This is a genomic window from Aequorivita iocasae (genome assembly GCF_016757735.1).
GTDB classification, from domain to species: domain Bacteria; phylum Bacteroidota; class Bacteroidia; order Flavobacteriales; family Flavobacteriaceae; genus Aequorivita; species Aequorivita iocasae.
In genome coordinates, this window is sequence record NZ_CP068439.1 from 807,105 (window position 1) to 922,447 (window position 115,343).

Consider the following 115,343-nt stretch of genomic DNA (forward strand, 5'->3'; position numbering starts at 1 on the left):
TATTGAGAAGAAGTACTTCTTCTGCGCAATGAACGAAAGGAGGCTATAAGTAATGGGGGATTTGGTGCATAATTTAAAATAAACACCTCAATAAACCATTAAATAGCAAAACCTCCATCCCTGAATGGGACGGAGGTCTTGCCTAATAGTTGGTAATAAAACTACTTGCTATTGCTTAACAATCTGCTTCACATAAAAGTTGCCTTCAACGTTTTGGATTCGAACAAAATAGACGCCGGCATTCAATGCTTGGATGTCAATTTGTTGCATAGCAGTGGGTTTAATCACTTCCTGCCCTAAGCTGTTGAATATAGAAACTGCGGCAATTTTGCCACCGTTCTCTTTTATATTTATAGTGGTAGTTGCCGGATTTGGGTAAACCACAAATGGATTGCCGCCTTCCATAAAGTCGGGTGTTCCAAGTGCTGAGAGATCAATTGTGTATTTAATAATTCCCAAATCAAAAGTAGCAATGTATGCATCTACACTTTCTTCGTGAAATTTATAGGCCATACTCCCCGAACCTACATAGGCAATAGCTTCAAATGGAAGTGCCACCCAGGTTTCGCCCCCATTTGTTGTGTACATAATTTTACTATCTATACCATCACCCGATGGGATGGTGGCCACTGCATGATTTTCATTTAATGGGGAATATTCCACTTTTCTCACATTATTTGTTTGGTGGGTCTGCTCCCAATTGGCAGCGCTATCGGTGGTTTTGTAAATACCATTGCTTGCGGTTACGGTAAATTCTTCAGTGTTGAAAGGGTTTCTTTCAATATCAAAAATAATATCGGTAACAGGGTTGATGCCCAGTCCGTTGCTCATTTCTTCCCAAGTGGCGCCTCCATCCTCGGAACGGTACACGTGGGCCCCTACGGTAATAAAAACGTTGTCTGAATTGTTTTCATCAATAAACACATCGGTAAGAATATCGGCTTCCGGTAAGGTTACTGGTGTTACCACAGGATTATTGATATCGTTGAAGTCTATTACCAATCCGCCTTCGTTTAAAAACAGTGCCCAGATAACGTTAGGGTTATTGGGGTCTGTAGTTAGATTAATGAGCTGATCGAAAAAATTCATATGCAATACGGAATAAGTGCTTCCGAAATCATCACTTACTTCAAGGTAGGATCCGCTAAAGTTTCCCCCATATTTATATACGCGTCCAGTAGTTACCCTATCTATCATATAAGTGGGAGCATCACTATTGAACACAAGGTTAATGGGTTCAACACCATACGCATTTTGTTGGGCTGTTGTTAGGTTTTTGTGTACCAGTCCCCTTTGTACACTGTGAAAAAGGTGGTCGTCATCGTCCTGCTGAAAGCCTGCCATACCGGCAACATAAAATGGATTGTACATTAGGCTGAAGGTGGTGCCGCCATCTTCCGAAAACAAGGGATAGTAATCTGCATTCACAAACAGTTCTCCATTTTGAAAAGGGCTGAAGGAAGCGTGGATGCCGTAATAATATCCTTCCAAATTATCTAATGGATATACGGTCTTGGTATGGGTAGCCCAATTATCTTCAGTGAGTACCACTTCATTTTCTTCCATAAGAAGGATGTTGTCCAAATCTAATGGATTGTAGATGATGCCCGTAATATTGTCCAAGGTTCCTTCTTCCCAAGCAATGGGAATTATGTTCCAGGTCTCCCCTCCGTCTAAGCTGCGGTAGAGGTTTTGGGCGTGCCCGAGGTTTTCGTTTCCAATAAAAGTTCCCAAAAGGATGTTGTCTGCATCCTGAGGATGGAAGGTTATGACACTAAAGTTGTTGTCCGGCATTTTCTCTTCCCAAGTTACACCGGCATCTTCTGATATTAACAGACCACCTTCGTCATTATTTGGGCCCGCACCTCTTGCGATGAAGAGTTTTTCGGAGTTGTCTGGGCTAATGGCTACATTATTGGGAAAAATACCATTATTGTCCACATTATAATAAATCATTGCCCAAGTAGCCCCAGCATCAGCGGTATAATATACCTTGGAATAGCCCGAAAGGCCAATGCTATAGGATTGGTGCACTATAGCAATATCTGGGTTGGCTTCAAAAACTGAATAGGAGCTTATCCAAGTTTTGGCAGCGCCCGAAGTAATTGGCGGGGTATATTGCCGTGTAATTTCCCCGGAGGTTACATCAAAAAAATACACTGCATTGTCCGCCATGTTAGCATTATACTGGGCGGAAAAGGTCAAGATATTCTCAGAAAGCATTTTGAAATTTTCCAAGAATACCCCATTTGCGGGATAGCTGTAAAGTATCTGCCAAGTTTCGCCCTTATCATCGCTTTGCATAATATGGTTGCCCAAGGTGACGGCATATAATTTATTTTCAATGGTAGGGTGGTAAATAATATTGTACATACGGCCATAATCATTGGACCCTTCATAGGAAATTTGCGATTGTGCCGAAATGGTCCCGCTAAGAAACGAAGCCACTATTGTAAAAAAGATAATTAATTGTTTCATGCTATTCTTTGGTTTAAATTAATTTCGGCCAAATGTTGAAAATAATTGCAACGTGCCAAAAAAATTACCGTGAAATAGTGTGACATGTTCTGTCAAAAATGTGATACTTCAATTTGAATGTGTGAGAGGTAACCGAATAGCAATGAACTATCCTCAAGATCCATTTTCCGAGAAATGCGCTCTTTGCGTTTTCGGGCAGCGGCATCGGTAATGTTTAGGATGTTGGCAATTTCCTTTGTGGTGAGGTTCATATACACATAAGAGATAAACCGGAGGTCATTGGCATTAAGCTCTGGATGTTTTTCTTTTACTGCGCTTAAAAACCCTTGGTTTACTTCCTCAAAATGCTTGATAAATTGTTCCCATTCATTATCCGATTGTATGAGGCCCTTCAGTTTTCTTATATAGGCATTTAGTTTTGATTGCTGCTGCATACCTTGCGAATCTTCCAGTTCGAATACCAACGAGGTGAGCAGTTCGTTTCTTTCCAATAAATGTAGTGCCTTGGCAGATAGCTTTCGGTTGCGGGCTTCAATTTCATTTTTTAACCTTTCTTCTTCCAACAGCGCCCTTGCTTCTTCTTCCTTCAGTTTTTTTTCCAATAGCAGTTTATCACTCTTTTCTTTTTCCAGCGCGAGTGCCATAAGTTCTTGGCTGCGGGCGTGGATTACCTTTCGCTGTTTTCCCCGTATGTAGCTATTTCGGAGGGCCCACGCGATCAATAAAATGATGATAATGGCGGCAGCGAGGATGATGTTGAACATAGTGCGTTCAGCTTCTAGTTTTTCCTCATTTTCCTGCAATTGATTTCGATATTCCTGGATTTCAAATTTTACCCTGTTTGTTTCAAAAAGGCGACCGTTCTTAATCGCATTCAGTGCTTGGGTGGTATTTAAAACCGAATCTTTTGCCGCCAGTGCCTCCTGATATTGCTCGGCCTGGGAATAAATCTTCGCCAAGTGTTGAAAGGCCTCCAAACGGTCCTCAACATCATCTGAATTTTTAAGAATGGCATTTGCATAATCTAGTGCCTGTGCTATATCATTTTGTTCCCTCGCTATTTGAGAAAGCAATTGGAGCGCATATATTTTTGTTTCATGCTGGCTTTTATCTTCCAAGAGCGAGAGGGGCTGCAGGATTTCCTTCGCAGGGGTGTACTGCTTTTTCAGCATTAGGTTTTCTGCTTTGCCCAAATAGGCTTTGTGAATAATATCTGGCCTTTCCTTAAGCAACGGAATAGCTTGGGCAAAATAATTTTCGGCTTTTTTCAGCTCTTCTTTTTTATTTGCCACAAGTCCCAAATTTACAGCATAGAAGGCAATTTTGGTAGAATCGGTATTTTCTGAAGCGATGGTAAAGGCCTTTGTGAAATATTCTTGGGCTTGATCAATTTTATCCTCTTTTAAATACAAAATGGCTATGTTGTTAAGCACAATCATTTCATATTTATCGTCAAGTTCCTTAATGGCGATGGTATAGGCTTCCAGATAATTGTCTAACGCCTCGCCCAGGTCCAACATAGAATAATAGTTTGCGCCAATATTATTTACGGCCAAAAAATGTTGCTTGTGCCAGTTGTTCTCTTGTGCCATCGCCTCTGCCTTCACCAAGAGTTCCAAAGATTGTGCGTGCTCGCCGTCCAACATCAATCTTACCCCTTTTGCAATCAGGCTGTCGCACGCTTCTTTTGGCACTTGGGCTTTGACGTGCAGAGCAAGAAACAACATTAAAATAACGGAAAATATCAACTTATTTTTGGGCATCTATACAGTTTAGGTTTCGGCTTGAAAAAGGTTCAAAAATAATGAAAAGTTGGGGCTGTTTTGTTTCCTAATGTGAATGTACATTTCTTTTAAGAATAACCGTAAAAAAACCAGAAAAACGCTGCACTTTTTTCTTAAGATGAATGGAATGTCGCTGCCTCAAGCGAGAAGGTTTGGACAAATGAAATTTCCTAATAAAAAAAGCGCTCAAGGCGCCTTTTTTAAATATATATGAAATAAGCTTAATTTTTTATAAGCTTCACTGTGGTGCTCCATTTGCTTGAAGCTATTTTACAGAAATAAATTCCATTTGTGTGCTGTGATAGATTTAAGTCGAAAGTGTTTTTCCCATACACAACTTCTTTTATTTTCAGGGATTTTATCTTTCTTCCCAATACATCAAATACTTCCACAGTCACGGGGCTTGTATCTCCAGCAGCAAAAGTTACAGTAGTTGTTTCGGAAAAGGGGTTTGGATAGTTTATGGCCTTCAATTCTTCACTAAAAGTTATATCGCCCGTGCTAAGTGTCCTTTCCAAAGTTCTGTCAATACATTCAAAACCCTCAATTCCATTAGGATTATAAAGTGTAAAGCCTTCACTCTGCGTCAAGGTCCAAACGTTTCCAAAAGAATCAACCGCAATATCTTCTACTTGCTTGTGTGCAAGTGGTGAACTACCATCTAAAAAAGTAGTGAAGGTATTACCTGTACCATCAAAATAAGAAAAACCGCCGTAATAAGGCCAGCTGAAAGTATTGTAGGCACTGATATAGATATTATTGTCTGCATCAAAATCAATGGCTGACACATAATCAGCGGCAATATTGCTGTTGCTTTCGTTCCAGTTGGTCCAAGTGGCGCCATCAAACTTCCACAATCCAGTAGTTGTGCCGAGCCACATATTGTCATTTGCATCAAAGGCAATATGGAGTACATGTTCAATCCCTTGTGGGGTCAAGTCAATATTTGACCATGTACCATTTTCAAACACATCTATTCCTTGATAGCTACCAACATACATGGCATTGCCGCGAGACCCCAAACTATATGGAGGGCCCGATAACCCATTTGACATGTTCCAAACGGTCCAAGTGTCGGCAACTTTATCAAACATAATGGCATTATTATCAGCCAGTGCGAACAATTTACCGTCATCCGTTGCATTTAATTCTCCGATAAATTGAAGATAGGGGGTAGAATTGGTATTATCATAAGTAGTCCAGGAGGCATAATCCCAATAATCACCATTGGGCACATGGATAATATACCCTGAAGTACCATCATAAGAAAACCAAATATCACCATCGGCATCCTCCGTGATTGAAGTACCAATGGTTGTGGAGTACAGGGTCTGTGGATTGGGGAATAACCCCCCGTTCTCAGGGCCATATACCTCCCACTTAGGACAGTCAAAAACCTGGATTCCGCCATTACCGTTGGCAAACCATCTGCGGCCCTTGCTGTCTATAAAAATATCTTCGTTAAAATTGGTTGGCAGTCCAGTGTTATAACCCGTATAACTAATCCAGCCAGTCCCATCATTTTTGGCCACTTCGCCATAGCCAGAGATCCAATATGTTCCACTATCATCAATATATGAATCAAATATGCTTAAATTCATATATTCGGAAGTCCAAGTTGTGCCATCAAATAATAATACTCTGGAACTGGCGCCTTCGGCAATAATTACCTGCTCTCCTTGAATAGCCAAAGAGCGTGCTTGAACATTGGAAATAGGCCAATCGCTCTCATTAATCTGAGTCCAGACTGTGCCGTCAAAAATATCCACCGCATTTCCTACCAGAGCCCACATTCGATTTTGGTCATCAAGCGCCACTTCCCAAACATCATTATCTGAAAGACCACTGTTGGCAGTTGTGTAATGTTGCCAAGTAGTACCGTCAAATGAAATTAAACCGTTATCGGAAGCAATCCACTTTACACCATTGGCATCAACAACAATATCTCTTAAATTAGAGCCAGAAGGCAGTCCAGAATTTGCAGAAGTGTAGTAGTTCCAGTTGGAGCCATCATAATAACCCACGCCCCCTAAAGCTGAATCGCCATGGGCCGTCCACACAGTATCTCCGGCTCCTATTGCAATGCCAACTACATCAGTGCTTGTAAAAGGTGTATTGGAAGCATCGTAGTGCGTCCACACCAAACCATCACCAGATGTTGTAATGCCAGCTTCAGACCCTACCCATATAATTCCGGTGCTGTCAAAAGCTATGTCATATATCAAGCCATTGGGAAGATATTCTTCGGAATATGTGGACCAATTGGTGTAAACGGTGTCCGTAGATGCAATGCGGACCAAACTGCCTTCCTCGGAAGATTCGTAACCACCGGTCCAAATATTGCCAAAGGCATCGCCCTGTACCACATAGTGCAACGCTCCGCCAATACCTGTATTTTCCTTACGAAGATATTCCCAATTGGGATCTTGGGCGAAGGTTTGTAAAGTAAGTGAGAATAAAATAAAATTGATAAGTACCTTTGTTTTCATATGTATTCTTTTTAAAAAGACAGCCATAGCTTAAAAAACCCTACCTCCTCTAATGTACAAAATTTGAAATTAATTTGTCTCCGTGCGCATTTTTATTGTACACATAAATCATTTAATACATAATCTGATGGGGATTAATTTGAAATAATTAATTTTGGGGAAATTCATAAAACAATACCATGAAGTACGATCAAATAGACAGCAAACTCTTTATAAAAAACCGCAAAAACTTTATGGCCCAGATGAAGCCAAAGAGCGTTGCAGTTTTCAACAGTAACGATATTTACCCCATTGGCGCAGACAGCACCATGCCCTTTCAGCAGGCGCGCGATATTTTTTATTTAACGGGTGCCGACCAAGAGGAAACCATTTTGGTACTCTTCCCCGATGCACCAAACAAAGACCACCGCGAGATGCTTTTTGTTCGCGAAACCAACGACCACATTGCCGTTTGGGAAGGCGAAAAACTCACCAAGGAAAAAGCTACGGAAGTAAGCGGGATAAAATCCGTTTTTTGGCTAAAGGAATTTGACAAGATTTTCTTTGAAGTAATGACCCAAGCCGAACGTGTTTATTTTAACACCAACGAGCATTATCGCCAAAGTGTGGAAACCGAAACCCGCGAGGATCGTTTCATCAAAGCCACGAAAGAAAAATTTCCCGCACACAGTTGGGAACGCAGCAACCCAATTTTGCAACGCTTGCGTTCCGTAAAAGATAAAATTGAAATTGATTTGATTCAAACAGCCTGTAATATCACCGAAAAAGGGTTTAGAAGAATTCTGAATTTCGTAAAACCCGGCGTTTGGGAATACGAAATCGAGGCTGAATTTATGCACGAATTTTTAAGAAACCGTTCCCGCGGTTTTGCTTACACACCAATTATTGGCAGCGGTAACAATGCGAATGTGCTTCATTATATCGTCAACAATCAGCAATGTAAAAAAGGAGATTTGCTTCTTTTGGATGTAGGCGCTGAATACGCAAACTATTCCAGTGATATGACGCGAACCATTCCCGTGAGCGGAAAATTCACCAAACGTCAGCGCGAGGTTTACGATGCCGTAAAGAAAGTTAAAGACGATGCCACAAAAATGTTGGTTCCAGGAAATTACTGGAAGGAATACCACGAAGAAGTGGGCAAACTGATGACCAAAGCGCTTTTGGACCTAAAACTTTTAGATAAAGCAGATGTAAAAACCGAGGATCCAAACTGGCCAGCTTATAAAAAATACTTTATGCACGGCACCAGCCACCACATTGGGCTTGATACGCACGATTACGGAATTCTTTGGGAAAAGATGACCGAAAATATGATCTTCACCGTTGAGCCGGGAATTTATATTCCAGAGGAAGGTTTCGGCATCCGTTTGGAAGACGATGTTGTTATCCAGAAAAAAGGAGAGCCTTTCAACCTGATGCGCAATATTCCTATTGAAGCGGAAGAGATTGAAGAAATTATGAATAAATAGAAACAAGAAACAAGACGTTTTGACCCACGACTTTTAGACTTGACCTGCAGGGCTTTTTAAAGCTTGCAGGTCTTTTTCACAATATGACTTTAAGCTTCAATAACACTTCTATCTATTACGAAACCTACGGAAATGGTCCAGCGATTATTTTGCTTCACGGTTTTTTGGAAAGCTCTACCATGTGGAAACCGTTGATTCCAGATCTATCAAGGAATAATCACGTAATTACAATTGATTTTCCCGGCCACGGAAAGAGTAGCATTGTTTCTGAAATACATACTATGGAATTAATGGCAGAAGTTGTGGATGCAGTACTTCAAAAGCTACAAATTGCGTCAGCAACGTTAATAGGACACTCGATGGGCGGCTATGTTACTTTGGCCTATGCCGAGATGTTTTCTGAAAAAGTTGACAAATTGATTCTCCTCAATTCCACACCTGCCGCAGATTCCGAAGAACGAAAGGCCAACCGCAATCGGGCTTTAAAGATTGTCGATCAGAATTTGCAAGCATATATCAGTATGGCTATTGGCAACCTATTTGCGGAATCTTCACGTGAAAGATTTGCGACAGAAATTGAAACTTTAAAAAGTGAAGCCTATTCTTTTCCGGCAAAAGGCATAAAAGCTGCCATTCAAGGGATGCGGAACCGAGAAGACAGAACTGAAATTTTAAAAAATTTTGAAAAGAAGAAATATATGATTCTGGCTGAAGAAGATCCTATTTTACCGGTCTCAGAAGCAAAACAGTTAGCCATGCAATGTAATTGTAATACAAAAATTATTGAAGGAGGGCATATGAGTTTGATAGAAAACCAGAGTTTTATTATTGAATATTTACTTTTAATCGGATAAAAGTTGTATTTTATCTAAAAAAAAGTTAATATTGGTAAATAAACCCCAATTAATTTAACAATTATGGAGAAAATTATGCCCCAAAGCGGAACTCCAATCTTAAGCCTTGTCTGTACGGCATTTGGCCATGATTACATTGTAACCCGCAAAATTACCGACCACATTAGTGAATATAAATGTGCTTGTTGCGGCAAAGAGGTTTCCAACAGCTATTCCGGTAAATTTGAAGCACTTACTTTTAAACAACGCGAAGTAAACGAATGTTTGTCTACTTTTTTTAGAAAAAAGAAAAAGCTTTCAATCCATTAAAAAAAGCGTGCCAAATTACTTTAGAACATCTTCCCTTTAAGTAAGGGAATAGGGCTCTCTTATGCCTAACCCAAACTTTCTTAAATTCTATTCGTCGCCTTTTAATGCATTCCAACCGCGTGCAATCAAAGGTATTTTTGTTCCCGCACGGCTAATTAAATGTATCCCCTCCTTTTCATCGGTTATGTGTCCAATAACTGTTAAATGTGGGTTTGCCTTTATTTTGGGAAAATCTTCCGTGCTAATTGTGAAGAGCAATTCATAATCCTCACCTCCGCTCAAGGCTATTGTAGTACTGTCAAGGTTAAACTCCTCGCAAGCGGAAATAACTTGTGGATCTAATGGAATTTTATCTTCGTATAAGTTGCAACCAACCTTTGAGTTTTTGCAGATGTGCAATATTTCTGAGGAAAGTCCATCGCTAATATCAATCATTGCGGTAGGTTTCACGCCAAGTTCCTTTAATAGATTTGGAATATCTTTTCTAGCCTCTGGTTTTAATTGACGTTCTACCAAATAGGCGTAGGGCTCCAAATCTGCCTTTGAGTTTGGGTTCACCTTAAAAACTTCCTTTTCGCGCTCCAAGATCTGAAGCCCCATATAGGCTCCACCCAGATCGCCGGTCACAACCAATAAATCATTTTCTTTGGCTCCACTTCTATAGATTGCCTCGCCTTTATTTACGGTTCCTAAAGCTGTAATGCTTATCAGCAATCCTCTAGTTGACGATGTGGTGTCACCACCTACAACATCTACGTTGTAAATTTTTGCTGCAGTCTGAACGCCTGCATATAATATTTCCAAAGCTTCCACAGGAAATCTGTTTGAAACCGCAATACTCACGGTTATTTGAGTGGGTTCGGCATTCATGGCATATACATCTGAAAGATTTACAATAACGGCCTTATACCCTAAATGCTTTAAGGGGACATAGCTTAAATCAAAATGTACTCCTTCCAACAGTAAATCAGTAGTTACCACTATTTCTTTTTTCGAATCAGCGGAAATAACAGCTGCATCATCGCCAATTCCTTTTACGGTTGACTTTTGTTTTATTTTGAAGTTTTTGGTCAGATGGTCAATAAGCCCAAATTCGCCCAAATTTGAAATGCTCGTGTGGGAATTGTCTTTGTTTTCAAACATATTGCAGGTTTCTAAAAGATTTTTGCAAAAATACACTAACATAACCAATAACAAGAAGCTTCTGCATACTTTAAGATACACTTAGGATTTTTGATTAACAGTAACCCTAAGTAATATTATACTAATATTTAACCTTTTGCGTTTGTAAAATAGGCTATAATATAGTTACATTTAGCCCTTTTTAAAACTTATACCTTACACATGAAAAGATTACTACCCCTTTTAGCAGTATTATTGAGTGCAATAACATTTGCACAAACCCCTTGTCAAAATGGAAATGCTGGACCTTATCCGTGTAACGGATTGGACCTTCAATCGCGAATTGGCCTAAATGTTTTTGGAACTGACCGCGGAAACGATTCTTGGGGGTGGACTGATCCACAAGACGGAAAAGAATATGCCCTTATGGGCTTAGGAAACGGTACTGCCTTTGTGGATATTACCGATCCCGTAAACCCCATCTATCTTGGAAAGCTTCCAACACATACGGATCCAAGCACCTGGAGAGATATTAAAGTATATAACAATTACGCTTTTATAGTAAGTGAAGCTAGTGGACACGGAATTCAAGTTTTTGACTTAACGCGTTTGCGCAATGTCTCGAATGCTCCTGAGACTTTTACTGAAGATGCACATTACAACGGTTTTGGGCATTGCCATAATTTGGTTATTAATGAAGAAACCGGTTACGCATATGGAGTAGGCACAAGTTCCTTCAGCGGAGGCCCTCACTTTGTCAATATTCAAGACCCATTAAATCCTGTAGCGGCAGGTGGATTTAGCGGAGACAATTACTGTCACGATGCCCAAGTAGTTATCTACAATGGCCCTGATACAGATTACACTGGACGTGAAATCTTCTTTGGAAGTAATGAAGATAGAGTATCCATTGTAGATGTAACCAACAAGTCTAACCCAATTGGAATATCTAATGGTTTTTACAGTAGTGTAGATTATACCCACCAAGGCTGGCTTACTGAAGACCAGCGCTACTTTATAATTGGAGACGAATTGGACGAATCTGCGTTTGGATTTAATACCAGAACCATAATTTTTGATGTAACCGACCTTGACAACCCAGTAGTTCATTTTGAATATGAAGCCGATAATGAGGCCATAGACCATAATGGATACGTAAAAGGAGATGAGTTTTATCTTGCCAGCTACCGTGCAGGCTTAAGAGTTTTTGATATCAGCAATATTGGCGGCGAAGAAATGGTTGAAACTAAATTTTTTGACACCTATCCAAACAATAACTCTACAAACTTTGACGGAGCTTGGAGTGTTTATCCTTATTTCGCCAGTGGTAATATTGTAATCAGTGATATTGACAGAGGACTCTTTATAGTTAGGGATTCTTCATTAGGAGTAAATGAAAACGCCACTTCAAATTTTGCAATCTACCCAAACCCTGCAAAAGATATTGTAAATATTACGTCTAAAACAGAACTTATAAACCAAGTTGAAATCTTCAATATGCTCGGACAAAAAGTGTTGGATCTAAGTTTTGACCAAAATCTTTCAGAAAATGTGGATGTTTCAAACCTTCAAGCTGGTATGTATGTAATGAAGGTTAATGCTTCTACGACAAAACGATTGCTAATAGACTAAAAAAATTGTTTATCCCCATTATGCTAATTTTTAAAAACTCCAAATTAAAAGCACTTTCTTTACTGCTTACTATTCCGCTATTTTTATTTTCCTGTGGAAAGGATGATGGCAACGAGCCCGAACCAGAAATAAATGGCGAAATAGAGCTTGTGAAGACCTATGGGGGCAGCGGCATTGATGAAGCAGTTTCTATTATAGAAGCCAATGATGGAAGCTACATGGTGCTTGGCACCACGCGAAGCACTGATGGTGATGTAACAGGCAGAAGCGGTACCGACAGTGACTTTTGGCTCGTTAAAATTGCCAAAACTGGCGATATTATTTGGAGCAAAACCTACGGAGGCAGCGATGATGAAAGTGCCTCTCGCATAACCAAAACAAATGACGGTGGCTACCTTTTAAGCGGGTTTACTACAAGTAATGATGGAGACGTTTCTGAAAATGAAGGATTTCAAGATTATTGGGTGGTAAAGGTTGACGCAGCCGGCACTATATTATGGGAAGAAAATTTTGGTTTTTCTGGAAGCGACCAAGCCTATAAAGCTTTTCAAACTTCAGACGGAGGGTATTTTGTAACCGGCTTTTTTGACGTTTCCGCAAGTGGTGGGGGCGGAAATGACGTGGGCAGAGGAACCCTTCACGGAGTTGGTGAATTTTGGGGCATAAAACTCAAAGCAGATGGCACCAAAGAATGGCGACGTTACTTTGGGGGCACCAATAACGACAGAAGCTATGACGCTGTTGAAACGGATGATGGCGGTTTTTTAATGACAGGCACTTCAGAAAGCGTTGATTTTGACAAAACCGATCCGAAAGGAACTTATGATTATTGGGCAGTAAGATTGACAGCTACAGGAGATTTGGTCTGGACCAAATCTTTTGGCGGCAATGAGATAGACAATTCTTATGCCTCAATAAAAACCCAGGACGGTAACTATATTATGGTGGGAGACTCTAGGAGTGCCGACCAAGACGTGACTTCCCCCCGTGGAAATGCCGATGCATGGATGGTAAAATTTGATGACAATGGCAGTAAAATTTGGCAAAAATCGTTCGGTGGTTCACAATTTGATACCGCACATAGTATTGTGCAGCGTTCCAATGGAGATTACATTCTTTCCGGACACAGCAGAAGCAATGATATAGACTTAACAACAAATAATGGTGTTAACGATGCCTGGATTTTTGTAGTGGATGAAAACGGAGTCTTGAAATTTCAGAAAAGCATTGGCGGCTCCGGATTGGATTTTGCCTCGGAAGCTATCGAAACCACTGATAATAAAATTGTAGCAGTAGGTAATACAGAAAGCAACGATGTGGATATCCCAATGAATAAAGGCTCTAAAGATTTTTTATTAATTAAACTAAAATAAAATCAACATTTAAAAACCCATTAATTTAACCTATGAAAAAATTAGCTTTATTACTTATATTGGCATTTATTGCTTTTGGTTGCAGCAATAATGACGATGATTCATCACCTGAAGTCCTGGGATGTACCGATCCAAATTCCTTGAATTACAATCCAGATGCCACTAAAGATGACGACTCGTGTGTGTATGAAAAAAATGTCACTTTTGCATTTACACAAAATTGGGCAGGAACACCTGTGACTGCAGCTGATTTTAACTCATCAGTGTATCAAAATCAAGCTGGAAATTACCTATCTATTTCAAAACTTCGCTATTTAATTTCAAGAATATCTCTCCATAAAGCGGATGGCACAACAGTTGATTTTCTAGAATATAATTTAGTTGATTTAACCGACCCTTCAACTTTAACACTATCGCCAGCATTAAATGTGATTACGGGAGATTATACTGGAATTTCCTTTATTTATGGTTTTAATCAAGCAGACAATATGAGCGGAGCTTACCCAGACTTGAATGCCGCAAACTGGAACTGGCCATCAATGCTTGGTGGTGGATATCATTTTATGCAAATGGAAGGATCATTTGATGACGCAGCCGGAGCACCTCAACCGTACGCATATCACCATGGTACCGCAAGAGTAAGCGAAGGAGTTTTTGAGCAAAATTTTATTGCTTTTGAATTTGACCAAAACTTTACCATAACCGATGATGCAACCATTGAAATTAAAATGGATATTTCAGAATGGTATAAAAACCCACTCACTTGGGATTTAAATGACCGCAGCGTTGATTTAATGATGAACTATCTTGCCCAAAAAGACATGCAAAGAAATGGCGCCACTGTTTTTAGCATTGGTGAGATTACACAGTAATTAAAAATGAAGGAACGGTCCATGCAAATGTTTCGATTAATATTTGGATTGCTAGCCTTGAGCTTGGTTACAGCTTGTTCAAGCGATCCAGATCCCGTGGAACCTAGTGAAGACTATACACCCACTCCGAAACCATTGACCGTTCCTCCCATTTTTGAACGTTTATTGCCCCCCCCAACTATTCCTGCAGACAATCCCCAGACCGTAGAAGGGATTGCGCTGGGGAAAAAATTATTTTTTGACCCCATCCTCTCTGGAGATGGAACCCAAGCCTGCGCATCTTGCCACAAGCCGGCAAATTCATTTACCGACGATTTACAATTCAGCGTGGGGATAGATGGAATTGAGGGAACACGCAATTCTATGCCGCTTTTTAATATGGCATGGAATGGAAATGAAAAGTTCTTTTGGGACGGCCGTGCTACGAGTATTGAAGCACAAGCGCTAGAACCCGTAACCAATCCTATTGAAATGCACAATACCTGGGAAAATGCAGTGGCAAGTTTACAGGGCCATGCAACCTATCCCGAATTATTCTACAAAGCATTTGGAACGAGAAATATTACAAAAGAGCTAACCGCTAAAGCAATTGCGCAATTTGAGCGTACGCTAATTTCCGCAAATTCTCCATTTGACAAATATTTGCAGGGAGAAGGTACCCTTACGCCTCAAGAACTGAATGGTTTTCAAATATTCATGGATGAAACCCGAGGCGATTGCTTCCACTGCCACGGAAACGAAAACAGCCCCTTGTGGACCGATAATATTTTTCACAACAATGGTCTTGATGCAATTATCACAGACAAAGGTCTAGGCAATGTTACCGGAGACCCCAGCCAAGATGGATGGTTTAAATCTCCTTCTTTACGAAACCTGGCCTATACAGCTCCTTACATGCACGATGGCCGCTTTGCTACTTTGGATGAAGTGATAAACCATTATAGCGAAGGTCTTGTGTACTCACCAACAATTGATCCCCTTATGAAAGCGGTATCTCGAGGTGGGGTACAATTATCAGAATCTGAAAAAGCAGACTTAAAAGCTTTTCTTCTTTCGCTTTCAGACCCTTCGTTTATCAATAATCCAGATTTTCAGGATCCAAATTGATATTTTAAGCTTTTTCAGCTTTAAAGAATTACAAAACCTACTTGTTAATTATTGTTTAAAACTATTGCTCTATAGTTTTAAAATCCCGCATCTGTATGGTTAAAAGTGCGAATTGATGTATATTTGCCGTCTAATTTAGAATTAATCTACATATGGTTAAGATAAGCGAAAGCGCCAAAACAAAAATCGCGCAATTGATGGCGGAAGAAGGCTTCAATATTGCCGAGGATTTTGTGCGCGTGGGCGTGAAAAGTGGTGGCTGTTCTGGATTGAGCTACGAATTGAAGTTTGATCACAATTTAGGCGAAAACGACAAGCTTTTTGAAGAAGACCAAGTAAAAATAGCCATCGACAAAAAGAGCTTTTTATATTTAGTAGGCACCACTCTTGAATACAGTGGAGGCCTGAATGGAAAAGGATTTGTGTTCAATAACCCAAATGCAAATCGCACCTGTGGCTGCGGTGAGTCTTTTTCACTTTAAAAAAATTAATGAGGATGAGCAAGTATACCGAAGACGATTTAAAGAAAGAACTGGAAACCAAGGAGTATGAATATGGTTTTTATACCGATATAGAGTCTGACACCTTCCCGGTTGGATTGAACGAAGAAATTGTACGCGCTATTTCAAAAAAGAAAGAAGAACCCGAATGGATGACTGAATGGCGCCTGGAATCTTTCCGCTATTGGCAGGAAATGGTAGAGCCAGATTGGGCAAACGTACATTATGAAAAACCCAACTTCCAGAATATTTCCTATTATTCCGCACCAAACAAAAAGCCAAAATACAACAGTATTGATGAAGTTGATCCCGAACTGTTGGACACTTTCAAAAGGCTCGGAATTTCTTTGGACGAACAAAAAAAACTAGCTGGAGTAGCTGTAGATATTGTAATGGATTCTGTTTCGGTTACAACTACCTTTAAAAAAACCTTGGCGGAAAAAGGAATTATTTTTTGCTCTATTTCCGAGGCTATAAAAGAACACCCAGAATTGGTAAAAAAATACCTAGGAACTGTAGTGCCACAACGGGATAATTTTTATGCCGCTTTAAACAGCGCTGTTTTCAGTGATGGTTCTTTTTGCTACATACCAAAAGGAGTTCGTTGCCCAATGGAGCTTTCTACCTATTTCAGAATTAACCAAGCGGGCACGGGACAATTTGAAAGAACCCTGGTTATTGCAGATGAAGGAAGCTATGTAAGCTATTTGGAAGGCTGTACGGCTCCCAGCCGTGATGAAAATCAATTGCATGCCGCAGTGGTGGAATTGATCGCTCTGGACGATGCCGAAATAAAATATTCAACCGTACAAAACTGGTTTCCCGGAAATAAGGAAGGTAAGGGTGGTGTTTACAATTTTGTTACCAAAAGAGGCCTATGTGAAAAAAACGCAAAAATCTCTTGGACACAGGTGGAAACCGGAAGCGCAGTTACTTGGAAATACCCAAGTTGTGTGTTAAAGGGCGATAATTCTATAGGTGAATTTTATTCAATTGCCGTTACCAACAATTTTCAACAGGCAGATACGGGAACAAAAATGATACACATTGGCAAAAACACAAAAAGTACCATTATTTCCAAAGGCATATCAGCTGGAAAATCACAGAACAGCTATCGCGGATTGGTAAAGATTATGCCAAATGCAGACAATGCCCGCAATTTTTCCCAATGTGACTCATTGTTAATGGGCAACAGTTGTGGAGCACATACCTTTCCCTACATTGAGGCCAAAAACAAAACTGCCCAAATAGAACATGAGGCTACTACAAGTAAAATTGGTGAAGACCAAATTTTCTATTGCAACCAGCGTGGAATTGAAACCGAAAAGGCCATTGCTCTTATAGTAAATGGTTTCAGCAAGGAAGTGTTAAACAAACTCCCGATGGAGTTTGCTGTAGAGGCCCAGAAACTTTTAGAAATCAGTCTGGAAGGATCGGTTGGATAACAATTTATTGAGATATATAAAAATTTAAAAAACGGCTATATTTTATGAAAAAAATCATCTTGTTATTAGCGCTTTCACTATCAATTTTTTCCTGTAAAAATTCTGAGGAGAAAAAAGAGGAAACCCAAGAAGTTACAGTTGGTACAGTTGAAAAATCCAAAGCCTATAAAGGAGACTTTATCGATTCAAACGGAGTAATGGTGCTAATGGGCAATAATTTTATCTATGGCGTCAAGCGCAATTCGCTTTCAGAACAATTATCCAAACAAGTCGCTGCAATAAAGCAAAATGATATGGATATGGTAAATGTAATCGTACGTGGCAACGTTACGGAAAACACCGATAGCGAAAGTGAATGGGAAGAGATTATTACCATTACCGAAATAATGAATGTCGCCACTAAACCTTCAGATGAAGTAATTAAACTAAACGAAACAACAAAGAATAATTAAAATGCTAAAGATTAAAGATTTACACGCCGGGCTGGAAGGAAAGGATATACTGCAAGGTATTAATTTAGAAGTGAAAGCGGGTGAAGTACACGCAATAATGGGCCCCAACGGTTCTGGCAAGAGCACCTTGGCATCTGTTGTAGCCGGCAAAGAGGAATTTGATGTAACCAGAGGCTATATCACTTTTGAAAACGAAGATATATCTGAATTGGATCCAGAAGAGAGAGCTCATAAAGGAATCTTTCTATCCTTTCAATATCCTGTTGAAATTCCGGGTGTTTCAGTTACAAACTTTATAAAAACCGCAATCAACGAAACCCGCAAATCAAAAGGCCAAGAAGATATGCCAGCTTCTGAAATGCTGAAAATGATCAAGGAAAAGGCAGATATGCTGGAAATTGATAGAAAATTTCTTTCACGATCCTTAAACGAAGGTTTTTCCGGAGGAGAAAAGAAACGAAACGAAATCTTTCAAATGGCAATGATGGAACCCAAACTCGCCATTCTTGATGAAACTGATTCAGGATTGGATATTGACGCCCTTAAAATTGTGGCAAATGGTGTAAACAAATTGAAGAGCCAGGACAATGCAGTAATCGTCATCACCCACTATCAGCGCCTTTTGGATTATATAGTTCCAGATTTTGTACATGTACTAATGAACGGGAAAATAGTAAAATCCGGTAGCAAGCAACTTGCTTATGAACTTGAAGAGAAAGGCTACGACTGGATTAAAGAGGAATTGGTTTAACAATTGAATCCTAAATTCTGAATTGAAAAAAATGAGTTTTAAAGACAAATTATTATCATCATACATCGCCCTCGAAGACTATTTGGAGTTTGATTCGCCATTGCACGATGTGCGCAACAATGCTATTAAAATCTTTGAAGAAAAAGGGTTTCCAACGAAGAAAGATGAAGCGTGGAAATATACTTCGTTAAATTCCCTGCTGAAGCCTAATTATAGCATTTATTCAAACAAAGAGCGTAATGTTGAGCTAAAAAATGTTCGCAAGTATTTTCTGCACGAAATAGACACTTACAAGCTTGTTTTTGTGGATGGTGTATATAATTCCTTTCTTTCAGAAACGACGCACGATTCGCTTGATGTTTGCTTAATGTCCGCAGCCTTGAACAAAAGCAAGTACAAACCAATCATTGAAACCTATTTCAACAAAGCTGCTAAAAGCGACAGCCTAACTTCGCTCAATACTGCTTTCACAAAAGAAGGCGCTTACATTCATATTCCCGCTCACAAAGAAGTGGAAAAGCCCATTGAAATAATCAATTTTTCTACCGGAAATGAAGCCGCAATGTTTTTACAACCCCGCAATTTAATTGTGGTTGGCGAAAACGCCCACGTTCAAATAATAGAACGACACCAAAGCCTTTCCGGCAATGAAGTTCTCACCAATTCGGTTACAGAGATCTTTGCCGAAAAACGCGCTTACGTAGATTATTATAAAATTCAAAACGACGAAGCCACCGCCTCGTTAATTGATAACACCTATATTTCACAACAACGCGATACCGTTTGCCGCGTGCATACTTTCGCCTTTGGTGGAAAATTAGTGCGCAACAACCTCAACTTTTTCCAAAAAGGAGAACACTGTGATTCTACATTAAAAGGAATCACAATTCTGGAAGGCAAACAACATACAGACCACAACACATTGGTACACCACATTGCACCCAATTGTGAAAGCCACCAAGACTATAAAGGACTCTTTGCGGAAGCTTCCACAGGAGTTTTCAACGGTAAAATTATTGTTGAAAAAGATGCGCAAAAAATTGACGCCTTTCAGCAAAACAATAATATTTTGATTGACGATAAAGCAACGATCAACGCCAAACCTCAGCTGGAAATTTTTGCTGACGATGTAAAATGCTCGCACGGCTGTACCATTGGCCAATTTGATGAAGACGCACTATTCTACTTGCGCAGCCGCGGAATTGGGTTGAAAGAATCACGCGCTTTGTTGATGTATGCTTTTGCCAATACTGTGTTGGAAAGTGTAAAAATTCCAGAATTGAAGGTGCGAATCAACAAACTTATTGCCAATAAAATTGGGGTTAGTTTGGGGTTTGAGCTTTAAAAATGATTTCTTTTCATGAGCATTGATATCCAAAGAATCCGCAAAGATTTCCCCATACTTTCCCGAAAGGTAAACGGATATCCGCTGGTATATCTGGACAATGCCGCAACGTCGCAAAAACCGCAACAGGTTATTGATTGCATTGTGGATTATTACAGCAACTACAATGCAAATATCCATCGTGGCGTACATACCCTTTCACAGGAAGCGACAGACGCATACGAAGGAGCTAGAAGAAAAATCCAAAACCATTTTAATGCAAAACAAGCCTATGAAATCGTCTTTACAGCCGGGACCACCCACGGAATAAACCTGGTTGCAAATGGTTTTTCTGAAATTCTAAAAAAAGGCGATGAAATTCTAGTTTCGGCATTGGAGCACCACAGCAATATTGTGCCGTGGCAAATGCTTTGCGAAAAAACTGGAGCCATACTGAAAGTAATTCCGATGAATGAGGAAGGTATTTTGGTTTTTTCGGAATACGAAAAGTTGCTTACCACGAAAACAAAACTGGTTTTTGTAAACCATATTTCAAACGCCTTGGGAACCATAAATCCCATTGCTGAAATCATTGAAAAAGCCCATAAAGTGGGAGCTGCGGTGTTAATAGACGGGGCGCAATCCTGTTCGCATATAAAACCCGATCTTCAGAAACTGAATGTAGATTTTTACGTAACCTCAGCCCACAAAATGTGCGGCCCAACCGGTGTTGGCATCCTTTATATGAAAGAAGCATGGGGCAACAAATTGTCGCCGTATCAAGGTGGCGGCGAAATGATTACCGATGTAACTTTTGAGAAAACTACCTATGCCGCGCTTCCGCATAAATTTGAAGCGGGAACGCCCAATATTTGTGGCGGAATTGCTTTTGGAGCTGCAATTGATTATCTTAACGCAATTGGCTTTAACGCAATTGAAAAGTACGAAAACGAACTTTTAAAATACGCCACCCAAAAACTTTTAGAAATTGAAGGTTTAAAAATTTATGGCACCGGCCCTGCTAAAACCTCGGTTATTTCCTTCAATATTGAAGGGATACATCCGTATGATATTGGAACCATTGTGGACAAATTGGGCATTGCCGTACGCACAGGCCACCACTGCGCACAACCTATTATGGATTTTTATAAAATTCCGGGTACGGTGCGGGCTTCCTTTGCGTTTTACAATACTTTGGAAGAAGTGGACGCATTGGTAGCAGCGGTAAAAAAAGCTAAAATGATGTTAAGTTGAACCTTAACCTACGCTTAAAACTTGAACTTTGACATCTAACTTTTAAAACATATCATTATGAAAGCACTTGCCACAGTTTCAATTTTACTATTTGTAATAATTTTTACAGGTTGCGACGAAACAAAAAAAGTAATTGACGTAGCTGGAAGCGTTCAACTAACGGGCAGTTATACCGTAAATTCAATAAATGGAAAGAAACTGGAAAATACAAAGAATCCAACCTTTACACTTTCTGCAATAGATAATTCTTTTCGGGGAACAACAGGTTGCAATTCAGTTTTTGGGAATTACACAATTGATCTTTACAGCATTAATTTTGGCGATTTAGCAGTGAGCGAAAAGATGTGCATGGACAAAAATATAATGAACACGGAGAGAGATTTTTTGAATGCATTGAACAACACCGGAACATACGGTTTACAAAACGGAGTTTTAACCCTTTATTCCAAAACAGATCGAAGTGTACTTTTAAGTGCAACCAAAGATTCAAATGAATAAAATTTTATGACGATTGAAGCAATACAGGAAGAATTAATTGACGAGTTTTCAATGTTTGAAGACTGGATGCAGCGCTATGAATATATGATAGACCTCGGCAAGTCGCTTCCATTAATTGATGAAAATTTAAAGACCGAAGATAAATTGATAAAAGGCTGCCAAAGCAAAGTGTGGCTCAATTCTGAAATGAGGGACGGCAAAGTTATTTTCACCGCAGATAGTGACGCCATAATCACCAAAGGTATTATCGCGGTTTTGATTCGCGTTTTTTCCCATCAAAAACCACAGGCTATCTTAGATGCAAATACAGATTTTATTGATGAAATAGGGCTAAAGGAACACCTCTCGCCCACCCGTGCAAACGGCCTGGTGTCGATGATAAAGCAAATGAAAATGTATGCCTTGGCATATCAAACACAACTTAATAATTAAAGTAATGGAAACAGAAATAGACATGACCGAGTTGGGCGAAAAAATAGTTACAGTCCTTAAAACCATTTACGATCCCGAAATACCTGTAGATATCTATGAGCTTGGACTTATTTATGACGTTTTCATTAATGAAGACCGCGAGGTAAAAATATTGATGACGCTCACTACACCAAACTGTCCCGTAGCAGAAAGCTTGCCCCTGGAAGTTGAGGAAAAAGTAAAATCCATGAAAATGATTAAAGATGCAGAAGTAGAAATTACTTTTGATCCCCCATGGAGCCAAGACTTAATGAGCGAAGAAGCCAAGCTGGAACTTGGGATGCTTTGAAAAAGGCTGTAGGCTTTAGGCAAAATAAAACCTCATAATACTAATAACTTTTCAAAGTGTCTGAAGAAATAATAAATCGCGTAGCGAACAGCAAGCTTGTAACCTTTGATCTTGAGGAAATTTATCCCAAAGGAGAAAGGGTTTCGTTTGATATTTCACAATGGTTGCTGGAAGGTATGGTGCTTCGTGAAAATAGTTTTCGGGAAGAGGCCGCTCAACACGATTGGAGCCAATATGACAATAAATACGTTGCTCTATTTTGCAGCACAGATGCAATCGTTCCCGGATGGGCTTACTTGTTATTATCACTTCATTTGGCGCCTTTTGCCAAAAAAATTACCGTTGGCACTTGGGAAGAACTGGAGAGCATTCTTTTTGCGGAAGTACTTCAAAACTTGGATATTTCAGAATATAAAGACAAGCCTGTAATAATTAAAGGTTGCGCCCATAAACCTATTCCGCAGAACGCCTATGTTCTTTTGGCGCAAAAATTACAACCGATTGCCAAAAGTATTATGTATGGAGAAGCATGTTCTTCAGTTCCACTTTTCAAGAAAAGCAAGAACCGTTAAAATTTTCTATCAAAATATTTAATAAAGAGTAAGTACTTTTGCAAAAACAAAACCTTTTATAACGATGAAGAAACTTTTACTTCTGGCAGTACTTTTTGCTGCGCCAATGGCCATAATTGCCCAAGAAGAAACCCCAAAAGATACCATCCCCAATGGTTGGACGCGTGCGGGAAACCTTTCCTTATTATTCAACCAAGCTGCCTTTAACGCAGAATGGACTGGTGGCGGAACATCCAATTATTCGGGAAACCTTTCACTTACATATGATTTTAATTATAAGCACGACAAACTTAGCTGGAACAACAGGCTGATAGGTGAATATGGGCTTACCAAAAACAAGGATGATAAATATTCCCGGAAAACCAATGATCGCTTGGAACTAAACTCTATTCTTGGCCAACAGATAAAAGAAAGCAATTGGTATTATTCATTGTTCCTGAACTTTAAAACACAATTTGCAAAAGGCTATGAGTTTAATAGCGACTTGAATCCTGAAGACGAAGGCTACCGTACAGAAACCACTCACATTCTCTCACCCGCATACCTTCAGTTTGGGCCGGGTTTCCTTTGGAAGAAAAGTGATAATCTGTATGTGAATATTTCTCCCGCAACGGCTAAATTCATTTTGGTTGATAAAGACTTTACAGCTGTAGATGAAACTGTACCCGGGGCTTTAGATGCTTATAACGAGAATAAATATTTTGGCGTTGACGCAAACGAAAGCTCCCGTTTTGAATTTGGCGCCTCAATTTCTGCTTATGCCAAATTTGATATTATGGCAAATATTTCCGCAGAAAACATTTTGAACCTGTATTCCAATTATTTGGAAGACTCCCAAAACGTGGATGTGGACTACACCTTTAACCTTGTTATGAAGGTGAATAGATATATCTCTTCAAACGTAACCTTTCAGGCTATTTATGACGATAATGCGGTACAAGGTTTCCAAATACGTGAAACTTTGGGCGTGGGATTGACCTACGGATTTTAAAAAATGCAAATAACAAAAAGCCGACTTAAAAAATATGAGTCGGCTTTTTTCATAGTTTAAATTTTAGGGTGTTTCATCTTCTTCCGTGTACTCATCATACAAAAAGTTGTTATAAGGGAAGCGTGTGGTGTGTATTTCCTTTACTTTTTCATAAACAAGTTTTCGAAATTCGTTAAAATTTTCTTTGTTCAATGCTGAAATAAAGATAGCATCTCCGTTAAGTTTGGCCATCCAGGTTTGTTTCCATTCTTCCAAAGTATAATGCGCCTTTGTTTTTTCGGTCATCAAATCGTCATCCTCAATTTTCTCAGGATCATAGACGTCAATTTTATTGAAAACCATAATAGTAGGTTTATCTGCACTGCCAATCTCTTCTAAAATTTTATTGACCGAATCGATATGGTGCTCAAAAGATGGGTGGCTAATATCTACAACGTGCAACAGTAGGTCAGCTTCGCGAACCTCATCAAGTGTGCTTTTAAAGGATTCTACAAGTTGTGTGGGCAATTTGCGGATAAAACCAACGGTATCGGTAAGTAAAAACGGAAGGTTCCCAATTACTACTTTGCGAACGGTAGTATCAAGTGTTGCAAAAAGTTTGTTTTCGGCAAAAACGTCGCTTTTGCTAATTACGTTCATCAATGTAGATTTCCCTACGTTTGTGTAACCTACTAGCGCCACGCGCACCAGCGACCCACGGTTTCCACGTTGCACCTGCATTTGGCGGTCAATTTTTTTCAATTTTTCTTTAAGCAAAGCAATACGGTCGCGAACAATACGTCTGTCTGTTTCGATCTCGGTTTCCCCCGGACCTCGCATCCCAATACCTCCACGTTGGCGTTCCAAGTGGGTCCACATACCTGCAAGGCGTGGCAATAGATATTCGTACTGTGCCAGCTCTACCTGTGTGCGGGCGTAACTTGTTTGGGCACGCTGGGCAAAAATGTCAAGAATTAAATTGGTTCGGTCTATTATTTTACACTGAAGAATTTTTTCAATATTTTTTTGCTGAGCCGGCGAAAGTTCGTCGTCAAAAATTGCGACACCAACCTCGTGTTCATTTACAAAGTCTTTTACCTCATCCAGCTTTCCAGTACCAATAAAAGTTTTGGGGTTGGGTACTTCCATTTTTTGAGTAAAGCGCTTTAGCACCTCTCCCCCCGCAGTATATGCCAGAAACTCAAGTTCATCAAGGTATTCTTCAGATTTTTCTTCATTCTGATATTGGGTTATTAACCCAATTAATACTGTTTTTTCGTAAGAAATGTCTGTTTGTTCAATCATCTTATTTTGATTCTGTTGGCACTGTTCATATTGTATAAGCTATGGATGCTGTTGATAATATTGGAACTATTGTTTCTATATATGAGTACTGATTTTTTGTAATGCTAAATATTTAATCAATAAGGCAAATGTACAAAACAAAGGACAAGTCTTTTTTGTACTTTACAAGCAATTAACAATTATAAAATTTTAAATCTTAAATTTGAAAATCCTCAAACTGTGGTGATGGTCATCCTTTAATACGAAAAATAGTAGTCGGTACTGTTTTCATTCTAGATTATTTTAAGTTATGTCATAAAAAGATAATCACATTAAAGTAAACCCTCTTCTAATAAATTATTGAGACTCAATGTTAGGGAGGACTGAGGCACTTACTTCTTGCTTTTTCTTTAACAAACAAATGCAATAAGCTTTTAATTAACCTATAAAATTTCATATATTTCGGCTCTTAAAAAAAAGTTAACAGTTAATAAATTATAATAACCTCCAATAAAAACTTTATGAATAAAAAATTACCTCTCTATTTACAAAGTTGCTTTCATTTTTTTACCCACAACTTTAAAAGAAAACAATTCCTTCTTTTCTGCTTTTTAACCGTCTCTTTTGCTTCATTTTCTCAGGGGCCAGGATGCCCAAATGTTTATGCTGGAGAAGACGTGGAACTGGACTGTGGACAGTCCTGTACAGATCTTACTGCAAGTTTTTTAGATACTGGAGAAACCACCAGTTATGAAGTTTCTTCCATTCCCTATGACCCGCCATTTCCGTTTACTGGAGGAACTCCAGTATCGGTAAACATCGATGACCGTTGGTCTGAGGCCATTCAGTTGCCATTTGATTTCTGTTTTTTTGGCGAAACTTATACTGAAATGATAATAGGCTCGAACGCGGTAGTTTCTTTTGACCTAATAAACAATATTCCGGGAGGAACTTGTGATTGGTCTTTTGATGAGTCTATACCCGATCCAAACTTATTTTTCACAACCATTTTTGGCCCCTATATGGACGTAGATCCTTCTGTAGGTGGTTCAGGCCAGATCAATTGGACTGTTTTTGGTGAATCTCCTTGCCGTACCATGGTTGTTAACTTCCCAGATATCCCTTATTATAGAAGTGACTGTAATTTTCTAACCCTGACCTCACAGGTAGTTATTTATGAAACTACCAATGTAGTTGAAGTTTACGTTCAAGATAGACCAAATGGATGTACCTGGAATGATGGGAATGCAGTATTAGGGATACAGAATCAGGACGGGAGTCTAGGCTACACCCCCCCAGGAAGAAACACTGGAAACTGGAGTGCCTCAAATGAGGCATGGCGTTTTACTCCCAATGGGATGTCTAATGTAGTTTTCTCTTGGCTTGATGGTGCTGGTACTGTAATAGGTACTGATCCTACTGTTACTGTCTGCCCTACAGATACTTCAACTACCTATACTGCACAAGCTATTTATACCAATTGTAACGGCGATGAGGTGACGGAAACTGACGAGGTAACGGTTACAAGAATAGGGTCATTTTCTGTAGATGTTGGTGATGATATGGACCTTTGCGATGCCCAGAGCTATGATATTACTGCAGAGATTATCGGTGGCGACCCTGCCGATGCGACTTTCTTATGGAGCACTGGCGAAACCACCCAGACCATTACCGTAACTACTTCCGGTACTTATTCCGTAGAAGTTACTATTGGTACTTGTACTGTAACGGCTTCAGTAACTATAAATTTTTATGAAACCCCTCTAATTGAATTAGGTAACGATATTGCCACTTGTTTCTTTGATCCCGTTATTCTCGATGCAACACCGTCAAACTACAACCCAGCCGATGTTACTTACGAATGGAGTTTAGATGGCACTATTCTTCCTGGCGAAACCAATCCTACCATTACTGCTAACAGCTACGGTGTTTATAGTGTACTAGTAAATATTGCTAGCTGCTCCGCCACAGATCAAATTACTATTCTTCCGCAAGACCTTCAGGTTTCCTTGGGCAACGATTTTAGCAGTTGTTTTGAAAATCCTGTAGTTTTAGAGGCTGAAGCATTAGATTTTGATCCTGCCTTAGCAACTTTTGAATGGAGTTTAAATGGAACTATAATTCCTGATGAAACAACAGCTTTCTTAACAGTGACAACCGCTGGCACCTATACCGTTGTAGCTACTGTGGGGGAATGTTCTGCTACCGACACTGTTATTATCACATTGGGTGATGTAGAAATTGAATTGGGCGATGATTTCCAGACCTGTTTTGATCAGCCTGTCATTTTAGATGCATCTCCATCTAATTACGACCCCCAAGAAGCAAATTATGAGTGGAGCTTAAATGGCACAGTACTAGCTGGAGAAGTTAATCCTATGCTCACAATAAGCGAGATAGGCACTTATTCAGTACTGGTTACTGTAGGCAATTGTACAGCTATTGACACTATAACAGTTTCTTTTAGAGATGATCTGGAAGTATCTCTTGGAGAAGATTTCCAAGTATGCGCTAATGAGCCCCGTACGCTAACAGCTACTACGGCAGAAGAGGGAGCCTCCTACCAATGGTTCTTAAATGGCAATTTAATAGGGGATGAAACCAATAGTACCCTTGATATTATGATTGCTCCAGAAACACTAGGCGCACAAACCTATACAGTAGTTATTAGTGTGGGCGGATGCTCTGGAACCGATTCCGTAGACATAAATCTATACGAAGTTGGAAACTGCGTAATATCACAAGGACTTTCACCAAATGGTGATGGTTTTAATGATACATTAGATCTTACATTTTTGAATGATAGAGCCGGTATAAACAAACTCCAAATCTTTAATAGATTAGGAAGCCTGGTTTTTGAGCAGAACAATTACACAAACCAATGGAGAGGCCAAACCAATGATGGCAACGACCTACCCACAGGAACCTATTTCTATGTAATTGACCTTGCTGGTAATGATGCTGTCTATGGCTCCCAAGCTACAGGCTGGATTTATCTTAATCAAGAAGCTAACTAAAAACCATAAATACTTTTTAAACTATCAAAAAGATAAAGATGAAAAAACATATATATATTCTAATTGTATTGATGGCAGTGTTACTCTTTCAGGATACACACGCACAGCAAGACCCTCAGTACACCCAATACATGTACAATATGAACGTGGTAAACCCTGCCTATGCGGGGTCAAAGGAGAGCCTTTCGCTCACCGCGCTTTACCGAAACCAATGGTCGGGAATGGACGAAAACCCCGTTACTTTTACCTTTTCGGCACATTCGCCAATAAGTGAGAAAATAGGTCTCGGCCTTTCGGCAATAAAAGATGAATTGGGGCCAGTAAGTGAAACCAACGTGTACGCAGACTTCTCCTATACTTTGCAATTAGGCAGTACCGTTAAACTTGCTTTGGGTCTAAAAGCCGGAGCTACATTTCACGAGGTTGGCCTAAGCAGTCTGGAACTTCAGGATCCAAACGATCCTTTCTTCTCAGAAGACATAAACAATACCTACCCAAACATTGGTGCGGGTGCTTTCCTGTATGGTGAAAAGTTTTACTTAGGGTTCTCTGTTCCAAATATGCTGAAATCGGTTCACCTAGACGAAAACGGAATCAAGTATGGTTCTGAGACAAACCACTATTTCGCAACCGCAGGATACGTGTTCCAAGTTTCAGAAAACTTTAAACTGAAGCCTTCCGTAATGGTGAAATCTGCTTTTGACGCTCCCGTATCTTATGATGGAAACCTGAATGCGCTATTTTATGACAGATTTGAACTTGGTGCATCTTACAGATTGGACGATTCCTTTAGCGGTTTGGTTGGGTTCCAAATTAACCCGAACATCCGCATAGGCTATGCTTATGACCACGTAACATCAGACCTGAAAACAGTTGGCCCAGCTTCACACGAAGTGGTGCTCACCTTTGACCTGTTCTTTAAGCCACGTGTTTTACGTTCACCAAGATTCTTCTAATAACCAAACAAATTTCATTTAAGATGAACAAGATATATACAATCCTTTTACTCATAGCGGTAAGCAGTACAATGGCTTTCGCACAAAACAGTAAAACTAAAAAGGCAGATCAATACTACGATCGCCTGCAATATACCGATGCCGCCGAAGCCTATCAAAAGCTTTTGAAAAAAGGCGAAGGCAGCACCTACGTTTTTGAACGTTTGGGAAATAGTTATTTCTTTATAAACGATACCAAAAAAGCCGAAACCTATTACAAAAGAGTAATAAAAAAGAAGGATGTTGATCCTGAAACGGTTTACAACTATGCCCAATCGCTTAAGGCGAATGGTAAGTTTGGCGAGTACAACACGTATATGAAGCAATTCGCAGCAATGAAACCGAACGATTCCAGAGCGGTAGCATTTATGAAGAATCCTGACTATCTGCCTGAAATTGTTGACGAAAATTCTCAAAAGTATGCAGCCACAAATCTTGACGCCTTGAATTCAAAATATTCAGATTTTGGCGGAATGGTCGTTGGCAACGATTTCTATTTTACTTCTGCCAGAAACACTTCCCGCAAAAAATACGGATGGAACGAGGAACCATTTTTGGATATTTACAAAGCCTCCATGGTTGGTGGGGTTGAAAAGAACGAATTGCTGTTAAATGGAGACGTAAATACAAAATACCACGAAAGCACCGTAGCGATAACGGCAGACGGCAAACGCATGTATTTTGACCGCAACGATTACTATAATGGCAAATACAAAAAAGACGAAGAAGGCATAAACCAGTTAAATATCTATTATGCCGAAAACGTGAATGGCGAGTGGAAAGACATTAAGCCTGTACCTTTTAACGATCATCAATACTCAAACAGTCATCCAGCTTTAAGTCCAGACGGAAGCACTCTTTACTTTACCAGCGATCGTCCGGGTGGAAAAGGCAAGGCAGACATTTACAAAGTGTCTATAGCAAAAGATGGTACGTTTGGAACCCCTATAAATTTAGGAGATAACATCAATACCGAAGGAAAGGAAGGCTTTCCTTTTGTGGACTCCAATGGCACACTCTACTTTAGCAGCGATGCGCATTTGGGAATGGGCGGACTGGATGTTTTTGCAGCAGAAGCCAACGGAGATTCTTTTGGTGAAGTTAAAAACCTTGGACTTGGAGTTAACAGTAGTGATGATGATTTTGCATATTATTATAGTCCATCCACAGAGGAAGGTTATGTGTCTTCCAACAGAAAAGGCGGCAAGGGAAGTGATGATATCTATAAAATAAAGAAATTGCAATCCTGCGAACTTCTAGTAATGGTTGTTGACGCCGAAACCGGGCAGGCCTTGGCCAATGCCAGATTGGATCTTTTTGATAGCAAAGAGAATAAATTAAAAAGCCAAAATACTGATGCCAATGGTAAGGGAACCTTAGCCGTTGCCTGCAACCAAGCGCACGTAGTCCAGGCTTTTATGGATGGATATGAAAGCAATGCCGAAACTATTGCTGCACAGCGCAGTGGAGAGAAAAATTTACGCATTGCCCTTCGCCCAATTGACGATATCGTAGAAGGCGATATGGTAAAGTTGAACCCAATTCTTTTCGATTTCGACAAGCATAACATCAAGCCACAAGCAGCTTTCGAGCTTGACAAATTGGTAGAATTGATGAAGAAGAATCCTGACATGGTAATTAAAGTGGAAGGCCATACCGATAATCGCGGTACTGAAGCTTATAATATGGACCTCTCTGAAAGACGTGCCAGAAGCACTGTGCAGTATGTGATTTCAAAAGGAATTGCCAAGGATCGTATCAGCGGCCAAGGATTTGGCGAAAGTCGTCCCGCAGTAGCCTGTGCCCCTAACTGTACCGAAGCACAACACCAACAGAACAGACGTTCAGAATTTATTATTGTAAAGCGATAGTTGTTTTATACATAAACTGGTAACCAACCAGAAAAAACCCCTGCTTATTTCCATTGCGGAATGTTGTGGGGGTTTTCTTTTTGAAAAATTGAAATTTGCATAATTTCAACGGATTCCTTTTTCAAAATTTGTTTATAAAGACAAATATTTCGGGACGGAACCTTAGAAAGGAAAAACCTTATCAATAGGAACTGTGAAACAGTTGATTATCTTATTGAAATTAATACTAATGGTTTTTCTTGGGTATCGCTCTATATGTTACTGGATAGTAATAAGTTTGGTGGAGGACTGTATGTTATCCTCCCAACTTCAATTAAATTTGGAAAAAAATCTTTTTTTACTATATTAGCAATTAATATTTCTTCCCTCTTAAAACTAATATTACCAATCTTAAGCCGCTCCTAAGCCGACTGCATGCCAACCCCAAGCCGATCGCATGCCGATATCATGCCGACGTTACTCCCTAGATACCTCACTGGTAACTGGTGGATAAGTCTCTACTACATCCTCACCACAGTCAAACTCTAGCGTGGGCATCCCCGTTATCTCAACACCGATAGATTAAACTGTGAGAGTGCGAGTGGGACGATCGCACTTGGAATTTTAAATACCAAGGAAACTCTGCTTTGATAACCGGCTAACTTTTCCATAAAAAAAGCTGCAAGTAAAAAATTACAAGCAGCTTTTAAAATGGATTATTTAAACCTTATTCCACTACAGAAACGTTGTCTATTTGGTACGTAGTAGTGGTTCCGTTTGATGCACCTTCATATTGGTAAGCAATATAAACTACTTGACCTGCATACGCTGAAAGATCAACATCCCCCGATGGTGTAAACTCATCACCATAACCGCCTGTGTTTCCATTGGAAATGGTTGCATTCAAGTTTGTCCAAGTTGCTGTTGTAACATCCCCTGTAAAATCAGTTGATATCTTCACTGTAAGTGCAGCGCCGTTATAAAAACCATCATTGGTTTCAAAAGTAAGGGTCGGATTAGAACCGCTAGGCAAAATAAGGCCTGGTGTAACTAACCAAACTTCATATGGGTTTTCATTTGAGTTGTAAGCTGATGTCTGCGCATACTTATTCGAATTATATTCACGTACTTCATAAAGACGTGTGCCGCCATTTACGTTTACGTTGGTCCATCCTGAGATGTTTACATTCATACCGGTACCGGCAGTTTGCCCTTCAAAGTTTTCTGAAAACGGCAATTCCAAAGCATCGCCGGGACCACCGTTGCTGCAACGCTCTCCGTCCATCTGCACATCATCTGTATCGCGGATAAACAATTGATAATCGCTGTTGAAAATGCTTAAAATAGCAGTTAGGGTACCATTGCCTTCAGGTAAAGTCATGTTTTTGAAATCCGCAAAACCACTTGTTCTTAATAAAACAGTCTGGCCATCACAGTTTTCTACGGTTCTATTTACGCCAAAAGTATTGTCTAGGTTTCCGTACGCCTCCACACCCGCTACACCCTCAGGAAACTGAACACCTTCAAACTTAACTAATGTATTCAATCTTGCAGGGTTTGATGCTTCCGCCACTCCTATAACCGTAGGAACCAATTCAACACTTTCGGTAGAACGCATGATACGGCTTTCAAAATCTTCAATCTCTATACGGCCAACCTCATCCCCATCTTGAGTACCGATAGTAGGCAAACCAGCATATTCACCAATATACAATCCATCTACGCGGAAGTAGATTTTACGGCCCGGGCCATATTTAGTGTAGAGGTCAGTTGCATTTGTAGAAATTGAAAGGCCAGCTGTTGGGTTTTCAGGTTTATCCTGAATGATAAGTTGCTTGTAATAATTACCAGACTCATCGCTGGAAACTACATAAGCTTCAATATATAGCGGCTCTGTAGAATCTGGCCCTGCTTCAACTTTTACAGGCTCAAAACCACCATACATTTCTTTAACGGCAGTAATGGTGGTGTTTACGTCAACGTTTGGTTCTTCTACATTAATCTCTGGCACGTTATAGTCATCATCCTGCACACAGGAAGTAGCAATCATTCCTAAGAAAAATAGGAAAGGTATAAGTTTGATGTTCGGTAATCTTTTCATATTTATAAAATTAATTCTTTTTTCTTATTTAAAATCTTACGTAAAGGTTAAGGTAATAGGTAGTTCCGTATCCGTACCAGTATTTTGGTCCAAATACACGGGTATCGTTTGCGGTGTCTTCAGAAAGGGTTCTGTAGTTTGCACTTCTTCCTTGTTCAAAACCACCAGTTTTGTATTTTTCGTCGAAAATATTGTTGATACTTGCAAAGAAGCCAACAAAATAATCTTTTATTTTCCAAGACTTTCCGCCCACCACGTTTACCAACATATAGTCGTCAAACTTTTCCTGCTTTAGCAATTCTCTTGCTACTGCTGGGTCGTAATCATTAAGAGGCTGTCCGTCTGTGTCCAAATAAAAATTTGATGTCCTAGTAAGTGGTGACACATCTATATATGCATTGTTAAAATAATTGGTCGTTGCGCCAAACCACCAGAAGTCTGGGTCGCGGTATTCAAAGCCTATTTGATAAGCCTGCTGGGGACCGCCAGCAACTTTATAGTTTTCCAAATATGATTTTCCAAAGCTTACAACGTTGTCAAAATCATCAGAGGTTATATAGAGGTCTGGGTTATTGTCATACGTATTCTGTCCATAAGCTGCGGCACCTTTTAGCTTAATGGTAGGGGTAACTTGCGCTTCGATACCAAATTCAGCTCCCACGTTCTTTTTATCAATATTAGTCAAAACCTCTTGTACAAATGCAGTGGTTGAATTAATTCCGGGAACTGAAATACCGTCGGCATAATAGAAGGAAATTTCAGAAGCATCCTGCATTAAAGTGTAGTAACCGGTTAAACGTGCTTTCACGATTGGCGAACGGAAAATGTAACTCCCGTCAATGCTCATGTTCTTTTCTTCAGTTAAACCAATAACAGTATTGTTGTTCTGGCGTGAGTTGGAAAAGGAATTTCTAAGTGCAGGCGCATCGGTAAAATATGCACCGTTTACTTCCAAAATGTGTCTTCCGGATATTTTATAGGTAGCTCCTGCTTTTCCGCCATAGGTAGTAAAATCCAATGCTTCACTTTTACCAAAAGAATTGTCTGGGAAGTTTCCATTGCGGTACAAGCCATTTCTTTGGTATGTGGTTTTTCCTAGTTTTCCTGCCAAGTAAAAATCTACTTTGGAATAGGTGAACTGGCCTTGCACAAAACCGTGATAGTCTGTAGCGTCAAGCTCAAAGTTGTATTTGAATTTATCTTCTTCACCAACAACGCGGTCTGGATTGTTCAAATCGCTTTGTGACTCATCGCCAAAGTTGAAGGTATCAACATCCAAATAACCATTGCCTCCCAGTAAATCTATCATATTGGCAAAGTTGCTTGAGTTAAGGTTTCTATAATTAAAAGAAGCAGTTAAGGCAATGTGGTCTGTCAACTGCGAGTTCAAAATAGTATTTGCGGAAAGTTGCTTATCATCATTTCGGTCTTCATACAGATAGTATCTTGAAGTCCCTCCGTAAAAAATATTTGTTTCATAGATATTCTGCCAGTCTATTTGGCCATCGTTCACAAAGTTTGAATAAGCTTGGTAGGCTCCTTCATAATTGGCGCCCGTTGGGTCTGCCAAAAAGTAACTTGGTAATTTCTGGTAATAAGTAGGGTCTGGGTTTGGCGCATTGTCGTAACCTAAACGGCTGTTACCGGTTTTTCCAAATTGATAGCCCACATTGGTATTAAGTTGTGTTTTTTCGGAAATATCCCAGAAGTGGTTCAACATAATAACAGGCTCTTCAATTTCCCTAATACGCGAGTTGCGAATTTCGCCATCCTGCTCACCCCAATATGCATTGTATTGTGTTCCTTTAAGGTCGTATACCTCTTGGGTGTTGGGCGAAGATTTACCTCTTCGGTTCGGTGTATAGAATGCTGTAAGGTTAAGACTGTGGGAGTCGTTCAATTTTTTTTCTACTGACGCAAAAAATGAATTGGCATCGTACAAAGTACCGTCATTAAATCCTTCTTCGCCAAAACGTCTTGACAATAGCACAGAATAGGCCCAACCGCTTGGCAACAACCCACTGTTATAGGAGCCCATAACCCTGCCACGGTAACTTCTGTTACTTGTAGCATAAGAGATGCGCCCTCCTTTTCGGTATTGCGACGCTCTCATAATAATATTGGTAGTACCTGCAAGGTGGCCAAAGTTATACTCATTTGCAGAAGTACCCATCGAAAACATTTGGTTGCGCTGGGCATCGTTAAGGCCTCCCCAGTTAGACCATTGTGGCCTTCCGTTATAAAGCTTGTTCATTTCCAAACCATTGATAAGCACTTTTCCATCTTCAGAATCATAACCTCGTGGTCTGAAAAAGGTTGCGCTAAAATCATACGAAGCAGCATTCAAGAAAACATCTCTTGATGCTTGAAGCAAGCCTGAAACATTGTAAGAAGTTCCCTCGTCTTCATCCAATTCATTGTCAGAAAGACTTATTACCCCAATTTGAGCTTCAATGGCAGATAGATCCACTTCCATCAAAATGGATTCTAAAGCTACGGGAGCATCATTTTGGATAGTTACAGGAATTCTTAAGGTAACATAGCCTGATTTTGACAATACCAAAACTTGTTCGCCCTGTGGAAGGCTTTCCTGTGAAAAAGAAAAAAATCCTTCAGCATCTGTTGTGGTACTGAAAATACTGTTTAAAATACTGACTTCTACATCTGGTATTTGTTCACTGGAGTTGGTGTCTATCACTCTTCCAGAAATAACGGTTTCTTGGGCAAACATTGTAAATCCCGAAAAGAAAACGATGAAAGTAAAAATGAATTTGTTCATTCTAAAATTTAAAGTTTGAATATTAAGATATCTTTAAAATTGGGTGCAAAAATAAATTTTTTAAATGAAATACCTACTTTTGGCCTCATTAATGAATAAAACTTTACGCAAACATAATATTTGAACATCACTATGAAATTATCCCTTTGGTTTTTTACCTTAACAGTGCTAACATTTACCGCATCCTTTGGGCAAAATGAAAAGCAATACAAAGTAAACACTATCGCCTTTTACAATGTTGAAAACCTTTTTGACTATGAGGACGATCCACTTATCTTTGACGACGACCGAACACCGCAAGGAAAAGATCATTGGACCCAGGAGATTTATGAAGCAAAATTGGCCAATATGGCTAAAGTAATTTCAGAAATCGGTGAAGATGTTACAGGAACTTCTCCCGCAATCATTGGCGTTAGCGAAATAGAAAATCGGCGCGTACTGGAAGATCTTTTAAACCAGGAACCCTTGGTAAAAAAAGATTACGGCATTGTACATTTCGACAGTCCAGACCGTCGTGGGATTGATGTTGCGCTGTTATATCAGAAAAAACTTTTTACCCCTACCAATTACAAAGCCTACGAACTTATAATCTATGACGATCAAGACCGCAGCAAACGTATTTATACCAGAGACCAATTATTGGTGAGCGGTATGCTGGACGGTGAAAAAATCCACGTTATCGTTAACCACTGGCCCTCGCGAAGTGGTGGCGAAGCACGCAGCAGACCCAAGCGTATAAAAGCTGCAGAACTTAACAAACAAATAATGGATTCCTTATTTAGTGAAGACCCTTATGCAAAAATTATTACCATGGGCGATTTAAATGATGATCCAACCAATGAAAGTGTAAAGGAGGTTTTAAAAGCCAAAAATGATCGTGAAAACATGAAAATAAAAGAGCTTTACAATCCAATGGAAGATATGTTTAAACAAGGATTGGGCACCTTGGCCTATCGGGACGGCTGGAACCTGTTTGACCAAATTATAATCTCTACTGAATTAGCAAAAAAAGATTATTCAAGCTATCGTTTTTACAAGGCGGGAATTTTCAATAAGAGCTATTTGGCTACTCCCAGGGGGCAATACAAAGGGTATCCTTTCAGAAGTTTTGTAAATGGATACACGGGTGGTTACAGCGATCACTTTCCCGTGTTTATATATCTTATTAAGGAGAAAAATTAGGAATAGATTTCTATTCATTTAAAATTAAAAAATCCTGCTGAAAATAGCTCAGCAGGATTTTTTTTAGAAATATTTTCTTTAAAACCACTCATTCCACGGAATTCTGCTTAACATTAAAACCAGTGCAATGGTATAAAATATCGCTAGAGTCTTAAATTTTCCGTTGGAAAGCAATTTCTTTTTATGCTTTGAATACCCAATGGTTATAAAAACCACAGTCAAAATCATTATCAAAGGATGTTCCACAGCATATAGCCGAGCGGTAGAATCTTTCATTACAACCCCCATTCCCGAATTAGTAATATTCTGTAAACCCAACGGAGAAACAAAATATAGCACCAAGCCTATAAGTACCTGAATATGTGTAACGATGAGCGCAAAGAGTGAAACTCTAAAGTCTTTGGCACCGTATTCTCTTTTTGAAAAAAATCCTGCCAACGCGTTGATGGTTGCAAGCAAAACAATAAGGAGCACTAAATAAGCCCAATAAGAATGAATAAATTGAATGGTTGTGTACATATATATATCTAATTTTTGAAGTGTTTCAAAGATAAGGTTTATAAATAAAAAAAATGCCCCAAAATTTTGGGGCATTTTCTCACTTTTCTACTTTTTTTTAAAAATCGTAACGGATGCTTGCATTCCAAGTTCTTCCATTTCCATAGAAATAACCGAAAGAATCCTTTTGGCTTAAATACATTTCGTTTGTGGCATTGTAACAATTTGCTCTAAGTGTAAAGTCCTGGCCACCAAAATCGAATTTATAAGTAATTCCGGCATCTAGCAAGCTGTAGGCTGGCAAACGCTCTGCTTGGTAAACTTCCCCAGCTTGAGCGGCCTTGGTTACATCATCTGCATCAACAAATCCATATAGATCTGTATAGATATTGTAATCTGCATCTACAGTTAGACCTCCAAAAATATTGTATTTAAAACCAAAACCAAAAGAGGTTTGAGGCGCATTGCCCACTTTTGTTCCTGTAAGATCCACGGTACCTTGCTCAAGCAAGGCATTGGTTTGATCATCTCTTGTTTGATAAGGCGTTTCCCCATCATATTTCCAGTTTCCAATACTACCAAAAGCTCTCAACATAAAGGCACTTGAGTAACGGTATTTTCCTTCAAATTCAAAGCCTTTGTGAACTTGGGTAATATCTGTAAAGCGCTGATAACGGTCCACTTGTTCGATAGGGTTTGAAGAATTTGGGTCTGCATCAATTGTACCCCCAGCAAGAAAACGATTACCCCAAGTAGTGTAATAACCATTCAAATCTAAACTAAAGTTACCTGCACGAAGCCTGTAGCCTACCTCAAGACCTAAAATCTCTTCGTTATCAATCTCGTTTTCTCCTTCCAAAATGTAGTTGGAGTTTCTAATATCAGAAAAAATATTGTCAAGGAAGGGTTGTCTTGAATAGTAGCCTGCATTTGCGAAGACCGTATTATTTTCAATAAAGGTATAACCCATACCTCCTTTAATGTTATACCCTAATTTATTTACTTTTTCAGATTTACCAAGACCATTAACGCCTTCTATTTCGTTTCCTTCAGCACGGCCTTCTCTTTGATAGCTTTGTGTGGAAACCGCTCCCTGTGCAAAAGCCGAGAAATTATCAGTTTTGTATTCTGCCTGACCAAAACCACCAATGTAATTGATATTTTCTGAATAGTCATAATTAAAACGTTGTCCCTCATCAGCAGAATTGAACAAAGCTGCCCAAGGATCTGCTTCAAAAGTTTCACTAATTACATAGTCACTATCTCTTGCATCACCATACCCACGGTTATCGGCATAGCCTTGTAGACCTAAAAGGTTATTCATTTGATACCAGTGGCTTCCTTTATAAAAACGGGTATCAACACCCAGATTGAACGTAAAGTTATCGCTTACAGCACTTTCTAGGTTTGTAAGAAATCCGAACCAGTTATGGTTGTTTACAGACATTCTTCTTACTACCGAACCCTGACCGAAACTTCCTATTCCGTTCTCGGCTCCTGCAATGTTGTTTTCTTCAATTTCATTGAAATCAATTTCACCATTGCTGTTTCGTGCTGCGTCAATATTACGGGAACTGCCTGCAGGACCTGTTCCGCCACCACGACCAAAAGAGGCATACGCAACGGAAGACAAATTGGTTTTATCGCTTATATTCCAATCCCAGTTTAAATTGATAATTGGCTTATGGTAGTAGTTTCTTCTAAAAGTAAATCGTTCTCCGTTATAGAAACCCGAGTTCGCATTATAACGTTTTCCATATTGATCGTAATCTTCCAATGAGTCTGAGAAGTTTTGATCGTGCCACTGTGGCGCCCCTGTCAACAAGAAGTTGAAAGAGTGCTTGTCATTCGGCACGTAACCAATACCGATAAAATAATTTTGTCCTTGACCGGCGGTACCATCAGAATATTTTCTGTGTGCTTGCCAATGGTCGAACAAAAAGGAATACGCCCATTTTCCTTTTAGACCAGAATCATAGCTTAAGGTACCTTTAAAGTAACTATCATTACCTGTCATAAAACGTGCAAAACCACCTTCTTTTCTTCCAGCGGCACGAGACACGATGTTTACCGTTCCACCAACTGACGAAATTGCCAATTTTGACGAACCCAAACCACGCTGAACCTGAACCGCATTTGCAACATCAGACATTCCAGACCAGTTGGACCAGTACATTTTTCCATCTTCCATTCCGTTGATGGGCTGCCCGTTCAAAAGAAAAGCCGTATTTGTTTGGTCAAAGCCGCGCAAAAACATTTGTGAGTCGCCAAAACCACCAGCTTGGTTTGAAACGTAGACACTCGGAGTACTTTTTACTACTTCAGGAAATTCAACGTTACCAACAGCTTTTGCTTGGATTTCAGCTGCAGAAATAGTGGAAACAGCAATAGGTGTTTGACGGTCCTTTGCCATATCTATAATTCCCTTTCCTACAATCACTACTTCTTCAAGTGCATCTGCATCTACAGTAATTTTTACGTTACCCAGAGCTGCTGTTCCGTTAACACTTTTAAAGGGAACTTTTTCAATAGTGTAACCAATATAAGAGATGGTAAGCGTACCCGTTGAAGCGGAAGTTTGCAATGTGAAATTTCCGTCAAAATCGGTAATGGCACCGTTAGTAGTACCAGTTTCAACAACATTGGCACCAGCCAAGGGGTCGTTTGATTCAGAATCGATCACCGTACCGGTAACCGTTGTTTGCGAAAAAGCGGCAAAACCGCCCAATAAAAAAACAAGAAATAAAAACTTTCTCATGAATTTGGATTTAGGTTTAAAATTTCGGCAAAAGTACAATCTTAAATAATCTCAAACTAATAAAAGTGTTTAAGAAATCTTTAAGGAAAAGACTCAAGAATAAAGTTAGGGTTTTGAACCTAAAAGCCTGATAAAATGAAAGTTAGTTAATAACAATGTTATTAACATGTTATATTATTGAAAAAATTAAAACACGATACAGTCCAATTTTTCCTTCAGCGGAAGCAGATTTGCAAAATATTGTTCGTGCAAATCTTTGGGAAGTGGTTGCGAAAATGGGGTTTCCTCTTTAAACGGATCTACTTCTTTTCCATTTTTCCAAAAACGATAACATACGTGGGGGCCGCTTGTGTTTCCGGTCATACCAATCCATCCTATTACATCGCCCTGGCTTACATGCTGGCCTACCTTAACATTACGTGCTTTCATATGGAGGTATTGTGTCTCGTAAGTACCATTATGCCTAATCTTTACATAATTACCATTTCCACCACGACGCTCAGATTTTGTTACTATACCATCTGCTGTAGCTAATATTGGGGTTCCAATGGGAGCTGCAAAATCGGTTCCGCGGTGGGGGCGCAGTTTAAAGCCGTAGTATTTTATTCTTCTATTAAGATTGTATCGAGACGATATTCTGCTGAATTTTACGGGAGCCTTTAAGAAAGCCCGTTTTAGATTATTCGCCAATTCGTCGTAATAACCAAAAACCTTACCCGTAGCATCCGTGTTGAATTTGAAGGCATAAAGTGGTTTACCATTATGCTCAAAATAAGCTGCCTTAATTTCCTTAAGGCCTGCTGGAATGGTATCATCTATAAATTTTTCTGTATAAATTACCTTAAAACGGTCTCCTGGTTGAAGCTTAAAAAAATTAATAGTCCAAGCATAGATATTGGCTAGTTGGTCTGTCATGTAAGGGCTTAAATTTTGCTCCTCCATGGTTGCGGAAAGTGAACTCGTTATTATCCCTGAGGCTTCCCTTTCCTCATATCGAACCGGCTTTTGGCTATTGTATATGGAAAGTGTATCTCTAAAATCCACAACTGCATAATCTATTTGGTTGGTTTCATAAATGAAAACGTGTGTGGTGTTTAAAGAGTCTTTTGATTTTAGAAGAAGATACGGTTTACCAACCACTATTTTACGCACGTCAAAACTATCTCGGAATTTAGTAGCTACTTCCATTATTTTTTCCTGTGGCACGCCATTGGCAAAAAGAATGTCTCCAAAAGTATCTCCTTTGCGGATTGTATCACGAACTACTTCAAAATCATTCAGGATATATCCATATTGTTCAATAATTGCCTCTTCGACAACGGGGGGTGCCTTGGCAAGGTCATTTTTTTGGTTATCACAAGCAGTGGTCAGCAGGATAAGGGTAAGGGTAGCTAATATTATTGTCTTCAATGCGGGGAATTTTCTGTATTAAGTAATTTTTATTCTGCAATTATTTTAAAAGAATGCTGCAATCCTTTGAATTCGGTTAAAGTTGCTTTTAGGGAGCCTACGGCCAGATCTGCCTTCACAAGAAGCGGTATTTTATTTTTATCATCACTAATCCAGACTGTTAAGCTCTCTTTTTCTTTGAAAACACGACCAGATTGCACATAAGGTCTAAAGATCAATGTTCTGACGCGCCCAAAATTAGTATCTAAAACTTCTTTTCCAAGGAATTTTAGCCGGAATTTATAATTTTCTTTATCAAAAAACATGTTCATTTCAATTACGTCGCCCGTTTTTATGTTTTCAGTGTCCAATTGGTTCCGAAGGTAATAAAATGCCGAAATCATATCTTGGGTATCTTCTGGGAACGAAAAGACCGTAATTTCATCGTGCTTTTTGTCGTTTACAGTGGCTATGTTTGTAGTGTGATTGAAATCAATTTGGATATCTTTGGTATAGCCGCCCTCATCTATCTTTCGAATAAAGCGATAGGGAATATCCCTATCCTTGTCAATATAGGATTGGTAATCATCCTCAACTTTAAAAAACCATTTGGAAACTCCTATTGTTTGTCCAAAACCGCGCACATGGAAAACTTCCTTTCCATTAATCCGAGAATCTTTTACCTTTAGGGTAGCATATCCTGCCGTTACAAAACCATAATGAACTCGAAACTTAAAATATTCGCCGTCGCCGTAAGCTCTTTCTTGTGCAGAAAGATAGAAGATGTTGCTAAAAAGAAGTAAAAGCGCAAATAGCTTTTTCATAGGTTCCGACTTAGGGGTTTATGTTTTTAAAAAATACAACTACCATTCCAAAAAAATAAACCCCACCTTCAAAAGACGATGGGGTTTATGGATTGTCAAGATTTATAGGGTTCCGCGTTGTTCTTGTTCGCGTTCAATAGACTCAAAAAGCGCTTTAAAATTTCCAGCTCCAAAACCTTTTGCTCCCATACGTTGAATGATTTCAAAGAAAAGGGTCGGACGGTCTTCCACTGGTTTGGTGAATATTTGCAATAGATAGCCTTCTTCATCGGCATCTATCATTATTGATAGTTTTTTGAGCTCATTGATATCTTCCTTCATCATCTTCATGTGATCACCCAGGCGTCTAGGAATATCATCGTAATATGCCTGTGGGGGTGGCGGAAGGAATTCTACACCGCGTTCCTTTAACTGACTAACTGTTTTAATTATATCATCCGTGGCTACTGCCAAATGCTGTACACCGGAATCTTCGTAAAAATCCAAGTATTCCTCTATCTGAGATTTTTTTATTCCTTTGGCGGGTTCATTGATAGGGAATTTAATGCGGCCATTTCCATTGCTCATTACCTTGCTCATCAAGGCAGAATACTCGGTGTGTATTTGCTTGTCGTCAAAAGAAAGGAAATTCACAAAGCCCATAACATCTTCGTACCATTTTACCCATTTGTTCATTTGGCCCCATCCTACGTTACCGACCATGTGGTCAATGTATTTTAAACCTGTGTGTGTAGGGTTATAATCACTTTTCCATTCACGGAAACCTGGCAGAAACTGTCCTTTGTAATTTTTGCGTTCCACAAACATGTGCACGGTTTCGCCATAGGTATAAATTCCACTACGCACTACTTCACCGTGTTCGTCTTTTTCAACGGTTGGTTCCATATAGGGTTTTGCGCCGCGTTTGGTAGTTTCCTCAAAAGCACTTGTAGCATCATCAACCCATAACGCTATAACCTTTACACCATCGCCGTGTTTTACAATATGTTCATTTATAGGCGATTTACTGTTTAATGGTGTTGTTAAAACAAGTTTGATTTTATCTTGTTTAAGCACATAGCTTACAGCATCTCTAGAACCTGTTTCCAAGCCTTTATAGGCGTAGGATTGAAACCCGAAAGCCGTCTTGTAAAAATGTGCGGATTGCTTTGCGTTGCCTACATAAAACTCTACATAATCGGTTCCTAATAGGGGTAGAAAATCTTCTGCGCCCTCAAAAATTTTTTCCAGTCCGTAATCGACTGATTTAACTTCTTTACTCATAATTAATAATCTTCAAATATTTAATGTTCTAACCAGCTTTGGTAATAGGTGCCGTCAGCAAGTTTTAAGCCATCCTCAGTAACCTGCAAGGGTTTGAAGGTGTCCACCATTACCGCTAGTTCTTCAGTTTCAGTTTTTCCAATACTTCGTTCTGCAGCGCCTGGGTGCGGCCCATGTGGAATCCCAGCAGGATGCAATGTAATTTGACCGGCCTCAATATCATTACGACTCATAAAATCGCCATCTACATAATATAACACCTCATCGCTGTCAATATTGCTGTGGTTGTATGGAGCAGGAATGCTCAAGGGATGATAATCATAGAGGCGGGGCACAAAACTGCAAACTACAAAAGCGTCCGTTTCAAAGGTTTGATGTACCGGTGGAGGTTGGTGTATGCGACCGGTAATGGGTTCAAAATCGTGGATTGAAAAGGCATATGGAAAATTGTAACCATCATACCCTACTACATCGAAAGGATGAGTGGCGTAAACCATCTCAAAAATCTCATCGTGTTTTTTGACCTTTATTATAAATTCTCCTTTTTCATCGTGCGTTTCAAGTTGTTCGGGTTTTCGGATATCCCTTTCGCAGAATGGTGAATGTTCCAAAAGCTGCCCGAACCAGTTTCTATATCTTTTTGGGGTATAAATTGGCCGTCGTGATTCAACAATAAAAAGACGGTTGTCCTGGGTGTCAAAATCTATTTGATAGATGATTCCCCGGGGCACCAACAAATAATCTCCATATTTAAAATCGAGATTTCCCAAAAAGGTCCGCAACTTTCCATTACCCTTATGGATAAAAATTAACTCATCCGCATCAGTATTTTTATAAAAATAATCTTTAAGTGAATTTTGGGGAGCGCCAAGAATAATGCTGCAATCACTATTGGTAAGTACCGTCTTTCTACTTTCAAGGTAATCTTTTTCAGGTTTAATGTCAAATCCTTTTAAACGAAGGGATTCTATATTATTGGGCCGTGCAATTTTTGGAGCTACATTGTATTGCCTCTTTATTTCCTTTACTTGCGTGGGCCTGTGTTCATGATAAATATTACTGTACATACCATCAAAACCTACGGTACCAAAAAGTTGCTCTGAATACAGTGTGCCATCCGGCTTTCGGAATTGAGTATGGCGTTTGGGCGGTATTTTACCCAATCTATGATAAAATGGCATAATTGATTTTAAATTTTAGATTTCTGAACAAAAAAAATGAACAGCGATAACCATACAAATATCGGAAAAATATTGGAGCTAAACGTTTAAGTTTATGCTAAAACCGATACCCAAGTGCCACATACCATTCACTCTTGCCAAGATCTGGAGAATAGGAATATTTTATTTCCATGGGCCCTAGAATGGTTTCCAATCCATAGCCAGCCGAAAAGCCGGAATAATCTACCCTCTCTATCCATTGGCCAGTTTCAAACAGGTCGTTCCCAATATTGGCAATATTGGCCGAGATGTTAATATGGTTTTTTCTGAAAATTTCATAATCAAAGGTCAAGGTAGATTTTAGGTATGTATTTCCACGAAGCGAAACAGCTTCATAGCCTAAAAAGGGAATGATATTGTTCATTTCCTTAAAGCCATAGCCACCAAGAGCAAAGTCAAGCGAAGTGGTTTCTGGGCCGCCCAATTTAAAACCTCCCTCGGCAGTTAAATGTCCGGAAAAATTTTCAAAAAAAGTATGCGCAAACCCCATTTTGGCTTTCGCCAAAGAAAAGGGCTCAAAATTCTTATTTTTCCCGTGGGCGAATAAATACCAGTGAAAATCACCTGCAAAGTAGAGTCCTCTTTTAGGAAAGAAACTGTTGTCATAATTATCGTACTTCAGAAAACCAAAAACACTGTAGTAATTTGTGCTTTCAAAAATAGTGCGGGGCAGGTTGTTGTCATCAGTACCAATAGTTTCCGAAAGATAGCGTAGGTATTTATGCTCTCCGCCGACTCCAAAAATAAATACCCGTCGGAAAAGTGTCTCAAAATAAAGTTGATTGGTAAAATCACTATATTTTATGGAGAGGTTATTAATAGGAAGTGAAACTACGGCGTCTAAATCTACATCTACAAAATCTAGAGGCACATCTGTTTCAAAAAAGTGATATTTTGAGTTAAAACCTACGCTCCAGTAAAATCCTTTGTCTATATAGTATTCAAAATTGTAGCGCAGATTATCCCCCGCGATTAAATCTAGGGAAGCTATATCGTTATTGGTGAAAAGCCTCTTTTTTGTAACATTTACCAGCGCAGCCGTTCTGAAGAGATTATCATAATGTGCCGCAAAGCGAAGCATCATGGAAGAATTGCTTTCCCGCAATTGCAGAAGCAAAATGTTCTGGTTGTTTTCGTCTTCAAAAAATCTATAGTTTATATCCTGGAAATTTCCGGTCGCCGAGAGGTTATTGATGCCTTCGCTGAAATATTTGTACGTTATTTTGTCGGGCGTGCGTAGTTTTAATTTTCCCAAAACATAGCTTCGGGTGTATTTTTCATTGCCTTCAATTTTAACTTCTTTTATAAAAATGGTGTCGCGGGCCTCAAACTTAATCTCTTTCTTTTCAAATGTTTGTTGTCTCATGGCCACACTTTCAAGTTCCTTTCTAAATTTTTCTGCTGCAGTAACCCCTGAGGCTACGATTTTATTCCCTTCGTCAAAAGAAACCACTGAAAAATCATTGATATTAGGGTGAATATAGATATCTGTTTTCTTTCGTTTTTCTATCATGGCATTTATGGTTCGATAATTATTTATCTGCACCAAAACCTCAAAAGCAGATTTTAAGTTGTCTCTACTCTTTAGACTATCCTGAACATCCACACCGATAATAATGTCCATGCCTTTTTCACGTACTTCATTCACGGGATAATTATTTACTACGCCTCCATCTATCAAAACTTTATCATCTATTACCACAGGGCTAAAAAGTGAGGGTAGTGCGCCACTGGCAATAACTGCCCTGGGAAGATACCCATGGTCCAGGATAACTTCTTTCCCGTTTTCAACGTTTGTGGCAACGCAGAAAAAAGGAATAGGCAATTCACTAAAATCTGAAACTGCGCTCACGTGGCTTGTCAATTTTGAAAGCAGGTTATAAACATTCTGCCCTTTTGAAAGCCCTGAGGGAAAACCAATTTTAAATTTATCAAATGGCAACACCAGCGCATATTTTTCAGCCTCTTGTTTTTCGTAGAAAGTTTTTGCGCTGCGCGGAATATCGTCCTGTATCAACGTGCTAAAATCTGTTTGCCTAAAAATACTGTCCAACTGTTTTGCCGAATATCCCGAAGCATATAGCGCTCCTATGATTGCACCCATGCTTGTTCCGCCAATGTAGTCTATACGTACTCCCGATTCCTCAATTACCTTTAAAGCACCAATGTGCGCAAGCCCCTTGGCCCCGCCACCACTCAATACCAGACCTACCTTTATATCCTCCCCATTCTTTTCTTGCGAATAAATAATTGATGGAATTATAAAAAATAGTAAAAGGAGTAGCTTTTTCATTAAATGGTTACTTCATTTTAGGGGTTTTAGAGAGTTTTCAAGATTCATTATTAAAATGCGCTATCAATTTTTTTGCGCGGCTCGCTCCAATTACTTTTGAAAGTTCTTCAAAATTTGCGGAGGCAATCCGCTTTGTGCTTTTAAAATGTTTTAGTAAATCAATCACCGTTTTTTCGCCAATTCCGGGTATGGTCTCAAGCTCTGTATTTAATGCCTGTTTGCTGCGCTTACTGCGGTGAAAGGTAATACCAAAACGGTGCGCTTCGTTACGCAATTGCTGTATTATTTTTAAGGTTTCACTCTTTTTATCCAAATATAACGGAATGGGATCTTCAGGATAAAACAGTTCTTCCAAACGTTTTGCAATACCTATAATAGCTATTTTTCCCCGTAAACCCAACTTATCCAAGCTTTTTAAGGCTGAGGAAAGCTGCCCTTTACCCCCATCTATGATGATGAGTTGCGGCAATGGTTGCTCTTCTGCAAGCAATCTTTTATAACGTCTATAAACAACTTCTTCCATCGAGGCAAAATCATCGGGGCCTACAACGGTTTTTATATTAAACTTTCTATAGTCTTTCTTGCTGGGTTTTCCATTTTTGAAAACCACACACGCCGCCACCGGGTTTGTGCCTTGAATATTACTGTTGTCAAAACACTCTATATGTCGCGGTTCCTCACTCAACCTTAAATCTTTTTTCATTTGTGCCATGATGCGTTTTTCATGACGGTCCGGATCAACGATTTTTGCCTGTTTGAATTTTTCCATTCGGAAATATTTTGCATTCCTCTCGGAAAGGTCCAGAATTGCCTTTTTATCGCCCAGCTTTGGCACGTGTACTTTTATCTCTTCGCCCAGTTCCACTTCAAAAGGCACGTATATTTCTTTTGATTGTGAATTAAATCGTTGCCGGATTTCCACAATGGCAAGCTGAAGGAGTTCCTCATCGGTTTCGTCCAATTTCTTTTTTATTTCCAAAGTATGCGACCTAATAATGGCTCCATGCGAAAGCTGCAGAAAATTCACATACGTATAGCTTTCGTCTGAAATAATTGAAAACACATCTACATTGTTGATCTTGGGGTTTACCACCGTGCTTTTGCTTTGGTAATTCTCCAAAATATCAATCTTTTCCTTTATTCGCTGCGCCTGTTCAAATTTTAAATCTGCCGCAAGCGTCTTCATTTGGCTTTTAAATTTATGCAGCGAATCCTTAAAATTTCCTTTCACAATATTGCGGATGGCCTCAATATTTTCGTGGTATTCCTTTTCGGAATAAAGCGCCTCGCATGGCCCCAGACAGTTTCCCAAGTGATATTCCAGACACACTTTATACTTGCCCGCCTTAATTTTTTCTTCGGAAAGGTCGTAGTTGCAAGTGCGCAGCGGATACAAACCTTTAATTAAATCGAGCAGCGTGTGTACGGTTTTCATACTCGTGTACGGCCCGTAATATTCGCTGCCGTCCTTTATCATGCGCCGCGTTGGGAAAACCCTCGGAAAGCGTTCGTTTTTAATGCAAATCCACGGATAGCTTTTGTCGTCCTTCAGCATCACGTTGTAACGAGGCTGATAATTTTTTATAAGGTTATTTTCCAACAAAAGCGCATCGGTTTCAGTTTTAACCACAATGTGCTTTATCGTTTCAATTTTCTTCACCAAAAGCCGCGTACGGTTGTTGTCAAAGTTTTTTGTGAAATATGATGAAACCCTTTTTTTTAGATTTTTTGCCTTCCCCACATACAGCAGTTTGCCATCTTTATCGTAATATTGATATACGCCGGGCGAATCGGGAAGGGTTGCAATTTGAAGTGTTACCGAAGCATTGGCCATAAGCTCAAAGATACTTTATGTTTTGTTTTTTAAGGAATTTTTACGCAATCAAAAATAGTTAAGAAACGGTTAAATGAAAGTTCTTGGAAATCCAAGAGTGCGAATATTGCGTATCTATTACAACCAACTGAATAGAAATGGCCAAAAGCAGTTTTCATATTTCTTTTAAAAAACATTTCGTGCTTTTCCTTGCGATTTTGTATTTGCTAAATCCAATGCAAAAACAAATGGCGGAAGCCATGCACATTTTTTCACATGTGATGACGCATTCAGATTATTCGCACCACCAAGAAGACCATGTAATGGATCGCGAACATACGCACGAACACAAACTGATTACATTTTTCTCCAAAATATTTTCTTCGGAAGAAACCAGCGATCACGATGGCGTGTTTTTCAATTATACTTTTGATAAGCATTTTGCACAGAAATATCCTGCGACAAACTTCAGAATTAAAAAAAATACAGCCCATAACTTTTACTACACTTTTCATATTAATAAAAGCGTAAAAACCATCCCCAGCCCGCCTCCCGAAACATTCTTTTCATAGTTCACAAATGCTGAAGGAAAAATTCTTTCAGTCCCTCAAAATTCATTTTTAAACCAATCACCCATGAAAAGAATATTCTTAATGGGGCTTATGCTATGCTTTGGAATTGCACAATCGCAATCACTAAAAGGAAAAGTTGTAGGCCCAAAAAATAACCCGCTGGAGAATGTTGCGGTCTTTGACCGTACCTCTGGCAACCACACCCACACTGACGCCTCGGGGAAATTTTCACTTGAAAATGTAGCCGAAAACGACCAAATAAGCTTCTCCATTTTAGGTTTTAGCACTTTGGAATATACGGTAACAGCTGAAAATTTCACCAAGTCAATAATGATCATCTTGGAAGAAGCTACGGTTTCTCTGCAGCAAGTAACCATCACTCCCCAAGTAAACACCCTCAGCCAGATTGTAGCCGTAGATCTAAAAACTGCGCCCGTAAAATCGTCGCAGGAAATATTACGGAAAGTTCCCGGATTAATCATTGGCCAACACGCCGGTGGCGGAAAAGCCGAACAAATATTTCTGCGCGGTTTTGATATTGACCATGGAACAGATATCAATCTTTCCGTAGATGGATTGCCCGTAAATATGGTTTCACATGCGCACGGCCAAGGGTACAGCGATCTTCACTTTCTTATTCCCGAAACAATTGATGAAATTTCATTCGGGAAAGGCCCTTATAATGCGAAATATGGCGACTTTACTACTGCAGGTTACGTAGCTTTCAAAACTTTGGACAAACTGGACCAAAGCTCCGTTTCCGTGGAATACGGGCAGTTTGATGCTTTTAGGACCGTGGGGCTTTTCAACCTTTTGAATGCTGAAAACAGCAATGCATACCTAGCGGCCTCACTGAATACTTTTAACGGACCGTTTGACTCCCCACAGAATTTTAACCGTTTCAATATGATGGCAAAATACAATCTGAATTTGCCAAACAACCAAAAACTGCAACTTACCGCTTCGCATTTCCAAAGCAAGTGGGACGCATCGGGGCAAATTCCGCAACGTGCTATCGATGCGGGTTTGATTGACCGTTTTGGAGCCATTGACGATACTGAAGGTGGAAATACCAGCCGAACAAACCTTTTGGTTAATCATTCAAAATTACTTTCAGACAATAAAAAGTTGGAAACACGAGCGTATTATTCGCATTATGATTTTGAGCTGTTTTCAAACTTCACCTTTTTCTTGGATGACCCTGTAAACGGTGACCAAATTGCGCAACGTGAAGACCGGAATATTTTAGGCTTCCAGACCGAATTTTCAGATAAAATAAATTCTGAAGCCTTTGATTTCAAATATACCGCCGGGCTTGGGGTGCGATACGACGATGTAAACGATGTGGAACTTTCACACACCAAAAACCGCTACGAAATTTTGGATCGTATAGCCTTCGGAAATGTGGATCAAATTAACAGTTTTGCCTTTTTGAATACGGAATTTGGCTTGGGCGATTTCAAAATAAATCCTGCCGTTCGATTGGATTATTTCAAGTTTGATTACGAAAACAAACTGTCGCCAACCTATGATAACCGAAGTGAAAGCAAGATTTTCGCCAGTCCGAAGTTGAACTTTATTTACAGCCCCAACCGCGATTTCCAATTGTTTTTGAAAACGGGAATCGGTTTCCATTCCAATGATACGCGAGTTGTTGTTGCCAATAGCGGCGAAGATATTTTGCCGGCGGCTTACGGCGCAGATTTGGGCGGAATCTATAAATTGACCGATAACTTAATTTTCAACACAGCTTTTTGGGCTTTATTTTTAGAACAAGAATTTGTGTATGTTGGCGATGCAGGAATTGTGGAGCCCAGCGGAAAAACCCGCCGATTGGGCGTTGATTTTGGCCTGCGTTACGAAGCCTTGGATTGGCTGTATTTTTACGGCGATGCAAATTATACCTACGCAAGGAGCACAGAAGAAACCACTGGTGCAGATTACATTCCGCTTGCACCAGATTTTACTTCAACTGGAGGAATTGCAGTTAAAAATCTTGCAAATTTTTCAGGCGGAATTAATTACCGCTATCTAAAAAATAGACCAGCTAATGAGGACAATAGCATCGAAGCAGAAGGTTATTTAGTAACCGATTTCAATATAAATTATACCTTCAGAAATTTTGTTTTCGGGATTGCTGTGGAAAATATTTTTGATACTCAATGGAACGAAACCCAATTTGCAACCGAAAGCAGGTTGTTTAACGAACCGGAAGCTGTTGAAGAAATCCACTTTACGCCCGGCACACCATTTTTTTTAAGAGGAAAGGTAACCGTTAATTTTTAACTAATGGTTTTATAGGCAATGTTCTTTTTGGTTAAATTGCACGCAGAATAACCAACTATGAACATTGCCATATTATCGCGTGGGGAAGCGCTTTATTCCACCAAAAGTCTTTTAAATGCTGGGGAAGCTCGAAATCATACCATGGAGGTTTTGGATCCTTCCTATTGCAATCTCACCGTGGAAAACGAAAAAGCCGTTCTCTATTTTCAGAATGAATTGGTGGATGATCTCCACGCCATAATTCCCAGAATCGGTGCTTCCAACACCTATTTTGGCACCAATGTGGTTAGGCATTTTGAGGCGATGGGAATTTTTACCGTGGCTTCTTCCGAAGGAATTTCAAACAGTCGCGATAAATGGACGTGCTTCCAAATTTTGGCGAAGTATCAAATTCCTGTGCCCCGAACTGTTTACGCTTCATTTTTTGAATTTGAGGAACAACTTAAAACCTTCAACGGCAAACCAATCATCATAAAACTTTTGGAAGGCACGCATGGCGAAGGCGTTATTCTTACTGAAAGTCCGCAGAATGCACTGGCAACTATTGAAACCTTGAATGCTGCTGGCGTAAAATTTCTCCTCCAGGAATATATTGAGGAAGCAAACGGCGCAGACATTCGCGCCATTGTTGTGGACGGCGTTGTGGTTGCGGCTATGAAACGCAAATGCAAGAGTGGCGATTTCCGCAGCAATCTGCACCGTGGCGGAACTTCAGAAACGATTTCGCTCTCTCCCACAGAAGAAAAAATTGCCATAAAGGCTGCAAAAGCAATGAATTTAGGTTTTTGCGGGGTTGATATTCTGCAATCGAAAAACGGGCCGTTGGTTTTGGAAATAAATAGCACGCCGGGATTGGAAGGCATTGAAAATACTTCGGGAAGGAACGTTTCTAAAAGTGTGATCGGGTTTATTGAACGAAATAAAAAATAAGTAATTAATACGCCGTATTCCGTATCAAATTTTTGAATTTTAGAAATTATTTGGAATTTGTTATTTGCCATTTGGAAATTTTATTATTTAACTTGCAATAAAATCCCAACCCTTTGAAAAGAAATATTGGCAGAATAGACAAAGCAGATTTTCCATTGCTGAACCTCTTCGACATTGAAGTGAAAGTAGACACGGGAGCTTATACTTCTTCCATACATTGCAAAAACATGAAAGTGGAAGACAACTACCTAAAATGCAATTTTTTGGATGAAGAACACCCCAGTTACCACGAAAAGGAAATCGTTTTTGACGAATATGACGTAAAAGTGGTAAAAAGCAGCAACGGCCAATCGGAAGCCAGATATAGAATTAAAACAGAGATTGTTCTTTTTGGAAAAACCCACCCAATTTATTTAACACTGAGCGACCGTGAAGAGATGCGTTTTCCCGTACTTTTGGGACGAAATTTCTTAAGTAAAAAGTACATGGTTGATATTAACAAAACCAACCTTTCCTTCAAATTAAAATATAAAAAATGAATATTAAAATATTATCGGCAAACAGCCATTTATATTCCACCCAACGCCTTGTAGAAGCTGCAAAGAAAAGAAAGCACGAGGTTGAGGTTATTAACCATGCCAAGTGTGATATTGTGATAGAAAAGAAAAATCCGGTTATCTATTACAGGGGCCACAAACTGGACCATACCGATGCGGTAATTCCACGAATTGGGGCTTCGGTTACTTTTTATGGCACCGCAGTGGTCCGCCAATTCGAGATGATGCGGGTGTTTACAACTACTGAATCGCAGGCATTGGTACGCTCGCGCGATAAATTGCGAAGTTTGCAAGTGCTTTCGCGTGCGGGATTGGGATTACCAAAAACCGTTTTCACCAACTATTCCAAAAACGTAAAGGAAATTGTGGACCAAGCCGGGGGTGCGCCCGTAATTATTAAGCTTTTGGAAGGCACACAGGGCATTGGCGTAATTTTGGCCGAAACTCGAAAGGCCGCCGAATCTGTAATTGAAGCTTTCAACAATCTTCAGGCGCGGGTTATTGTACAGGAATTTATAAAAGAAGCCGGCGGCGCAGACATTAGAGCATTCATTGTGGACGGGCAAGTAATTGGTGCGATGAAGCGACAGGGCAAGGAAGGTGAGTTTCGAAGCAATTTGCACCGCGGTGGAACCGCGACTGTTATAAAACTTACAGATGAGGAAGAAACCGCAGCATTAAAAGCTGCAAAGGCCATGGGGCTAGGCATTGCCGGCGTAGATATGTTACAATCTGCTCGCGGGCCATTGATATTGGAGGTAAATTCCTCACCAGGTTTGGAAGGAATTGAACAGGCCACGGGTAAAGACATTGCAAACTCAATCATAAAATATATTGAACGTAACGTTTAATTATGGCAAAAAAGGAAGAACGTGATATTGTTATTTTAAACGAAAGGATTGCCCTGGGAGAAAGCCGAACGGTAGATTTCAGCATTGCGAAACTTTATACTTCCACAAAAGTTGAAATTCCTATAATTATTGAACGGGCAAAAATACCCGGACCAACGGTTTTGATTACAGCTGCCATCCATGGCGATGAAATTAATGGGGTTGAAATTGTGCGCCAACTTATTGCCAGAAAATTAAACAAACCCAAGAGGGGCACAATTATCTGCATTCCCATATTGAACGTTTTCGGTTTTTTGAACGGCGACCGTTCCTTTCCCGACGGGCGTGATTTGAACAGAGTTTTTCCGGGAACTAAAACCGGTTCGCTTGCTAGCCGTGTTGCATATCATTTCACCAAAAAAATTCTTCCGCACGCAGATTATTGTCTCGATTTTCATACTGGCGGCGCCAGTCGTTTCAATGCAGCGCAAATTCGAATAAAACCGGGTGATGAAAGGTTGTTGGAACTTGCAAAGGTTTTTAATGCTCCCTTCACGGTTTATTCCAATACTATTGAAAAATCCTACCGAAATACCTGTCAAAAAATGGGCATTCCCGTGTTGCTTTTTGAAGGCGGAAAAAGCCGCGAAAGCAATAAGCATATTGCAAAGGAAGGTGTAGACGGCATATTGCGGGTGCTAAATCATTTAGACATGTTGGGCAAAAGACACGCTGTCCCCGAACCACAAGCAAAAACCGTAATTATTGAAAAAAGCAAATGGATACGTGCCTTCCGCAGTGGTTTGCTGCATGTTAAAATTGATTGCAACAAGCATGTTGAAAAAGGTGAATTTCTGGCTACCATTACAGATCCATACGGAAAAATGCGGTTTAAGGTTACTTCCCCAAACGAAGGATACATAATTAATGTGAACCAATCGCCCATCGTAAATCAGGGAGATGCTATTTTTCATATTTCAACGGTAAATACTGCAAATACCGAGGCTGAAGAAAGAGAAAATTAAGGTGATGGAAAAGCAGGCCCTCCGTTCAAAATATAAGAAACTTCGTCAAAATCTTTCCGAGGATTCCATTGAGGCAATGAGCCTTCAGATTGCGAACCAAGCCTTAAAGCTTCCAATTTGGGAAAAAACATACTACCATATTTTTCTTCCCATTTCCGAAAAAAAAGAAGTAAATACTGAATATTTGATGCATATTTTGCAGGGAAAGGACAAAAGTATTGTAGTTTCAAAAGCAGATTTTTCAACTGGGGAAATGCAGCATTTTCTGTTGCAGGAAAATACATTTTTAAAAACTTCAGAATATGGAATTCCCGAACCTGTTTCTGGCATTGAAATTTCACCAGATATGATTGAGGTTGTTTTTGTTCCATTGTTAGCTTACGATGTAAAAGGAAACCGGGTGGGATATGGAAAAGGATTTTATGATCGGTTTTTAAAAAAATGCAATCCCAAATCATTATTTATTGGTCTTTCCTTTTTTGAACCGGAACCCGAAATTATTTTTAACACCAATGATGTGGCCTTAAATTTTTGTGTATCCCCCCAAAACATATTGAATTTTAAAAATAACCCATTATCTTTATAAGATTAAACTATTATTAACCAATTAAATAAAGAGATGGAAACAACCACTAATCAACCAATGGGTCCTCCGCCAGATAATAATCTGGTGTGGGCAATTTTATGTACTGTTTTATGCTGCCTGCCTTTAGGTATTGTCTCAATAATTAAATCTACAAAGGTGAAGGAACTTTGGGCACAAGGAGATACTGTTGGTGCTCAAAAAGCTGCTGATGAAGCCAAGAAATGGGCCATTTGGGGCGCAGTTGCCGCAGGTATTGTTTGGGTACTTTATGTAATATTTTTTGTCGTAATCGGTCTAGGTGGAGTTTTTGCGGGATACTAACAAAATTTGGAAATCAGCCCTCATCCTTTTACTCTTTGGAGGCTTTTTTATTGTTTATTTTTTCTATAACCCGTCAGAAAATTATTTTTTTATTCCCTGCCCCTTTAATTATATAACTGGGTTTTTCTGCCCTGGTTGTGGTTCGCAACGAGCCATTCATTTATTACTTCACGGGGATGTGTATGGGGCATTCCGGTTTAACCCATTGATGGTATTGACCCTGCCAATTTTAATATATGGTGTAGGAATTACCATTGCCAATTGGATTTTTGGAACCCGGTACCGGTTTATGCTTTTTTACAGCAAACTATTTGTTTTTGGATATTTTGGAGTGGCTATCCTTTATTGGGTTCTTCGGAATTTACCAATTTATCCCTTCCATTTACTTGCTCCGACGGGATAGTTTTTAAAATTCTTTTTCTCAAATAAATCTTATTGTGCCAAAATCCTTGTTTTTGGTTCCCGATTTGGGAATGCTTTTTTGTTGAATATAAGCAACAATATCACCCCTATGCTAATGGAAGAATCCGCAACGTTGAATACAGGGTCAAAAAATGTAAAATATTCCCCGCCCCAAATAGGAAACCAATCGGGCAAAGTACCGCCATATAATGGAAAATAAAGCATATCTACCACTTTTCCGTGAAACAAAGTTCCGTAGCCTCCCGTTTCTGGAAATAACGTTGCCACCTGGTGATGACTATCATTGAAAATAATACCGTAAAAAACTGAATCGATGATATTGCCCAGCGCACCTGCAAAAATCAAGGCAACACAAAAAATCAAGATGCCCGGCATTTTTTTTCGAACGGAATCCCAAAGCCAATACCCTATTCCTGCAATAGCCACAATTCTAAAAAGGGTTAGAAAAAGTTTTCCATATTCGCCGGGAATTTTTGCGCCCCATGCCATTCCTTCGTTTTCAACAAAAAGAATTCGGAACCAATCGAAAACGCGGATTTCATCGCCTAGAGCAAAATGTGTTTTGATATAAAACTTTGAAATCTGATCTATCAGTAAAATCAGTACAATAATAATTGTGGCTTTTTTTAGGCTCATAACTTTTCCCGTATTTTGACTGCGCTCCATAAAAATTTCGGCGGGAATCTCTTTAATTCATTTACAAAAATTTCTGAAAACGCTGCAAAAATAGCAATATTATTTGGTTTGCGGCTGTTTATTATTATGACTGCTTTTTGGGCTTAAATAATAAATTTTCTTCTTCTTAAATTTATTTTTTCGACAATAAAAAAGCCCCGATCCAGGAAAGGGGCCTTTAAATATTTGCAGCTTTGGGAAACAATATTATTTCTGCATATTCTTTGCCTCAATGCTTAAAGTAGCGTGCGGTACAAGTTTTAATCGTTCCTTATTGATCAGCTTTCCTGTTACGCGACAAACTCCGTAGGTTTTGTTTTCAATACGTACCAAAGCATTTTTTAGGTCGCGGATAAACTTTTCCTGACGAATGGCCAACTGCGAGTTTGCTTCTTTGCTCATAACCTCGCTGCCTTCGTCAAAAGCCTTAAAGGTAGGCGAAGTATCATCTGTACCATTATTGCTATCGTTTTTATACGAACTCTGGATCAATTCTAATTGTTCGGTCGCCTTTTTTATTTTATCGTTTAAAAGTGCCCTAAATTCTTCCAGCTCGGCATCTGAATATCTGGTTCTTTCTGTATCTGTCATAATCTAATGTTTTTTAATGCTTATACGTGTTTCAATATCGTCAAATACAATTTCTGTTCCTTGGTCAATTTGTGGCTGAAATTGCAAAACTTCCGTTAATGTCTCTTCTTTTATATAGGTCAGGTTTTGGTTTACCGCCTCCGTCAGTTTTTCGTTTTCCTGAAGACTGACCTCTATTTTGTCAGTTACTTCAAAACCGCTGTCTTTTCTCAGGTTTTGTATCCTGTTTACCAATTCACGGGATATCCCTTCATTTCGTAACTCCGGGGTTATGGTAACATCCAGTGCCACAGTAACTCCGTCTGCATTTGCAACCAACCAGCCCTCAATATCCTGCGAACTTATAATCACGTCAGCGAGCGCCAAAATAGTATTTTTTTCGTTAATAGAAACTGATATTTCCCCATCTTTTTCCAAAGTGGCAATTTGTTTTTGGTCAAAGGCTGAAATGGCTGCCGCCACGGCTTTCATATCTTTTCCAAAACGCGGGCCCAGGGCTTTAAAATCTGGTTTTATCTGCTTTACCAGCATGCCCGAACCTTCATCTATCAGTTCTATTTCCTTTACGTTTACTTCGCTCTTAATTAAATCTGAAACCGCTAAAATTTCTTCCTTTTCTGAATCTTCCAAAACAGGAATCATGATTTTTTGAAGCGGCTGGCGCACTTTTATCTTCTCTCTTTGTCGTAACGAAAGCACCAAGGAAGATATTGTTTGTGCTTTCTGCATCTTGTGTTCCAATTTTTTATCAATGAACGAAGCGTCTGCCTTTGGAAAATCGGTCAAATGTACCGAAGCTTTATTATCTTTTGCTGTCCCCTTTGTTAAATCTATGTAAAGTCTATCCATAAAAAAGGGAGCTACGGGAGCACCAAGTTTCGCAACGGTTTCCAAACAAGTATAAAGGGTTTGGTAAGCTGAAATCTTATCGTCATTATAGCTGCCCTTCCAATATCTTCTTCGGCTTAAGCGAACAAACCAGTTGCTCAGATTTTCCTGTACAAACTCTGAAATTGCACGGGTGGCCTTGGTCGGCTCATAGTCTGCGTAATAATCATCTACTTTTTGGATGAGGGTGTGCAATTCTGAAAGTATCCAACGGTCAATTTCTGGGCGTTTTTCCAGCGGAAGGTCTTCCTCAAGATACTCAAAATTATCTAGATTGGCGTAAAGGCTAAAAAAACTGTAAGTATTGTATAAGGTTCCGAAGAATTTATTGCGCACTTCCGAAATGCCGTCTTGGTCAAATTTCAAGTTGTCCCACGGATTGGCATTGCTTATCATATACCAGCGTGTTGCATCTGGGCCATACACATCCAAAGTTTCAAAAGGATCTACCGCATTGCCCAGGCGCTTGCTCATTTTCTGTCCGTTCTTGTCCAATACAAGTCCATTGGAAACTACATTTTTGTAAGCAATATCGTCAAAAATCATCGTTGCGATTGCATGTAATGTATAAAACCAGCCCCGGGTTTGGTCCACTCCTTCTGCGATAAAATCGGCTTTTCGCCAAGTAGTTTCAACCTTTTCCTTGTTTTCGAAAGGGTAGTGCCATTGTGCATAGGGCATGCTTCCGCTGTCAAACCATACATCTATCAAATCTGCCTCACGCTTCATTCGTTTTCCGCTTGGCGAAACAAGGATAATTTTATCCACTATATTTTTGTGAAGATCAACGTTCGCATAGTTTTCTTCGGAAAAATCGCCGGGTTTGAAATTTTCAAAAATATCTTTCTCCATGAATCCAGCAGTAACAGCTTTCTGCATTTCGGTTTTCAGTTCTTCCACAGAACCAACGATGATTTCTTCCTTACCATCTTCCGTTCTCCAAATGGGCAACGGAATTCCCCAATAACGGGAGCGCGAAAGGTTCCAATCATTTGCATTCGCTAACCAGTTTCCAAATCTTCCTTCGCCGGTTGCTTTTGGTTTCCAGTTTATTTCTTTGTTAAGCTCGAACATTCTATCACGGAACTCGGTTACTTTTATAAACCATGAATCCAGCGGATAATATAATATCGGTTTATCGGTACGCCAGCAATTTGGGTAGCTGTGCAAATATTTTTCAACTTTGAATGCTTTGTTCTCGGTCTTTAATTTTATTGCTATTTCAACGTCAACCGATTTTTCAGGAACATCAGCATCGTCGTAATATTCGTTTTTTACATACTTCCCGGCAAGTTCTTTCATTTCCGGGCGGAATTTCCCTTGCAGATCAACTAACGGAACTAAATTTCCGTTTTCATCTTTTACGAGCATGGGCGGTATTTCCGGGACGGCTTCTTTCGCAACCTTGGCATCATCTGCACCAAAGGTTGGTGCGGTGTGTACGATTCCAGTTCCATCTTCGGTAGTCACGAAATCGCCTGCAATTATTCTGAAAGCATTTTCGGGATTGTCGTGTGGTCTTGCATAATCCAAAAGCTGTTCGTAACGAATTCCTACTAAATCTGAACCCTTGAATTCTTTCGCAATAAAATATGGAATTACTTTATCTCCCTGCTTATAAGATTCGAGGATCTCTTCATTGGGCTTCTCCTCGTAATTTTTTGCAAATTGGCTGGCAACCAAATTTTTCGCCAAAATAACATTTATGGGCTGAAAGGTATATTGATTAAATGTTTTCACTAAAACATAATCAATTTTTGGCCCCACAGTTAATGCCGTATTACTAGGCAATGTCCAAGGTGTGGTAGTCCAAGCCAAAAACCAAATATTGTTTGACTCTTCGCCTAAAAAATCTGGCAATGTTTCTGCCATAGCCTTAAACTGTGCAACCACAGTAGTATCTGTAATATCTTGATAGGTTCCCGGTTGATTGAGTTCGTGCGAGCTTAAGCCCGTTCCCGCTTTTGGTGAATACGGCTGAATGGTGTAGCCTTTATAGATTAAATTCTTGTTATAGATTTCCTTTAGAAGCCACCAAACGGTTTCCATATATTTTGGTTCGTATGTAACGTAGGGATCTTCCATATCTACCCAATAGCCAGCACGCTCGGTAAGATTATTCCAAACATCGGTATAGCGCATTACTGCTTTTTTACAGGCTGCGTTATATTCTTCCACTGAAATCTTGATGCCGATGTCTTCCTTGGTTATGCCTAGCTCTTTTTCAACGCCCAACTCTATAGGCAAACCATGCGTATCCCAACCTGCTTTCCTGTCAACTTTAAACCCTTTTTGAGTTTTGTAACGGCAAAAAATATCCTTGATGGCACGTGCCATAACGTGATGGATTCCTGGTAAACCGTTTGCGGATGGAGGCCCTTCAAAAAACACAAAGGGTTTTGCTCCTTCACGAATGGAAATACTCTGCTCAAAAATGTTTTCTTCTTTCCAAAAATTGAGTACTTCTTCTGCCAGTTTAGGGAGGTCTAGACCTTTATATTCTTTAAATTTCTTGCTCATAATGTGGGTGTTGCAATAAAGTTTGCAAAAGTAAACAATTTTGAAGAAATGCATGTTTATTTTCGAAAGAGAAAGGAACCCAAATTATTTGGAATTATAACACCTCTAAACCCAAATTCTGAAAATTTGCACATTTTTTTTAGAGGGTTTTTTCCCAAAAGAGGTTCATAATTTTGAATACTCTATTTTTTCCCCCAAATTTGATGTCTTTTTAAAGCTTTCTTTATAATACAGTTAACTGATGAAAAAAATATTCCTTCTCCTACTTCTTTCTGTGATTTCACTAGCTTCCGTTCAATCACAAATACTTGATCCCGTAAAATGGTCAACTAGTGTAAAAAAAATATCTGAGACCGAATACGATCTTATTGCAAAGGCTTCAATTGAAGACAAATGGCACCTTTACTCTCAGGAAGTTCCACCTGATGGACCATTGCCAACGCTTTTTACGTTTGAGGAAAACGCCGCTTACAAATCTGTTGGAAAAATTAAGGAAAGCAAGGGCATAACTGAAAAAGATCCTGTTTTCGATATGCTAATTACTTTTTTTGCAAACAGCGCAACATTTACCAAACGCATAAAATTAACGGGCAATAAAGGCGCTACTGTAAAAGGCGAGGTAGAATTCATGGTGTGCGATGACACACGATGCTTGCCGCCGGCGTATGTTGATTTGGTTTTTGAGGTACCTGCCCCCCAAAAAACCGAAACCGTTGTTACTACTGATAACACTGATAACACTGAAGCAGCGGAAGAAACCCCTGAAACGGTAGAAGGTACTGTGGTAATCGACACCTTACTGGAGACTAATGAAGTAGTAAAGGATACTGTTAAAGCAGTTTCAGACGAGTCACTTACGGCGCTTGAGCAAAATAGAAAACAAGATAAAAAAGGCCTTTGGACCATCTTTTTTATTGCTTTCCTTTCAGGTTTTGCGGCATTGTTAACTCCATGTGTGTTCCCAATGATTCCTATGACCGTAAGTTTTTTTACAAAGCAAAGCAAAACCCGCGCAACCGGTATCAGAAATGCTATAATTTATGGTATTGCAATAATTGTAATCTACGTTTTTCTTGGAGCAATTGTTACTTGGGTTTTTGGAGCAGATGCACTGAATGCCCTCTCTACCAATGTGTGGTTTAACGTACTTTTCTTTTTGCTTTTGGTTGTGTTTGCATTTTCATTTTTGGGCGCTTTTGAAATTATGCTTCCTAATTCGTGGGCAAATAAAGTAGATAGACAAGCTGATCGCGGCGGATTGATAGGTATTTTCTTTATGGCGCTGGCGCTGGCCATTGTTTCATTTTCGTGTACAGGCCCTATCGTTGGAACCCTTTTAGTGGAAGCCGCTTCCAAAGGAGGGATTGCCCCTTTTGTGGGAATGTTCGGTTTTTCATTGGCTCTGGCATTGCCCTTCGCACTTTTTGCGGCTTTCCCTGGGTGGATGAATTCACTTCCAAAGTCTGGCGGATGGCTAAACACCGTAAAAGTTTTTCTGGGCTTTTTGGAGTTGGCGCTGGCTTTTAAGTTTTTATCAAATGCAGATCTTGTACTTCAACTTCATTGGCTGGAAAGAGAAGTTTTCCTAGCTATTTGGATTGCTATTTTTGGTGCTTTGGCGTTGTATCTCTTCGGAAAAATAAAATTGCCCCACGACTCTCCCTTAACACATATTTCAGTGGGAAGATTGAGTCTTGGGCTTGTAGTTTTGGCATTTACTGTTTATATGGTGCCAGGCTTGTGGGGCGCTCCTTTGAAACTAATTAGCGGTTTCCCGCCAGCAATGAATTATAGCGAATCTCCATACGGGGTGGGCTACACAAAGTTAGGTAGTGGCGGTTCTTCCACAAATCAAGATTTTCCCGAAGGAGCATACTTAGGGCCACACGATATTATTTCATTTCATGATTATGAAGACGGTTTAGTCTATGCCAAAAAAGTGGGGAAACCTGTACTGATCGACTTTACAGGCCACGCTTGCGTAAACTGCCGAAAAATGGAAGAGCGTGTTTGGAGCGACCCTAAAATATTGAATCTGCTCAAGGAAGATATAGTGCTTATTTCACTGTATGTAGATGATAAACGACCGTTGCCCGATGGCGAAGAAATTGAATCAAAGATCTCTGGTAAGAAACTTCGATATATCGGTCAAAAATGGAGCGAATTCCAGATCCTAAAATACAAAGCAAACGCCCAGCCCTTCTACGTTTTAATGGACCATAATGAGGAAAATCTTGTTGAGCCTGTAGGTTACACCCCAGACATTGAGGAGTATTATGGATGGCTACAAAAAGGAGTGGGCGCCTTCAAAAAATAAAAACTTAAGTGGCTTGTTTTAAGCAGTATTGCTTAATTTTAAATAACTTTTATAAAAGTTGGGATGATTTCTTCGGAAGAAAAATTGAAGACTACAGCATTGGAAAAGTATTTTGAACCTTTCCGAAAGAACATCGTGGGCATTGATCAAGAATTTGATTCTCCTTTCGGGAAAAAAAAAATAATCTATACCGACTGGACCGCCAGTGGTAGATTGTACGCTCCAATTGAAGAAAAAATGCTGACGGAGTTTGGCCCTTTTGTGGCAAATACCCACACCGAAACTTCGGTCACTGGCACAGCAATGACCAAAGCATATCACGAAGCACGAAAAATCATCAAAAAACATGTAAATGCCAATGAGAATGATGTTCTCATTACTTGCGAAAGTGGAATGACGGGCGCCATAAATAAGTTTCAGCGCATTTTAGGGTTAAAAATTCCTGAAAATATAAAACCCTACACTAAAATTCCTGATGAAATTAGACCGGTAATTTTTGTGACCCACATGGAGCATCACAGCAACCAGACTTCTTGGCTGGAAACAATTGGTACCGTGGTAGTGGTTCCACCAAATGACGATGTTTTGGTGTGTATGAAAAATTTTGCGGAAACCGTAGAAAAATATAATGACCACCCCATTAAAATTGCTGCCGTAACGGGCTGTTCAAATGTAACGGGAATTCAAACTCCCTACCACGAAATAGCAAAATTGATGCACCAAAATGGTGGGCTTTGTTTTGTAGATTTTGCCTGTTCTGCCCCCTATATTTCAATAAATATGCACCCTGAGGAAGAAGGTGCGCATTTGGACGCAATTTTCTTTTCCCCACATAAATTTTTAGGCGGACCAGGCTCTAGCGGCGTGCTTATTTTTCACAATAATCTTTATAAAAACACTATTCCCGACAATCCTGGCGGCGGTACTGTTTCGTGGACCAACCCCTGGGGAAACCACAAGTACATCGACGATATTGAAACCCGTGAAGATGGCGGAACTCCTGGTTTTCTGCAAACCATTCGCACGGCACTTTCCATTAAATTGAAAGAAAAAATGGGTGTCGATAATATTCTAAAACGTGAACATGAACTTTTGGATATTATATTTGAAAAGTTAGGAGACGTTCCAAACCTCAAAATTCTTGCACCCCTAACGCAAGACAGATTGGCTGTTATCAGTTTTTATATTGTTGATTTGCACTTCAATCTGGGTGTAAAATTGCTCAATGATCGTTTCGGAATACAAACCCGCGGTGGCTGCTCCTGCGCGGGTACGTATGGCCACTATTTGCTACACGTGGATCAAGAAACCTCGAACAACATTACTTGTGAAATTGATGGGGGCGACCTAACCCACAAACCGGGCTGGATTAGAATGTCTCTTCATCCAACTACTACCAATGTAGAAGTAGTATATGTTTGTGATTCCATAAAACAACTAGCAGAGAATTTTGTGGAATGGAGTAATGACTATAAATACAATTCCAAAAGCAACGAGTTTTTTCATCAAAACGAAAAACCTGACAATACCATGGAAACGTGGTTTGCTTTTTAAAAGCTATTCAAAAACTTGAAAAAACTCCTACTTCTCACTTTCCTATTTTCTTTTAGTCTTTCTGCACAGGAATATGTAGATCTTTTTCGCGTTGGCTACGGACAAACGTTCAACAATGATTTTGAAGGAACCGACAGTAGTACTTATGTGAAGTTTTTCGATGTGGGTTTCACGTTTCCGGTGGTGCTTAATGAAAATCACGCCTTGATTACTGGAGCAGATTTCAGTAGAAACAATCTGCAACTTTTCCCCGAGGCTGAATATACCAGTTTGTACAGCACAAACTTAAAGCTGGGCTTAGCTTCCACTTGGTCTGAAAAATGGAGCAGTACTATTGTTCTGCTACCAAAAATAGCTTCAGATTATAAAAATATTTCGGGAAATGATTTTTATTTGGGTGGCTTCGCTTTGCTAAAACTGAAGAAAAATGAAAATCTTAAATACCGCTTTGGCGTGTATGCCTCACAAGAGGCTTTCGGCCTTTTTACTACTCCAATTTTAGGCTGGTACTACTTGAGTCCAAACAAACGCTTTGAAATGGACATGAGCTTACCTATTTCAGCAGATATTAGTTATAACCTTGGCATCACTACCGTTGGGATGGACTATTTTGGCATTGGACGAAGCTATAAGGTGCACTACGAAAATCTTTCCACGCTTTATGCTGACCTCAGCTCTTTGGAATTTGCAGGCTATCTGCAGTTTAATACTTTGGAAGAAAGTGTTTTGCTGCGCGCAAAGCTGGGCTATTCCAGCAATAATTATGAAATGTATGCTGATGGGGAAAAAATGGATTTGGGCGTTTCCGCTTTTAGTTTTGGTGATAACCGAACCCAGTTGAATCCTTCACTAAACGGCGGAGTTTTTTTTAAATTGGAAGCAATTTATAGATTTCATATCAAGAAAAAATCTGAAACTGATACGCCTGTTTCAAATTAAATTTCAAAATAAAAATTTTATCTTTAGGTTATGGAAAGAACCTGTCCGGAATGTGGAGATAAAATAATTGGGCGCGCCGACAAGAAATTTTGTAGCGATGCTTGCCGAAATGCACATAACAACTCGCTTAACAAGGACAATAAAAACCTGGTTAGAAACATCAACAACCGTCTTAGGAAGAATTACAGGATTTTAGAAAAACTTAACACTGAAGACAAAACAAAAACCACAAAAGACAAACTTTTGCGAATGGGCTTCAGTTTTGATTACTTCACGGGAATCTACACCACAAAAACCGGCTCTACCTATTACTATTTGTATGACCAGGGGTACCTTTCGTTAGATAATGATTTTTATCTTTTAGTGAAGAAAGATATTAAATAGGGAGTTTAAATTTTCAGAATATTTACTGCATAGCCCCTGTGCGGTTTTCAATTTGGCAAATCATTATACATAATGTAACACTCCTTTAACCCGAGTGGTTTCGTATATAAAGTATCTTTAAAATTCAAAAACAAAAAAACTACTTTATTATGAAAACTAAAAATCTTTTAATGATGATGATGCTGTTTTTTAGTGTCACATTATTTGCCCAAAATGCAGACGACAAAAAAGTAATTAATGATGCCGAAAAGGCAAAAGCTGCTTTTTTGGAAGCCAATCCAAAAATACAAGGGTATTTTGACGACGCTAAAGCTTATGCCATTTTTCCAAATGTTGGAAAAGGCGCTATTATTGTAGGAGCCGCTTCTGGAAATGGTGCGGTCTATGAGCGAGGCGTATTGGTAGGGATGGCTAACCTGAAGCAGTTGGACGTTGGTGCCCAAATTGGAGGAAAATCTTATAGTGAAATTATTTTCTTTAAAACGGATAAAGCCGTTCAGGAATTTATGGATGATGATTTCAGTTTTGGATCAAACGTTTCAGCTATTGCAGTAAATCAAGCTCCTCCTTCCCTTAACATCACTTATACAGATGGAGTTGCCGTATTTACACTTCCTAAGGAAGGTTTAATGGCTGAAGTATCTGTTGGTGGTCAAAAATTTGATTTTGAGGATTTTGACTAAAATTTTTAAATTATAAAATACCTTCATCTCTTTAAATGGAGATTTTAAAACTGTTTTAAGTGCTCTTAAAACAGTTTTTTATTTTTTAATCCTAACTATAAAAAAAGTCGTCCGGAAAATTTCCGGACGACTTCATTTTAACAATCAACAATTATGAAATATTATTCTTTTAACAAACGTTTTGTTATCTCTCCATATTTGCCTTTAATCTTTACGTAATAAGAAGCAGCTGCAAGCTGATGCACATCTATTACCTTTGCCGTGCCCATTCCGCGAAGATCAGCTGTCTGAACCAATCTGCCCCTTAGATCATAAATCTCAAGACGTTCGAGTTCCATAGCCTGAGGGTTGCTTATGTTCAGCACATCCTTTGCGGGTACCGGGTACATCGCAACGCTTCCAAGGTTCTGTTGGTTATCGCTCGTGCCAAGTACGGTATCCACCGTAAGCTCAAACTCGCAAGTGCCCATGTTTCCGTATTCGTCGGTAGCTGTTAGCGTGATGGTATAAGTGCCATCGGGCAGTGCAGTTCCAACAGCTGGGTCTTGGGTAGTAACTGTTATTGGATCAGTACAATTATCAATTGCTGTTGCTTCACCCGTTGCGAAATAATCAGGAACGATGTAAAACAGGTTGCCAGCGCCAGGGTCTACAGTTTGGTCCACTGGGCAGGTAACCACTGGCGCAAGGTTGTCAACAACAGTTACAACCGCAGTACAGGTAGAGAGGTTTCCATTGTTATCTTGGCTAAACACTTGTACGGTGATCGGAGTGCCGATATCTGCACAACTGAACTGGGTTATGTCCACAGCTACGGTAAAGATGCCACATGCATCATCATTGGACGCTATCACATCATTTGGATCAAGGGTAGCGGTTCCGCCCGCACCAAGTTCCAAAGTGAAGTCTTGACAGACAAGAACTGGGCTTGTATTATCTTCTACAGTTACTGTTGCGGTACAAGTTGCAGTGTTTCCATTAACATCCGTTACAGTCAATATTACAGTGTTGTCACCTATGTTTGAACAATCGAAAGTATCGATATCAAGGTCGTAACTGGCGATACCACAAGCATCTGTGCTTCCGTTGTCTATATCCGTTCCCGCGATGGTTACGGTGCCCGTTACCGGATCCAATTCTACTGTGATATCTTGGCAAACCACTACCGGAGCGGTAACATCCTCAACCGTTACAATTGCCGTACAGGTACTAATATTACCATTTACATCTGTTACTGTCAAAATTACATTGTTGTCACCAACATCAGAACAGTCAAATGTATCGATGTCAATTGAAATATCTGCCACCCCACAGTTATCTGTGCTTCCTCCATCAACATCGGCCGCTGTAATGCTAGCGTTTCCGCTTGCATCGAGCTGAATGGTGATGTTCTGACATACGGCCATTGGAGCCTCATTATCAACTACTGTAATGGTAAAACTACAAGTACTTACGTTTCCGTTCACATCTGTTGCAGTGAACTCAATTGTGTTCACGCCCACTGGAAATTGGCTTCCACTTGGATCACCCATAGTTTGAACTACCGTATCCACGCCACAGTTGTCCAGTGTAAAAGGCATCGGGAAACTCACTGCTGCCGAACAAATACCAGCAGTTGTATTGACCATAATATCTCCCGGACATACAATTGTCGGTGGGATGCTGTCCTCTACAGTTACTATAGTAGTACATTGCGAACTGTTTCCGTTCACGTCTGTCACTGTTAGTGTAACGGTGTTAGGACCTATATTGCTGCAGTCAAAATCAGTAATATCTATAGTTGTACTTGATATTCCGCAGGCATCCGTGCTTCCATTGTCTATATCGGCAACGGTAATACTCGCCATTCCGTTCGCGTCGAGCTGCACAGTGAATGGAGCTGCGCAATTAGCCACCGGGGCTACATTGTCTTCAACCGTTACAATAGTTGTACATATTGAACTGTTTCCGTTAACATCGGTTACCGTTAGAGTGACTGTATTCGGACCTACGTCGGCACAGGTGAAACTTGTAATATCTATCACCGTGCTTGCGATAGTGCAATTATCCGTACTACCATTCTCAATGTCTGCTACCGTGATGCTTGCATCTCCGTTGGCATCCAATTGAATTGTGAAAGGTGTGGCACAGTTTGCGATTGGTGCTTCGTTATCGTTTATTGTTACATCAAAACTACAGCTTGCTGTATTGCCAGATGCATCTGTCACCAAAAAGGTATTAGTTGTTGTTCCCACTGGGAAAGTTGATCCACTTGCAAGACCAGCTGTCTGGATTGTGGTTGAACCAGAGCAATTATCAGTTCCGACTGGAGCAGTATATAATACAATCGCTCCGCAAATTCCGGGATCGTTATTTTGTATAATATTTCCAGGACAAATAATTGCTGGGGCTTCGGTATCATTTACCGTAACGTCAAAACTACAAGTTGCAGTGTTTCCTGAACTATCGGTTACTATAAAAGTATTGGTTGTAGTTCCAATTGGGAAAGTACTTCCACTAGGAAGACCAGCTGTTTGGGTAGGGGCCAATGCCGAATTCCAAGTAATTGTAATTTCACCATTGCCGGATCTCACTCCTGCAGTTGCAGTTCCGTTATTTACACCTCCTATATAGGAAGTGCCACCAGCACCGCCACCGCCTGACCAAGCACCGCCGCCGCCGCCAGCACCGCCACCGCCACCGCCGCCAGCATAATAGCCACCGCCACCGCCACCGCCGCCAGAACCAGTAAAACCAGAACATCCTATTTTTCCATCACCGCCATTTCCACCAATGGCTAAAACACCATTAATTCCTGGGCCTCCAGTATCACTGCAGTTAGTGTTTCCAGTTCCTCCGTTTCCGCCCATTGTATCGGTTGCGCCAATGCCTCCAGTTCCTCCAGGACCGCATCCACTTCCGGTAATTCCGGAACCTCCTAAAGTAATATCACCACCATTTCCGCCGTTTCCTCCGGGACCGGACGCACAAGATCCTTGAGGACCTCCAGTACCACCGCCGCCGCCTGCGGCAACGAGAACTCTATCATTTATAGTTCCTGGAGTTGTTCTTATATCAGTAGCTCCTCCACCGTGACCTGAAGTATTAGGACCACTAACTCCTGGGCTACCGCCTCCATTAAAACCGTCGCTTCCTCCTACATATATTGACAAGACTTCACCCGGTGTTACTGAAAGTTCTCCGCTCGCCATAGCTCCCAAACCACCAATACCAACAATTCCACCTACCCCAGATTCTCCTTGCGCGCCAAATGCTTCAATCATAATAGAAGTAACACCGGCAGGTACAGTCCAATTTTGGACGCTACCTGAATATGTAAAGGTTTGTGAAACTGGAGCTCCAGAGCTACAATTATCTGCAGTTGTTACTGTATAATTCACTACAGCCCCACAAATGCCCGGATCATTATCAACTATAAAATCCCCAGGGCATGTAATTGTTGGTGCGATAATGTCTTCTACAGTTACTGTAGTTGTACAGGTAGAAGTATTTCCATTTACATCAGTAACAGTAAGTGTAACCGTATTATCTCCAATTTCCGCACATGAGAATGTGTCTGGGGAAACTGAAAGTGTAGCAATTCCGCAGGCATCTGTTGAACCTCCATCTACATCAGCGCCCGTAATGGTTACGGTGCCATTTGCGTCAAGTTGTGCCGTAAAGGGTTGGCAGGTTGCCGTAGGGGCAATGTTGTCTTCAATAGTTACTGTTGACGTACAGGTGGCACTGTTTCCATTAGGATCTGTAACAGTTAGGGTTATTGTGTTATCTCCAACATCGGCACAGGTAAAGTTTATTTGACTTGCTGAAAAGGTTAAGTTTCCAGAAGAAGGCAAATTGTAAAATTCAATTCCTCTAAAGTTCTGCGGACCTGTCCCTAATAAAGTAGAAACCCCTGTGGTTGTAATATTTATAAATTCACTATTAATATTTGTAACAATAAATTCTCCGCTTCCTAAATATTGTGCGCCGAAAACTTCACTACTACTATACCCAGATAACGGAATGTTTGTTACCACTAAAGTATTTGGATCAATACTTTCAAAAACCGGTGTACTCAAACCTGACCAATGATATATAAGTCCATCATCTGGATTGAAGGCTATCACTTCACCATCATCACCATTCCCCAATGTTACCACCTGTGTTATAGCACCATTAGTTGTGTTAATGGTATATAAGGTTTCTGGTGTTGTAGAGCCATCGCCACTTACTCCATATAGTGTTCCTGATGCATCAAATGTAATTCCCGCAAAATTTTCTGGAAAATTAGGCCCAATGGTAGTAGCTACTCCTGTAACTGGATCTAAAGTGGCCAATCTTCTACCTCCTGAAGCAGGTTTAACTATTATGTAGTATAAATTATCAATAGGACTTTTATCCATACCGTTTACACCATTTACAGCTGTGCCCCCCACGGTTATTGTTATGGCAGGGCTTACAGAAGCATAAGTAGTAGGGTCTAAGAATCTTAGAAAAGCATCAAAAGGAGAGGCCGTAATTAACACTGGGTCTCCGGCACAATTATCAGAAGAGCCGCCGTCAAGACTTGCAGGATCTAGTACTATATTTCCGGTAGCATCTAGTTGTAATGTTACATTTTGGCAAACTGCTGTTGGCGCAATATTATCTTCAACGGTTACCGTAGCGTTACAAGTATCAAAATTTCCAGCTGCGTCGGTTACTGTAAGTGTAACTGTGTTTGGACCAACTTCTGCACAACTAAAAGTATCGATATCTATGGAATAAGAAACAATTCCAACGTTATCTGTTGAGCCACCATCCACATCTGCAGCCACAATAGTTACTGAGCCGGAAGCATCAAGTTGTACGGTAATATCTTGACATACAGCTACTGGAGGTTCCGAATCATCAGGTAATATAGTATATATACATCCTGATTGAGCAGTAGGAACAAATTCAGCAGTATCATTATTAATCCAATATTGAATGTCATTGATTATTGCAGCCAATTCACTAGCTGTACCTGTAATTGGAAATCCCCCCGGCACAGAGCTACAATCAAACTGCCAGTTGTCAACTTCTGTTTCGGGAGTCCCTGCAACATAGAGTCTAATAGCGTTTACCCCATTGGTTAATTGATCCGGTAAGGCTGTAGTTGTATTTGAAGTATTTGCTCCGTCCCAATCGGCATCTGTAGTTACACCGGGGTCTACATTACTGTGAATTCCAGTAATAAAAGTTGGTGAAGCCGCTGTGCCTTGATAAGCAAATAATTGATCACCAATAGAAGATAAAACACTTCCAGACATAAAACTTCCTGGTAAAGTAACAATATCGCCCGCATTCATTGCAGAGGGAGCATACCAAGTTGCGCTACCATCGCCGCCAGAACCTGCGCAAGAAATAGTATTGGGGTTTGAAATACCGCAATCTGTAAATTTAATATTTGTTCCAGCGATTATGTCTTTCAAAATTATAAATGCAAACCCATCATTTCCGTCCAAGTTAAAACCTACGAATGCGATATCACCGGCATTCAAAGTTGTAGCGGGTGGTTCGTTTATGGTTACAGGTATAGTACATGTAGCAATATTTCCAGCTTCATCTGTAGCAGTCAAAACAACTGAATACACGCCAACCCCAACCATAGTTCCCGCAATTGGTGATTGTGTAATTGTGATGTTTGCGGGTATTGAAACATTATCTATTGCGGTAGTTCCGGTTACTAAATCTGGTATAGCAGCCATGCCGTTAACACCTGCTGTAATTGGAGCCGGTGTGGGTGCGCACGTAATAACGGGCGGGGTAGTATCGCCACCTCCACTAATTGTAAAGGTACATCCGGCTTCCAGCGCTGGATTGTAAGGAGTAGTATTGTCACTTACCCAATTTGCTCTATTATTTACGATAGCTCTTATTTGAGCTGCTGTTCCCGAAACAGGCCCCCCTGCCACTGCACAGCTAAACTGCCAGTTATCTGATTCAGGAATTAATCGAACTGCAGTTGTTCCTGTTACCAAGGCATTTGGAAGAGCCGATGTTGAGTTGGAGGTTGCCGCTCCATCCCAATTAGCATCATTTCCAGAATCATCGTTATACTGTAACCCGGCAATAAATGTGGGGGCTGCAGTTGAACCTTGAATAGCAAAAAGCTGATCGCCAATACTACTGAAAGCTGCTGGAAATAGCGGTCCCATATCAATGGTTACAACTTCTCCAGCTGTTCTGGCCACCCCTGAAGTCCAAGTAAATTCGCCATCACCATTGGTGGCAAAAAAACCAGTGCCGTCATTCCAGCCCATATCGGTAAATATAATGGTAGTCGCAGCATCAATATCTTTTAAGAGAACAAAGGCTACGGTATCCTCAGTGTTAGTTGCACCATCAGAATTACTTCCAACAAAAGCAATATCTCCAGCAGTTAAAACTGTTTGGCTATTGCTTGAAAAAGCAGCAAAAAGAAATAAAATTAATATAGTAATTTTTTTCATGATGTTTAGAATTTTGGTTAAGTTAAATCTGGGGAGATTTATTATTTAGCATGTTGTTTTAATTTCTTGAAGGAAAGACTCCTTGAAGCGCAATAATATATCGAACCACCATATAGGGCTGCATATTGTTTACTGCTTGACTTCCTCCTGTATTGGCTACTGATGTATTAGACATTGCTACATCTGCGGAAGCGCCAAAAGCGTTTGTACCGTCCCCAGCAATGAAGGCACCGCTTGGATTATCGGTGGATCCTTCTTCTTTAGCATTTATAGCATGCCCATGCGATGGTAATTGTGCAACGGTTAAGGTATTGGTTTCTGTACCCGATCTTTCCCCCATTTGCCGGGGAGTAAGTCCAGGACCGGAGCCCGTGTGTACTGCAACTCTTCCTCTTAGTTCTGGAAGACCAAAAGTAGTTCGGCCGTCACCTCCATAGGTCGTTCCTAGCAAAGAAAAAAGAGCCTGGTTTGAATTAATTGGCAATAATTGACCATCACAATTGGCCCAAAACCGTGGATTAAAATTACCTCCAAACATAGAGATTTCTGCAAGCGTTGGATCTGATATTGACATATCTTATTATTAATAAGGTTATTAATTTCTTGATGGATAAACACCTTGGAGTGCAATAATATATCTTACAACAGTATAGGGTTGCATATTGTTTACTGCTTGACCTCCCCCAGTATTAGCTACTGCTGTATTTGACATTGCTACATCTGCGGAAGTGCCAAAGGCGTTTGTGCCGTCCCCAGCAATAAAGGCACCGCTTGGATTATCGGTGGTTCCTTCTTCTTTAGCATTTATAGCATGCCCGTGTGATGGCATTTGTGCAACGGTTAAGGTATTGGTTTCTGAACCCGATCTTTCCCCCATTTGTCGTGGAGTAAGGCCAGGACCGGAACCTGTGTGTACTGCAACCCTACCTCTTAATTCTGGAAGTCCAAAAGTAGTTCGGCCGTCACCTCCATAGATTGTCCCTAATAAAGAAAACAAGGCTGTGTTCTGTGCAATAGATAATAATTGGCCGTCACAATTGGCCCATTGTCGTGGGTTAAAAGTCCCTCCGAACATCGAAATTTCTGCAATAGTTGGATCGTAAATTGACATAATATTTTTTTTAAATAGTTAGTAAGTATGGTTAGACTGAAAAATTAAAATGTATGGTTGTTTCTCCTAAAAAAGTTTCTTTTAAAGGAAATAATTTTTCGCCAAGATTTTTGTTTTTGGTCCAATGCTCACCTGTAATATGAGCCCCCTGTTCAGTTAAAGCCAATTCTGTAAAAGAAATGTTTTCTGAACTTGACACTTTAAAATAAATTCGAGCACTTTTGCCTTCCTCTTTATGTGGAAAATCGGTTATAAACTCATATTTACCCTGATTATCGGTTTTGAGTTTTGCGCGATGCCTATATTTTAAGGAATTTGGAGAAAGATGCCATACTTCTAAAGTGGCATTTTTTAAAGGAGTAGTACCATTTTTATCATAAAGAGTTCCCTTAACTACAATTGAATTAGAATTGAAAACTCCAGATCTCAAATCTGTTTTAGTCTCAGCATATGGATTATAGCCTGAATATGGGCTTTCCGATGTAAGAGCACTTGTAAGTGTGGGGGTCAATACAGCTAGACCTGTTATGGCAAAAGCAGAATTGCGCATAAAAAGTCTACGCGAAGTAGTGTTTTTCATAATCGGTTAGTTAGTTATCTTAAAAATTTCAGTCTTTTTTTAAAGAATGTTTGAACATGCTTATTCTTAAAAAGAAAAATGCAAACATTTGACAAGCAAGGTATAAAATATAATTTTAAAACCTTCTACGTAGTACTACGTAAATTACTTTGCCTATTTTAAATGTATCTTAGCAGCCCTAAAAGTGAAATTATGCCTACCAATAATGCCAACATAAAATTAATCGAAATCACTCAAAATTTAATTTCCGAAAAGATAGATGCTGACAGTCTAAAAACCTCCATAGAAGAGCTAAAAATACTACTCGAGAAAGTTTCGGGATTAAACCAAGAAGCCCCTATAAACTCCGAAAACATTTTATTGCCAAGCGGAAAAGCCATCGGCCCCAAATGGGCAGGAATGTGCATAGAAGACATTCCGCGTACGCATAAATTCATAAAAGGCATACATTCTGCCGTGCAGGAGGTTCTGAAAAAAGACCCAAACAAACCGGTTACCATACTTTATGCGGGAACAGGCCCATTTGCAACATTGGTAATACCCCTGTTGACGCTTTTTGAGCCTTCCCAACTACAGCTCATTTTATTGGAAGTAAATACCGTGAGTATTGAAAGCCTTAAGAGAATTATTAAAGATTTTGATGCCTATGATTATATAAAGGCCATCTATCATTGCGATGCCGCAAATTTTATTGTTCCCCCAGAATTTGAAACAGATATCCTTTTAATAGAATGTATGCAGCACGCACTGGTTCGCGAGCCCCAAGTGGGCATTACCTATAACCTGCTTCCCCAAATGAAGAAAGATGTCATATTAATTCCTGAAGAAATTTCACTGCATGTGGCACTTGTTGATATGGAAAAAAAAGGGGAGGAAAATTATTATGAAAATTCAGAAGCTGTATTCACGCTCAACACAAAGGAAGTACTTGAAAATTATTCCGAATTTAAAAAAGAAGGTTTTCATTTTCCGGAAAAAGAAGTGGCTTTTTCGGAAGAACAGCTCAGCAATCACGATTTCATTGCAGTCTCAACAGAGATAACCATTTTCAAGGATATCTCGCTAAAAATTGACGAAAGTGGCCTAACGGTGCCAATGCTTTTAGCAGACCTGAATTACGACCAAAAGGTAACCGGAGCCAAAACACAATATATTGTAGGTACAGCGCCAGGCCTTACCTCACAATTGGTGCGCTCATAAAGTTTCAAGAAAATCCCTTAAAGCGTAAGTATCACCAAAAGGGCACTTACGGAAATAAATATCCACAATGAAAATCCAAGAATCATGGGCTTCCACCCAGCTGATTTTATTTTCTCAAGGGAAAGTCCTGCACCTATCAAAAAGAGGGTAAGTACCAATAAAGATTTTGAAACACTTGTAATACCCTTGGTTAAAACTTCGGGAATGGGCAGGTAACTGTTCAGGACTATTGCCAAGATAAAAAAGAAAATAAAGTAAGGGATTTTCACACTTTTTCCTTTCCCCTTAAATAAAAATACCGAAAACAGGGAAAGCGGAATAATCCAAAGCGCCCGTGCCAATTTAACCGTTGTGGCTACTTTGAGCGCTTCTTCCCCAAAAATATAGGCAGCGCCCACCACCGAACTGGTATCGTGAATGGCAATGGCGCACCACAGCCCAAACTGTTGTTGGTCCAGTTCAAAGACATGGCCCAAAGGCGGAAAAATAATCAATGCGATGGAGTTCAGTAAAAAAATAACTCCCAACGAGATGGAAATATCCTTTTGGGAGGCATTGATTACGGGAGCAACCGCAGCAATGGCACTGCCCCCACATATGGCTGTTCCTGAAGAAATTAGGTGACTGCCCTTTCGGTTCATTTTTAATAGTCTTCCAAAGAGATATCCCAAAACCAAAGTGGCCACAATGGAAAAAACGGTAAGTAAAAAACCATCCCTTCCAGCCGTTAAGGTTTCTTTTAAATTCATTCCAAAACCCAAACCTACTACCGCTATCTTCAGTAGCCAGTTCACGGCTTTACTGTTTAGGGTTAAAAAAGGATTTCCAAAAAAATAAGTGAAGAGAAATCCGCCCACAAGCGCAACTGGGCTGCTTACATAGCCTAAAATACACAGGACCATGCAAATTACAAAGAGTACTTTTATTACAGTTTCATTGCGCTGTGCCCAAGACTTCATGCTTTTTTATCTTTTTTTTCAGGATTTTCCTCAGCGGCTTGTGGCTCCGTTGCTGTGTTTTTGAAAACCAAAGTTCTGTATGGGAATGGTATTTCTATCCCCTCATTGTCAAAACGCTTTTTTATACTTTCCAATAAATCACAGCGCATATCAAAAGAATCTGTGTAATCCCGCGCCCAAACCCAGGCCCGAATGGTAACTGAAGAATCGTTTAAGGAAGTAAGCGCCACCCTAACAATGGGCTGGCCATCCAGCACATCAAGTTCAGAACGGTTGTCCAAAATAAGGGGATGCTTGGTGCATTCTTCCTGCATAATTTTTTTTGCCAGATCGATATCGCTATCGTAGGAAATGCCAATCTCTATGCGATCGCAGATTTTAAGTTCTCCCAAATCATAGTTTATCAATTTCTCTTTATTGATAATTGCGTTGGGAATAACGATCATCTTATTTTCAAAATTTCGGATTACAGTATGCCGAAGGGTAATATCGGTAACCGTCCCCACCATGGTATCGGTGACTTTTATAATATCGCCAATTCTAAAAGGCTTAAAGGAAATGATAAAAACCCCGCCCACAAGATTTGCCAAGGCTTCCTGTGAGGCCACACCCGCAATAAGGGCTAACACACCCGCGCCGCCGAGCGCAGTTTGGGCCACCCCTTTTAAGGACGGAAAAGCCAAAAGTGCAAAAAGCACCCCAATACTGTAAATGCCAATTACCGCTACATATCTCAAAAATTTAAAACTTGTAGGATCTTCCAGATTGGCTATCTTTTTCCGTATGCTGCTTCGGAACCACATATTGGCCGAGGCAGCGCCCACAATGGTAAGTATAGATACGATTCCCAAATAGAGAATTAAATTAAAATTGTGCTGGAGGGCATCGTACTTCTCTTCGTTTACAAAAAGAAAACTCAACAATATAATCCCCAATACAAGCCATAGGGCATTGAGGATTCTTCTTATCCAACCGATTGCCTTGGGCGATTCGCCAGGATATTTTTTCTGTTCCTGCCTAACCAACCATTTATAGAGCAGATTGGTTGCAAAATGCAATATCAAAACGCCAGCTATAACCCCTAAGGCGTAGAGAATATCTGATTGATATGTTTCCAAAAACGCTTTCATATAATAATTTTCTTCCCCAAAAATACTAAATGCAAAACTGTCAAAGCTTAAAATGATTTTGAAGTATTCTACCTTTTTCAGATTAAATCAGATTAAAGGCTTCAAAAGTTTTAATATCTTTAAATCCTCAACACTATTCCCTACGTATGAAGTTTATTTTTCCCACTAAAACCGCGGCACTCCTACTATTCCTTTCCTTTACCATTTCTGCCCATTGCCAAGTATTGACCCCTTCGCAAATTGACAGTTTGGTTCAAAAAACGATGAAAACCTTTGATGTACCCGGTATGGCGGTATCTGTTTTAAAGGACGGTAAAATCTATCATAAAAACACGTATGGTGTACGTTCCATAAAAACAAATGCCGAAGTGAACGAGAACACCCTTTTTGGCGTAGCTTCAAACACCAAAGCTTTTACCACCGCCGCGCTGGCGCAGCTAATAGACCAAGGCAAAATAACCTGGGACACGAAGGTAACCGATGTTATTCCAGAATTTAAACTGCACGACCCATACGTAACCGCCGAATTTACGGTACGCGATCTGGTAACCCACCGCAGTGGTCTGGGCTTGGGCGCGGGTGATTTAATGATTTTTCCCGCCAATAACACCACCACCAAAGCCGAAATGATCCACAACCTTAGGTACCTAAAACCAGTTTCATCCTTCCGATCAAAGTTTGATTATGACAACCTGCTTTATATTGTAGCAGGCGAAATTGTAGCCCGGGTGTCTGGTAAAAGCTATGATGATTATATTGCCGATAATTTTTTCAAGCCTTTGGGGATGGACCGTTCCCTGCTTTCCATACCTGCCATTGCAGCAGATAACAACCGCATTGATGGCCATGCGCCCGTAAACGGAAAACTGCAAATTACGGGCAATACTTTTACCCAATTGGCCACCCCCGCCGGTGGTATTTATGCCTCCATCAATGATATGAGCACTTGGGCACAGGCACAACTGAACAAAGGAAAATATGGCGAAAAACTTAAGGACAGCCTTTTTAGTGAAAGAATACACCACGAAATGTGGACGCCACAAACCCTATTGCGTACTGGTAGCGGCCCTTACAACACACACTTTTTGGCCTATGGGCTAGGTTGGTTTTTAAGCGATGTAAACGGTTATTTTCAGGTTACCCACACCGGCGGTCTGCTGGGCATTGTGAGCCAAGTAACCCTAATACCGGAGCTAGACCTTGGCATCATTGTGCTTACCAACCAGCAAAGTGGTTCGGCGTTTAATGCTATTACCAATTCCATTAAGGATGGCTATTTTAATATTAAAGGAGAAGACAGGATAAAACAATATAACGAGCGCCGCTTGGCGGGCGAACGGGAAGAAGACAGCATTGTAAAAGCACTGGAGGCTGCCCTGCAAAAACAGCTAACTAGCAAAGCGCCCAAACCAGATATTAATACTGTAATGGGCACTTACCAAGACCCTTGGTTTGGAAAAGTAACCATAACCAACCAAAACGGAGACCTACGGTTTAAAGCTGAAAAATCATTGGATTTAGTGGGAACGATGACCTTTTATAAGGGCACGACCTATGTGGTACGATGGGACGATGCCTCTTTAAAGGCCGATGCTTTTGTAAACTTTTCATTTGATACCGAAGGGAGGGCCAAAGGGTTTGCTATGACCGCTATCTCACCTTTGACTGATTTTAGTTATGACTATCAGGATTTGGAGTTTGAGAGGGTGAAGTGAGGGGATGGCCTATGATGAGAAATTTATATCGAAATTTTAGAAAAAAGGTTAGGTTTTTAACTTAGATCTTTGTTGGGCACAGTATTTATTCCCAAAGTTCACTTAATTTACTAATCATTTCTTCGTGCACATTATCATATTCCGATTTTTGTAGCAAACTATATTTTTCGGTTAGTGTAATAGTTTTACATTTAAAATCAACTCCATAAGTTTCAGCAAGCCCTAATATCAATTGACTGTCTTTCGGTTGATTTTCTTGAATAAACTTCATTATTTTATCAATGTGTTCAACGTCTTGGTCTTGTTGATTTGGTGAGTCAACAATTAAAGGGAAATATGTTGATGAAGAAAACTTTTTCATCAAATGAAAGAACGTAAAGTAGTAAGCTATTAGAGCTCTTGGTCTAGAACTTCCAGTCTCTTTAGATTCAATTTTTGAAGTGATTGGCTTATATTCATCTTCTGTCAAAGAATGAACGTCCAGTTTCTTTAGAAAAGACGTTAACTTGGTTCTATAATAACCTACTATTTCATCCTTTCTTTTTTTACTTTCAAATTCTTTTAGTTTTTTCTCTAATTTCTCTTTTTCCAAAGTGTTCTCGACAAGTGTTTTATGTAGTGCATCGTACCTGTCCGTAAAAATTGATTTTATTTGATTTTTCCCAGAACTTTCTATTACATCTTTGAGTTTGAGATTGCCTTTTTTCTCTTGAAGAATTTTATCTATTTTATTTACCTCGCTTAATGTGGAATTTAATTTTTTGTTTTCAAACTCTATTTTATCCTCAATTTCTTTGACTTCTTTTTTTAATTCTAGAAGCAAGTCTTTACTCTTTTGTTCATCTTGTGCTATTTCAAATCTTTCGGCAAAGGAATTTTCATATTCTGCTCCGCAAGTTGGACAACCAATTACCTCTGGTAATTTTTCCGATGCAAATTCTAAATCTTTATGACTTTCTAAAACTGCTTGTTTTACAATATTTATTTGTGCGTCATAAGAAGCCTTTAGATGATATAAATCGTGTAAATCAGACTTTAAGGATTCTTCCTTCTTTTTTAGCGATTCTAATTCTGTTAGTAAAGCTGTTATTTCTTTTTTAAATTCATCAATATTTATATTGAAATTTGTTTGAGATAATTTGTTCTTTACGTCCTCTAGTATTTTTCCAGTTAGTTTTTGCTCTTTATCAGTTTCTTCAATTGCCTTTAGATAGATGTCAATTTCTTTTTTAGTCTCGTAATACTTGTTAGGACGAATACCTGAATGATAAAAAATACATTGATTACGATAACTTTTTATTTGCTGTAATGATTTAAAAGAAGACCAACTTTTACTCCAACTTTCATCTTGGTCTACATAATATGGAAGTAATAAATATGCAGGTGGTGGAACGATAAAACCACTATTTTGAGATTGAAATAATGGGTTAAAATCAAATAATTTACTAAGGAAAGGTCCAAGTTCCTTTGTTACAGAATCAAATATTCCTAAGTTGACACCATTTGAATCATAGATTGAAAAGCGTTTTCCATCTCTTAGAATTTGAAATTTATCTCCATCTAATTCAAACTTTACAAGTGAGGCAACATTTGCATTTTTAAATTTAGAATTTAAAATAGGTTCTGCTCCAAAAGTCCTGTAAATACTCTTAATTAAAGAGGATTTACCAGTATGGTTTTTACCGTAAATTAAAGTTCTATGTTTATCGAAACTAACCCTTTTTGCTTTTTTCTCTTTTTGAGACAGCAATAGCATTTCCGATATGTATAATTTTTTCATTCTTTTTTACTCTTAAATTTCTAACGAGTCTTTTTAAATTACCTTTATTTTTCATTGATAACTTTAATTACGAGACATTTTATAAAGTAATCATCGTATATATCTGATGACACCTTTGAAAAGCAATGGTTTATTATTTTTAAAAGGTTACTTGAATCATCTATTGCACCAATTGATAATTCATTGTCGTAAACTGATTCAATGTCTTTTATTAATTTTTCTAGAGGAATTTTATTCGTGTCCTTTATTAATGTTGCGGTTATATCTCTCCAATATTTTTTATATTTTATTAACTCAATATGTCCAATGCCACAAGATTCCAAAGAAGCCTTAATTTCATCCCATTCTTGTTCTACACTTTTGTAAAGTCCAGCTTTCTCGAGAAACTCAACAAATTGACGTTTTGATATTCCTTTTATATCTATTAGTTCATCCAGATTGGAAATACTTTTATCTCCGAAGGTATTTTCTGTTTGACGAGAAACTTCGTTGAATACTTGTTTGTAAGCTAATTCGGGATTAATACTATTCTCTGGATTAATTCTGTTAATCAATTTACTTAATTCTCCCAGACAATGTGTTGAGCTATCTTTGTTGCTTAGCTTAGTTACGTGAAAACTTGTTAATTCTCCAAACAGAGTATTGGCAGTTATCTTATGTTCGCTTTTTATCGAGTCCTCAAATTCTTTGAAAATTGATTTTTCTAGTTCTTTTGCTTTTATTTTAGACCTTTTTAAGGATTCTTCTCCATTTGTCAACTGTTTAAAACTGAAGCTGGCATTTGAAATAAAATTTAAAGAATTTGTATTTTTAGTAAAGTTTATTTTGTTTAAATATAGTTTTCCTGTTATTGATAGTTTATCTTTTTCTTTTTTGGTTAAGGCTTTGACAGTCCAATTTCCGGAATCCTTTGATTTAATTTGATAGAAATCGATTTTATTTGGATTGGTTTCCGAATCCAAAACAACTAAATCATCGTGAAAATCAAATAGAAAAACATAATCATCACTTTTCTCGTGAACTGTCAATAATAAATAAAGAGATAGGTCTTTTTGAAAGGTATATTTTCGGGCAGTTTTGCTACCTGATTCCTCTCTTGGTTTTAGATTTATTATTTCTTGTTCTAAGTTCATTTATATTGTGCCCAACGTTTGGTGTATGGTTAGTTGCGTGGTTCGCAACTAATTTAGTAAACAAATACTTGCCAGAGGAAATTCCGAAGGAATTTTCCAGATAAACACTTGCTAAAGCAATTAATTATACACACTGTTGTAGCACGTATTTATTTATATTTTTTAATGAGTAAAAAGTTCCGTTCGCAATCTATGGTAGATTGATAGTAATTCATTTTGAAATTGTCGTGAGTAAATTCCAATCTCCAATCAACTGCTCCAAAATTCACGAACGAAATAAATAATGACCAAGCAAAAATCAACCAGCCAAAAACAACAATTAGCTTTTTTGGCAGTTTTCCTTTAATCTTATCCACGAGTAAAACAATTCCGCCAATTATTATTGTCCAAAATATTAAATTTCCTAAAAAGCCGAATAGATAAATATCTCCGGACATTGAATTAACCCAAGTTGTGTCAGTTTCTTGAACGAATGGAAATCCGTAAAATTTTGGTCCACGTTCGGGATAATCACAAACATATTCAAAAGTCAGATATTCATCCGTAATAAATCCGAGTGCTGTTATTATCGAGAATATGAGTTTTTTCATATGTGCTACAACATGTTTATATACGCATGTTTTTAAAATCTTATTGCTGCTATCCCGCACATGTGCGCCACAGCATGCCCCCCAAATATAAAGTTTATTTCCCAATCACCTGCATCAAGGTTTCCACCTTCGTTTTCAATAATTTGTTTTCCTCCTCCAGCGCGGCAATGCGCTCCTGTAGGGGCAGCGTGGGGTCTGGGGCGTTGGTGGTAAAGTGTGCCGGGAGCTGGGCGGCGAGGTCCATAAAAAAGTTGTGCCGCATCGCCACACAAAGTTCCCAAAGTATCCGTATTTGAATGCTGGGTTTGCCCAAAATCTTTTGGAGATTCTGTGGTTTGCGGTTCGCGTTTCTGGAAAGGGCAGCCTTAGAAATCCGGCGCCTTTTTATTCTGTTCTTTAGCATTTGCCCTATATCTGGACACGCTGTGGTTTCTGGTGTTTTCATAGGTATTCTGTAATGTTTGTTTTTTTTATAACCCATTTGGATTACTTTATACCCTAAATGGTTTATTTATATCTCCAAAATGGTTATTTATATAACCGCTTTGGATTATTTTATAAATCAAATGGATTATTTATATATCCAAAAAAGCTATCCTTATAAACTTAATGTTGTTATTTATAATCTAAATGGGTTAGCTATATAAGCCATTCGTATTATTTTATACTCCTTTTTGGTGCTATTTATAACCCAAAAGGGTTATAAACGAGGTTGGCTTTGCGTCCAAAAAAACGGTCCTAAAAGACCGTCCTTTTTGCAAAGTGGGATTTTTTTACATCCCCTCCTCGCTTGGATCGGGCTGCCTGCTGCCGCCCTGCCCCGTAAAACGCTCGCGCATCAGTTCGTAACCCGCACGTGCATCTTCGCTACCTGCCTTGCTCATTGCTTCATAGATAGTATAGATGGCAAGGGCATAGGTGTATGCCTCGTGCGCCGCAATACGGGCCAGATCATCAAGCTTGCGCTGTAGGGCCTTGGTACGTTCGCTTACCGTCTGTATCTGCTCAAACAGGTCGTAGTCGTTCTGCAGGGTGTTAAGCTGAAAGGTTGCGGGCAGCACACTGGCGCCGCTGCCGCGCAGTACGTTAAGCACGATTTCTACAAACACGCGGTTGTCCACGTCCATCCCGGTATAACGACGGCGTTGGTCGTCGTTTAGGGCGCCCTCTGGTAGGGCTGCCATAAAATCGTTAAGGGCTGTGAGGGCAGTGGTTAGCACTGCGGGGTCTAAGACTACGTTTAGTCTGTTTTCTGATAAATTTGCCATAGCTAAATGGTTTTTAATGATTAATAATTCCAATTTTCGGAAAAAAACAAAAACCAGTCAACGGGGGAAATCCCCCTTTTTTTTACAGGGTTTTTCCTGTTTGAAAAACTCAACTAATTGATTTTCAATACTTTTATCCAAGACGAAATTTTGGCAAAAAAATAGCCCGAAAAAAAGTTGCTGGAAAAGGGTATTGGGGGTGAAAAAATGAATACGCAGCACCATATTCTTCCATTTTACTAAAAAATTCAAAAAATCGGGGGCTTTCTTTCTAGGTTTTAGTATTTTCATAAAAGGTTAAAAAAAATAGCTGTTATGCAAACTTCAAAAAGACTGGACCAGGCCCTGCAAAAACTCTATACCGCCTTTCACAACAACACCCTAAACCCCGAGTGCTGCAAGCAATGCGCCGTGGGCAATATATGTGATAATACCGATAGCTGGAAGCACCTGAGCGATGGCCACGGCTCGTTGCAATTGAACTACGTGGGCCGCGTGCACGAAACCTTGGGCCGGCGGTTTAACGGCTACACCCCACTGGAACTTTTACAGATAGAGGCCGAATTTTTAAAGGGCTGCGGCTACACCCTGCCCCTGCACCATAAAAACGCAAGACCGAAAAACCCCACCGCCAAGGCTACCCTCTTTAAGGGGCTAAGTGCCGCCATTGCCTACCTCTGTGCGCTGGATGGTATTGCCAATGTAATGGATATGCAGCAACTACTTGCTTATACGGAAGAACCAACCCCAGTGGCGGAAACGTTAGGCTAGGTATATATATAAAAACCGCTTTATGGCGCAAAAGGATATTTCCGAAGTTTCCGTTAGAAAAAGTAAAGCACCCCTTTATAGTTCTATCACCCTAATAATAGTATTGGTTATCTGCTACTTTGCCATTCCGCAGGTCAACCAATTTTTAAACCAAGCTTGGGATGTGCTCACCAGTAATGATGAGGCACGCATCAAGAACTGGGTAAGCGATTTTGGGTGGATGGGCCCCGTGGTGATCATTCTGGCTATGGTCGTGCAGATGTTCCTCTTAGTTATTCCCTCTGTACTATTAATGATTGTGGCAATACTGGCTTATGGCCCTATTTGGGGAAGCGTGATTATTTTGATTGCCATATTTTGTGCCTCCTCCATTGGGTATTTTATAGGAAAGTATTTGAGTATAGAGGTTACGGCCCGCTTGCTGGGCAAAAAAACCACCCAAAAGATGACCGATTTTCTAGATGACTATGGGTTTTGGGCGGTGATGATTACGCGAATAAACCCCTTTCTCTCCAACGATGCCATTAGCTTTGTGGCAGGATTGCTACGAATGAATTACTTCAAGTTTATTACCGCTACCCTCATAGGCATAACCCCCCTAATATTACTGATAGCCTGGACGGGGCGCGATATAGACTCGCTTAAAACGAGCTTGCTCTGGGGCTCGCTGGTGAGCTTGGCGCTATTTGGCCTCTATATATGGTGGGACAAAAGACGAAATCATAAAAACTAAAAAAATCCCTCCAATGGCAAAAGTTGCCTCTGGAGGGATGTCATTAGGAAGGTGAGTAAATTATACCTTTAAATCGCCCTGTACGCCCAGGTCGGGTTCGTTGCCCGTAATGGCGCCTTGTGCCATTTTTAAAAGCGAAAGTACCTTGCCGTTTTTGGTGTCCCAGTAATGGGCATCTTCCGGTACCACTTTAATGGCGGTTATGTTGGGGTCGTCTTCACCATCAAACCAAGCGTCGTCGCCACTGCCGTAAAGCTCCTTAATTCGGTTTCGGTCTGTACTTATATGGGCACGGCCATAAATGCTCAAAAACTCAAAGTTACCTTTGTCGGCGTAAATAAGTTGGGTCTTGTTTTCTTTTTCAATGTGCTGGTTATGTTCGCTGTTTCTATTGCTTAGGAACCAAATGTTGCCCTGGTCATCCACTTCCTTAGTGCTCATGGGCACCACGTGGAAAGGCTGGCTATTTAAATCGGTTGCCATCATGGTAAAGTCAATAGACTCTGCCATTTTTTTAATTTTCTCTTTTGCTTCCGTACTGTAAAGGTTTTTTGTGCTCATAGTTTTTTTATTTTGAAGATACTAAACAATCTCGCGACTACCTTTTAAGGAAATCATAAAGTTTAGTGTATTTCAGAAAACATTGAACAAAATGCCTACTCATCCGTATAGGCAATCCTCCAAATATGGTTGGTAGTATCATCGGTAAGCAGCATAGACCCATCGGGCAAAAGGGTAAGGCCTACGGGTCTTCCACGAACCTCATCTTTATTGGGGTCTACTATAAAACCCGTAAGAAAATCTTCCGGCTTTCCGGTGGGGTTTCCATTTTTAAAAGGAACATACACCACCTTATAGCCCGATAATATATCACGGTTCCACGAACCATGCTGTGCTATAAAGGCCCCGTTTCTATATTTCTCCGGAAATGCATCAGCCGTATAAAAAACCAAGCCCAATGATGCCGTGTGCGGACCCAAATCTACATCGGGCACAATGGACTCTTTTAGCTTCACATTGGGCGGAATGGGCACACGTGGATCATAATAACTGCCCCAATATGTATAGGGCCAGCCATAAAAACCACCTTCCTTCACCGACGTTAAATAATCAGGCACCAGATTATCGCCCAGACCGTCCCGCTCATTTACGGCAGTCCACAGCGTTTGGGTAATAGGCTCCCAATCCATCCCCACAGGGTTTCGAAGGCCCGAAGCATACACTTGCAGCTCGCTACCGTCTGGGTTCATAACGAGTATGTTTGCTTTCATTATTTCGTGCTCCATGCCTTTTTCGCCTATGTTATCGCCACTACCCACGCTAATGTATATCTTGGAATTATCGGCATTGGCAATGATATTCCGGGTCCAATGCCGGTTGAATTTTCCTGCGGGCAAATCGGCAATTTTCTCACCCTTGACAGTAATTTTGGTTTGTCCCGCTTTATAGGGGTAGCGCAGTACCGCATCGGTATTTGCTACGTATAGCCAATCGCCGATTACGAGCATACCAAAGGGCTGGTTAAGGCCTTCCTTTTTGGTAAGCAGGGTTTCCCGCACATCGGGATATCCGTTGTTATCTGTATCGCGCAGCAGGGTAATAACATCGGCACTATTGGCGAGATTGTTGGACCCACCGGCACCTATAAGGGTGGCGCCAATTTGTTTGAGGATACTGTAGTTACTGTTACTTTCTGCTACCAAAACATCGCCATTGGGAGTTACGTACATCCATCGGGGGTTTTGAAACCCATCTGCATATTTGTGAACGGTGAAGCCATTGGGCGCTTTGGGCGTTTCGCCTTCTTCCCAGCCTACTACATTGGAGTAATTTGAAACTGGTTTTGTGGCATAAGGCGCGGGCAATTGTTTTTCTTTTTCATCTTGTGAAAAAAGTGAAAGTGGAAAAAAGAACAATAAGAGAAGATACCTTTTCATGATTGAAATATTTATAATTTATTAATTTTTAAGGCGCATGATGGCTTTTTCATTCACAAACTCTTTCATTCCAAAACCGCCGTGCTCACGACCATATCCAGAATCTTTTACACCGCCAAAGGGCATATTGGGCTGCGCAAGTCCAAAACCATTGATAAACACCATACCCGTATCAAAATGCTTGCTGGCTAGTTCCATGGCCTTCTTTTCATCTTTGGAAAATATGCCACCTCCAAGACCATACTTACTGTCGTTGGCAATGCGCATGGCATCATCTTCATCCTTGGCACGAATAAGTGAGGCTACGGGGCCAAAAAGCTCATCGTCGTAAGCGGGTTGTCCTGGTTTTACATTATCGAGTACAGTAGCGGGATAGAAAAACCCTTTGCCTTTTGGCATTTCGCCACCGCATAGTATTTTGGCACCCTTCTTCACGCTCTTTTCTACTTGCTCGTGAAGGGTTTCACGAAGGTCCTCTCGTGCCATCGGGCCAATTTTGGAATCCTTGTCCGTAGGGTCGCCATGTTTTATTTTCTTCATCTGTTCTACATACGCATCGCGGAATTCATCATAAATCTTATCTACCACTACAAAGCGTTTAGCAGCCACGCAGGTTTCGCCGTTGTTGTAAATTCTTCCTTGCACGCACATTTTTACCGCAAGATTTAAATCTGCATCTTCCAGCACAATATAGGCGTCGTTACTACCCAGCTCCATCACTGTTTTCTTTAGGGCAGCGCCTGCTTTTTTGGCGATGGCGCGTCCCGCATCCGGGCTTCCTGTAAGGGTTACACCTCTTACAAGTTTGTGTTTTATAATTTTATCGCTTTGATCGTGCGTTATTTTTAAAACGGTAAAAAGATTTTTGGGCAGTCCTGCTTTTTCATAGATTTTCTGCAACATCAAGCCCGTTCCTGTTACGTTTTCAGCATGTTTTAAAAGGATACCGTTACCTGCCATTAGGTTTGCAATGGAATAACGGATTACCTGATACACGGGGAAATTCCATGGCTGAATACCATAAATAACCCCAATAGGTGCGTTAGTAATAATACCTTTGCCGCCATCGGGAAGCTCACGCTCTTCGTCTTTTAATGCTTCGCGACCATGGGCAGCGGTCCAGTCACAAATTCCTGCACAGAGCTCTATTTCTTGTTTGCTCTGTTTTAACAGTTTGCCCATTTCGTTGGTCATTAACTTGGAAAGTTCTTCTGCATTTTCTTTTAGCTCCTTGCCGATTGCCTTTATAATTTTTCCTCTTTCCTTATGCGAGAGCATACGCCAGTCCAAAAAAGCTTTGTGGCATTTTTCAACGGCCTCGTCAGCTTGCTTGTCGGTCATAAGTGCATACTTCTTGATTACTTTTCCTGTGGTGGGATTGATGGTTACCAATTCCTTTTGTTCTTCCTTGCTCATAATTTTTCTTTTTGTTGAATATATTATTTTGAAGAGGAAGTGTGTCTTAAGAAACTGTTATACTTTTGGAAGACAACAGAAAAACCGGCAAAACCTTCCAAGAGATAATGATGATGAAAACTTCTCAAAAACAAAACATACGCCCTGCACTACCTGAGGATTTTAAAAAGGTTGCTCCATTGATAGTGCAGGCGATGGAAGATTTGGCGTGCACATTTGCAAATACAGACACCCCTGAAAAAGCGTATCCATTGTTTGAACATTTCTTTCAGAAAAAAGCCAATCAGTACAGTTTTGAACACACCCTAGTGTATGTGGAAGATGGCGAAATCGTGGGTTCCATCACTTTTTATGACGGAAAGTTATTGCCACACTACCGCGCACCTTTCCTTCAGTATATTGCAGAATTTTATAAGGTTACCGATATACTGATTGATGATGAAACCAATCCTGGAGAAGTTTATATAGATACGCTAAGTGTAGCCCCACAACACCAAGGAAAAGGGGTAGGTAAAAAATTACTGGCTGCTGCCATACAACAAGCAAAGACAGAAGGCCATGAAAAGATTGGTCTTTTGGTGGACTTTAAAAACCCAAATGCAAAAAAACTATATGTGAGTTTGGGTTTTGAGAGTGTCGGTAAAAAAACATTGGGCAGTAGTGTTTACGAACACCTCCAGCGGAATTGTAATTTATCTTTATAAAAACAACTGGTTAAGCACAGCGAGTGATTTTGGTTTTTGGTAGCCTTGCACGTGAAAGCTGTAATAGGAAAGCATTAATTGCAGCAATTTTTTGCGCTGTGTTTTGGTAAGTTTTATTTTCTGAAATGTTTCTAGGTTTGTTCCAAAAAATTGCTTGAAGTTTTCTATCGCTTCACCTTCAATACAGTAATTTGAAGTATTTGTAGCCTGAAAGCTCCCTTCAACTATATTGAAATAGCTATTATTAATAGCTGTAGCATCGGGAAAAAAACCTAGATACATGCTCAGTTGCAGCAAAAAGAAAATATGGAAATTGGCAACTTCCTCATTACTATCAAGCCATTGAAGGGATTGTTCCAAAAACGCAAAAAGGAGTTCATTAGCTTCTTCCTCGCGAATGCAGTTTTTGAGCATTTCGGCTAAAAACATGACCAAGCCTGTTTTTACAATATCGGTATGAAGGGTTTTGTAAGGATAGTAAACTTTGGCTTCCTTTATATATTCCAGCGTCCCTTTGTTCTTGTGGTCTGCTATAATTTCAAGTTGCGTGAGGGGCTGAAAAAAAGAAGCCTTTAGCTTCCCTTTCTTCGTTTTTAAAATATTGCGAAGTAAGTAGCTTTTAATTCCCGAAGCCTCGGTGAAACTACTTACAATTAGGTCAGCTTCTGAATATTTTATAGCAGAAAAGACAATGGCTTTGGTGGCAACAACCATTAGCGGATGATCATAATTTTTGCAACCTTGGTTTCAAGATTGTCTTCTGTGGTAACGAGAACCAAATATACACCCGAACGTACTTTGTACTTTCCGAAAGCAGTTGTATCCCAAAGTACACTTCCTCCTTCTGAAGTTTCCTCAAAAACCAGGCTTCCTGTTATATCGGTTATTTTCACATTGGCTTGGGCCGTGAGTCCATCAATAGTAACGTTACCATTAAAACCTGGCCGCACGGGATTGGGATAGGCCCGTACGTTTTCAAGGTTGTCACTTGGCGCGGTGGCCGATCCCCTATAGGCTACGATGCCTTGGGTGGTCGCAAAATAGACTACGCCCGTAAACGGGTCTATTGAAATATCTTGGACATTATTAGAAGGTAACGGAGAATTATCTTTTGTGAAACGGAGCAAGGTTTCCTGCCCATTGGGGGACAAGTAAAATACACCTGAAGTGGCAGTGGAAATCCATTTATTGTTTGAACCATCAACTTCAATATCAGTTATAGATTGTTGAAAAAGAAGCTCTTGCCCCACACCGTCTTCTAGAATAATTATAGCTTGGGCTGTAGGGGTGGCACCCTCTTCAAAAAAGCTTCCGGGACTAAAGAGCACTCTTACACCTTTCAGCGTTCCTATCCATAATCTGTTTTGTTTGTCAAAAGTTAGCGCACGTATATTGTTGGTAGGCAGATTGCCTGCATTTTCGGTAATTATATTAAACTTATTGGCCGTTGGGTTATAGCCTATTACCCCATTCCCATAAGAACCAAAAAAAACATAGCCTTCTCTACTTATTGCCAGCTCTGTAAGCGCAATTTCAGATTCATTTGTAATGATGCTAGAAATATCCGTTTTTTGGAATTGGCCACCGGGCGTAAGTTTTATCAGTCCCTCTTTTTCTTTACTTTGAACAAACCAAAGGTTGCCTTGGGAGTCAAATTGAGAACCAAGAATACGTATGCCTGCATCGGCGCCATTAATAATTATTCGGTCTAAGGGGCTGTTGGTTTGGTCGTAAAGTATGGTGGGAGTTTCATCAACAATCTTTAAGAGCCCTTTTTCAAAAGAGCTCATAAATACTTCGTCCTGATTTTCTGGATTGATAGTAACTTTTACCAAATCGGTAGGTTCAGCATTTAGAGAAGTTCTTAAATCTTCATAATCAATATTATTCCAGAGAGTATCTTTCAGGTGGCTAATTCCATATTTGGAAATGGGAAAAGGATTGTAATCAACATCCACCTCTCCAAAAGCAACCCATAGCTGCCCCGGGGAAGCATCAATAGCAAATGGACTGTTTCTAATTGGCCCATTGGGAAGCACTTGTGTAGCTTGCATACTCCCAAAAGGAACGACCAAAAGTCCATCTTCATTTGTCCCTACATAAAAATTATTATTAAAAGCATACCCGGAAAGGAGATCGAGCTCGAAATCGAGTATGTTATCTACTATAGCTTCCTGAACATACCCTTCAGAGAATGCCTGTACGGAATTTTTTGTGGTAATGGTAAGTAAATCATCGGCCATGCGGAAGTTTAATACTTCAGTATTAAAATTTTGGACAGCTGTTGTTACACCGTTGGGAGTGAAACGTAAAATAGTATTCGACCGGTTTGAAGCATAGAGCTCATTGCCTAATTTTTCTGCAGCTCTAAATCCACCACCCATTATGGTGGTCCAGTTTTGATAATCAATTAAATTATCATCTGCCACAAAGGCTCTGCGCATTCCACTGGTTGAACTCGCGGCAAAGATATAAGGCTCCTGTACAATTGTCTGTACAATATTTATCTGCGCGCCCCCATCGCCAATGAAATAGGTGTCCCCAAATTCAAGTCTGGACAAATCATACACAGATATTCCATATTGGGTTGCGATATAGAGGTTTTCATTAAATTCAGTAAAATTGTTTATGCGCTTTCTATCTGGTGGAATGGTCTGTTTCTCTAAAATATCAACTACTTTCAATACATTTTCCTCACCTTCTTTCACTATTTCTATTAAGCCGCTTTCATACCCAATGATTAGTAAATCATATGACTCACTATAGTGGAGGGTGGTTATCGCGTTTCCTGAAAGACCATTTACTGTTGAGAGGGTTTGTATTTGTTGTGTGGAAAGATCATATGTGAAAACGGCATTTTCAGCACCTACATAAATCTTGTTATCGCCCTGGGAAATATCCTTTACGGAAGCATAGGAAAAGTGTCCCGTCCACCGGTCCTCAAAATTCTGGGCAGCAGCCAGCAAGGGAAGGATTATAAGAAAAGCAATGGCCCATCGCTTCATAGAAAATATGGTTTTGAATATTAACACGCTAAAATACTATTTATTGCGGTATATGATTGAAAAAGCCTTTCCATATCTTTTATTTTGAAAAAGACAGTCGGAAAGGCTATTTCCTAATTATAATTTTTGAAGTGTTATACTACTCCTTGGGCCAGCATTGCATCGGCCACTTTTACAAAACCTGCAATGTTTGCTCCCTTCACATAATCTACATATCCATCGTCATCTTTTCCAAACTGGACACAAGCGGCGTGAATATCGTTCATAATTCCGTGAAGTTTTTCATCAACCTCAGCTGCTGTCCAGCTTAAACGCAATGAGTTCTGTGACATTTCCAAGCCAGATGTTGCAACACCGCCTGCATTTGATGCTTTTCCAGGTGAGAATAAAATCTTCGCTTTTTGGAATGCTTCAATCGCACCGGGCGTACAGGGCATATTGGCTCCTTCGCCCACGCATATACAGCCATTGTCCAAAAGCATTTTGGCTTCTTCGCCATTTAACTCATTTTGGGTTGCGCAAGGTAGGGCGATATCACACTTTACTTCCCAAGGGCGCTTTCCTTCAACGTATTTTGCGCCTGTGTATTTTTTTGTGTATTCTGAAATACGTCCACGTTTTTCATTTTTCAGATCCATTACGAAAGCAAGCTTTTCCTCATCTATGCCTTCTGAATCATAAATATATCCAGCAGAATCTGAAAAAGTAACAACTTTTCCACCAAACTGGATTGCTTTTTCGGCTGCGTATTGTGCTACGTTCCCGGAACCGGAAATAACAACGGTTTTTCCTTTAAAGCTCTCTCCTCTGGTTTCGAGCATGTTTTTTGCGAAATATACGTTTCCATAACCTGTAGCCTCTGGACGAATTAGTGATCCTCCGTATGAACGGCCTTTTCCTGTAAGAACGCCGGTAAACTCGTTACGGATACGCTTGTACTGGCCAAACATATAGCCTATTTCACGACCTCCAACGCCTATATCTCCTGCGGGAACATCAGTATCTGGGCCAATATGACGGAAAAGCTCTGTCATAAAGCTTTGACAGAAACGCATGATTTCATTGTCGCTCTTCCCTTTTGGGTCAAAGTTAGAGCCTCCTTTACCACCGCCCATGGGCAAAGTGGTCAAGCTATTTTTAAAGGTTTGCTCAAAACCTAAAAACTTAAGAATGCTTAGATTTACGGAAGGGTGGAAACGTAATCCCCCTTTGTATGGGCCAATGGCCGAATTGAACTCGATTCTATAACCTTTATTCACCTGTATTTCACCTTTATCATCTGTCCACGGCACTCGGAAAAGTATGGTGCGCTCTGGCTCTACCATTCGCTCCAGCAATTTCTTGTTGGCATATCTTTCGTTTTCTTCAATAAAAGGGATGACGGTTTCAGCAACCTCGGTTACCGCCTGTAGAAATTCAGGTTCATTGGGATTTAGTTTTTCAACTTCAGAAATGAAATCTTTTACACTTTGCTTCATTGTTTAAAATTTTATTTTACTTTTAGCGAACTCCGTTGATATCTGTTAGTTACAATGTATTTTAACCCACAACCCGATTAAGATTTTGAAAAAAAGATACATTTAAATAACCATTTACATAAGGAAGGCACAAATATAAGCGTTATGATAAAAACTGTGCGCCAATTTTTTACAAATTAGCTAAATAGCTTTATTAAATTTTACTGTTAAATATGTTTTTATATATTTGTTGTGTCTCAATCTAAACCCATTTTTATAATGAATACCAGATTTTTGCTATTGGTATTTTTCTTGTTGGTTTTCTCCAGACAAGAAGCTTACAGCCAGTTTGGCTTTTCTCACGAAGTGGGTTTAATTACAGGGCCTGTTGTTTTCTATTCAGATTTTGGACAGCGAAACGATTTTGAAACAAATGCTGGAAACGTTGGTTATGGTGTGGGTTTGATACACTATATTAATTTTTCGTATCGCGCAGATTGTAATTGTTATACCCGCGACAGGTATTTTAACGACCACTTTAAGATACGCACAGAGATTGATTACCACAAAACAAATCTGGAACACTTTGGGCGCTGGGTTGAGCCCGATCAGACTTCTTTATTTGCCGATCAGCTACGTGCCATGAGCGGTTCATCCACTGTTATTGAAGTAGGTTCCCAATTGGAATACTTTCCGCTTAGCATCCGTGACTTTGCGGCCGGGGCTTATAAAATTGCACCCTTCGTTAGTTTCGGTGTACATTGGGTTACATATGACACTGAAGTTTCATCATCTTTGGGCCCACTGAACAGCCCTATCTCCACACCAGATAAATATTTTAATGCCTTTCAGCAGGATCCAGCCTCTACGTGGGCTGTAGTGGGAAGCGTGGGCATTCGTTATAAACTATCGCCATTGAGCGACTTGATGCTTGACAGTCGTTGGCATTATTACTTCTCTGATTGGGTAGATGGTCTAAATCCAAGTTTTGAAAATAACGGCACAACTCCAGTACCCGAAAACAAGGCCAATGAATGGATTTATTGGTTAAACGTTGGGTATATTTACTATATAAATTAAGATAAATTGATATTATAAAAAGAGACTGAATAATTTAAAGTCTCTTTTTTTGTGTGTATTCCGCTTGCGTTTTTGCGGGGTTGGGATAGACACCAATAAAACATTTATCAAAACCCGCAATAGATAATATAGGTTGGGTTCCATAAATGGCTTTGTCGCCATTCAATCAAAAAAAAATATGTTTCAAACCTAATAGTTTGAAATAAAAAACAGGATATTCACTGTTTTTTATAGGGAGGGGTCCCTCCTTTTTATTGAAATATATTTCCTAAAAATTTTTTTACTGTTTAAAAAAACATTTCGCAAAACAAATAGCCCTTTCCTATTTCATTAAAACCTGTACTTTTGCATCTAAATAAAATCAATTCTTTTCACCTAAAAAAAGTATAGCATGCAACTGTACAACAAATTAAGTGCAAAAGAGAGGGAAACACTTTTGGAACAGGCCGGTGAGGAACGGCTTACCCTTTCTTTTTATCAATATGCCAAGATTGGCAATCCGCATCTTTTCCGTAACCATCTCTTTGTAACCTGGCACGAGCAGGACGTTTTGGGCCGTATTTACGTTGCCCATGAAGGCATCAATGCGCAGCTCTCGGTACCGGCAAAACGTTTTAAGGAATTTAAGGAATTTCTGGATGGAATTTATTTTCTGAAAGATGTACGTTTGAATATTGCCATTGAACAGGACTTGAAATCGTTCCTAAAACTAAAAGTAAAAGTACGCGACAAGATTGTGGCGGATGGCCTAAACGATGAAACGTTTGATGTAACCAATAAGGGCGTACATGTAGATGCCAAAACCTTTAACGAGCTGATTGATGATCCAGATGTGGTTTTAGTAGATATGCGCAACCATTACGAAAGTGAAATAGGCCATTTTAAAAATGCTGTAACTCCCGATGTGGACACGTTTCGTGATTCACTGGATATTATAGAAGCAGATTTAAAAGACCATAAAGAAGACAAGAAGCTGGTTATGTACTGCACCGGCGGCATACGCTGTGAAAAGGCCAGCGCTTATTACAAACATAAAGGTTTTAAAAATGTGTTTCAGCTTGAGGGTGGCATTATTGAATATGCCAGACAGGTTGAGAATTTAGGGTTGGAAAACAAATTTTTGGGGAAGAATTTTGTTTTTGACCATCGCCGTGGCGAACGAATTACCGACGTGGTTATAAGCCACTGCCATCAATGCGGCGAACCTTGCGATACACACACAAACTGTGCAAACGAAGCTTGCCATTTGCTGTTTATTCAATGTGAGAAATGTGCCGTGGCCATGGAAAACTGTTGTAGCGAGGAGTGTATTGAAATAATCCACTTGCCATACGAAGAGCAGAAGCGCCTGCGCCAAGGCATTCCGAACAGTAATAAAATTTTTAAGAAAGGACGTTCGGAGAAGCTTAAGTTTAAAAAATAGGCCTCCCCCAACCCCTCGAAAGGAGGGGAGCGATAACCATATCGTTTCCACCCCTTTGGGGAGCGTTTAAGGAGGGGACTTCAAAAATCTGAAATCGTAAATCATCAATCGTCAATTTTATTGGTATCTTTACTGATTAAATTATTTGTTTAATTTTCGTCCCTCTTCAATTGGAAAAGGGCTTTATATATAAAAAATATGGGCTGTACCAGCTGTGCCACGGGCGCCAACGGACAGCCAAAGGGATGCAAGAACAATAGTACTTGCGGAACCGATGGCTGTAATAAACTGACGGTGTTTGACTGGCTTTCAAATATGCAACTTCCTGCCAAGATGGAACCCTTCAATGCGGTGGAAGTACGTTTTAAAAACGGAAGAAAGGAATTTTTCCAAAACCCAGAAAATCTTACTTTAAGCATTGGCGATACGGTTGCTACCGAAGCTTCGCCAGGCCACGATATTGGGATGGTTACCTTAACCGGGGAGCTGGTTAGGGTACAAATGAAGAAGAAAAAAATTCCATTAAAAATTGAGGCCCTGCCAAAAATTTACCGAAAAGCTTCACAAAAAGATATAGACATTTGGCAAGGAGTTCGCGACAAAGAAGCAGATGTTCAAAAGCGATCACGTGAAATTGCAATCCGTCATGGGCTGCAAATGAAGATTAGCGACGTTGAATTTCAGGGAGATGCATCAAAAGTTATTTTTTATTACACAGCTGAAGAAAGGGTAGATTTCCGCGAATTGATTAAGGAATTTGCACGTACTTTCAACACCCGAATTGAAATGAAACAAGTTGGTTTCCGCCAAGAAGCCGCACGTTTGGGCGGTATTGGTAGCTGTGGGCGCGAGCTTTGTTGCTCTACTTGGTTGACTGATTTCCGTTCTGTGAATACTTCTGCAGCGCGCTATCAGCAACTTTCGCTAAACCCGCAAAAACTTGCTGGGCAATGTGGCAAGCTGAAGTGCTGTTTAAATTATGAACTGGATACTTATCTGGAAGCATTGGAGTCCTTTCCCAACACAGAAACCAAACTACAGACCGAAAAGGGCACAGCAACCTGCCAAAAGATAGATATTTTTAAAGGTTTGCTGTGGTACGCTTACGAAAAGGAATTTGCAAATTGGCACGAGCTTACCGTAGAAAAAGCCAATGAAATAATAGAGCTGAACAAAAAAGGCAAAAAACCAATGGCGCTGGAGGAATTTATAATGGAAGCGCCAAAAGCCGAAAAAGAACCGTTTAGCAATGTTGTGGGCCAAGATAGTTTAACGCGTTTTGACCAACCGAAGCAAAAAAACAAAAAGCGTAGAAATAAAAATAGAAACAAAAAACGTGGTAAAGCAGAAGCAGCGGTAACAGGAAATACGCCGAAAGACGGCCAACGCAAAAAATCTGGCGGGAAGCCCAGAAATAAATCAGGAAACCAAAACAGAAACAGAAAGCCTTCTAAAAATGAATAAGCTATTGGCACTTTTATTGACGGCTGTTTTCCTCATTTCATGTGAGTCGGAAACTGTTTATAGTGAAATAAAAGCCATGGACGGGCAGTGGGGCGCAGAAGAAGTCGTTGAATTTAAAATTCCGCAACTGGATTCACTTAAAAAGTATAACCTCTTTTTAAATATTAGAAATACAAACGATTATAAATACAACAATTTATTTTTGATAGTAAATATGAATTTTCCAAACGGCAAAACCGTTGCCGATACACTGGAATACCGAATGGCCAATCCCGATGGCTCCTGGATGGGCCAAGGCATTGGAGCTGTAAAGGAAAACAAATTGTGGTATAAAGAGAACGTACAGTTTTTTGAAGAAGGCATTTATACCGTAGAGATAGCCCAAGCAATGCGCAATAATGGCGATGTGGAAGGCGTTACAAAACTCGAAGGCATTACAGATGTTGGTTTCAGTATTGAAGAAGCCTCCAAACAGTAAAATAAATATGGCAACAAAAAAAGCATCCCCGAAAAAGAAAAAACAAGCTGACGTGAGCCATCACATCAGAACATTTTGGAAGCTATTTGCTGGCTTCATTTTATTAATTATATTATTCTTTCTTTCAGCTTCGTGGGGCGTATTTGGGAGCCTTCCCGATGAAACCAGCCTTGAGAACCCTGAAAAAAATCTTGCAACGGAGATTATTTCTTCCGATGGAAAAACCATTGGGAAGTTTTATAAAGAAAACAGAACACCCGTTCCCTTTGACAGCCTACCCGACCATTTAGTGAATGCTTTGATAGCAACAGAAGATGTGCGCTTTTATGACCACTCGGGTATTGATGGAAGAGGAACCATCCGCGCTGTCGCATTTTTGGGCAGCCGTGGAGGCGCCAGTACCATAACCCAACAGTTGGCAAAATTATTCTTTACAGACCAGAGGGCGTCCAACAAATTAGAGCGAGTTATTCAAAAAGTAAAAGAGTGGATCATTGCCACCCGTTTGGAACGTCGTTACACCAAAGAGGAGATAATCACGATGTACTTTAACGAGTACGACTTTCTAAATCAGGCCGTAGGGATTGAGAGTGCCGCAAACATATATTTTGACAAATCACCTTCGCAATTGACAACTGCTGAAGCCGCCATGCTTGTGGGTATGTTCAAAAATTCTTCCCTCTTTAATCCCAACCGAAGACCGGAATTGGTTTTGGAAAGGAGAAATGTGGTCTTGGCCCAAATGGAAAAGTATGATTTCATTTCAGAAAAAGTAATGGATTCGCTTCAAGCCTTACCGTTGAATTTAAAATTCACCCCACAAGGTCATGATGAAGGGAGCGCCACTTATTTCCGTGAATATGCGCGCCATTTTATGGAAGATTGGATTAAGGAACATCCTAAACCAGACGGGAGCAAATACAATATTTATCAAGATGGTTTAAAGGTATATGTAACCATAGATAGTAAAATGCAGGAATATGCCGAAGAAGCAGTAAAAAAACATATTGCGCATTTACAGGAAGCATTTGACGAACAGAACAAAAACAATAAAACAGCACCATTTCGTGATATCACTGAAAAAGAGACGGAAGGAATATTAAACTCAGCCATGCGCAAAAGTGACCGTTGGCGCGAAATGACAAAACAGGGAAAAAGCGAAGAAGAAATTATTAAAAGCTTTAAAAAGAAAATACCTATGCGTGTTTTTTCTTGGAAAGGCGAGATTGATACGGTAATGACCCCTATGGACTCCATTCGTTATCACAAATCTTTTTTACAGGCCGCAATGATGTCCATGACCCCCCAAACAGGAGAAGTAAAAGCTTGGGTAGGCGGTATTGACTACAAGCGCTTTAAATATGATATGGTAAAAAAAGGAAGGCGTCAAATAGGCTCCACTTTTAAACCTTTTGTATATGCCACCGCAATAGACCAAATGCATATGTCGCCTTGTGATACCTTGCCCAATACTATGTACACCATTCCTGCGGGGAAACACAATTTGTTAAAACCTTGGGCCCCTAAAAATGCTGGAGGCGGTTATGGCGGCATGGTAACTTTAAAGTATGCATTGGCAAATTCCATAAATACTATTACAGCACGATTAATAGATCGTGTGGGGCCAGAACCTGTTATAGACTTAGTTGCTAAGATGGGCGTAGATACTGAAAATATGCCTGCCGTGCCTTCCATAGCGCTAGGAACACCTGATGTATCTGTTTATGAAATGGTTGGTGCTTATAGCACTTTCGCAAATGAAGGGGTGTATGTTGAACCTATTTTAATTCAGCGTATAGAAGATAAAAATGGCACCGTTCTTTATCAAAATGTTCCAAAAACCAAAGACGTTATCAGCAATGAAACTGCTTACGTAACCGTAAGTTTGATGGAAGGGGTAACACAATCGGGTTCGGGAGCTAGGTTAAGAGGTACCTGGGCCACTGGCTCTCCAATTTATAAAAAAGCGGTTACAGGCTACCCATACGATTTCAAAAACCCAATTGCCGGTAAAACTGGAACAACCCAGAACAACAGTGATGGTTGGTTTATGGGCATGGTTCCGAACTTGGTTACTGGCGTTTGGGTTGGCGGCGATGACCGCGCAACCCACTTTGGGTCAACTGCCTACGGACAGGGTGCTACAATGGCGTTGCCCATTTGGGCTATGTACATGAAGAGTTGTTATGCCGATGAAGATCTTGACGTTTCCACCGGAAACTTTAAACGCCCGGCAAATCTTTCCATTGAAACCGATTGTTCCAAATGGCGTGAAGGAAATCCTGATGTAGAGGAAATTCCGGATGAATTTGATTTTTAAAAATCTTCTTTAATCAAAAGCAAACCTCACAAGTTTTCAAAACCTGTGAGGTTTTTTTATAGGTTGAAATTTTGTAATTTTCAGAAAATTTAAAAAATGATAAAAAAGACAGTTGCAAACGTCCGCGAAGCTTGCGAAGGCATTGGAGACGGAATGACTTTTATGCTCGGCGGCTTTGGCCTCTGCGGCATCCCAGAAAATATTATTTCAGAATTGGTAAGACGAAATGTTCAGAACGTAACCTGTATTTCAAACAACGCAGGGGTAGATGATTTTGGGCTAGGCCTTCTTCTGAAAAAACATCAAATAAAAAAAATGATTTCTTCTTATGTAGGAGAAAATGCAGAGTTTGAACGCCAAATGCTAAGTGGTGAAATGGAGGTAGAACTCATTCCCCAAGGCACCTTGGCACAACGCTGCGAAGCCGCCCGAAGTGGCATTCCTGCCTTTTATACCCCTGCTGGCTATGGAACCGAAGTGGCCGAAGGAAAGGAAACCCGGGAATTCCACGGAAAAATGCACGTTATGGAAAAAGCCTTTGAGGCAGATTTCTCGTTTGTAAAAGCTTGGAAAGGTGATGAAGCAGGAAACCTTATCTTTAAAGGAACCGCGAGAAACTTCAACCCAGCTATGTGCGGTGCCGGAAAAATTACTGTTGCAGAAGTGGAAGAATTAGTTCCCGCTGGGGAATTAGATCCAAATCAAATCCATATCCCAGGAATCTTTATCCAGCGGATATTTCAAGGAGAGAAGTATGAAAAAAGAATTGAGCAACTAACGGTAAGAAAAAGAAACTAATGGCACTTTCAAAAGAACAAATAGCACAACGCATTGCAAAAGAAGTAAAGGATGGTTACTACGTAAATTTAGGAATTGGTATCCCAACATTAGTTGCAAACTTTGTTCGCGACGATATAAGTGTGGAATTCCAAAGTGAGAACGGAGTCCTCGGGATGGGTCCTTTTCCTTTTGAGGGGGAAGAAGATCCAGATTTAATAAATGCGGGAAAGCAAACCATTACGGCCTTGCCCGGCGCTTCTTTTTTTGATTCGGCAATGAGTTTTGGGATGATTCGCGGACAACATGTAGATTTAACGATATTGGGAGCGATGGAGGTTTCACAAAATGGCGACATTGCGAATTGGAAAATACCAGGGAAGATGGTTAAAGGAATGGGCGGAGCCATGGATCTCGTAGCATCTGCAGAAAATATTATCGTTGCAATGATGCACACCAACCGCGAAGGCGAATCAAAACTTTTAAAAGAGTGCACTTTGCCACTTACGGGTGTAAATTGTGTAAAAAAGATAGTGACAAATCTTGCTGTATTGGAAATTAAGGATGGAAAATTTCATTTACTTGAGCGCGCTCCAGGGGTTTCAGTTGAAGAAATTCAAAAAGCTACAGAAGGTAATTTGATAGTGAATGGAGAAATTAAAGAGATGAAATTTTAATATTTGCTCAACTTTTATAATTCAAAAACCATGCGCTGACATGGTTTTTTTATGTTAAAAAAGGGAATAAAAGAGGGTAAATGTTAAATTTTAGTGCATTTCATCGAATTTATATGCTTTTTATCGCTTTATTTGAAAATTGTTTTCATCTTAGCAGACCCAAATCTTACCAACTTAACCTCATATGGAAAAAGTAATTAGATCATTTAAAAGCACAAAAGAATTGGTACTAAATGTGCTTTTCATTTTTAAGAAAGTGTTTTTATTGGTCTAAACTTTTTTTATGGTTGTTTTACGCCCCAAATCTGTCATTAACACAGATAAATTATTAAACCCGTTCTTCGTGAGGTTAGAACGGGTTTTTTATTTCTTTTATAAATTCTAAATTCCCTTTGGAATTGCCTCAATAAGCTTTTTTGTATAAGTTGTTTGGGGGTTTTCATAAATTTCATCGGCATCGCCAAGTTCCTCAATTTTTCCCTTGTTCATCACCAAAAGTTGGTCCGACATATATTTTACCACGGCCAGATCGTGCGAAATAAATATATAGGTGAAACCAAAATCATTTTTCAACTCGTTGAGCAAGTTCAAAACTTGTGCCTGCACCGAAATATCAAGAGCCGAAACAGATTCGTCACAAATAACCAGTTTAGGCTCTACAACTATTGTGCGTGCAATGCCCACCCGCTGGCGTTGCCCGCCCGAAAGTTCGTGTGGATAACGATAAAAATAGCTTTCATCAAGCCCCACTCTTTCAAGTAACGACAATACTCTTTCTTTTCTTTCTTTCGCTGATTTACACAAGCCGTGCACCACCATGGGCTCCATCAGTGCCTGACCTATCATCAAACGTGGATTGAGCGATGAATAAGGATCTTGAAATATAATCTGTATTTCTTTACGAAGGCTTCTTATTTCACTCTTTGAAAGTCTGAGGAGTTCCTTTCCCCTATATTTTATACTTCCGTTAGTTGCTTTTTCAAGCTGAAGAATTGTTTTTCCCAATGTAGATTTTCCACAACCAGATTCTCCCACTAGACCTAAGGTTTCACCTTCAAAAACGGAAAAACTGATATTATCCACAGCTTTTACAACTTCTGCTTTTGTAAATATTCCCACATTGATGAAATAGTATTTTTCCAAATTGACAATTTCCAGTATTGGTTTTTTTGTATAAATCTGCTTGTGTTTTTTTGCGCGCTCTACAGGCTTTATTTCTCTCGCCTCAAAACTTTTATCTGCAATGGAAGCAATGGTGGGCAATTTTGCCAACCGAATATTTAGCGATGGTCGCGATGCCAGCAGTGCTTTAGTATATTCTGACTTCGGATGTTTGAAAATTTCTTCAGTTGTTGCGTTTTCAACTATATCTCCCTTATACATTACTACGACTTTATCGGCAATTTCAGACACTAAACTTAAATCGTGGGAGATAAAAACCATCGCCATTTTTGTTTCCTGCTGAATGGATTTTAAAAGCGAAAGGATTTCCTTTTGTACGGTTACGTCTAGGGCCGTCGTGGGCTCGTCGGCAATAAGTAGCTTGGGCTTGCAGGCAATGGCCATTGCTATCATAACCCGCTGCATCTGTCCACCGCTTATCTGGTGCGGATAACTATTGTAAATTTCTGCCGGGCGTGGCAATTTCACTTTTTCGAACAAAGAAATAGTTTCCTTTTTTGCGTTTGAAGCATTCATCTTTAAATGAAGCTGAAGAATTTCCGCAACCTGAAAACCACACTTTAGGGAAGGATTTAAAGCACTCATAGGTTCTTGAAAAATCATTGCTATTTCCTTTCCTCTTATACTTCTAAACTCTTTTTCGGTAATTTTTAGTAATTCTTTTTCTTCAAAAAGGATATTTCCAGAAAGATTTGCTTGCTTTTTTGGCAATAATCCCATGATCGAAAGTGATGTGACCGATTTACCTGAACCAGATTCGCCCACGATTCCCACTATTTCATTTTTGAAAACATCAAAAGAAATTTGGCGCAAAACTTTAACAAGCTGTCTCTTATTTCCAAAGGAAACTGTAAGTTCTTTAACCGATAACAAGGGTTTGTCATTCATAATTTCAAAGATAGAACAAAAAGGAATATTAAAATTTTAACTGTAGTTCATCGAATAAAATTTCATTTTATCTATAATTATTGTTCATTTAAGAGTTGTTTAACAAAACATCGAACCTATTTATTCACTAAATCTTATTTTATTATGAAAAAAATTAACAAGTTCGTTTTTCTATTCACACTTTTAATTTTTGCTTTTTCGGCAGTAGTTTCGGCCCAAAACAAAAAAGATGAAAAGAGAAACGTAAAAGAACCCCCAAGTCTAGTAGTCTTTGATGCTTCGCAATCCTATTCGCTTCAAAACTCCCCTCAAATTTTTAAGGAAGTTTTAAACCCATCCCCACAAACTTCCTTCACTACGCTAAAACAAGAACAAGATCCCCTAGGTTTTACGCACCAAAAAATGCAACAGTATTTTAGCGGTGTAAAAGTAGAATTTGCAACCGTTACACTAAGCAGCAAAAACGGAATGGTACAAACATTAAATTCAGCATATTTTCCTATTGCCGATGACTTTAGTGTTACGCCTTCAATAAATGGCCAGCAGGCTCTGAACAGTGCGATGGCACATGTGGGCGCTACAAAATATATGTGGCAAAATGCTTCGGAAGCAGCTTTAGCGGATTACCATAAACCTACCGGGGAATTGGTCATTTTCCCTGCAATAAAAAACATATCCGAAACAAACCGACTTGCTTATAAGTTTGATATTTATGCAACGGCCCCGCTTTACAGGGCCGATGTTTATATTGATGCAAAAACGGGGCAATTCATTTTTGAAAATAAGCGTATTCACCATGCCAATGTACCCGCTACAGGAACCAGCCTATATAATGGTACCGTTTCCTTTACTGCCGATAATGCTTCTGGCCCATACCGTTTGCGTCAAACAGCTGACGGTAACGGAATACAAACCTTTGACCTGAACAATAGTACTAATTACAACAATGCAGTTGATGTGACGAGCAGTTCCACCAATTTTACTTCAAACCCGACTGGCGTTCAGGCACATTTTGGTGCAGAGCGTACCTACAAATACTTTAGCCAGAAACATGGAAGAAACTCTTATAACAATGCAGGAGCCATTATAAAATCATATGTTAGCTATTCCTCAAATTACGTGAATGCGTTTTGGGACGGTAGCCGAATGACCTATGGTGACGGCGATGGAGTTAACTATGGTCCATTGGTATCCTTGGATATTTGCGGGCATGAAATTGCCCATGGAGTTACGGAATATTCCGCAAACCTTGTGTATAGCTATCAGTCTGGAGCTTTGAATGAATCCTTTTCAGATATTTTTGGTGAATCCATTGAAAAGTTTGCTTCTGGTACAAATGATTGGCTAATGGGTGATGATATTGGCGCTGGCGGAAGCGGTGGCGCACTTCGCTCCATGAGCAATCCAAATGCATATGGCGATCCCGACACATATTTGGGAAACAACTGGTATTCCGGGTCAGGCGATAACGGTGGCGTTCACATTAACTCTGGCGTGCAAAACTTTTGGTTTTATATTTTAACTGTAGGTAAAAGCGGTACAAACGATTTAGGAAACAGCTATAACGTTACCGGAATCGGGATGGACAAAGCAGCTGCAATTGCCTACAGAAACCTAACTGTCTATTTGAATTCAAACTCACAGTACAGCGATGCAAAAAATGGCGCTATTCAAGCTGCCAGGGATCTATACGGTGCAGATAGTCCAGAGGAAATAGCAACCACAAACGCTTGGTATGCTGTAGGAGTTGGCGCTCCTTACGGGGGCGGTGGCGGTAGTAGCTATTGCGCTTCACAAGGTAACAATGTAAATGATGAATATATAAGCCGCGTACAGTTGAACACTATCAACAATGCCTCAGGTGCACAGCTTTATTCAGATTTTACAAGTATTTCTACTACCTTAAATGAAGGTGCTACTTATACCATTACCGTAACTCCTACATGGACCGGAACTATCTATAACGAAGGCTATGCTGTATGGATTGATTACAACGGTGATGAAGATTTTGGAGATGCAGGCGAATTGGTCTGGTCTAACGCTGCTTCTAAAGACACTCCAAACAGTGGAACGTTCACAGTACCATCAGGGACTGTTGGAGGCGAAACAAGAATGCGGGTTTCGATGAAATACAACGGAATTCCAACATCTTGTGAAACCTTCAGCTATGGTGAAGTGGAAGATTATACCATCAACTTAGGAGCAGGTGCTCCAGATACGCAGGCTCCAACTACACCGTCAAGTTTAGCGGCTTCAAACGTAACCCAAACCACACTTACCCTTTCGTGGAATGCTTCCACAGACAATGTGGGGGTAACAGGCTATGATGTTTTCCAAGGTAACACAAACTTAGGAAGCGTTACTGGTACTTCAGCAAACATCACTGGATTGTCTCCTGCTACTGCCTACTCCTTTAGAGTTCGTGCGCACGATGCGGCTGGCAACAATTCTGGGTTCAGCAATACCGTAAACGTTACTACGCTTTCAAATACGGTTACCTATTGTACTTCCCAAGGAAACAATACAAATGATGAATATATAGACAGGGTCCAACTAGGAAGCATCAATAATCTTTCGGGAAATAATGGTGGTTATGCAAATTTCACAAGTATTTCTACATCCTTAACCAAAGGAAGCAGCAATACCATAACCATTACTCCACGCTGGACCGGAAGAACGTACAGCGAAGCATACCGTGTGTGGATTGACTATAACCAGGATGGCGATTTCAATGATTCTGGCGAGCAAGTGTATTCACGTTCGCGAACAACCGCATCATCGGTTTCTGGAAGTTTTACAGTTCCTACTTCTGCACTTTCGGGAGCAACAAGAATGCGCGTTTCTATGAAATACAATGCAAACCCAACCTCTTGTGAAACTTTTACGTATGGTGAAGTGGAGGATTATACCGTAATCATTAGTAATTCTGTTAACCAAGGTATAACTGGAGATACAGGTTTCAACAATTCAGAAATGTCTCTCTATCCAAACCCCGCTAAGCATATGCTTAATATTTCCTTAGTACAAGGAACAGGAAAAAATTATATAATCTATAATGTTATTGGTCAGGTTGTTGGAAAAGGAGCTTATACGGAAAGCTTGGATGTTTCTTCACTGCAAAGTGGTGTTTACATGCTTGAAGTAAATACCGATGGAAACAAACTGATGAAACGTTTTATAAAAGAATAGTTAGTTAATATTGATAATTAAAGCGGCCCGTTTCGATTTTGAAACGGGCCGCTTTTTATTAAATATAAAATTCTTTTTAAAGTGGATCTCCCACTTTTATATCACATCTATGACCAGGCTGCCCGTGGGGTGGATTTACACCATTTCCAGAAATAGATGCTGGAACAGCATTGGTTTTATTTATTGCCGGGGTGGTACTTCCTTGGGCAGCATTCAAAGGCGCACCCACTGGAACGGCACAATCATGCCCTGGCTGTCCGTGGGGCGGATTCACGGCGCCTCCACTATTACTAGAATTAGTTGTGGTGGTAGAAGTAGGCGCAACATTCTGTAAAGCCTGTTTCTTTTGCTCAAGGGTTGCCTCCTGGGTTGCGGCTGGCGCATTCTCTTCTACCTTCTTCTCATCTTTACAAGATATAAAAAGAGGAAGCACAGCTACCATAGGTATCAAAAACGATTTTGGGATAAATTTTGAAATTGTCATAAAAATATATTTGAATCTAGATGGTAAAGCTACTAAAATTTATAATGAAATCCTTAAAGAAGTATTACTGCCAGAATCAACATATTATACAGAAAGAATTTCACTTTCATCCAAAATACTTTCATTGCGTAGCCTGAGGAAAATCTGTGCTACCGTAACAGCATCTTTTTCGCAATAAGTGATTATTCTGTCGATATTTTTTTCCTCATAATAAACACTGCGAACCTGGCTACCGTCTATATCATCTTTTGGCGAGGGTATGCCCAAAACGTGCGCCATCAATTTAAGGGAAGTAAAAGTTTTATAATCGCCGAATTTCCAAAGTTCCAATGTATCCAAATGTGGAACTTCCCAAGGTTTTTTTCCGAAGAGATCTAATTTGAAAGGAATGTCGATACCGTTGATAATCATCCGTCGGGCAATGTAAGGAAAGTCAAATTCCTTTCCGTTATGCGCACAGAGCAGATGGTGTGGTTTGTTAAAATGTGTTTCAAGCAATGATTTAAAATCCTTTAAAATTTTTAATTCATCACCATAAAAACTAGTTATACGAAAATTCCGAAAATCGCCTTTCAGTACAAAATATCCTACCGAAATACATACAATTTTTCCAAACTCTGCCCAAATGCCGGCGCGTTCGTAAAAGTCCTCTGCAGAAACTTCATCTTTTCGTTGATATTGGCTTTTTAGCTCCCAAAGTGTTTTGGCGGTATCATCCAATTCATCAAAATTTTCGTGCTGCGGAACGGTCTCAATATCCAAAAAAAGGATATGCTCCAGGTTTATTCGCTTAATCATAAATAGAAAATTTCAATCGGGGAGAAAATTAAAGCTACAAAATTTATTGATTTTGACCAAGCATTTTATATGCCTCATCTACATACACATAAAAATCTGAGCTAAAAGGCATCCCGGTTTTACTTCCACGCTGATGTCCCAATCGAACTATTATCAAATCATCCTCTGGAATCACGATTACGTATTGTCCAAGAATACCGCGCATTACAAAAATTTTCTTTTCCACATAATCGCTCAGCCAAAACCCATAACCGTATTCAGGACTGTCGGAAAATCTCGGCGTAATGGATTTTGCCACAAATGCAGAGTCTAAAATTTGTTCGCCATTCCATTTTCCATAATCTTTATACAATTTCCCGAAACGTGCAAAGTCCCGTGCGTTGCTTCCCAAGCAGCAATAAGCCTTTACCAATCTGTTTTTAGCATCATCTACTTGCCAAATGGCTGGATTTACTGCTCCCATCGGCTGCCAAAAACTTTCGTATAAATATGCCGCCAACTGCTTCTTGGTGGCATTTTGAATTACCATCGCTAAAAGCTGGGTATTTCCACTTAAATAGGTGAATTTCACCCCTGGTGTATCCACTACTTTCAATTTTAAGATAATTTCTGCCAAATCATCGTGATAATACGCCCGTGCCGTCATCCCAAACGGATTGAAATACGATTCGTCCCAATTTAGCCCGGAAGCCATGGAGGAAAGATCGCCAACGGTCATTCCCGTTCCGGCATACTGCGGATAAAAATCGCCGACGGGCTGGTCTAAGCTTTTTATATACCCGTCATTTATTGCCTTTCCCAGCAAAGCAGAGGTAATGCTTTTCACCATTGAAAACGAATTGGTCTGAGAATTTTTTCCAAAGCCTTCAAAATACTTTTCATACCAAATACTGTCATTTTTGATAATCAAAAAAGCTACCGTTCCCAGCGTATCGTTCATTTCTGAAAGTGTTTGGGTAGGTTCAACAGTATTGTATTTTTTATGGACAGGCCAAGGTTGTGGAATTGTACTCGCAGGAATTTCTTCAACTTCAAAAAATTCAAAATCGTCAATATAGGCAGTTGTGTGGCCGTGCAGATATACTACCCAAATTCCCTTTAAAATATATCCGTATCCAGTGATATAAAGTCCTACTACCGCTACAATTAGCAGCATTAGAATCCACTTCGAAAACTTTAAAAAATGTTTCATCTAAAACAGGGATTGTTGGGGCGAAGGACTTTCGTGTTCCAGTAACCATTTTTTTCGGTGTAGGCCGCCAGCATAGCCTGTGAGTGAACCATCGCTCCCGATAACCCGATGGCATGGAATAACTATGGAAATCGGGTTTTTGCCATTGGCCGAGGCAGCCGCGCGGATTACTTTTGGGTCGCCTAGGGTGTTTGCGATTTGTTGGTAACTAACTGTTTTTCCGAAGGGAATATTCAACAGTTCTCTCCAAACTTTTTTCTGAAATTCCGTGCCATGGGGTGAAAGTTTGATGTTGAAATCTTTACGTTTTCCCTCAAAATATTCCTCAAATTGTTTTTTCACCTGCTGAATTTCCTCGCTCCCCAATACGTTGGCTACGGGAAGGGTTATTTCGTCGTCGGTAAAAACTACTGATACGAGTTCAAACTTTTTATTAAAGGAAAGCATTAGCGTACCTATAGGAGTGTCTATATAATCATCATAAATTCTGTTCGTCATCGTCCCGTTCTAGTTCTAAATCTCTGTTAATCTCTATTCCCATGCGTTTTGCGCGGCGTTCCCAGTTTTTTCGTGCCTGAAGCTGCATATCTTCTATGTTGTCGCTCTCGTCCATAATCTCAAGCCCTAGCAGCGTTTCAATTATATCTTCCATGGTTACGACTCCGATGGTATTCCCAAAATCATCTACTACAGAAGCTATGTGTACGCGTTGTTTTATAAAAGTTTCAAAAAGTTCGGGGATTGGCTTTTCTGCAGCGACTACAAAAATTTCCCTTTTTAGGTCACTTAGCAATTTATCTCCCCGGTCTTCCACAATTTCCTCCAGCACATCGTCCCTAAGTACAAAACCCGTAATGTTGTGGGTTTTGTTTTTATACACCGGTATCCTTGAAAACCGAAGACTTTTATGGTTTTGGTGAAATTCATCAAGGCTCTTGCTTTCATCTTCCAAAGTAACAACAGTAAAAGGCGTCATTACATCTTTGGCGTGCACGCTCTTAAAAACAAGTAGGTTTTTTATAACGGTAGTCTCACTTTCTTCAAAAACCCCTTCTTCCTCAGCGGCATCGGTTATGGCCATAAATTCCTCTCGGCTCATCGTGCTTACGTGTGCCGATTTGCCCACCAAGCGAGTAATAAGCATCAATAACCAAAGGATTCCCGTATATTTTAGAGGAAAAATAATGAAGTTCAAAAACATGGCAGTAAAGGGCCCGAGTTTTTTCCAATAGGTTGCGCCAATGGTTTTTGGGATAATTTCAGAAACCACCAAAATAAGCATCGTCATGATAGCAGAAACAATTCCCACGATGTTCATACCCCAAAGTTCAACCTTGTATGGTAGTTTTTCGGCCTGAACACCAACTAAAATAGCTCCCACCGTGTGTGCGATAGTATTCAGCGTTAATATTGCTATTAACGGCTTGTCTATATCTTTTTTAAAATTGGTAAGAGTGGTAGCATACGCTTTTCCAGCTTTGGTCTTCATCCGCAAATATGTGGGCGTAAAGCTGAGCAGTGCGGCTTCCAGTATAGAGCATAAAAAGGAAAAGAATATGGAAAGCAGCGCATAAACAATCAGTAAGGTCATAGTTGGTTTTCGAAATTTTCATCTAAAATAAAGATTTAAAAACTCATTTCTCCGTAACACTTTGTTAATTGCATAAAAAAACCGCCACAAAGGGCGGTTTTCTTAAAAAGTCTATTTACGAAGCCTTCAGTAAGGGTTTCAACGTCCCTTCCCAGCGTTTGGCATCCTGCAGACACACAAACGGATCTTTTGTGAAGCCTTCCTCATCGTTTTCAATATAGAAAGGTATTTCCACTTTTCCTGTTTTTTCAATCAATTCGAGCCCAACCCAATCCAGGGTTTTGTCTGTCTGCTTAATGCTTTTGGCACGACAGTCACGCACCTCAACCATATCAATGATCTTAAAGTCTGCGTTGGGGTTTGTTTTTGAGGAGTACACAAGCTTTTTGGAAGTTTCGTCTACCGCAATTACGCAGTTGCCTATTACCTCAATATTTTTTACGTGTATGCCCATTGTTTGCGACAATTGCGATACGGTTTTTTTTGCCTTTTTATCTTGGCCCGTGGTATTAATGATTAAATAGCCTACTGGCACAAATATCAATAACAATATAATTATCCCTATTAGGGTGGTGTTCATTTCCATAATGAATAATTTTTTAGATGAATAAATTGGAATAAGAAAATGCTTGGAAACTAATCCAAACCAACCGAAGCAAACTCAAAAAATCACCAAAAAAAGTGGAAGGGAAATAAATGCCGGAAGATAAGCTCCCGTTTGTCTTTTTCAGAATAAGAAGAAGTAAATAATGAGGGAACGTTGGAAAAAGAAAAATCTTGGTTGGAATATAAAGTTCCAAACAATCCAAATCCCAAATATTCATTCTGCGAAACCGTCTGTGAAGTCTCGCCAACAGCGATTTCATTAAAAACAAAAGGCTTACCGTGATCGTTGTGTTGTAAAGCCGAAATTTTGGTGGTTTTGCTCTTAACTACCGTCTCTCCAGCAAAAGCCAAATTCCCGAAAACCAACAAAATGGCAAACGAGACCAGCAACCTACCTATATGTTTTTCAACATGTTTCACGCCGCAAATGTATGTGAAAAATGAATTCGGAAAGATAAAATTTTGCTAATTAATCAATTTTACAACATCCTTGGCAAAGTAACTGGCAATAAGTGAAGCGCCTGCCCTTTTAATAGCAGTAATTTGTTCCAACATTACAGCATCGTGGTCCAGCCAACCTTTTTCCGCTGCGGCTTTTAGCATCGCATACTCCCCGCTTACTTGATAAACAGCTACAGGAACATTTACTGTGTCCTCTATTTCGCGAACAATATCCAAATAACAAAGTCCGGGTTTTACCATCACGATATCTGCGCCTTCGTCGATATCCATTAGGGTTTCGCGGATTGCTTCCTCGCGATTTGCGTAATCCATTTGGTAAGTTTTTTTATCCTTCGGAATATCTTTTACATCTACTGGTGCAGAATCCAGAGCATCGCGGAAGGGCCCGTAAAATGCAGAAGCATATTTGGCGCTATACGCCATTATGGCGGTATCTGTGAAACCTTCGTCTTCTAACAAGGTTCTAATTTCAAAAATACGGCCGTCCATCATATCGCTCGGCGCTACCACGTCGGCTCCTGCTTTGGCATGGCTTAAGGCCATTTCTGCCAAAACAGCATTTGTATCGTCATTGATAACTTTTCCTTCGGAAATAATTCCGTCGTGCCCATATACTGAAAAGGGATCCAAGGCCACATCGGTCATCACGATCATTTCGGGAACGGCATCCTTCACCGTTTTAATGGCACGTTGCATCAATCCATCGGTATTTAAAGCTTCCTTTCCGCTGTTGTCCTTCAGTTTATCATCAACTTTTACAAAAAGCAAAACTGATTTTAAACCAAGTTTCCAAAGTTCCTTTACTTCCTTTTGAAGTAAATCCAAGCTCAGTCTATAATAATTCGGCATCGAAGCAATTTCTTCTTTCACGCCTTTTCCTTCCACCACAAAAAGCGGAACGACAAAGTCATTTGGTGAAATAATAGTTTCTCGAACCAGGCTTCGCATACTTTCATTGGTTCGCAATCTTCTGTTTCTTCTTAGTGGGTACATAAGTATAGTTTAAAGTTTACAGCTTAAAGCGAAAAGTTTTAAAGCTGTTTTTTAATTGTTTGAATCAATGCATAAAGCATTTTCTTAATTTCTGAAATTTCAGCTAACACTTTTTTTGATAAATCATTTTCAATAAAGTTAAGTTCTGTTGCTGCATATATTAAATATTCTAATTCGTGAACTTAGCCCGAGGAGATATAAAAAATCGAACCAACTCTTTCTGCGTTTCACGCCCACAACCTTCTACAATGTTTGCTGGCACAGAGAGTGCTGCCCGGTTTATTTGTGATACAAAATTAAACTGTTCGCTTTTTGGAAATAAAGCTGTGGCTTTATATATATCAATCACTAAGCGATGAGATTTTTGCCAAACTAAATAATTTCTATAATCAATCATACTTTAAGCTTTTAACTTTGCAACCAATTTCGT

Annotated in this window: 96 protein-coding genes (1 of these 96 only partly in view); 49 read left to right on the top strand and 47 right to left on the bottom strand. The window is 39.8% G+C overall.

Annotated elements, in window-relative coordinates:
* Positions 1-168: 168 nt before the first annotated feature.
* The 3 genes from JK629_RS03850 to JK629_RS03860 form a co-directional block, all read right to left on the bottom strand.
* Complete coding sequence (locus tag JK629_RS03850; protein WP_202337312.1) at positions 169-2,478, bottom strand: T9SS type A sorting domain-containing protein; 2,310 nt, start codon at positions 2,476-2,478, stop codon at positions 169-171.
* 92 nt (positions 2,479-2,570) lie between these two features.
* Positions 2,571-4,241, bottom strand: coding sequence for a tetratricopeptide repeat protein (locus JK629_RS03855; RefSeq protein WP_202337313.1), 1,671 nt, complete (start codon positions 4,239-4,241; stop codon positions 2,571-2,573).
* A gap of 242 nt (positions 4,242-4,483) precedes the next feature.
* Complete coding sequence (locus JK629_RS03860) at positions 4,484-6,751, bottom strand: Periplasmic ligand-binding sensor domain-containing protein (RefSeq protein ID WP_202337314.1); 2,268 nt, start codon at positions 6,749-6,751, stop codon at positions 4,484-4,486.
* A 179-nt stretch (positions 6,752-6,930) separates the two neighbouring features.
* Here JK629_RS03860 and JK629_RS03865 point away from each other — a divergent pair, with 179 nt between their 5' ends.
* From JK629_RS03865 to JK629_RS03875, 3 genes are all read left to right on the top strand, one after another.
* On the top strand, positions 6,931-8,223 hold the full coding sequence (locus tag JK629_RS03865; RefSeq protein WP_202337315.1) for an aminopeptidase P family protein: 1,293 nt from the start codon (positions 6,931-6,933) through the stop codon (positions 8,221-8,223).
* 83 nt (positions 8,224-8,306) lie between these two features.
* Positions 8,307-9,077: an alpha/beta fold hydrolase gene (locus tag JK629_RS03870; protein WP_202337316.1), complete on the top strand. Its 771-nt coding sequence runs from the start codon at positions 8,307-8,309 to the stop codon at positions 9,075-9,077.
* Positions 9,078-9,140: 63 nt separating this feature from the next.
* A complete protein-coding gene (locus JK629_RS03875) occupies positions 9,141-9,386 on the top strand; it encodes a hypothetical protein (protein ID WP_202337317.1) in 246 nt (81 codons plus the stop codon).
* A gap of 87 nt (positions 9,387-9,473) precedes the next feature.
* On the opposite strand, the gene thiL is transcribed toward JK629_RS03875, so the two are convergent.
* Entirely contained in the window at positions 9,474-10,529 is a 1,056-nt protein-coding gene (gene thiL, locus JK629_RS03880; protein ID WP_202337318.1) for a thiamine-phosphate kinase, read from the bottom strand.
* A gap of 201 nt (positions 10,530-10,730) precedes the next feature.
* Here thiL and JK629_RS03885 point away from each other — a divergent pair, with 201 nt between their 5' ends.
* From JK629_RS03885 to JK629_RS03955, 15 genes are all read left to right on the top strand, one after another.
* The gene (locus JK629_RS03885) at positions 10,731-12,140 is read left to right on the top strand and encodes a choice-of-anchor B family protein (protein ID WP_202337319.1); all 1,410 of its coding nucleotides are present in this window, start codon (positions 10,731-10,733) and stop codon (positions 12,138-12,140) included.
* 20 nt (positions 12,141-12,160) lie between these two features.
* Positions 12,161-13,513: a hypothetical protein gene (locus JK629_RS03890; RefSeq protein ID WP_202337320.1), complete on the top strand. Its 1,353-nt coding sequence runs from the start codon at positions 12,161-12,163 to the stop codon at positions 13,511-13,513.
* A gap of 32 nt (positions 13,514-13,545) precedes the next feature.
* Positions 13,546-14,385, top strand: a complete 840-nt coding sequence (locus tag JK629_RS03895; protein ID WP_202337321.1) for an MbnP family protein — start codon at positions 13,546-13,548, stop codon at positions 14,383-14,385.
* A gap of 6 nt (positions 14,386-14,391) precedes the next feature.
* Entirely contained in the window at positions 14,392-15,492 is a 1,101-nt protein-coding gene (locus JK629_RS03900) for a cytochrome-c peroxidase (RefSeq protein WP_225626114.1), read from the top strand.
* A 152-nt stretch (positions 15,493-15,644) separates the two neighbouring features.
* Positions 15,645-15,974, top strand: coding sequence for a HesB/IscA family protein (locus JK629_RS03905; RefSeq protein WP_202337322.1), 330 nt, complete (start codon positions 15,645-15,647; stop codon positions 15,972-15,974).
* Positions 15,975-15,988: 14 nt separating this feature from the next.
* Complete coding sequence (sufB, locus tag JK629_RS03910) at positions 15,989-17,437, top strand: Fe-S cluster assembly protein SufB (RefSeq protein WP_202337323.1); 1,449 nt, start codon at positions 15,989-15,991, stop codon at positions 17,435-17,437.
* 44 nt (positions 17,438-17,481) lie between these two features.
* Entirely contained in the window at positions 17,482-17,889 is a 408-nt protein-coding gene (locus JK629_RS03915) for a hypothetical protein (protein WP_202337324.1), read from the top strand.
* Between the two features lies 1 nt (position 17,890).
* The gene (sufC, locus tag JK629_RS03920) at positions 17,891-18,640 is read left to right on the top strand and encodes a Fe-S cluster assembly ATPase SufC (RefSeq protein WP_202337325.1); all 750 of its coding nucleotides are present in this window, start codon (positions 17,891-17,893) and stop codon (positions 18,638-18,640) included.
* 31 nt (positions 18,641-18,671) lie between these two features.
* Positions 18,672-19,985 (top strand): Fe-S cluster assembly protein SufD, encoded by a 1,314-nt coding sequence (gene sufD, locus JK629_RS03925; protein WP_202337326.1) that lies wholly within the window; start codon positions 18,672-18,674, stop codon positions 19,983-19,985.
* Positions 19,986-20,000: 15 nt separating this feature from the next.
* Positions 20,001-21,218 (top strand): aminotransferase class V-fold PLP-dependent enzyme, encoded by a 1,218-nt coding sequence (locus JK629_RS03930; protein WP_317193668.1) that lies wholly within the window; start codon positions 20,001-20,003, stop codon positions 21,216-21,218.
* Between the two features lie 57 nt (positions 21,219-21,275).
* Positions 21,276-21,716, top strand: coding sequence for an META domain-containing protein (locus tag JK629_RS03935; protein ID WP_202337327.1), 441 nt, complete (start codon positions 21,276-21,278; stop codon positions 21,714-21,716).
* A 6-nt stretch (positions 21,717-21,722) separates the two neighbouring features.
* Positions 21,723-22,148, top strand: coding sequence for a SufE family protein (locus JK629_RS03940; RefSeq protein ID WP_202337328.1), 426 nt, complete (start codon positions 21,723-21,725; stop codon positions 22,146-22,148).
* A gap of 4 nt (positions 22,149-22,152) precedes the next feature.
* On the top strand, positions 22,153-22,476 hold the full coding sequence (locus tag JK629_RS03945; protein ID WP_202337329.1) for an SUF system Fe-S cluster assembly protein: 324 nt from the start codon (positions 22,153-22,155) through the stop codon (positions 22,474-22,476).
* Between the two features lie 56 nt (positions 22,477-22,532).
* Positions 22,533-23,048, top strand: a complete 516-nt coding sequence (locus JK629_RS03950) for a DUF2480 family protein (RefSeq protein WP_202337330.1) — start codon at positions 22,533-22,535, stop codon at positions 23,046-23,048.
* Positions 23,049-23,112: 64 nt separating this feature from the next.
* On the top strand, positions 23,113-24,039 hold the full coding sequence (locus JK629_RS03955) for a DUF3078 domain-containing protein (protein ID WP_202337331.1): 927 nt from the start codon (positions 23,113-23,115) through the stop codon (positions 24,037-24,039).
* A 63-nt stretch (positions 24,040-24,102) separates the two neighbouring features.
* On the opposite strand, the gene hflX is transcribed toward JK629_RS03955, so the two are convergent.
* Positions 24,103-25,323 (bottom strand): GTPase HflX, encoded by a 1,221-nt coding sequence (gene hflX / locus JK629_RS03960; RefSeq protein WP_202337332.1) that lies wholly within the window; start codon positions 25,321-25,323, stop codon positions 24,103-24,105.
* 500 nt (positions 25,324-25,823) lie between these two features.
* Between hflX and JK629_RS03965 the strand changes: the two genes are divergently transcribed.
* Genes JK629_RS03965 through JK629_RS03975 form a run of 3 tightly spaced genes read left to right on the top strand, consistent with a single transcriptional unit; the run spans position 25,824 to position 31,185 of the window.
* On the top strand, positions 25,824-28,319 hold the full coding sequence (locus JK629_RS03965) for a gliding motility-associated C-terminal domain-containing protein (protein ID WP_202337333.1): 2,496 nt from the start codon (positions 25,824-25,826) through the stop codon (positions 28,317-28,319).
* Between the two features lie 38 nt (positions 28,320-28,357).
* Entirely contained in the window at positions 28,358-29,275 is a 918-nt protein-coding gene (locus JK629_RS03970; RefSeq protein ID WP_202337334.1) for a PorP/SprF family type IX secretion system membrane protein, read from the top strand.
* A gap of 23 nt (positions 29,276-29,298) precedes the next feature.
* Positions 29,299-31,185: an OmpA family protein gene (locus JK629_RS03975; RefSeq protein WP_202337335.1), complete on the top strand. Its 1,887-nt coding sequence runs from the start codon at positions 29,299-29,301 to the stop codon at positions 31,183-31,185.
* Positions 31,186-31,891: 706 nt separating this feature from the next.
* Here the strand turns inward: JK629_RS03975 and JK629_RS03980 are convergent.
* Positions 31,892-33,265, bottom strand: a complete 1,374-nt coding sequence (locus JK629_RS03980) for a DUF5689 domain-containing protein (protein ID WP_202337336.1) — start codon at positions 33,263-33,265, stop codon at positions 31,892-31,894.
* 28 nt (positions 33,266-33,293) lie between these two features.
* On the bottom strand, positions 33,294-36,044 hold the full coding sequence (locus JK629_RS03985) for a TonB-dependent receptor (protein ID WP_202337337.1): 2,751 nt from the start codon (positions 36,042-36,044) through the stop codon (positions 33,294-33,296).
* Between the two features lie 132 nt (positions 36,045-36,176).
* On the opposite strand from JK629_RS03985, the gene JK629_RS03990 reads away from it, so the two are divergent.
* Complete coding sequence (locus JK629_RS03990) at positions 36,177-37,226, top strand: endonuclease/exonuclease/phosphatase family protein (protein ID WP_202337338.1); 1,050 nt, start codon at positions 36,177-36,179, stop codon at positions 37,224-37,226.
* Positions 37,227-37,304: 78 nt separating this feature from the next.
* Here the strand turns inward: JK629_RS03990 and JK629_RS03995 are convergent, their stop codons facing one another.
* The 8 genes from JK629_RS03995 to uvrC form a co-directional block, all read right to left on the bottom strand.
* Positions 37,305-37,745 (bottom strand): COX15/CtaA family protein, encoded by a 441-nt coding sequence (locus tag JK629_RS03995; protein ID WP_202337339.1) that lies wholly within the window; start codon positions 37,743-37,745, stop codon positions 37,305-37,307.
* A gap of 97 nt (positions 37,746-37,842) precedes the next feature.
* The gene (locus tag JK629_RS04000; protein ID WP_202337340.1) at positions 37,843-40,482 is read right to left on the bottom strand and encodes a TonB-dependent receptor; all 2,640 of its coding nucleotides are present in this window, start codon (positions 40,480-40,482) and stop codon (positions 37,843-37,845) included.
* A gap of 186 nt (positions 40,483-40,668) precedes the next feature.
* Positions 40,669-41,892, bottom strand: a complete 1,224-nt coding sequence (locus JK629_RS04005) for a peptidoglycan DD-metalloendopeptidase family protein (RefSeq protein ID WP_202337341.1) — start codon at positions 41,890-41,892, stop codon at positions 40,669-40,671.
* 29 nt (positions 41,893-41,921) lie between these two features.
* Positions 41,922-42,695, bottom strand: a complete 774-nt coding sequence (locus JK629_RS04010) for a DUF3108 domain-containing protein (protein WP_202337342.1) — start codon at positions 42,693-42,695, stop codon at positions 41,922-41,924.
* Positions 42,696-42,797: 102 nt separating this feature from the next.
* The gene (gene hppD, locus JK629_RS04015; protein WP_202337343.1) at positions 42,798-43,958 is read right to left on the bottom strand and encodes a 4-hydroxyphenylpyruvate dioxygenase; all 1,161 of its coding nucleotides are present in this window, start codon (positions 43,956-43,958) and stop codon (positions 42,798-42,800) included.
* A 20-nt stretch (positions 43,959-43,978) separates the two neighbouring features.
* Complete coding sequence (locus JK629_RS04020; RefSeq protein WP_202337344.1) at positions 43,979-45,139, bottom strand: homogentisate 1,2-dioxygenase; 1,161 nt, start codon at positions 45,137-45,139, stop codon at positions 43,979-43,981.
* Between the two features lie 97 nt (positions 45,140-45,236).
* Complete coding sequence (locus JK629_RS04025) at positions 45,237-47,471, bottom strand: patatin-like phospholipase family protein (RefSeq protein ID WP_202337345.1); 2,235 nt, start codon at positions 47,469-47,471, stop codon at positions 45,237-45,239.
* Positions 47,472-47,508: 37 nt separating this feature from the next.
* The gene (gene uvrC / locus JK629_RS04030) at positions 47,509-49,305 is read right to left on the bottom strand and encodes an excinuclease ABC subunit UvrC (protein WP_202337346.1); all 1,797 of its coding nucleotides are present in this window, start codon (positions 49,303-49,305) and stop codon (positions 47,509-47,511) included.
* Positions 49,306-49,520: 215 nt separating this feature from the next.
* Between uvrC and JK629_RS04035 the strand changes: the two genes are divergently transcribed.
* From JK629_RS04035 to JK629_RS15670, 9 genes are all read left to right on the top strand, one after another.
* Positions 49,521-49,856 (top strand): hypothetical protein, encoded by a 336-nt coding sequence (locus JK629_RS04035; RefSeq protein ID WP_202337347.1) that lies wholly within the window; start codon positions 49,521-49,523, stop codon positions 49,854-49,856.
* 63 nt (positions 49,857-49,919) lie between these two features.
* Positions 49,920-52,142 (top strand): TonB-dependent receptor, encoded by a 2,223-nt coding sequence (locus JK629_RS04040; RefSeq protein WP_202337348.1) that lies wholly within the window; start codon positions 49,920-49,922, stop codon positions 52,140-52,142.
* A gap of 57 nt (positions 52,143-52,199) precedes the next feature.
* Positions 52,200-53,072: an ATP-grasp domain-containing protein gene (locus JK629_RS04045; RefSeq protein ID WP_202337349.1), complete on the top strand. Its 873-nt coding sequence runs from the start codon at positions 52,200-52,202 to the stop codon at positions 53,070-53,072.
* Between the two features lie 113 nt (positions 53,073-53,185).
* Positions 53,186-53,611 carry an ATP-dependent zinc protease family protein gene (locus JK629_RS04050; protein ID WP_202337350.1) on the top strand — a complete coding sequence of 142 codons (426 nt, stop codon included), beginning with the start codon at positions 53,186-53,188 and terminating at the stop codon, positions 53,609-53,611.
* A complete protein-coding gene (gene rimK, locus JK629_RS04055; protein ID WP_202337351.1) occupies positions 53,608-54,480 on the top strand; it encodes a 30S ribosomal protein S6--L-glutamate ligase in 873 nt (290 codons plus the stop codon). The genes JK629_RS04050 and rimK overlap by 4 nt, the downstream gene beginning before the upstream one ends.
* A gap of 2 nt (positions 54,481-54,482) precedes the next feature.
* Positions 54,483-55,484 (top strand): succinylglutamate desuccinylase/aspartoacylase family protein, encoded by a 1,002-nt coding sequence (locus JK629_RS04060; RefSeq protein ID WP_202337352.1) that lies wholly within the window; start codon positions 54,483-54,485, stop codon positions 55,482-55,484.
* A gap of 4 nt (positions 55,485-55,488) precedes the next feature.
* A complete protein-coding gene (locus tag JK629_RS04065) occupies positions 55,489-56,070 on the top strand; it encodes a 5-formyltetrahydrofolate cyclo-ligase (RefSeq protein ID WP_202337353.1) in 582 nt (193 codons plus the stop codon).
* 33 nt (positions 56,071-56,103) lie between these two features.
* Positions 56,104-56,391, top strand: coding sequence for a CD225/dispanin family protein (locus JK629_RS04070; RefSeq protein ID WP_202337354.1), 288 nt, complete (start codon positions 56,104-56,106; stop codon positions 56,389-56,391).
* Positions 56,369-56,794, top strand: coding sequence for a DUF2752 domain-containing protein (locus tag JK629_RS15670; protein ID WP_202337355.1), 426 nt, complete (start codon positions 56,369-56,371; stop codon positions 56,792-56,794). Before JK629_RS04070 ends, JK629_RS15670 begins: the two co-directional genes overlap by 23 nt.
* A gap of 29 nt (positions 56,795-56,823) precedes the next feature.
* On the opposite strand, the gene JK629_RS04080 is transcribed toward JK629_RS15670, so the two are convergent.
* The 3 genes from JK629_RS04080 to ileS all read right to left on the bottom strand — a co-directional run bounded on the left by JK629_RS04080 (position 56,824) and on the right by ileS (position 61,488).
* The gene (locus tag JK629_RS04080; RefSeq protein WP_202337356.1) at positions 56,824-57,450 is read right to left on the bottom strand and encodes a lipoprotein signal peptidase; all 627 of its coding nucleotides are present in this window, start codon (positions 57,448-57,450) and stop codon (positions 56,824-56,826) included.
* Between the two features lie 246 nt (positions 57,451-57,696).
* Positions 57,697-58,080, bottom strand: a complete 384-nt coding sequence (locus JK629_RS04085; RefSeq protein ID WP_202337357.1) for a TraR/DksA family transcriptional regulator — start codon at positions 58,078-58,080, stop codon at positions 57,697-57,699.
* 3 nt (positions 58,081-58,083) lie between these two features.
* The gene (gene ileS, locus JK629_RS04090; protein ID WP_202337358.1) at positions 58,084-61,488 is read right to left on the bottom strand and encodes an isoleucine--tRNA ligase; all 3,405 of its coding nucleotides are present in this window, start codon (positions 61,486-61,488) and stop codon (positions 58,084-58,086) included.
* Positions 61,489-61,729: 241 nt separating this feature from the next.
* On the opposite strand from ileS, the gene JK629_RS04095 reads away from it, so the two are divergent.
* The 5 genes from JK629_RS04095 to JK629_RS04115 all read left to right on the top strand — a co-directional run bounded on the left by JK629_RS04095 (position 61,730) and on the right by JK629_RS04115 (position 67,365).
* On the top strand, positions 61,730-63,805 hold the full coding sequence (locus JK629_RS04095) for a protein-disulfide reductase DsbD family protein (RefSeq protein ID WP_202337359.1): 2,076 nt from the start codon (positions 61,730-61,732) through the stop codon (positions 63,803-63,805).
* A 63-nt stretch (positions 63,806-63,868) separates the two neighbouring features.
* Positions 63,869-65,359: an aminotransferase class V-fold PLP-dependent enzyme gene (locus tag JK629_RS04100; RefSeq protein ID WP_202337360.1), complete on the top strand. Its 1,491-nt coding sequence runs from the start codon at positions 63,869-63,871 to the stop codon at positions 65,357-65,359.
* A gap of 15 nt (positions 65,360-65,374) precedes the next feature.
* A complete protein-coding gene (locus JK629_RS04105) occupies positions 65,375-66,298 on the top strand; it encodes a DUF6268 family outer membrane beta-barrel protein (protein ID WP_202337361.1) in 924 nt (307 codons plus the stop codon).
* A gap of 30 nt (positions 66,299-66,328) precedes the next feature.
* Positions 66,329-66,682 (top strand): hypothetical protein, encoded by a 354-nt coding sequence (locus JK629_RS04110; protein WP_202337362.1) that lies wholly within the window; start codon positions 66,329-66,331, stop codon positions 66,680-66,682.
* Positions 66,683-66,831: 149 nt separating this feature from the next.
* Positions 66,832-67,365, top strand: a complete 534-nt coding sequence (locus tag JK629_RS04115; protein WP_202337363.1) for a lipid-binding SYLF domain-containing protein — start codon at positions 66,832-66,834, stop codon at positions 67,363-67,365.
* A gap of 161 nt (positions 67,366-67,526) precedes the next feature.
* Here JK629_RS04115 and JK629_RS15580 read toward each other — a convergent pair whose 3' ends face one another.
* From JK629_RS15580 to JK629_RS04135, 4 genes are read right to left on the bottom strand one after another with little or no spacing between them, the layout of a single operon-like run.
* Positions 67,527-73,820, bottom strand: coding sequence for an HYR domain-containing protein (locus tag JK629_RS15580; protein ID WP_202337364.1), 6,294 nt, complete (start codon positions 73,818-73,820; stop codon positions 67,527-67,529).
* Positions 73,821-73,878: 58 nt separating this feature from the next.
* Positions 73,879-74,394, bottom strand: a complete 516-nt coding sequence (locus JK629_RS04125; protein ID WP_225626116.1) for a phage tail protein — start codon at positions 74,392-74,394, stop codon at positions 73,879-73,881.
* 21 nt (positions 74,395-74,415) lie between these two features.
* Positions 74,416-74,931 carry a phage tail protein gene (locus JK629_RS04130; protein ID WP_225626125.1) on the bottom strand — a complete coding sequence of 172 codons (516 nt, stop codon included), beginning with the start codon at positions 74,929-74,931 and terminating at the stop codon, positions 74,416-74,418.
* 31 nt (positions 74,932-74,962) lie between these two features.
* Complete coding sequence (locus JK629_RS04135; RefSeq protein WP_202337365.1) at positions 74,963-75,511, bottom strand: hypothetical protein; 549 nt, start codon at positions 75,509-75,511, stop codon at positions 74,963-74,965.
* Positions 75,512-75,703: 192 nt separating this feature from the next.
* On the opposite strand from JK629_RS04135, the gene JK629_RS04140 reads away from it, so the two are divergent.
* Positions 75,704-76,711, top strand: a complete 1,008-nt coding sequence (locus tag JK629_RS04140) for an SAM-dependent methyltransferase (protein WP_202337366.1) — start codon at positions 75,704-75,706, stop codon at positions 76,709-76,711.
* 17 nt (positions 76,712-76,728) lie between these two features.
* Here JK629_RS04140 and JK629_RS04145 read toward each other — a convergent pair whose 3' ends face one another.
* Together JK629_RS04145 and JK629_RS04150 are read right to left on the bottom strand one after the other, a co-directional pair.
* Positions 76,729-77,670 carry a YeiH family protein gene (locus JK629_RS04145; RefSeq protein WP_202337367.1) on the bottom strand — a complete coding sequence of 314 codons (942 nt, stop codon included), beginning with the start codon at positions 77,668-77,670 and terminating at the stop codon, positions 76,729-76,731.
* Positions 77,667-78,800, bottom strand: a complete 1,134-nt coding sequence (locus JK629_RS04150; protein ID WP_202337368.1) for a mechanosensitive ion channel family protein — start codon at positions 78,798-78,800, stop codon at positions 77,667-77,669. Before JK629_RS04150 ends, JK629_RS04145 begins: the two co-directional genes overlap by 4 nt.
* Positions 78,801-78,946: 146 nt before the next feature.
* On the opposite strand from JK629_RS04150, the gene JK629_RS04155 reads away from it, so the two are divergent.
* Positions 78,947-80,515 (top strand): serine hydrolase, encoded by a 1,569-nt coding sequence (locus tag JK629_RS04155; RefSeq protein ID WP_202337369.1) that lies wholly within the window; start codon positions 78,947-78,949, stop codon positions 80,513-80,515.
* Positions 80,516-80,600: 85 nt separating this feature from the next.
* On the opposite strand, the gene JK629_RS04160 is transcribed toward JK629_RS04155, so the two are convergent.
* The 5 genes from JK629_RS04160 to JK629_RS04180 all read right to left on the bottom strand — a co-directional run bounded on the left by JK629_RS04160 (position 80,601) and on the right by JK629_RS04180 (position 85,319).
* Positions 80,601-82,295: an AAA family ATPase gene (locus tag JK629_RS04160; RefSeq protein ID WP_202337370.1), complete on the bottom strand. Its 1,695-nt coding sequence runs from the start codon at positions 82,293-82,295 to the stop codon at positions 80,601-80,603.
* A gap of 44 nt (positions 82,296-82,339) precedes the next feature.
* Positions 82,340-83,428: a dsDNA nuclease domain-containing protein gene (locus JK629_RS04165; RefSeq protein ID WP_202337371.1), complete on the bottom strand. Its 1,089-nt coding sequence runs from the start codon at positions 83,426-83,428 to the stop codon at positions 82,340-82,342.
* Between the two features lie 149 nt (positions 83,429-83,577).
* Positions 83,578-84,018 (bottom strand): hypothetical protein, encoded by a 441-nt coding sequence (locus JK629_RS04170; protein WP_202337372.1) that lies wholly within the window; start codon positions 84,016-84,018, stop codon positions 83,578-83,580.
* Between the two features lie 94 nt (positions 84,019-84,112).
* Positions 84,113-84,463, bottom strand: a complete 351-nt coding sequence (locus JK629_RS04175; protein WP_202337373.1) for a hypothetical protein — start codon at positions 84,461-84,463, stop codon at positions 84,113-84,115.
* Positions 84,464-84,791: 328 nt separating this feature from the next.
* Positions 84,792-85,319 carry a hypothetical protein gene (locus JK629_RS04180; protein ID WP_202337374.1) on the bottom strand — a complete coding sequence of 176 codons (528 nt, stop codon included), beginning with the start codon at positions 85,317-85,319 and terminating at the stop codon, positions 84,792-84,794.
* Between the two features lie 378 nt (positions 85,320-85,697).
* Between JK629_RS04180 and JK629_RS04185 the strand changes: the two genes are divergently transcribed.
* Positions 85,698-86,057, top strand: a complete 360-nt coding sequence (locus JK629_RS04185; RefSeq protein WP_394369421.1) for a Na(+)-translocating NADH-quinone reductase subunit F — start codon at positions 85,698-85,700, stop codon at positions 86,055-86,057.
* A 22-nt stretch (positions 86,058-86,079) separates the two neighbouring features.
* Complete coding sequence (locus JK629_RS04190; RefSeq protein ID WP_202337376.1) at positions 86,080-86,790, top strand: TVP38/TMEM64 family protein; 711 nt, start codon at positions 86,080-86,082, stop codon at positions 86,788-86,790.
* A gap of 60 nt (positions 86,791-86,850) precedes the next feature.
* Here the strand turns inward: JK629_RS04190 and JK629_RS04195 are convergent, their stop codons facing one another.
* The 3 genes from JK629_RS04195 to JK629_RS04205 all read right to left on the bottom strand — a co-directional run bounded on the left by JK629_RS04195 (position 86,851) and on the right by JK629_RS04205 (position 90,143).
* Positions 86,851-87,351, bottom strand: coding sequence for a pyridoxamine 5'-phosphate oxidase family protein (locus JK629_RS04195; protein ID WP_202337377.1), 501 nt, complete (start codon positions 87,349-87,351; stop codon positions 86,851-86,853).
* A gap of 95 nt (positions 87,352-87,446) precedes the next feature.
* A complete protein-coding gene (locus tag JK629_RS04200) occupies positions 87,447-88,727 on the bottom strand; it encodes a PQQ-dependent sugar dehydrogenase (protein ID WP_202337378.1) in 1,281 nt (426 codons plus the stop codon).
* 21 nt (positions 88,728-88,748) lie between these two features.
* Complete coding sequence (locus JK629_RS04205) at positions 88,749-90,143, bottom strand: NAD-dependent succinate-semialdehyde dehydrogenase (RefSeq protein ID WP_202337379.1); 1,395 nt, start codon at positions 90,141-90,143, stop codon at positions 88,749-88,751.
* Between the two features lie 65 nt (positions 90,144-90,208).
* Here JK629_RS04205 and JK629_RS04210 point away from each other — a divergent pair, with 65 nt between their 5' ends.
* Positions 90,209-90,847, top strand: coding sequence for a GNAT family N-acetyltransferase (locus tag JK629_RS04210; protein ID WP_202337380.1), 639 nt, complete (start codon positions 90,209-90,211; stop codon positions 90,845-90,847).
* Here the strand turns inward: JK629_RS04210 and recO are convergent.
* From recO to gdhA, 3 genes are all read right to left on the bottom strand, one after another.
* Positions 90,842-91,561 (bottom strand): DNA repair protein RecO, encoded by a 720-nt coding sequence (recO, locus tag JK629_RS04215; RefSeq protein ID WP_202337381.1) that lies wholly within the window; start codon positions 91,559-91,561, stop codon positions 90,842-90,844. The two genes, JK629_RS04210 and recO, sit on opposite strands and share 6 nt — an antisense overlap.
* The gene (porZ, locus tag JK629_RS04220; RefSeq protein ID WP_202337382.1) at positions 91,561-93,852 is read right to left on the bottom strand and encodes a type IX secretion system anionic LPS delivery protein PorZ; all 2,292 of its coding nucleotides are present in this window, start codon (positions 93,850-93,852) and stop codon (positions 91,561-91,563) included. The genes recO and porZ overlap by 1 nt, the downstream gene beginning before the upstream one ends.
* 134 nt (positions 93,853-93,986) lie before the next feature.
* Positions 93,987-95,330 carry an NADP-specific glutamate dehydrogenase gene (gene gdhA, locus JK629_RS04225; protein WP_202337383.1) on the bottom strand — a complete coding sequence of 448 codons (1,344 nt, stop codon included), beginning with the start codon at positions 95,328-95,330 and terminating at the stop codon, positions 93,987-93,989.
* Between the two features lie 258 nt (positions 95,331-95,588).
* On the opposite strand from gdhA, the gene JK629_RS04230 reads away from it, so the two are divergent.
* From JK629_RS04230 to JK629_RS04260, 7 genes are all read left to right on the top strand, one after another.
* A complete protein-coding gene (locus JK629_RS04230; RefSeq protein ID WP_202337384.1) occupies positions 95,589-96,389 on the top strand; it encodes a THC0290_0291 family protein in 801 nt (266 codons plus the stop codon).
* A 391-nt stretch (positions 96,390-96,780) separates the two neighbouring features.
* Positions 96,781-97,812, top strand: a complete 1,032-nt coding sequence (gene trhO, locus JK629_RS04235; RefSeq protein ID WP_202337385.1) for an oxygen-dependent tRNA uridine(34) hydroxylase TrhO — start codon at positions 96,781-96,783, stop codon at positions 97,810-97,812.
* Positions 97,813-98,010: 198 nt separating this feature from the next.
* A complete protein-coding gene (locus tag JK629_RS04240; RefSeq protein ID WP_202337386.1) occupies positions 98,011-99,276 on the top strand; it encodes a PSP1 domain-containing protein in 1,266 nt (421 codons plus the stop codon).
* Entirely contained in the window at positions 99,269-99,754 is a 486-nt protein-coding gene (locus tag JK629_RS04245; protein ID WP_202337387.1) for a gliding motility lipoprotein GldH, read from the top strand. The genes JK629_RS04240 and JK629_RS04245 overlap by 8 nt, the downstream gene beginning before the upstream one ends.
* Positions 99,755-99,761: 7 nt before the next feature.
* The gene (locus JK629_RS04250; RefSeq protein ID WP_202337388.1) at positions 99,762-102,074 is read left to right on the top strand and encodes a penicillin-binding protein 1A; all 2,313 of its coding nucleotides are present in this window, start codon (positions 99,762-99,764) and stop codon (positions 102,072-102,074) included.
* A 96-nt stretch (positions 102,075-102,170) separates the two neighbouring features.
* Positions 102,171-102,872: a CoA transferase subunit A gene (locus tag JK629_RS04255; protein ID WP_202337389.1), complete on the top strand. Its 702-nt coding sequence runs from the start codon at positions 102,171-102,173 to the stop codon at positions 102,870-102,872.
* Positions 102,872-103,528 (top strand): CoA transferase subunit B, encoded by a 657-nt coding sequence (locus JK629_RS04260; RefSeq protein WP_202337390.1) that lies wholly within the window; start codon positions 102,872-102,874, stop codon positions 103,526-103,528. Before JK629_RS04255 ends, JK629_RS04260 begins: the two co-directional genes overlap by 1 nt.
* Positions 103,529-103,909: 381 nt before the next feature.
* Here JK629_RS04260 and JK629_RS04265 read toward each other — a convergent pair whose 3' ends face one another.
* On the bottom strand, positions 103,910-105,598 hold the full coding sequence (locus JK629_RS04265; RefSeq protein ID WP_202337391.1) for an ABC transporter ATP-binding protein: 1,689 nt from the start codon (positions 105,596-105,598) through the stop codon (positions 103,910-103,912).
* Positions 105,599-105,742: 144 nt separating this feature from the next.
* Here JK629_RS04265 and JK629_RS04270 point away from each other — a divergent pair, with 144 nt between their 5' ends.
* The gene (locus tag JK629_RS04270) at positions 105,743-108,787 is read left to right on the top strand and encodes a M4 family metallopeptidase (protein WP_202337392.1); all 3,045 of its coding nucleotides are present in this window, start codon (positions 105,743-105,745) and stop codon (positions 108,785-108,787) included.
* 76 nt (positions 108,788-108,863) lie between these two features.
* On the opposite strand, the gene JK629_RS04275 is transcribed toward JK629_RS04270, so the two are convergent.
* The 11 genes from JK629_RS04275 to hemF all read right to left on the bottom strand — a co-directional run.
* Positions 108,864-109,271, bottom strand: a complete 408-nt coding sequence (locus tag JK629_RS04275) for a hypothetical protein (RefSeq protein WP_202337393.1) — start codon at positions 109,269-109,271, stop codon at positions 108,864-108,866.
* 84 nt (positions 109,272-109,355) lie between these two features.
* Positions 109,356-110,069, bottom strand: coding sequence for a 3'-5' exonuclease (locus tag JK629_RS04280; RefSeq protein ID WP_202337394.1), 714 nt, complete (start codon positions 110,067-110,069; stop codon positions 109,356-109,358).
* Between the two features lie 43 nt (positions 110,070-110,112).
* Positions 110,113-111,261 carry a serine hydrolase domain-containing protein gene (locus tag JK629_RS04285; protein WP_202337395.1) on the bottom strand — a complete coding sequence of 383 codons (1,149 nt, stop codon included), beginning with the start codon at positions 111,259-111,261 and terminating at the stop codon, positions 110,113-110,115.
* Positions 111,262-111,759, bottom strand: a complete 498-nt coding sequence (locus tag JK629_RS04290) for a methylated-DNA--[protein]-cysteine S-methyltransferase (RefSeq protein ID WP_225626129.1) — start codon at positions 111,757-111,759, stop codon at positions 111,262-111,264.
* On the bottom strand, positions 111,740-112,852 hold the full coding sequence (locus JK629_RS04295; protein ID WP_202337396.1) for a CNNM domain-containing protein: 1,113 nt from the start codon (positions 112,850-112,852) through the stop codon (positions 111,740-111,742). Before JK629_RS04295 ends, JK629_RS04290 begins: the two co-directional genes overlap by 20 nt.
* 115 nt (positions 112,853-112,967) lie before the next feature.
* Complete coding sequence (locus JK629_RS04300) at positions 112,968-113,432, bottom strand: hypothetical protein (RefSeq protein WP_202337397.1); 465 nt, start codon at positions 113,430-113,432, stop codon at positions 112,968-112,970.
* An 89-nt stretch (positions 113,433-113,521) separates the two neighbouring features.
* Positions 113,522-113,878, bottom strand: a complete 357-nt coding sequence (locus JK629_RS04305) for a hypothetical protein (protein ID WP_202337398.1) — start codon at positions 113,876-113,878, stop codon at positions 113,522-113,524.
* Between the two features lie 45 nt (positions 113,879-113,923).
* Positions 113,924-114,913, bottom strand: a complete 990-nt coding sequence (gene hemB / locus JK629_RS04310; RefSeq protein WP_202337399.1) for a porphobilinogen synthase — start codon at positions 114,911-114,913, stop codon at positions 113,924-113,926.
* Positions 114,914-114,951: 38 nt separating this feature from the next.
* Positions 114,952-115,074 carry a four helix bundle protein gene (locus JK629_RS15675; protein ID WP_202337987.1) on the bottom strand — a complete coding sequence of 41 codons (123 nt, stop codon included), beginning with the start codon at positions 115,072-115,074 and terminating at the stop codon, positions 114,952-114,954.
* Positions 115,075-115,082: 8 nt separating this feature from the next.
* Positions 115,083-115,310: a four helix bundle protein gene (locus tag JK629_RS04320; protein WP_237460069.1), complete on the bottom strand. Its 228-nt coding sequence runs from the start codon at positions 115,308-115,310 to the stop codon at positions 115,083-115,085.
* A gap of 11 nt (positions 115,311-115,321) precedes the next feature.
* On the bottom strand, positions 115,322-115,343 hold the final stretch of the coding sequence (gene hemF, locus JK629_RS04325) for an oxygen-dependent coproporphyrinogen oxidase (RefSeq protein ID WP_202337400.1). The gene runs 887 nt beyond the window's last position; only the last 22 of its 909 coding nucleotides appear in the window; the start codon falls outside the window, past its right edge; the stop codon is at positions 115,322-115,324.

Coding starts and splice junctions, on each gene's coding strand:
- JK629_RS04155 (WP_202337369.1), top strand. CDS start 78,947: ATGAAGTTTATTTTTCCCACTAAAACCGCGGCACTCCTACTATTCCTT.
- hflX (WP_202337332.1), bottom strand. CDS start 25,323: ATGATTGAACAAACAGACATTTCTTACGAAAAAACAGTATTAATTGGG.
- JK629_RS04010 (WP_202337342.1), bottom strand. CDS start 42,695: ATGAAAAAGCTATTTGCGCTTTTACTTCTTTTTAGCAACATCTTCTAT.
- JK629_RS04245 (WP_202337387.1), top strand. CDS start 99,269: ATGAATAAGCTATTGGCACTTTTATTGACGGCTGTTTTCCTCATTTCA.
- JK629_RS04255 (WP_202337389.1), top strand. CDS start 102,171: ATGATAAAAAAGACAGTTGCAAACGTCCGCGAAGCTTGCGAAGGCATT.
- sufB (WP_202337323.1), top strand. CDS start 15,989: ATGAGCAAGTATACCGAAGACGATTTAAAGAAAGAACTGGAAACCAAG.
- JK629_RS03945 (WP_202337329.1), top strand. CDS start 22,153: ATGGAAACAGAAATAGACATGACCGAGTTGGGCGAAAAAATAGTTACA.
- JK629_RS03995 (WP_202337339.1), bottom strand. CDS start 37,745: ATGTACACAACCATTCAATTTATTCATTCTTATTGGGCTTATTTAGTG.
- JK629_RS04275 (WP_202337393.1), bottom strand. CDS start 109,271: ATGACAATTTCAAAATTTATCCCAAAATCGTTTTTGATACCTATGGTA.
- JK629_RS03930 (WP_317193668.1), top strand. CDS start 20,001: ATGAGCATTGATATCCAAAGAATCCGCAAAGATTTCCCCATACTTTCC.
- JK629_RS04190 (WP_202337376.1), top strand. CDS start 86,080: ATGGCGCAAAAGGATATTTCCGAAGTTTCCGTTAGAAAAAGTAAAGCA.
- JK629_RS04230 (WP_202337384.1), top strand. CDS start 95,589: ATGAATACCAGATTTTTGCTATTGGTATTTTTCTTGTTGGTTTTCTCC.
- ileS (WP_202337358.1), bottom strand. CDS start 61,488: ATGAGCAAGAAATTTAAAGAATATAAAGGTCTAGACCTCCCTAAACTG.
- JK629_RS04140 (WP_202337366.1), top strand. CDS start 75,704: ATGCCTACCAATAATGCCAACATAAAATTAATCGAAATCACTCAAAAT.
- hppD (WP_202337343.1), bottom strand. CDS start 43,958: ATGAGTAAAGAAGTTAAATCAGTCGATTACGGACTGGAAAAAATTTTT.
- JK629_RS04125 (WP_225626116.1), bottom strand. CDS start 74,394: ATGTCAATATCAGATCCAACGCTTGCAGAAATCTCTATGTTTGGAGGT.
- rimK (WP_202337351.1), top strand. CDS start 53,608: ATGAATATTAAAATATTATCGGCAAACAGCCATTTATATTCCACCCAA.
- JK629_RS03905 (WP_202337322.1), top strand. CDS start 15,645: ATGGTTAAGATAAGCGAAAGCGCCAAAACAAAAATCGCGCAATTGATG.
- JK629_RS15580 (WP_202337364.1), bottom strand. CDS start 73,820: ATGAAAAAAATTACTATATTAATTTTATTTCTTTTTGCTGCTTTTTCA.
- porZ (WP_202337382.1), bottom strand. CDS start 93,852: ATGAAGCGATGGGCCATTGCTTTTCTTATAATCCTTCCCTTGCTGGCT.
- JK629_RS04065 (WP_202337353.1), top strand. CDS start 55,489: ATGGAAAAGCAGGCCCTCCGTTCAAAATATAAGAAACTTCGTCAAAAT.
- JK629_RS04265 (WP_202337391.1), bottom strand. CDS start 105,598: ATGAATGACAAACCCTTGTTATCGGTTAAAGAACTTACAGTTTCCTTT.
- JK629_RS04070 (WP_202337354.1), top strand. CDS start 56,104: ATGGAAACAACCACTAATCAACCAATGGGTCCTCCGCCAGATAATAAT.
- JK629_RS03870 (WP_202337316.1), top strand. CDS start 8,307: ATGACTTTAAGCTTCAATAACACTTCTATCTATTACGAAACCTACGGA.
- JK629_RS03855 (WP_202337313.1), bottom strand. CDS start 4,241: ATGCCCAAAAATAAGTTGATATTTTCCGTTATTTTAATGTTGTTTCTT.
- JK629_RS04100 (WP_202337360.1), top strand. CDS start 63,869: ATGATTTCTTCGGAAGAAAAATTGAAGACTACAGCATTGGAAAAGTAT.
- JK629_RS03940 (WP_202337328.1), top strand. CDS start 21,723: ATGACGATTGAAGCAATACAGGAAGAATTAATTGACGAGTTTTCAATG.
- hemB (WP_202337399.1), bottom strand. CDS start 114,913: ATGTACCCACTAAGAAGAAACAGAAGATTGCGAACCAATGAAAGTATG.
- JK629_RS04095 (WP_202337359.1), top strand. CDS start 61,730: ATGAAAAAAATATTCCTTCTCCTACTTCTTTCTGTGATTTCACTAGCT.
- JK629_RS04035 (WP_202337347.1), top strand. CDS start 49,521: ATGCAAAAACAAATGGCGGAAGCCATGCACATTTTTTCACATGTGATG.
- JK629_RS04270 (WP_202337392.1), top strand. CDS start 105,743: ATGAAAAAAATTAACAAGTTCGTTTTTCTATTCACACTTTTAATTTTT.
- JK629_RS04085 (WP_202337357.1), bottom strand. CDS start 58,080: ATGACAGATACAGAAAGAACCAGATATTCAGATGCCGAGCTGGAAGAA.
- JK629_RS04040 (WP_202337348.1), top strand. CDS start 49,920: ATGAAAAGAATATTCTTAATGGGGCTTATGCTATGCTTTGGAATTGCA.
- JK629_RS03975 (WP_202337335.1), top strand. CDS start 29,299: ATGAACAAGATATATACAATCCTTTTACTCATAGCGGTAAGCAGTACA.
- JK629_RS04000 (WP_202337340.1), bottom strand. CDS start 40,482: ATGAGAAAGTTTTTATTTCTTGTTTTTTTATTGGGCGGTTTTGCCGCT.
- JK629_RS04240 (WP_202337386.1), top strand. CDS start 98,011: ATGGGCTGTACCAGCTGTGCCACGGGCGCCAACGGACAGCCAAAGGGA.
- JK629_RS03885 (WP_202337319.1), top strand. CDS start 10,731: ATGAAAAGATTACTACCCCTTTTAGCAGTATTATTGAGTGCAATAACA.
- JK629_RS03860 (WP_202337314.1), bottom strand. CDS start 6,751: ATGAAAACAAAGGTACTTATCAATTTTATTTTATTCTCACTTACTTTA.
- JK629_RS04200 (WP_202337378.1), bottom strand. CDS start 88,727: ATGAAAAGGTATCTTCTCTTATTGTTCTTTTTTCCACTTTCACTTTTT.
- JK629_RS03915 (WP_202337324.1), top strand. CDS start 17,482: ATGAAAAAAATCATCTTGTTATTAGCGCTTTCACTATCAATTTTTTCC.
- gdhA (WP_202337383.1), bottom strand. CDS start 95,330: ATGAAGCAAAGTGTAAAAGATTTCATTTCTGAAGTTGAAAAACTAAAT.
- JK629_RS04285 (WP_202337395.1), bottom strand. CDS start 111,261: ATGAAACATTTTTTAAAGTTTTCGAAGTGGATTCTAATGCTGCTAATT.
- JK629_RS04110 (WP_202337362.1), top strand. CDS start 66,329: ATGGAAAGAACCTGTCCGGAATGTGGAGATAAAATAATTGGGCGCGCC.
- JK629_RS04205 (WP_202337379.1), bottom strand. CDS start 90,143: ATGAGCAAGGAAGAACAAAAGGAATTGGTAACCATCAATCCCACCACA.
- uvrC (WP_202337346.1), bottom strand. CDS start 49,305: ATGGCCAATGCTTCGGTAACACTTCAAATTGCAACCCTTCCCGATTCG.
- JK629_RS04160 (WP_202337370.1), bottom strand. CDS start 82,295: ATGAAAAAATTATACATATCGGAAATGCTATTGCTGTCTCAAAAAGAG.
- JK629_RS04145 (WP_202337367.1), bottom strand. CDS start 77,670: ATGAAGTCTTGGGCACAGCGCAATGAAACTGTAATAAAAGTACTCTTT.
- JK629_RS03985 (WP_202337337.1), bottom strand. CDS start 36,044: ATGAACAAATTCATTTTTACTTTCATCGTTTTCTTTTCGGGATTTACA.
- JK629_RS04290 (WP_225626129.1), bottom strand. CDS start 111,759: ATGACGAACAGAATTTATGATGATTATATAGACACTCCTATAGGTACG.
- JK629_RS04150 (WP_202337368.1), bottom strand. CDS start 78,800: ATGAAAGCGTTTTTGGAAACATATCAATCAGATATTCTCTACGCCTTA.
- JK629_RS04135 (WP_202337365.1), bottom strand. CDS start 75,511: ATGAAAAACACTACTTCGCGTAGACTTTTTATGCGCAATTCTGCTTTT.
- JK629_RS04280 (WP_202337394.1), bottom strand. CDS start 110,069: ATGATTAAGCGAATAAACCTGGAGCATATCCTTTTTTTGGATATTGAG.
- JK629_RS03965 (WP_202337333.1), top strand. CDS start 25,824: ATGAATAAAAAATTACCTCTCTATTTACAAAGTTGCTTTCATTTTTTT.
- JK629_RS03935 (WP_202337327.1), top strand. CDS start 21,276: ATGAAAGCACTTGCCACAGTTTCAATTTTACTATTTGTAATAATTTTT.
- JK629_RS03890 (WP_202337320.1), top strand. CDS start 12,161: ATGCTAATTTTTAAAAACTCCAAATTAAAAGCACTTTCTTTACTGCTT.
- JK629_RS03980 (WP_202337336.1), bottom strand. CDS start 33,265: ATGAAAAGATTACCGAACATCAAACTTATACCTTTCCTATTTTTCTTA.
- JK629_RS04260 (WP_202337390.1), top strand. CDS start 102,872: ATGGCACTTTCAAAAGAACAAATAGCACAACGCATTGCAAAAGAAGTA.
- JK629_RS03895 (WP_202337321.1), top strand. CDS start 13,546: ATGAAAAAATTAGCTTTATTACTTATATTGGCATTTATTGCTTTTGGT.
- trhO (WP_202337385.1), top strand. CDS start 96,781: ATGCAACTGTACAACAAATTAAGTGCAAAAGAGAGGGAAACACTTTTG.
- JK629_RS03900 (WP_225626114.1), top strand. CDS start 14,392: ATGAAGGAACGGTCCATGCAAATGTTTCGATTAATATTTGGATTGCTA.
- JK629_RS04195 (WP_202337377.1), bottom strand. CDS start 87,351: ATGAGCACAAAAAACCTTTACAGTACGGAAGCAAAAGAGAAAATTAAA.
- JK629_RS04045 (WP_202337349.1), top strand. CDS start 52,200: ATGAACATTGCCATATTATCGCGTGGGGAAGCGCTTTATTCCACCAAA.
- JK629_RS04025 (WP_202337345.1), bottom strand. CDS start 47,471: ATGAAAAAGCTACTCCTTTTACTATTTTTTATAATTCCATCAATTATT.
- sufD (WP_202337326.1), top strand. CDS start 18,672: ATGAGTTTTAAAGACAAATTATTATCATCATACATCGCCCTCGAAGAC.
- JK629_RS03955 (WP_202337331.1), top strand. CDS start 23,113: ATGAAGAAACTTTTACTTCTGGCAGTACTTTTTGCTGCGCCAATGGCC.
- JK629_RS04170 (WP_202337372.1), bottom strand. CDS start 84,018: ATGAAAAAACTCATATTCTCGATAATAACAGCACTCGGATTTATTACG.
- JK629_RS03865 (WP_202337315.1), top strand. CDS start 6,931: ATGAAGTACGATCAAATAGACAGCAAACTCTTTATAAAAAACCGCAAA.
- JK629_RS03970 (WP_202337334.1), top strand. CDS start 28,358: ATGAAAAAACATATATATATTCTAATTGTATTGATGGCAGTGTTACTC.
- JK629_RS03875 (WP_202337317.1), top strand. CDS start 9,141: ATGGAGAAAATTATGCCCCAAAGCGGAACTCCAATCTTAAGCCTTGTC.
- JK629_RS04115 (WP_202337363.1), top strand. CDS start 66,832: ATGAAAACTAAAAATCTTTTAATGATGATGATGCTGTTTTTTAGTGTC.
- JK629_RS04130 (WP_225626125.1), bottom strand. CDS start 74,931: ATGTCAATTTACGATCCAACTATTGCAGAAATTTCGATGTTCGGAGGG.
- JK629_RS04295 (WP_202337396.1), bottom strand. CDS start 112,852: ATGACCTTACTGATTGTTTATGCGCTGCTTTCCATATTCTTTTCCTTT.
- recO (WP_202337381.1), bottom strand. CDS start 91,561: ATGGTTGTTGCCACCAAAGCCATTGTCTTTTCTGCTATAAAATATTCA.
- JK629_RS03990 (WP_202337338.1), top strand. CDS start 36,177: ATGAAATTATCCCTTTGGTTTTTTACCTTAACAGTGCTAACATTTACC.
- JK629_RS04320 (WP_237460069.1), bottom strand. CDS start 115,310: ATGATTGATTATAGAAATTATTTAGTTTGGCAAAAATCTCATCGCTTA.
- thiL (WP_202337318.1), bottom strand. CDS start 10,529: ATGTTTGAAAACAAAGACAATTCCCACACGAGCATTTCAAATTTGGGC.
- sufC (WP_202337325.1), top strand. CDS start 17,891: ATGCTAAAGATTAAAGATTTACACGCCGGGCTGGAAGGAAAGGATATA.
- JK629_RS03850 (WP_202337312.1), bottom strand. CDS start 2,478: ATGAAACAATTAATTATCTTTTTTACAATAGTGGCTTCGTTTCTTAGC.
- JK629_RS04250 (WP_202337388.1), top strand. CDS start 99,762: ATGGCAACAAAAAAAGCATCCCCGAAAAAGAAAAAACAAGCTGACGTG.
- JK629_RS04165 (WP_202337371.1), bottom strand. CDS start 83,428: ATGAACTTAGAACAAGAAATAATAAATCTAAAACCAAGAGAGGAATCA.
- JK629_RS04080 (WP_202337356.1), bottom strand. CDS start 57,450: ATGAGCCTAAAAAAAGCCACAATTATTATTGTACTGATTTTACTGATA.
- JK629_RS04175 (WP_202337373.1), bottom strand. CDS start 84,463: ATGAAAACACCAGAAACCACAGCGTGTCCAGATATAGGGCAAATGCTA.
- JK629_RS04020 (WP_202337344.1), bottom strand. CDS start 45,139: ATGCCATTTTATCATAGATTGGGTAAAATACCGCCCAAACGCCATACT.
- JK629_RS04300 (WP_202337397.1), bottom strand. CDS start 113,432: ATGAACACCACCCTAATAGGGATAATTATATTGTTATTGATATTTGTG.
- JK629_RS04060 (WP_202337352.1), top strand. CDS start 54,483: ATGGCAAAAAAGGAAGAACGTGATATTGTTATTTTAAACGAAAGGATT.